The organism is Pseudonocardia xishanensis, from assembly GCF_039541715.1.
GTDB lineage: Bacteria > Actinomycetota > Actinomycetes > Mycobacteriales > Pseudonocardiaceae > Pseudonocardia > Pseudonocardia xishanensis.
In genome coordinates, this window is the sequence record NZ_BAABGT010000122.1 from 112,960 (window position 1) to 223,219 (window position 110,260).

Below are 110,260 nucleotides of genomic sequence, written 5' to 3' on the forward strand. Positions count from 1 at the left end.
GCCCAAGCGCGGCAAGGACCGAGACGACCGGCCCGCACGCAAGACCCGCGAGCGCACCCGCACCCGCAGCCGCAACGGCGTGCCCGTCGCGGGCCCGGCGGGCGCCAGGCCCGCCCCCGAGGTCACCGAGGTCACCGAGGGCCCCGCGGCCCCCACCGAGGCACCCGCCAGCGGGCCGGAGGCCTCCGCGTCGGGAGACGGCGAGGGCAAGCCGCGCCGCCGCCGTCGTCGGGGCGGGCGACGCCGCACGGGCGGGTCCGAGGGGAACGCCGCCGAGGCCGGCTCCGAGCCGGAGTCCGCAGCCAGCTAGCTTAGGTCGGGTGCTGCGCGCCCGAGAACGTCCGGAACGCCGCCGCCGCGGGGACCTCGCGGTGGCGGCGTTCCTCGTTCTGCTGGTGGTCGCGGTCGCCGTCGGGTACGGGCTGAGCAGCCCGGCCGCGAACACCGAGTCCGTGCCCGCCACCTCCCCCGGGGTGCAGCCCGCACCCGCCCCGGACGTCCCGCCCGCCGCGCTCGTCGAGGCCTGGCGGGCCCCCAGCGCGGCGGCGCCGGTGCCCGTCGTGTCCGGCCCGGGCGTCGTGACGGCGGCGGGCGGCACCGTCGTGGGTCGGGACGCCACCACCGGGGCCGAGCGCTGGACCTACACGCGCGACCGCGAGCTCTGCACCGTCACCGAGGGGTTCGGCCAGGTCCTCGCGCTCTACCCGTCCGCGGACGGCACCTGGTGCAGCGAGCTGACCGCGCTCGCGTCGGACCTGGGCACCCGCGGGCCCGCCTCGAACCTGGACGTGCGCCCCGGGGCGCGGCTCGCCGCCTCCGGCAGCACCGCGGTGGCGAGCAGCGCGGACTACCTCGAGGCGATGCGCTCCGACCTCGTGACCACGCTGCAGTACGGCGCGGTCGTCGCGCCCGCCCAGCCGGACCGCCAGCCGCGGCCCGGGTGCACCTACACCTCGCTCGCGGTCGCCGCGGGCAGGCTCGGCGTCATCGAGGACTGCCCGGCGGACGCCGCGGACCGGCTCACCGTGCTGCGTCCGGACGGCACCGGGGACGCGGACACGCCCAAGGTCGAGTTCTCGGTCCCGCTCGCGACCCGCGGGACGCAGCTGCTCGCCGTCTCCGCGGACCGCGCAGCCGTGCTGCTGCCCGGGCCCCCGGAGCTGCAGATCCTCGACCGGGAGGGCGACCAGGTCGGCCTGATCGGGCTGGACGTCCCGGAGTCCGAGGTCGCCCCGCCCGCGGACCGCGTGGGCGCCACGGCGGGCGACTCGGACCGCGTCTACTGGTGGAGCGGTTCCCGCACGGTCGCGCTGGACCGCTCGGGGCTGGCGCCGGTCTGGACGCTGCGGGACACCCTGGGCGCGGGCGTCGAGTACGGCGGGTCGTGGCTGCTGCCGACGCGCGCCGGGCTCGCCGTGGTCGATCCGGTGCGGGGGGCCGTGCTGCGGACGATCCCGGTGGACCGCGGCGGGTTCGCGGGCCCGGTCGTCCTCGCCGCGGACGGCCAGATGCTCTACGAGCAGCGGGGTGACGAGCTGGTGGCGCTGCGGCCCGCGTAGCGGCGGCCGCTCAGAACAGCCAGTACCCGCCCAGGACCAGGATCGCGAGGGCGATCACGACCCAGGCCGCCAGTGCGCCCCGACGCCCGGCGCGGCGGTCCGCGACCACCTGCGCCGCCACCGCCGCGAGGGCGGCCAGGCCGTGGCCCACCAGCATCCCTGCGCCGGGGCCCGGCGAGCCGGTGCGGGTGGTGAACACCCAGCCGGCGAGCAGCACCACGAACAGCCCGACCAACCCGGCCGCCAGCACGCCGGAGAAACCGCGCAGCAGCCGTCCGGACACCCGCTCGACGGTCACCCGAACAGCCCCTCCCACGGGGCCGCGGCGGGGCCCACGGCCTGCCCCTCGGGGCAGTTCCGCCGGACGTCGCACCGCGTGCAGCGGGGACCGGGGCGGGGCGGGAACAGCGCGTCCGGGTCGCCGTCGGCGGCCTGCGCGTCCGCGGCGGCCAGCGCGCCCTCCTCCGCCCGGGCCCGGTGCTCCGCGAGCGAGGCGTCGTCGTGCTCCCAGGCCGCTACCGTCCCGGTGGGCAGGTGGTGCAGCTCCACCCGGCGGCACTCGCGCCGCAGGGTCGCCGCCGTCGCCACCGCGTAGAGGGCCAGCGCCGCGGAGTCCCGCGCGTCCGGCTCGGCGGGGACGTGCCGTCCGGTCTTGTAGTCGACGATCACCGCGCCGCCCGCCGGGTCGGCGTCGATCCGGTCCACCCGGCCCTCGGCCACGATCGCCCCGGTCGGCGCGGACACCCACCGCTCGACGGCGAGCGGGTCCGGCGCCCCGGTCACGTGCTCGGCGGCGTAGTCCGCCACCCACGTGCGGGCGCGCAGCCGGTACTCCCGCTGCTGCTCGGCGTCCCGGAAGCCCTCACCGGTCCAGTTGCGGTCCACGAGCGCCGCGGCCGCCTCCGGCGTCCGCTCGGCGGGCGGGCGGCCGTGCAGCGCGCGCAACGCCAGGTGGACGACGGCGCCGAGCGTGCTCGCCGCACGCGGGCCCCCGCGCGGCGCCTTGTCCACGTACGTCATCCGGTAGCGCCGCGGGCAGTCCTCCCAGGTTCCGAGCCTGGCCGGGGTCACGCGGACCAGCGGGCGCGCCCAGGCCTGCTCGCCGAACAGCGCGTCGAAGCCCAGCTGGGTCACGAGCCCGCCACCACGGGCACTCCGGACGCCTTCGCCACCAGCTCCTCGAAGGCCTCGGGCGCGGTGGTCTCCGCGGCGATCGGGGTGGTCTTGTTGGTGCCGTGGAAGTCCGACGAGCCCGTCGGCACCAGCCCCAGGTCCTTCGCCGTGCCGCGCAGCAGCTCCCGGTCCTCCGGAGAGTGGTCCGGGTGGTCCACCTCGACGCCCGCGAGTCCCAGGGCGGTGAGGTCGGCGAGCACCGAGGTCTCGATGACCCGCCCCCGCTTGCGCGCGAGCGGGTGCGCGAACACCGGCACCCCGCCCGCGTCGACGATCATCTGCACCGCCCGCTCGACGGGGGTGTCCGACTTGGGGACGTAGTACGGGCTGCCGTTGCGCAGGATGTGGGCGAACGCCTCGTTCACCGACCCGACGACCCCGGCCCGCATCAGCGCCTGGCCCAGGTGCGGGCGACCCGGCGTGGTGCCCTCGGGGACGTGGTCGAAGATCCGGTCGGCGTCGAGCTGCGGGTAGTCCGCCGCCACGTTCTGCGCCATCCTCCGCAGCCGGTCGACCCGCTCCGCGACCAGCCGCCGCTGCTCGGCCACGATCGCCTCGTGGGTGGGGTCGAAGAGGTACCCGAGCAGGTGCACCGACACGGTCGCCCGGTCCCCGGGTGTCGCGGGCCTGCCGGTGAGGCTCACGCAGGAGAACTCGGCCCCCCGCACCAGACGCATCCCGGCGGGCAGCGCCGCCGCCGCGCGGTCCCAGCCCCCGGTGGTGTCGTGGTCGGTCAGGGCGAGGGTACCGATCCCCGCGGCCGCCGCCGTCTCGACGAGCTCCTCCGGGGTCTCGGTCCCGTCGGAGACGGTCGAGTGGGTGTGCAGGTCGATCAGGGCCACGGGCGCGATTATCGCCGCCAGCGGTTGCGGGCCAGCATCCCGGTCGCCCGGGTCTTGCCCTTCTCCCCGAACACCAGCTCGGAGAGGGCCTCGTAGATCTCCTCGGGCCGCGGCATGTAGTCGATCTTGTTGAGGGCCTGGATCTGCCCGGCCGACTCCACGATCAGCGTGCCGTAGCCCAGCATGCGACCGCCGACCGTGCGGGAGAACGTGAGGTCGGTGACCTTGCCGAGCGGCATCATGCCGACGCTGTGGGTGATGATCCCCTGCGCCAGCATCACACGCTTGTCGGTGATGACGATGCGCTCGATCCACCACAGGATGGAGTTCACGACGAACCGCAGCACCGCGACCAGCGCCAGGTAGAACGTGAGGTTGTCGACGAGCGCCTCGCCCCACCCGCCGACACGGCCCTCGAGCAGCCGGTCGATCAGGATCATGGCGATCAGGAACAGCGCCGTCTGCGTGATGTGCGGGATCATGACGGCCCAGTGCTGACGCACCCGGATGACCCGCCGCTCGGTCGGCAGCAGGTACTCGTCGATCTCCCGCGGGGCGAGCACTAGGGAGCCACTCCGCGGAAGAACGTGATGATGCTGTTGCCCACCCCGGCCAGCCAGCTGCCGATCGAGCTGACCGTGCCCGAGGCGCCCCCGGGGTCGGTGACGACGAAGAAGATCACCAGCACCAGGACCAGGATCCCGACCAGCTTCTTGACGTTCACACGACCACCGTTCCGACCGAGGGAGCTTGGCAAGATCCGAAACTACCGACGCCCCCGGTCACCGGGACATCGGCCACGCGGGCAGAGTACCGTCACAGCCGATGACCGAGGGTAGCCGACACGTCGCATGTGTGGGGGGTATCGCCCACACGGAGGACGGCAGGCTCCTTCTCATCCAGCGCGGCACGGAGCCCGGCCGCGGGCTCTGGTCGCTGCCCGGCGGTCGCGTCGAGCCCGGCGAGACGGACGCCGAGGCCCTCGTCCGGGAGATGGCCGAGGAGACCGGCCTGGTGGTGGCCGCGGGTGAGCACGTCGGGACCGTCGTGCGGGGCCCCTACCGCATCGCCGACTACCGCTGCACCGTCCTCGACGGCACCCTCGCGGCCGGGGACGACGCCGCCGACGCCCGCTGGGTGGACGCGGCGGGCTTCGCCGCCCTCCCGCTCGTCGAGGGCCTCGCGGAGACCCTCGACGGCTGGGGCGTGCTGCCGCAGCACTGAGGGCCCTTCGCGGGCTCTCCCAGCGCTGCCGTCCTAGCGCTGCGGCTCGGGGCGGCCCGGCTGCTCGCCGCCGCGGGACTCGCCGTAGGACCGCTTCGGGACCATCACCTTCCGCCGGAAGGTGCAGACGACCGTGCCGTCCTGCTTGTAGCCGATCGTCTCGACGTAGACCACGCCGCGGTCGTCCTTCGACTTCGACTCGGTCTTGTCCAGCACCGTGGTCTCGCCGTAGATGGTGTCGCCGTGGAAGGTCGGCTTGGTGTGCTTGAGCGACTCCACCTCGAGGTTGGCGATCGCCTTGCCGGACACGTCCGGCACCGACATGCCCAGCAGCAGCGAGTAGATGTAGTTGCCCACCACGACGTTCTTGCCGAAGTCGGTGGTCTCCTCCGCGTAGTGCGCATCCATGTGCAGCGGATGGTGGTTCATGGTGAGGAGGCAGAAGAGGTGGTCGTCGTACTCGGTGACCGTCTTGCCGGGCCAGTGCTTGTACACCGCACCGACCTCGAACTCCTCGTAGTAGCGCCCGAACTGCAACGTCTTCGCCTCCATCGCCGATAGGTCGTACGGCGGAGTAATCTATCCGGTGGCCCTGCGGCCGGACCCCGTCGAGAAGGAGGAGGTGACGCGCGTCATGGACCCCGCGCCAGGCAGTAGTAGTCAGCGCGTCCTCACCGATCGGTAGCACTGCGGTCTCGGTAGCACTGCGGTTCGGCGGGACGTGCCGATCCCCGGTGTCCCAACCGACTCTCACCGCAGGAGGTACGCCGTGCCGCCCCTGTCCAGGATCCGTCCCGCGATCAAGGCCGCGGGCAACCGCGCCCTGAACGGTCGCCCGAGCGTGATGCCCCGCATCCGGGTGCCCGTGTCCGCGTACGTCGTGGACTGCGCCGTCTACGTCGACGGCGAGCGGCTCAAGGGCCGCTGGAGCCACGACGCCGCGATCGACGAGGTGCGCGCCCGCGGCGAGGGCTTCGTCTGGATCGGGCTGCACGAGCCCACGGACGACCAGATCGAGGGCATCGCGGACACCTTCGGCCTGCACGAGCTCGCCGTCGAGGACGCGGTGCACGCGCACAACCGCCCCAAGCTCGAGCGGTACGACGACTCGCTGTTCATGGTGCTCAAGACCGTCTGCTACGTCGGGCACGCCGAGCCGACCAGCGCGAACGAGATCGTCGAGACCGGCGAGGTCCAGGCCTTCGTCGGGCGGGACTTCGTGGTCACGGTCCGGCACGGGCGCCACAGCGGGCTGCAGGAGGTCCGGCGCAGGCTGGAGGCGGACCCCGAGCAGCTCGGGCTCGGCCCCGCCGCCGTGCTGCACGCCATCGCGGACCACGTCGTGGACACCTACCTGGACGTCGTCGAGACCATCGAGGACGACATCGACGAGATGGAGGCGGAGGTCTTCGCCCCGCGCTCGGCGATGGACCCCGAGCAGATCTACGTGATGAAGCGCGAGATCCTCGAGCTGCGCCGGGCGGTGATGCCGCTGCTCAAGCCGCTGCACAAGATCACCGAGGGGTACAGCTCGCTGATCCCGCACGAGGTGCGGTCCTACTTCCGGGACGTCGAGGACCACCTGTCGAGCGTCGCCGAGCGCGTGGCGGGCTTCAACGAGCTGCTGACCACCCTGGTGGACGCCGTGCTCGCCAAGACCTCCATGCGTCAGAACCAGGACATGCGCAAGATCACCGCGTACGCGGCGATCATCACGGTGCCCACGATGATCGCGGGCATCTACGGGATGAACTTCGACTCCATGCCGGAGCTGCACTGGCGGTTCGGCTATCCCGCCGTGATCGTGGTCATCCTCGCCCTCTGCGGGCTGTTGTACCGCAACTTCCGCAAGAACGGCTGGTTGTAGTCGCCGCGCTGCGCCGGGGTGACTTCACTAGCCTGACGGGGTGTCCAAGCGTCGACCCGTCACCCCGTTGCGCCTGCTCGACCTCCCCCGATGGGCGGAGCAGCGGCCGTCCTGGCGCGAGGCGAGCCCGGCGCTGATCGAGGCGGCCACCGAGCGGGCCCTCGCTCGGCCGTCGGGTGGCTGGGTGGTGCTGTGCGGCAGCGCCGAGGTGCGCACCGGGAAGGCCTTCGGGCGCACCGTCGCCGGGCGGGAGATCGTGGCCTGGCGCGGAGCGGACGGGGCGCTGCACGCCGGTCCCGGCGCCTGCCCGCACCTCGGCGCCGCGCTCTGCGACGCCCCCGTGGTCGGGGACTCGCTGGTCTGCCGCTGGCACGGGCTCCCCCTCGGCCCCGAGGGCCGCCCCGGCTGGGCCGTCCTCCCCACGTTCGACGACGGCGCCCTGGCCTGGGTCCGTCTCGACGACCTGCTGGCCCCCGGCGAGGAGCCCACCGCCGCGCCCGTCCTCGGACCGCGCCCGCCCGCGGGCGGGGTGTCCGCCGTCGCCACGGTGATCGGCCGGTGCGAGCCGCGGGACGTGCTGGCCAACCGCCTCGACCCCTGGCACGGATCGTGGTTCCACCCGTACTCGTTCGCGCTGCTCTCGGTCCTGGACGCCCCCCAACCGGGCGTCACGGACGCCGAGGACCGGTTCCTGGTCGAGGTGAGCTTCCGGGTCGCCGGGCGGATCGGGGTCCCGGTGCGCGCGGAGTTCAGCTGCCCCGAGCCGCGCACGGTCACGATGGAGATCGTCGACGGCGAGGGCGCGGGCAGCGTGGTCGAGACGCACGCGACCCCGCTGGGTCCGGGCCCGGACGGCGCGCCCCGGACCGCCGTGATCGAGGCGGTCGTCGCGTACTCGGACCGGCCGGGGTTCGCGCACGTCGGGAAGGTCGGCGCCGCCCTGCGCCCGCTGATGCGCCTCGCCGCGGCCCGGCTGTGGAAGGACGACATCGCCTACGCCGAGCGCCGCTACGCGCTGCGCTCCCGCTAGTCGTCGCTGTTCCGCTCGCGCTCGGCGCGGGGCAGCCACGGCTTCTCCGGATCGGGCTTGGCCTTCCGCCGCCCGAGCAGGCCCCGCTTCGCCGGGGCGGGGTGCTCGTCGCGCAGGGGTGTGGGCGGCCCCTCCTCGGCCGGCTCCTGTTCCCTCGGCTCCCGGTCCACCGGCACCCGCGGCTCGGGCTCGATCCTCCGCTGCGAACTCGGCGACGGCGCGGGACTCGGCTCCGACCCGGAGACGGGCTCCGGCCTCGGCTGCGAGTCCGGCGACGGCTGCGGACTCGGCCCCGACTCGACGGTCGGCTCCGGTCGCGGGTGTGGTCTCGGCGACGGCGACGGCGCGGCGGCGGACTCGGCCCTGGGCCGGGGCTCGACGGGTCGAGGCCTCGGCGACGGTTCGGTGACGTGCTCCGCCCGCTCGGCGGGACCGTCGTCCAGCACATCGCCGTCCAGGTCGCCGTCCAGGTCGTCGTCCAGGTCGTAGGGCTCGTGGTCCGCCGGACCGTCCTCCGGGAGCGCCGCGACCCGCCGCGCCGGTTCGACACGGGCCGTCCCCGGCGCGGGACGGGGGTCCTCCGCGCCATCCTGCGGCGAGCCGGGCTCCTCCGGGCTCCGGTCCGGGATCGGGGGTACGGCCCGCAGCCCCGAGGGTGGCGTGGCGGCGTCCGGATCGGCCAGGGCGTCCGTCGAGGGCCCCGGGTCGTGGGTGAACAGCTCGCGGGGCTCCCCGCCGCGCGGCACCGGCACCCGCCCGCGCACGCGCCCCGGCGCCGGGGCGTCGGTGTAGGGCAGGTCGAGGTCGTCCGCACCGCCCGCGCCGGGCTCGTCCGTGGGGGCGCGGGCCAGGAACGTGTGCAGCACGTGCTCCTGCCGCCCGCCGAACGTCTGCACCCGCAGGTCGGTGAACCGGGCCCGGCGCAGGCGGTCCTTGAAGTCCGCGACGCTCTCGAACCGCACCACCGACCGCCAGAGGTACTCGGTCATGCCCGGCACGCGGCCGTGCGACCGGATCCGCCCGAGGTACCCGAGGGCGGTCAGCGCCCAGCGGTTGCGGGCCTGGCGGTTGCCCCGGACCGAGTACTCGTGCACGGCCAGCGGCCCGCCGGGCACCAGCAGCTCGCGCAGGAAGGCCAGGGTGTCGTCCAGGTTGCGCTGCAGACGCATCTGGAACACGACCAGCACCGCGTCGAAGCGGCCCTGCAGGCCGTGGCGGGCCAGGGTGTCCTCGAGCGTGCTCAGGGTGGCCGTGACGAACCAGTAGTTCGCGGGCCAGTTCTCCTCGTTGGCGTGCCGGGTCAGCTCGTGCGACTCGTCGACCGCCACGACCCGCCAGCCGGGCGCCTCCTCGGGCACCCCCTGCACCGCCGCCCCGCCACCACAACCGATCACCAGCAGCCGCTTGCCGGTGCCGCTGAGCCCCATCCGGTGCACGGTGAGCTGCAGCTGCTCGCGGAACTGGTCGTTGTTGCGCAGCAACCGGTCGAACGCCCGCGCGGGCAGGCCGGGCCCACTGTCGGCGGCCTGCGGCGCACGGGCGTCCGTCTCGGTGGCGTTCACCCCTCGATCCTCGCGCATCGCGCCGTCAGGCCCAAGGGGACGCGCTCACGACCTGCGGATGTTCTGGACGGCGCTCACCTGCCCGCCCTCCCTCCCGGGGGGTCTCGGCCGTGCTCAGAAGCCCGCGGTGGTCCCCATGGCGAGCTTGGCCAGCAGCTCGCGGGCCTTCTCGGCGTTGCGCGGCTGGCAGAGCACGTCGTAGCGACCGGCGACCATCTGGCTGGCGGAGGTGAAGTCCCGGCGGCCGCGGGTGCCCCAGTACTGGGCAGCGGCGAACGCGAGGCCGAACACGATACCGCCCGCGAGCGCGACCAGGATGCGCACCAGCGAGTCCCCCGCCGCGCTGAACAGCGACAGCAGCAGCCCGACGAACAGACCGAACCAGGCACCCGACGCCGCCCCGGAGAGCAGCACCCGCCCCCAGGTCAGCCGCCCGACGATCCGCTCGACCAGCATCAGGTCGACGCCGACGATCGTCACGTCCCGCACGGGGAAGTCGCTGTCCGCCAGGTGGTCGACCGCCCGCTGCGCCTCCTCGTAGGTGGCGTAGGAGCCCACGGGCCAACCGGTGGGCGGGGTGGGCAGGTTGGGCAGCCCCGGCGCGGGCCGCCCGCTGCCGCCGAACGGGGTGGTCACGGTCTTCACTCCTCGCGTACTCCGGACACCGGGGACATCTCGGCGTCCATCCATTCAACGACGGAACCGCCCCCGAAGTGCCCTGTGCCGGTCACGATAGAGCCACGACCTCCCGAACGCACGAACGGCACTCTCGTGCGGTAGGTCCGCACAAGAGTGCCGTTCGTGCAGTACGGGCTGCGCGGTCAGCGGGAGCGGTACTCCTTCAGGAGGCCGCGGCTGATGATCGTCTTCTGGATCTCGCTCGTGCCCTCGCCGATGAGCAGGAACGGCGCCTCGCGCATCAGGCGCTCGATCTCGTACTCCTTCGAGTACCCGTAGCCGCCGTGGATGCGGAACGCCTCCTGGGTCACCTCGGCGCAGTACTCCGACGCGAGGAGCTTGGCCATGCCTGCCTCGACGTCGTTGCGCTCGCCGCGGTCCTTGAGACGGGCAGCGTTGACCATCATCAGGTGGGCGGCCTCGACCTTGGTGCCCATCTCGGCCAGCTTGAACGCGATGGCCTGGTGCTCGGCGATCGGCTTGCCGAAGGTCGAGCGCTGCTGGGCGTACTCGGCCGCGAGCTCGAAGGCCCGGATCGAGATGCCGCAGGCGCGCGCGGCGACGTTGACGCGGCCGACCTCGACGCCGTCCATCATGTGCGAGAAGCCCTTGCCGGGCTCCCCGCCGAGGATCCGGTCGCCGGCGATCCGGAAGCCGTCGAACACCGCCTCGGTGGTGTCGACGCCCTTGTAGCCCATCTTGTCGATCTTGCCGGGGATGGTGAGCCCGGGCAGCACCTCGCCGAAGCCGGACGGCTTCTCCACCAGGAACGTGGTGAGGTTCTGGTACGGCTTGGGCTGCCCGAGGTCGGTCTTGACCAGCAGCGCGATCAGGTTCGACGAGCCGCCGTTGGTCAGCCACATCTTGGCGCCGTCGATGACGTAGTCCGACCCGTCCTGCTTGGCGCGGGTCTTGATCGCCGCGACGTCCGAGCCGAGGTCCGGCTCCGACATCGAGAACGCGCCGCGGGTCTCCCCCTCGGCCATCTTCGGCAGGTAGCGCTGCTTCTGCTCGGGCGTGCCGTGGTGCATCAGCATGTACGCCACGATGAAGTGGGTGTTGATCACGCCGGAGACGCTCATCCACCCGCGCGCGATCTGCTCGACGACGAGGGCGTAGGTCAGCAGGGACTCGCCCAGGCCGCCGTACTCCTCGGGGATGGTGAGGCCGAACAGCCCCATCTCCTTCATGCCGTCGACGATGTCCTGCGGGTACGCGTCCGCGTGCTCCAGCGCGGTGGCGTGCGGGATGATCTCCTTGTCCACGAACGTGCGGACGGTGGAGAGGATCTCCTCCTGCACGTCGGTGAGACCGGCGGTCTGGGCCAGGCGAGCCATGGTGGGTCTCCTCGGGTCAGTCGGTCGGCGGGGTCCACTTGTCGGTCCGCGACAGCCCCGCGGCCCGACCCTTGCCCGAGATCACCAGCGCCATCTTGCGCGAGGCCTCGTCGATCATCTCGTCGCCGATCATGGCGGCGCCGCGCTTCCCGCCCGCCTCCGAGGTGAAGTACTCGTAGGCGTCCAGGATGTTCTCGGCGTGGTCGTAGTCCGCCTGGGTCGGCGAGAAGACCTCGTTGGCCGCGTCGATCTGGCCGGGGTGCAGGACCCACTTGCCGTCGAAGCCTAGCGCCGCGGAGCGGCCCGCGACCCGCCTGAAGCCGTCGACGTCCTTGATCTGCAGGTACGGGCCGTCGATGGCCTGCTTGTCGTGCGCGCGGGCGGCCATCAGGATCGACATGAGGATGTGGTGGTAGGCGTCGCCCACGTCGTAGCCGGGCGGCTGCTCGCCCACGACCAGGGACTTCATGTTGATCGACGCCATGAAGTCCGCCGGGCCGAAGATGATCGTCTCGACCCGCGGGCTGGCCTGCGCGATGGCGTTGACGTTGGTCAGGCCGAGGGCGTTCTCGATCTGCGCCTCGATGCCGATCCTCCCGACCTCGTAGCCCATGGTCTTCTCGATCTGGCTGAGCAGCAGGTCCAGCGCGACGACCTGCTCGGCCGTCTGCACCTTCGGCAGCATGATCGCGTCCAGGTTCGCGCCCGCGCCCTCGACGACCTCCGTGACGTCCCGGTAGGTCCACTCGGTGGTCCAGTCGTTGACCCGGACCACGCGCGCCTTGTCACCCCAGCCGCCCTCGTTCAGCGCGGCCACGATCGTCTTGCGGGCGCCCGGCTTGGCCAGCGGCGCGCAGGCGTCCTCCAGGTCCAGGAAGACCTGGTCGGAGCTCAGCGTGCGGGCCTTGTCGATGAACTTCTGGCTCGAGCCCGGCACCGCCAGGCAGGAGCGGCGGGGGCGGAGCGGGCGCGCTGCAGACGTCACTGTCGGAACTCCTCGTCGCTGATTCGGCTCCGTGGATGCTGGCACGTCCGACCTCTCGTTGCGCTGCCGAGGTGATTGGTTTCTCACCCACGGGAGGTGGACCAGGGTTACCGACAGGTAGACCCCCCTCCGTCAGGGCAGGGCGGTCAGCTCGCCCCGCGAGACGGCCACGACTCCCCCGCGCACGGTGGTCCCGCGGACGACACCCGCCTCGACCTGCACGGTCAGCTCCAACAGCGACGGCCTGCCCATCTCCACGCCCTGGGTGATCGTGACCGTGGACTCCCCGTCGTCGAGCAGGCCGCGGTCGGCCAGGAACACCCCCAGCGCGACGGCGGCGGAGCCGGTGGCGGGGTCCTCGTCCACCCCCACCCCGGCCCCGAACATCCGCAGGTGCGCGGCCGCGCCCTCCACGCTCACCACGACCAGCCCGGTCAGCCCGAGCGCGCCGATCGACGCGGCGTCGGGCGCCGCGCGGGCCACCGCGTCCGGCCGGACCAGCAGGAACGCGAACGGCACCCCGGCCGCGGCGATGCCGGGCGCGGCGGCGCCGTCGACGTCGTCCACGGTGAGGCCCGCGGCGTCGGCGAGCAGCGGGGCCTCCAGGTCGTCGCCGACCTCCGGCCGCCCGCCCGCGACGCGCGCCCCGTCCGCGTCGACGAACACGGGCAGCAGCCCCGCCCCGCACTCCTGGACGACGTCCCCGTGCTTGATCATCCCGTCCCGCGCCAGCACCCAGGCGGCCCCGACGCTGGGGTGTCCGGCGAACGGCAGCTCGACGGCGGGGGTGAAGATCCGCACCCGGTAGTCCGCCTCCGGGGTGGTCGGCGGCAGCGTGAAGACGGTCTCGGACAGATGGAACTCACCCGCGATCCGCTGCATCGCCTCGGTGGAGAGCTCCTGCTCCTCGCTGCGGACCACCGCCAGCGGGTTACCGGCGTAGGCCCGGCCGGTGAACACGTCCACGACGTCGAAGTGCAACCCCATGCGCCGAGACCCTAGAGCCCGCCGAGATGAACCAGAGTGCTGTTCCGACCCGGGGTGAGCAGCACTGAGGTTCATCTCGGCGGGCGGTACGTTCTGCCCCATGGGCGCGAGCCGGATCTTCGTGGCACGGATGGCGGGGCTGACCGTCTTCGGGCCCGACGGCGCGCGGATCGGGAAGGTCCGCGACGTCGTCACCACACTGCGGGTCGACGCGACCCCGCCGCGGGTGCTGGGGCTGGTCGTGGAGCTGTCCTCGCGGCGGCGGATCTTCGTGCCGATGCTGCGCGTCGCGGACGTCGATCCCACCGCGGTGACCCTGGCCAGCGGCTCGGTCAGCCTGTCCGGCTTCCACCAGCGGCCCAACGAGACGCTCGTGCTCGGCCAGCTGCTGGACGCGCCGGTCACCCTGCGGGACTCCGGCGAGCCCGCCATGGTCGTGGACGCGGCGATCGAGCCCACCCGCAGCCGGGACTGGGTGGTCGCGCGGCTCGCGGTGCGCAGCGGGCCGCGCAGGCTCTCCCGCCGGTCGGGGGTGAGCGTGCTGCCGTGGAACGCGGTGCGCGGGCTCACGCTCTCTGACCGGCAGGGCACCGAGGGCCTGCTGTCGGTGTTCGACGCGATGCGCCCCGCGGACGTGGCCGCCGCCCTGTCGGAGCTGCCGCGCAAGCGCCAGCACGAGATCGTCGACGCGCTGGACGACGAGCGGCTGGCGGACGTGTTCGAGGAGCTCTCCGAGAACGACCAGCGCGAGCTGATCGGCCACCTCGACGTGGAACGGGCCGCGGACGTCCTGGAGGCCATGTCCCCGGACGACGCCGCCGACCTGCTCGGCGAGCTGGACGCGGAGGAGGCCCGCAGGCTGCTCGGGCTGATGGAGCCCGAGGAGTCCGAGCCGGTCCGGCGGCTGCTGACCTACGAGGCGCGCACCGCGGGCGGCCTGATGACCCCGGAGCCGATCGTGCTCCGGCCGGACGCCACCGTCGCCGAGGCGCTCGCCCACGTCCGCAACCCGGACGTGCCGCCCGCGCTGGCCAGCATGGTCTTCGTATGCCGCCCGCCCAGCGCCACCCCGACCGGCCGGTACCTCGGCTGCGTACACGCCCAGCGGCTGCTGCGCGAGGCCCCGTTCGAGCTGGTCGCGGGGCTGGTGGACAGCGAGCTGGCCCAACTGGAGCCCGGCGCCACCATCGACGAGATCACCCGGTACTTCGCCGCGTACAACCTCGTGGCGGGTCCGGTGGTCGATGCCGAGGACCACCTGCTCGGCGCGGTGACCGTCGACGACCTGCTGGACCACCTGCTACCGGACGGCTGGCGGGACCAGCCCGCGGGCCGGGTCGTCGAGTTCGGGTCGACCACTGGGGAGGAGAGCCGTGCCTGAGCTGCCCGAGAGCCGCCGGCTGGACCAGCCGCTCGTCGCGCGGCGCCGGATCGACTTCGACCCGAGCGCCTTCGCCAGCGCGGCCGAGCGCGTGGCCCGCTACCTCGGCACCGGCCGCTACCTGGCGATCCAGACGGTCATCGTGATCGTCTGGATCGCGCTGAACTTCGCCAGCTGGCGGCTGCAATGGGACCCGTACCCGTTCATCCTGCTCAACCTGGCCTTCTCCACCCAGGCCGCGTACGCGGCCCCGCTCATCCTGCTCGCCCAGAACCGGCAGGACGACCGGGACCGCGTCGCGCTCGACGAGGACCGCCGCCGCGCCGAGCGCACGAAGGCGGACACCGAGTTCCTCGCCCGCGAGCTCGCCGCGCTGCGGATCGCGGTGGGCGAGGTCGCCACCCGGGACTACCTGCGCAGCGAGCTGGACCGGCTGGCCGCGGTGGTCGAGGGCAAGCAGAAGCCCCGCCGCCCCACCCGCTGACGACCGCGTCAGCGGACCAGCCTGCCGGTGATCCGCTCCAGGGTCACCAGGTCGTCCTTCGACAGGCGTTGGACGAAGTGCTCGGTCACCCCGCGCAGGTGGGTGCGACTGGCCGTGCGCAGGCAGTCCAGACCGGCGGGGGTGAGTGCGGCGGCGACCCCCCGGCCGTCCGACTCCACTCTGGTCCGACGCACGAAGCCACCCTTCTCCATCCGGTCCACCAGCCGGGTCACCCCGGACCGGGAGAGGAGCACGGCGTCGGCCAGCTCCGTCATCCGCAGGCTCCTGCCCGGGGCCTCGGCGAGCTGCACGAGCACGTCGTAGGCGGCCAGCGACAGGCCCTGTTCGGCCAGCAGTTCGGTCTCCAACGCCCGGGTGATCACGGCGTGCGCGCGCAGGAAGGCCCGCCACGACGCCATCTCCTCCGGCTTCGGCACGGTGCGTGCCCGCCGGTCGTTCCCCCCGTGCGCGGACCGCCTGGAACTCTCAGCGATGTCCGTCACGTCGATAGATGCTACGGATGTGCATGACGTTCCGGGCCCGGACGTAGCATGGAGCGGACATGCCGCCGCCGGCCGGGCGACGGCCGTCGGATCGGGAAGGTTCAGCGAGACCCTGATGTCCGTCATGGGAAACACCAGCGCCGAGACCGTCGAGCAGGCGATTCGCGCCGCTCTCGCCCAGGTCGAGGACCCCGAGATCCGCAAACCGATCACCGAGGTCGGCATGGTCAAGGGTGTGGCGGTGTCCCCGGACGGCGTCGCGTCCGTCGGGGTGTACCTCACCGTGGCCGGCTGTCCGATGAAGGAGACCATCACCCAGCGCGTCACGGACGCGGTGTCCGCGGTGGCGGGCGTGCGCGAGGTCCGCGTCGAGCTGGACGTGATGAGCGACGAGCAGCGCTCCGAGCTGCGCAGGAAGCTCCGCGGCGGCACGGACGAGCCCGAGATCCCCTTCTCCCAGCCCGGGAACCTGACCCGCGTGTACTGCGTCGCGTCCGGCAAGGGCGGGGTGGGCAAGTCCTCGGTCACCGTGAACCTGGCCGCGGCCATGGCCGCCAAGGGCCTGCACGTCGGCGTCGTGGACGCGGACATCTACGGGCACTCGATCCCGCGGATGCTCGGTGCGGCGGACCGGCCCACCAAGGTGGACGACATGATCATGCCGCCGCAGAGCCACGGCGTGAAGGTCATCTCGATCGGGATGTTCGTGCAGGACAACACCCCTGTGGTCTGGCGCGGGCCGATGCTGCACCGCGCGCTGCAGCAGTTCCTGGCGGACGTGTTCTGGGGCGACCTGGACGTGCTGCTGCTGGACCTGCCGCCCGGCACCGGCGACATCGCGATCTCCACCTCGCAGCTCATCCCGAACGCCGAGCTGCTCGTCGTGACCACCCCGCAGCAGGCCGCCGCCGAGGTGGCGGAGCGGGCGGGCTCGATCGCCGTGCAGACGCGGCAGCGGATCGCGGGTGTCATCGAGAACATGTCGTGGCTCGAGATGCCGGACGGCTCCCGCATGGAGGTCTTCGGCTCCGGGGGCGGGCAAAAGGTCGTCGACCGGCTGACCACCACCCTCGGCGCGCCCGTCCCGCTGCTGGGCCAGGTCCCGCTCGAGGCCGGGGTGCGGGAGTGCGGCGACTCGGGCACCCCGATCGTCCTGCGCAGCCCGGACTCCCCCGCCGCTCAGGTGCTCAGCGGCATCGCGGACCGCCTCACGGTCCGCAGCCGAGGCCTGGCCGGGATGTCCCTGGGCCTGAGCCCCGTCCGCCGCTGACCCACCCCCGCGAGTCCGACCCCAGGCCCCGCGAGTCCGACACCAGGGCGTGAGAGTCGGACTCGTGGGCCCTCGGGTCGGGCCCGCGGGCCCCTGGGTCGGGCTGGTGGGGGTGGTCAGGCCACGGCGTCGTTGAGGGCCTTGCTCCAGAGGGCCACGCCCTCGTCCACCTGGTCGGCGTTCGTGATCAGGGGCGGGATGAAGCGGACGACGTTGTTGTAGGGGCCGCAGGTCAGCAGGAGCAGGCCGTGGTCCGCGGCGGCCTTGTGGGCCTTGACCGTCGTCGCGCTGTCCGGGGTGCCGTCCGGGTTCGTGAACTCGACGGCGACCATGAAGCCCAGCCCGCGGACGTCGCCCACGGTTCCCACGCCCTTCGACACCGACCGCACGCCTTCGAGCAGCCGTGCGCCGTTCACCCGGGCGTTCTCGACCAGACCCTCCTCCTGCACCACGTCCACCGTGGCGAGCGCGGCGGCGCAGGCCACCGCGTTGCCTCCGTAGGTGCCGCCCTGCGAGCCGGGCCGCGCCTTGCTCATCAGCTCGGTCGAGGCCGCGATGCCGGACAGCGGGAAGCCGCTGGCCAGCCCCTTCGCGGTGATCAGGATGTCCGGGGTGAGGCCCGCGGTGTGCTGGTGGCCCCAGAAGGTGCCGGTGCGACCGAAGCCCGTCTGCACCTCGTCGGCGATGAGCAGGATGCCGTGCTTGTCCGCCCGCTCGCGCAGGCCCTGCAGGAACGCCGGTGAGGTCGGCACGTACCCGCCCTCGCCGAGCACCGGCTCGATCAGGAACGCGGCGACGTCCGCAGCGGGCGCGGTCGAGATCAGCTGCCTGTCGAGCTCGGCCAGCGCGAACGCGACCGCCTGCTCCTCGGACCAGCCGTAGCGGTAGGCGTACGGGAAGGGCGAGAACACCGCCCCGCCCATCAGCGGCCCGTTGCCCGAGCGGATCTTGGCTCCCGAGGTGGTGAGCGCCGCGGCGCCCATGGTGCGGCCGTGGAAGCCGCCGTCGAAGGCGAGGATCAGCGGTCGGCCGGTGGCGTGCCGGGCCAGTCGCACCGACGCCTCGACCGCCTCCGAGCCGGAGTTCAGGAAGAACACGCTGTCCAGCCCGGCGGGCAGCACGTCGCCCAGCCGCTCGGCCAACCGCAGCAGCGGCTGGTGCATCACCGTCGTGTACTGGCCGTGGATCAGCGTGGCGACCTGCTCCTGCGCGGCCGCGACCACCTTCGGGTGGCAGTGCCCGGTGGACACCACGCCGATGCCCGCGGTGAAGTCCAGGTGCCTGCGGCCCTCGGTGTCGTACAGGTAGACCCCCTCGCCGCGCGCGACCTGCACCGGGGTCGCCTGGGTCAGGACCGGGGACAGCTGTGCCATGAAGAACTCCGAGAGGTTGTCCTGTTGTCGACAATCCTCAGGGAACCATGTCGGTCCGCGCGCGGCAAGGGCCCCCGTCAGGCCGCGGGCGGGTCGCCGAAGAAGCCGGCGACCCGGGCCAGCCGCCCGTCCTCGCCCACCGCGACGACGTCCGTACCGGTCAGGGCGACGGCGCCGTCCGGCCCGACCATCTCCCAGGTGTAGCGGGCGACGTCGTGGTGGGCGTCCACCGCGCTCGTCCGCCGGAAGGTGTGCCCGGGGTACTGCCCGAGCACCGCGCCGGCGAGGGCGTCGATCTCGGCGTGCCCGGTCCCGCTGAAGGGCGGGTCGGCGAGCACCCCGTCCGGCGCCCAGACCTGCACGATCAGGTTCGCGCGGGTGGCGGCGTCCGGCTCGCCGTACGCTCGGAGCCAGGAGTCGACGATACTGTCCACTGTGGTGGTGTTCGTGGTCATGCCTCCACCGTGGGGGATCCCGGTCGCGGAGTCGATGACCTCCGAGGTCATCGCGGCCATGACCGGCCGACGCTAGCGTCGGGACCGTGCGAGACGTGACGGTCGGACCACTGCTGCGGGGCTGGCGCCTGCGCAGGCGGCGCAGCCAGCTCGATCTCGCGCTGGACGTCGGGGTGTCCACGCGGCACCTGAGCTGGGTGGAGACCGGTCGCTCCCGTCCGAGCGCCGAGCTCGTGCTGGCCCTGGCGGAGGGGCTGGACGTGCCCCTGCGCGAGGCCAACACCCTGCTGCTCGCGGCGGGCCACGCGCCGCGCTATCCCGCCCGCCCCCTGGACGCGGACGAGCTGGGCCCCGCCCGGGACGCCCTGCGTCGCATGCTCGACGCCCACGACCCCTACCCCGGCGTCGCCATCGACCGCGCGTGGAACATCGTGCTGGCCAACCGGGCCGCCGCCGCCCTCACCGCGGGCGTGCCGGAGGACCTGCTGCCGAACGTCTACCGGCTCTGTCTGCACCCGGACGGCCTGGCCCGCCGCACGCTCAACCTCCCCGAGTGGGCCGGGCACCTGCTCCACCAGCTGGGCCGTGCGGTGGCGCTGACCGCGGACCCGGTGCTCACCGCCCTGGAGGCCGAGGTCCGCGGCTACCCCGGCGTCGAGGAGGCGCTCGCGACCCGGCCGTCCCCGCTGGAGCCGGTCCCGCTGCTGGTCCCCCTCCGACTGCGCCTCGACGACGGGCGGGCGCTGTCGTTGTTCACGACGCTCACCACCTTCGGCACCCCGCGGGACGTCACGCTCGACGAGCTCGCCGTCGAGCTGTTCTACCCGGCGGACGACGAGTCGGCCGCGACCCTCAGGACGCCAGCAGGCCCACGATGAGGACCAGCACGGGGACCGACACGATCGTCGTCGCGAGGGCGGCGTCTCGCCCCAGCCGGACGCCCTGGTCGAAGCGCACCGCGTAGCCGAAGACGTTCTGCGCGGTGGGCAGCGCCGCGCACACGACCACCGTCATCAGCGCGACGCCGGAGAGCCCGAGCAGCAGGCCCAGGCCGAGACCGATCAGCGGCTGCAGCACGTTCTTGATCGCCACCACGGCCCACAGCGACGGCCCGACGTCCCCGGTCCCCGGGCGGGCGGCCCCGCGCAGCGAGATGCCGAAGGCGAGCAGCATGCAGGGCACCGCGAGATCGGCGATCAGCCGCAGCGGCGCCATCACGGGCTCCGGCGGCAACCACCCGGTCGCCGAGACGACGAGCCCGGCGGCGGTGGCGATCGCCAGCGGGTTGCGCAGCGGGGCGGTGAGGGTGCGCAGCCCGGAGGTGCGTTCGCCCTGGTGGGACACGACGTCGAGGACGGTGGAGAACACCGGGGTCAGCACCGCGAGCTGGAACAGCAGGACCGGGGCGATCGCGCCCGCGCTGCCCAGGGCGTAGGTCGCGATCGGGATGCCGAGGTTGCCCGCGTTGACGTACCCACTGGCCATCGAGCCGATCGCGATCTCCCCCGCGGGCCGCCTGCGCAGCAGGCCGACGGGCACGAACAGCGCACAGGCGAGCGAGCTCGTGACGGCGGTGACGACCAGCCCCGCGGAGAAGACCGCCCCGACGTCGGATGTCCCCACCACGACGAACAGCAGCGCGGGCGACGCCACGAAGAACGCGGTGCGAGACAGCACCTGGGTGGCGGACGGCCCGAGCACACCCGCCCGCCCGATCCCGTAGCCCACCGCGACGACGATGCCGATGACGAGGAACCCCTCGAGGATGCCGGTCACGATGCGGTCACGGGACGACCCTAAACGGATGGCAACCGGTTGTCGTCAGGGAGCGACCGGTCCCACTACGCCGGCAGCGCGCCGTCCACGGACTCCGGCGGCTCGACGAGCGTCACGTCCAGGATCCGCGCCACGGCGTCCGCCATGTGCGCCTCCAGCACCGTGGTCATGCGTTCCGCGTCGCCCTGCTCCAGCGCGTCCCGCAGCACCCGGTGCTCGGCGAGCAGGCTCTCCGGCGGCGGCGGGTTCTGCTGCAGGGCCGCCAGGCACATCCGGGTCTCGACGAGCAGCGTCCGGGACATCCGGTGCAGCCGGGGGCTCCCCGAGGCGGCCACCAGCTCGGCGTGGAACTCGTGGTCGGCGTCCGCCAGCGCGACGGCGTCCCCGGCCGCCGCCGCGGCCTCCATCGCCGCGATCGCCGTGGTCAGCCGGGCCACCGCGGGCGCCCGGTCCGGCTCGGCGAGCAGCAGCAGCGCCGCCGCCCGCTCGACGGCGGTGCGCGCGGTGTAGACGTCCCGCACGTCCGCCGCCTCGAGGTCTCGCACGAACAGCCCGCGGTGCCGCTCGCTGCGTAGCAGACCCTCGGCGACCAGCCGCTGCATCGCCTCGCGCAGGGGCCCCCGGCTCACCCCCAGCCGCGCCGCGAGGTCCACCTCGCCGAGCTGGGTGCCGGGCGGGAAGGTGCCGCGCATGATCGCGCTTCGGATTCGGTCGGCGATGATCGCGGCGGTGGAGCGGCGGCTGATCGGCTCGAGGTCGGAGTCCATCAGTCCCGCGGCCCCCCCGCGGCGAACAGGGCACCCAGACCGTCGCGGGCGTGGTCCGCGCCCGCGAGCCGTAGGCCCTGCCACACGCTGACCTGGTTGGCGGTGAGCACCGGCTTGCCCACCCGCGCGTCCAGCCGGTCCAGCAGCTCGACGGTGTGCAGCGCCGTGTCCGGCAGCAGGATCGCGTCCGCCTCCGGGAGGTCCACGGCGGCGGCGAAGTCCAGCACGACGTCCTCGGTCAGCGTCCCCACCTCGGCGGCGGTGACGATCCCGCGCGGCGTCATGGTCAGCACCCGGATGCCCGCCTTGCCGAGGAACTCCACGAACCGCTCGGCCACGTCCGCCGGGTAGGTCGCGCCGATCGCGACCGAGGTGACCCCGAGCCGCCTGCACGCGTCCACGAACGCGAACGACGTGCTCGACGCAGGCACCCCCGCCACCTCCTGCAGCGCCGCGACCTGCGCCTGGGCCCCGTCCCACCCGAACACGAAGGAACCGGAGGTGCAGGCCCAGATGATCGAGTCCAGCGGCCCGTCCGACGCCGCGACCGCCTGCGCGCCGTCCGCGAGGACGTCCTCGGACCCGACGTCGCGCAGCGCGTCGACGCGGTGCGCGTCCTCTCGCATCAGCGTGTGCACGAGCGGCAGGCGCGCGTCGCCCCCGAGCAGGCGCTCCGCGCGCGGGTAGTCGTCCTCGGCGGAGAAGCCGGGGTACAGGATTCCGACGGTCGTCACAGGCAGTCCTCTCGGCACGGATTGTCGACAACCGTACAACTAAGCGACGGAAAGGTGGAGGGGAACGTCGAGCAGCCGGCCCCCGCCCACCGCGCGGCGCCCGATGGCCCGCAGCGAGGCCCACATCGTGACCTGGTTCGCCGTGATCACCGGCTTGCCCAGCGCCTGCTCCAGCGGCTCGACGATGTCGTACGTCGGCAGGTTGGTGCAGGAGATGAACAGCGCCTCCGCCTCCGGCCGGTCCACCGCGGTCACGATCTCGACGACCTGCTCGTACCCGACCCGCCAGATGTTGCCCAGCAGCCCGAGCCCCTCGCCGGCGACGGTCGTGACGCCGGAGTCGGCCAGGAACCCGACCAGCCGGTCCGTCACCGGCTGGATGTACGGCGTGGCGATCGCCAACCGTGAGACCCCCAACAGGTGCAGCGCGTCGACCAGGGCACCGCTCGTGGTGGTCGCGACCGGCGCGCCCGCCTCGATCATCGTCCGGGTCAGCACGGCCTCGCCCTGCACGCCGGAGACGAAGCTGCCCGAGGTGCACGCGAACGTCACCACGCCGGGCCGCGGGGTCAGCACGTCCCGGGTGGCCCGCCGCACCGCGCGCCGGTCCGCGACGGCGACCGCCATCTCGACGGTCACCGGCGTGGTGAAGAACGGCAGCCGGGTGAGATAGAGCGAGACGTCCTCCGGTGCCCACCGCCACAGCTCGCGGTCCAGCGCGAAGTCGAACGGGGCGACGACCCCGACCCCGGGCACGTCGGGGTCGTCCTCGACCAGACCGACGGAGAGTTCAGCGGGCACGGTCTCACTCCACTACGGACGAACCTCTACGACTGCTGCCGCTCGTACACGAGCCGCTCACCCACGCTGCCGGAGCGCCACACGTCGTGGCACGCCTCCGCCATGGACGGCAGATTCTCCACGATGGTCGCGTAGACGTTGCCCGGGACCCAGCCGACGTCCCCGTTGAGCAGCAGGTTGTTGCGGCCGTAGAAGATCGCCAGGTCGATGCCGCCCTCCGCCTGGTCGATGTCCTGGTCCTCCTTGAAGGACGCGTCCAGCATCCCGCCGTGGAAGTCGAAGTAGCAGACGTCCCCGGGGATGGGGGTGACGGTCGGGTTCTCCTGGCCGATGGTCGGGCCGAAGCGCGGCACGATCGAGTAGACCTCGTTGCGGGCGTACTTCGCGTGCTGCGCCGGGCCGCCGATCGGGCCGTCGGCGAGGGCCTCCCAGACGGCGGCGGTGGTCCGCGGCGCGTCCTTCTCGAGGAGCTCGGCGACGCACGACACGCCGCGGCGCTCGAGGGTGATCCGGATGAACTTCGGCACTGCTTGCTCCCTGCGACGACAGACGCGGATTGTTGACAATCCTACGTGGGCTTCCTAGCGTGTCAATCGCCTCCCCGCCATCGAAAGGATCTCTTGCGTGCCCGTCTCCGCAGGTCAGCCCATCATCGCGGTCTTGGCGGGCGAGGATCCGCCCGGCGACCTCGGGGCAGCGGAGGTCCGGCTCGCCGGGGACGCCGATCTCGCGAGCGCGCTGTCCGGGGCGGACGTCCTGCTCGTCTGGGACTTCCTCTCGCACGCCGTCCCGGCGGCCTGGCGGGCGGCGGACACGAGCCGGGTGCGGTGGGTGCACACGGCGAGCGCGGGCGTCGACAAGGTGACGTTCCCGGAGCTGCGGGCGCACCCCGCCGAGATCACCAACGCGCGCGGGGTGTTCGACCGGCCGATCGCCGAGTTCGTCGCCGGGGTCGTGCTGGCCTTCGCGAAGGACCTCCCCGGTTCGCTGCGCCTGCAGGGTCGGGGCGAGTGGCGGCACCGCGAGACGACGTCGGTCGCGGGCCGCACCGCCGTCGTCGTCGGCAGTGGGCCGATCGGGCGGGCCGTCGCGGACATGCTGCGGGCGATCGGGCTGTCGGTCTCGCTCGTCGGACGGCGGGCGGCGGACGGCGTGCACGCCTTCGACGAGCTGCCCGCGTTGCTGCCCGGGGCGGACTGGCTGATCCTCGCCGCCCCCCTGACCGACGCGACGCGCGGCATGCTCGACAAGGCCGCGCTGGACCTGCTGCCGGACTCGGCGCGGGTGGTGAACGTCGGCCGCGGCGGGCTGGTCGTGGAACCGGACCTGGTCGCGGCGCTGCAGGAGGAGCGGATCGCGGGCGCCGCGCTGGACGTGTTCGAGGTCGAGCCGCTGCCCGCCGACTCCCCGCTCTGGACGATGGAGAACGTGATCGTCACCCCGCACATGTCCGGCGACCTCGTCGGGTGGCGGGAGACCCTGCGCACGCAGTTCCTGGAGAACCTCGACCGGTTTCGGGCGGGCGAGCCGCTGCACAACATCGTCGACAAGTCGCTCGGATACGTGAAGGGGACCCCGTGAGTACGGACGACACACTCACTCCCGTGGAGGAGAGATGAGTACTGCCGATCTCTCCGCCACCGAGCTGCTCGCCGGGTACGAGAAGGGCGAGATCTCGCCGGTCGACGCCACGCGGGACGCGCTGGACCGCATCGAGGAGCACGACGCGAAGGTCCACGCGTTCACCCTGGTGGACGCCGACTCCGCGCTGGCGAGCGCCCGCGGGTCCGAGGCCCGCTGGAAGGCGGGGACGCCGTGCGGCCCCCTCGACGGCGTGCCCACCTCGATCAAGGACATCCTGCTCACGAAGGGCTGGCCGACCACCCGCGGCTCGTGGGTCGCCGCGCAGCCGGAGCCGTTCGACGTCGACGGGCCGCCGGTCGCGCGGGTCCGCGAGGCCGGAGCCGTGCTGCTCGGCAAGGTGACCACGCCGGAGTACGCCTGGAAGGGCGTCACCGACTCCCCGCGCTGGGGCGTCACGACGAACCCGTGGGACCCGACGAAGACCGCGGGTGGCTCGTCCGGCGGCTCGTCGGCGGCGGTCGGCCTGGGCATGGGCGCGTTGTCGCTGGGCACGGACGCCGGCGGCTCGGTCCGCATCCCGGCCGCGTTCACCGGCACGGTCGCGCACAAGTCGACCTACGGCCGCGTCGCGCACCACCCGGGCAGCCCGTTCGGCACCCTCGCCCACGTCGGGCCGATGACCCGGACCGCGCTGGACTCGGCCCTGCTGCTGGACGTGATCGCCGGGTTCGACGCCCGCGACCCCTGGCTGCTGGACGCCCCGCCCCGGTCGTTCGCCGAGCAGGCCCTCGAGGGCGTCGCGGGCCTGCGGATCGCGGTCAGCCCGACCCTCGGGTACGTCGACGTGCACCCCGAGGTCGCGGCCGCCTTCGACGCCGCCGCCGAGGTGTTCGCGCGACTCGGGGCCACCGTCGAGCGGGCGGACCCCGGGTTCGCGGACTGCGTGGAGCCGTTCCACGTGCTGTGGTTCGCGGGGGCGGCGAAGTGCCTGGAGCCGTACTCGGCGGAGCAGCGCTCCCGCATGGACCCGGCCCTGGTGGAGATCGCCGAGCTCGGCGCGACCTACTCCGCGACGGACTTCCTGGGCGCGATGGCGGTGCGGAACGAGATGGGCTCGCTGATGGGGGCGTTCCACCTCGACTACGACCTGCTGCTCACCCCGACGCTGCCCATCCCCGCCTTCGACGGGGGCCGGGAGACGCCGAGCGGGACGGGCCGGTGGACGTCCTGGACGCCCTTCACCTACCCGTTCAACATGACCCAGCAGCCCGCCGCCACGGTGCCGTGCGGGTTCGCCGAGGGACTCCCGGTGGGCCTGCAGATCATCGGCCCGCGCCACGCCGACGGCCGGGTCCTGGCCGCCGCGCACGCCTACGAGCAGGCGACGGACCACCACGAGGTGGTCCCGACTCTGCTGCGCTGACCCGCGCTCAGGTCGCGTCGGGGTCGATCGGGGGGCGCTCGTCCGGGGCGAGGCGCTCCACCGGCTTCGGTGCGGCCGGGGTGGGGCCCCCGTTGGAGACCGGCTTGTCCTTGAGGGTGTTCAGGCCCAGCGGGTCCGCGTCTCCGTCGAACAGGGTCCGGCGGACCGCGGTCTTCGGGTTGAAGTTGCGCAGGCCCCGCAGGTCCTCGAGCGGTTTGCGGAGCTCCTCGAACTCCGGACCCATCTCGTCCCGCAGCTTGGTCTGGGCGCCCGTGGCGTACTCCCGGACCTGCCGGATCGTCTTCCCCAGCCAGGCGGCGGCGGACGGCAGCCGCTCGGGGCCGAGGATGAACAGCCCGGCCACCACGATGACCAGGATCTCCCCCCAGCCCACACTGTCGAACACGCCGTCAGCCTAGTCGGCGCCGAGGGTGGCGGTGACAGTGAGCGGTCTGCCGTCCCTCACCAGCTGGATGGGGACCACGTCCCCGGGGTTGCCCTCCCGCACCGCGACGATCAGCTCGTCCGCGCCGGCGATCGCCCGCTCCCCCACCCGGACGAGCACGTCCCCCTCCAGGATCCCGGCCGCGGCGGCCGGACCGCCCGCGACGACGTTCTGCACCTGGGCGCCGTCCGCGCGGCCGTCCGTGACCGAGCGGACGTTCACGCCCAGGTCGGCGTGTACGACCACACCGGTGCGGATCAGCTCCTCGGCGATGCCCCGCGCGTCCCTGATGGGGATGGCGAAGCCCAGGCCGATCGAGCCGCCCTCGTCCTGTCCCCCGCCGCCGGAGAGGCTGCGGATGGCCGTGTTGATCCCGACGACGGCGCCGGTCGAGTCGACCAGCGCCCCGCCGGAGTTGCCCGGGTTGATCGCCGCGTCCGTCTGCACCGCGTCGATGACGGCGACGTCGTCCCCCTCGCCGTCCAGCCTGACCGGCCGGTCCAGGGCGCTCACGATGCCGGTGGTCACCGTGCCCGCCAGCCCGAGCGGCGAGCCGATCGCGATCACGGCGTCCCCGACGGCGAGCGAGTCCGCCTCGCCGAACCGGGCGACCGTGGGGTTCGTGACCTGCACCCGCAGGACCGCCAGGTCCGTCTTCGGGTCCCGCCCGACGACCGCCGCGGGCACCCGGGTCCCGTCGCTGAACACCGCCTGGATCGCGCCGCCCGGCGAGTTCACCGCGGGCGTGACGACGTGGCTGTTGGTCAGCACGTACCCGGACGGGTCGATCACGACCCCGGATCCCGTGCCGCCCTGCTCCCCGACGGTCACGTCGATCGACACGACGGCGGGCAGCACCCGCGCCGCGATGTCCGCCACCGACCCGGGCGGCCGTTCCTTGCCCTCGCTGACCTCGGCCAGGGTCGCCCCGGGATCGGTGAGCGAGTTGGCGCCCTCGACGGTGTAGCGGCCGACCATCCCGCCCACCGCCCCGACCAGCAGCGCGATCGCTCCCAGGATGGCCAGCGCACGCGGCTGCACGCGCCGCCCGAACAGCACCTCCCGCACGCTGAGCCGCGGGCCCGGGGCGGGCGGGACCGCCGGGGCGCGCTCGCCCTCCGGAGGCGGCCCGAGCTCGACCCGGCTCTCCGGCCGCCGCCACGGGTCCTCGCGGCCGGGGACCGCGCCGTCGAAGAAGGCGTCGTCGTCCGGCAGGCGGGGGCCGGCCTCGTGGGGCGGCCGCTGCAGCGCGGGCGTCTCCGCGGCGGGCCTGCCGAACGCGGTCGCGAGAGCGGCCGTGGGCGGCGACGACAGCCGCGGGGAGTGGCCGTTCGACGAGGTCGCGCGATCGCCGAACGCCCCCTCCACCCCCGACGGTCGCCCGAAGAGGGCCGCGGACTCGGCGTCCACCACGGGCCGGTCGAGCCCGCGCGGCCGCAGCCGGGGCGGGTCCGCCCGGTCGGGCTCCTGCTCGTCGCTCATGGTGGGTCCCAGCGTGCCGGCGGCAGGGTGAAGTCCCTGTAGCTAGCGGCCGGGCTCCGGGGTCCGCGAGGGCGACGGCGTGGGCGCGGTGCTGTTGCGGACCGCCGCGGGCTGCACGCCCGTGTTCAGCTGGGCCGCACCGGGGCCGCCGAGAACGGCGCCGCCGAGCACACCGCGGTCCGGCTGCGCGGGCGGGGTCGTGCTGCCCGCGGCGGGCAGCCCCACGAACGCGAGCGCGCCCAGCGCCAGGCCGGACACGGCGGTGGCGCCCACGCGGATCCGGCGACGGCTCTGCCCCGGCACCTGGGCACCGTTCAGCCCGGCGGGCGAGACCATCGGCCCCAGCCCGGCGGAGGGCATGCGCTCGGGGCGGAGCACGGAGACCAGCTCACCCTCCGGCGACATCGCCAGACCCGGCGGCGGGCCGGGCAGGTCGGTGTCCCGCGGGATCGAGCCGAGCTTGGACAGCAGCGACGAGGGGACGTGCGGCTCGTGCGCGGAACGCAGCGCGGACCGAACCTGCCCCTGGGCGACGACCTCCGCGGCACAGTCCCCGCAGGCGGCGACGTGGCGGGTGGCGCGCTCGTGGGCCGCGGCGGAGAGCTCGTTGTCGACGAAGGCCACCACCGCGTCCAGCGAGAGGTGGTCCACCCCCCAGTCCGGGGTGCCTCGTCCGAACCTCCGACCCGCGTCGGTCATACGACCGCCACCTCCCTGCTCGATTCACCCTCCAGGGCACGCTGTCGCTCGATCGCCTGACGCAGCGCCGCGCGACCCCGGTGGATCCTGCTCCTCACCGTACCCAGCTTCACCCCGAGGGTGGCGCCGATCTCCTCGTACGAGAGCCCTTCCACGTCACACAGCACGACCGCCGCCCGGAACTCGGGGGCCAGCTCGTCCAGCGCCGCCTGCAGGGTGGGGTCGAGGTGCGTGGCGGAGAAGACGTCCTCCGGCTCGGGGCCGCCGCCGGGCAGCCGGTCGGTGTCCTCGGGCAGGCCCTCCATGCGCAGGCGCGCACGGCGCCGGACCATGTCGAGGAAGAGGTTGGTGGTGATGCGGTGCAGCCAGCCCTCGAACGTGCCGGGGCGGTAGTTGGCGAGGGAACGGAAGACCCGGATGAAGGTCTCCTGGGTGAGGTCCTCCGCGTCGTGCGGGTTGCCCGTGAGCCGGTAGGCGAGCCGGTAGACCCGGTCCGCGTGCTCCCGGACGACCTCGTCCCAGCTCGGAGGCGTCCAGTCGGACCCCTCACCGGCACCCGACACGTCGTCGAATCCCACGGTGGCCGGTCGGTCGGTCATGGGGGGAGCGCACCTCCTGCGGCGGGTCGTGCCGTTCGAGAAACGGCGGGCCTGCGGGGGTGGTTCCCGGCCCCGGCGCGGAACCGACGACCCCGGTCCCACGACACCTACCGTGCCGCACCCCCGTGACAGGAGCGTGATAGTCGTCTGAGAAGAACCTGTGAACCCGGGCGACCAGTAAGTTCTCGGATCATGCTGCTCAGGTTCCTGGCCGCGACGACGTGCGCCCGTGCGGTGGTGGAGATCGGCACCGGCTCCGGGGAGACGGGGCTCCAGCTGCTCAGCGGAATGGCCGTGTCGTCCGCGCACGGCACTCTCACCACGATCGACGTCGATCCCGAGCTGCAGCGCGGCGCGCGCCGCGCGTTCCTCGACGCCGGGTACAGCCCCGGCCGCTTCCGGCTGATCAACGGTCTGGCCTCCGAGGTGCTGCCGCGGCTGACGGACGGCGGCTACGACCTCGTCGTCGCGCACTCGGCGGACGAGGACTACCTCGCCGAGGCGGTCCGGCTGCTGCGCCCCGGGGGCGTGGTCGCGCTCGCGGGCGGCACGGTCGGCGAGGACGACGAGCAGTGGGTCTCGACCGTGCTGGCGGACGGGACCCTGCTCGCCACTAGAGCGCGGTGACGCCCTTGCCCAGCACGACGACGCCACCCGGGCTCACCGTGTAGCGGGCCCGGTCCAGGGCGAGGTCCACGCCCACCAGGGCGCCGTCCGGCACCACGACGTTCTTGTCCAGGATCGCCCGGCGCACCACAGCACCCCGGCCGATCCGGGCGCCCGGCAGCACCACCGAGTCCGACACCTCCGCGCCGTTCTGCACGGTGACACCCGGGCTGATCGTGGAGCGGCGCACGATGGCGCCGGAGATGATCGTGCCCGCGCCGACGATGGAGTCCTGCGCGATGCCGCCGTCGACGAACTTGGCGGGTGGCAGCGGCGGCGTGGCCGTCCGGATGGGCCAGCGCGAGTTGTAGAGGTTGAAGATCGGGTGGATGCTCACCAGGTCGGTGTGCGAGTCGTAGTACGCGTCGATCGTCCCGACGTCTCGCCAGTAGCCGGAGTCCCGGTCCGTGGCGCCCGGCACCACGTTGTCGGCGAAGTCGTAGACGTGCGCGTCCCCGCCGGAGACCATCCGCGGGATGATGTCCCCGCCCATGTCGTGGTCGGAGTCGCCGTCCTCGGCGTCCGCGCGCAGGGCGTCCACCAGCGCGTCCGTGGTGAAGACGTAGTTGCCCATCGAGGCGAAGGTGACCTCGGGGTCGTCCGGCACGTGCGGCGGGTCGCTCGGCTTCTCCAGGAACCCGACGATCTTGCCGTCCGCGTCCGAGTCGATGCAGCCGAAGGCCTTCGCCTCGAACCGCGGCACCCGGATGCCCGCCACGGTCACGCCCGCGCCGGTGGCGATGTGCTGGGCGATCATCTGGCTCGGGTCCATCCGGTACACGTGGTCGGCACCGAAGACCGCGATGTAGTCCGGCCGCTCGTCGTAGACGAGGTTCAGGCTCTGGAAGATGGCGTCCGCCGAGCCGGTGTACCAGCGGCGGCCGAGCCGCTGCTGGGCCGGGACGGTGGTGATGTACTGCCCCAGCACGGCCGAGAGCCGCCAGGTCTGCGAGATGTGCCGGTCCAGGCTGTGCGACTTGTACTGAGTCAGCACGCAGATCTGGTGGATCCCCGCGTTGACCAGGTTCGACAGCACGAAGTCGATGAGCCGGTAGTTGCCGCCGAACGGCACGGCGGGCTTGGCGCGGTCCGCGGTGAGGGGCCACAACCGTTTGCCCTCGCCGCCCGCCAGGACGATGCCCAGGACGTTCGCGGGCATGCCGCCCGGGCCCAGCATCCGCGAGGAGGTCACGTCCTGAACCCTAGTGGTCCCCGGTGGTGGCGGCCATACGGAGACGGAGCTTGCGGAGTCGACCATCGTCGCCGGAGACGGAGCTTGCGGAGTCGACCATCGTCGCCGGAGACGGAGCTTGCGGAGTCGACCATCATCGCCGGAGAGGGAGCGTGCGGAGTCGACCATCGTCGCGACGCTCCTGCTGTGCAGTGACGCGTTCCCCGATAGCGTGTGCCCGCGTGCGCATCGGACTGCTGACTCGGGAGTACCCGCCGGAGGTCTACGGCGGCGCGGGCGTCCACGTCGCCCATCTCGTCCCCGCCCTGCGGGCCCTGGTCGAGGTGGACGTGCACTGCTTCGGCGCCCCTCGCGAGGGCGTCCACGCCTACCCCACGCCGGGCGGCCTGACCGCGGCGAACGCGGCGCTGCAGACCCTCGGCACGGACCTGACCATGGTCGCCGGGATCGAGGGCGTCGACCTCGCGCACTCGCACACCTGGTACGCCAACATGGCGGGACACCTGGGCAAGCTGCTGCACGGCATCCCCCACGTCGTCACCGCGCACTCGCTGGAGCCCCGGCGGCCGTGGAAGGCCGAGCAGCTCGGCGGCGGCTACCGGTTGTCCTCCTGGGTCGAGAAGACCGCCTACGAGAGCGCGGACGCCGTGATCGCGGTCAGCGAGGGCATGCGCGCGGACGTGCTCGACTGCTACCCCGCGCTCGATCCCGCCCGGGTGCACGTCGTGCACAACGGGATCGACACGGACTTCTACCGCCCCGACCCCGGCCGGGACGCGCTGCTCGCCAACGGCGTGGACCCGGACCGACCGAGCGTGGTGTTCGTCGGGCGGATCACCCGACAGAAGGGCGTCGGGCACCTGGTCGCGGCGGCGCACGCCATCTCACCGGACGCGCAGATCGTGCTGTGTGCGGGCGCACCGGACACCCCGGAGATCGCGGAGGAGACCGAGAAGGCCGTCAGCGAGCTGTCCGCGGCCCGCCCCGGCGTGATCTGGGTGCGCCGCATGCTGGGGACGGCGGAGATCCGGCAGCTGCTCTCGGCGGCCACCGTGTTCGTCTGCCCGTCGGTGTACGAGCCGCTCGGGATCGTGAACCTCGAGGCGATGGCCTGCGGGACCGCGGTCGTGGCCTCGGACGTCGGCGGCATCCCCGAGGTGGTGGAGGACGGCGTCACCGGCACCCTGGTCCACTACGACGCCGCGGACACCGCGGCCTTCCAACGGGACCTGGCCGCGGCCGTGAACGCCGTGCTCGCCGATCCCGCGCGGGCCGAGGCCATGGGGGTGGCGGGCCGCGAGCGGGCGGTGCGCGAGTTCGCATGGCAGGCCGCGGCCGAGAAGACGGTGGAGATCTACCGGGCGGTCTGAGCCTGGGACTTCTGCCGGGCCCGGTGCGCCGCCACCGCGGAACGGTTGGCGCAGGCCGGGGAGCAGTAGCGGCGGGCGGCATTGCGCGAGGTGTCCGCGAAGACCCGGTCGCAGCCGTCCGCGGCGCACGTGCCGTGCCGGTCGAGGCCGTACTCGGAGACGAGCATGGCCAGCGCGAACGCGGTCGTCGAGCGCACCCGGTCCAGCACCGAGGCCGAGGGCGGCGAGTAGTGCAGGTGCCAGCCCTGCCCGTCGTGCCTGGTCAGGTGGGGTCCGATCTCGACGTCCGAGAGCAGGCCGTTGACCGCCTGCGCCGCCGCGTCCAGGTCCTCGGCCTCGAAGACCGCGCGCAGCCTGCCCGCCCAGCCGCGCAGCACCGGCTCGACCGACGCCGGCGCCCGCCCGGCCAGGTAGCCGTGTTCCACCAGCACCTGGCGCAGCTGGTCCGGCGCAGGCTCCCCGGCACCCCTGGCCGGCGCCGTCACGGTGTTGACGAGCGCGACGGCGGCGCCGAGTGCGTCACTTCGGTAACCGATGAAGTCCACTGGCCTATTACTCCTGCTACCCTGGTCGAGTAAGTCGTCAACGACGAACGCATATTACCGAACCAGGAGGGGTCATGCGCTGCGCACAGTGTGGGAGGCCGGCCGCGGAAGCACGGACGATCTCGACGCACCACACCTCGGACGGATGGGTGCGGTACAAGCGCTGCGCCTGCGGGAGCGTGTCCATCGAGCTGCTCACGCTCGAGGACACCCGACCGCGCGACCTGCACGCGGCCCGCGCCTGAGCGGACCACGTGCAGGGGGACTGCTCAGCCCGTGGCGACCTTCAGCGCCTCGCCGAGGTTCTCGGCCTCCTCGGGCGTCATCTCGACGACCAGCCTGCCGCCGCCCTCGAGCGGGACCCGCATCACGATGCCCCGGCCCTCCTTGGTCACTTCCAGGGGTCCGTCGCCGGTCCGGGGCTTCATCGCCGCCATGTCCTGCTCCCTCCGTCTGTCATGTCGTGCAGGGCGCCGATGCGCTGGGGAGCGCGCACAGGCGGGATGGTGCGGCCATTCTTCCCCATCGCCGATCTCGACACGAAACCGGAGCGATCAACCGGGTGGCGTTCACGCAGCGCAACCGCAGTGTCACCCGCCCCGCCCCGTCAGTCCGGCGTGGACCGGAAGCAGCTCGCGACGTGGTCGTCGACGAGTCCGACCGCCTGCATCAGCGCGTAGGACGTGGTGGGGCCCACGAACCGGAAGCCGCGGCGCTTGAGCTCCTTGGCCATGGCCGTCGACTCCGGGGTGATGGCGGGGACGTCCGCGAGCGTGGCGGGCCGGACGTGGTCCCGCGGCGCGAAGGACCACAGCAGCTCGTCCAGCGGCGTGTCCAGCTCCAGGACGGCGCGCGCGTTGGCGATCGTGGCGTCCACCTTCATGCCGTTGCGGACGATCCCGGCGTCCGCCATCAGCCGCGCTCGGTCGGCCTCGTCGAAGGCCGCGACCTTCGCGGGCTCGAAGTCCGCGAACGCCGCACGGAAGTTCTCCCGCTTGCGCAGGATCGTCAACCAGGACAGACCGGACTGGAACGCCTCGAGCGACATCCGCTCGAACAGGTTCCGCTCGCCGCGCAGCGGGCGGCCCCACTCCTCGTCGTGGTAGCGCACGTAGTCCGGGGCGGAGGTCGCCCAGGCGCAGCGGGTCAGGCCGTCGTCCAACACGCCGGGGAGGTTACGCGGGCCCCCCGACGGATTCCGCTATCCGCGCCGCCCGCTTCAGCGACGCCCGGAACCCGGCCCCCGCGATCGGCTTCACCAGCGGCCAACCGAGCGCGCCGAGCCTGCCGAACGGCAGCTCCAGCCCCTCAGTCCAGGTGAACCGGCAGCGGTCCGGCCCCTTCGCCTCCACCAGGAACGAGCTGTCGCCCGTCACGACGAGGCCGGTGTGCCGGACGTCCACCCGGCCGCCGCCCTCGGCCGCGGGCTCGAAGGCCGTCACGGTGAAGGTGTCCACGACCCCGACGTCCCCGATCCCGGTCACCGCGAGCACGACCGAGCCCGCCGAGCGCCCGTCCCCTGCGACCACGCGGACCCGGGTCGCGAGGATCCACTCCCGCTGCCGCTCCCAGTCGGTGATCAGGTCCCAGACCGCCGTCGCCGGCGCGGCGACGTCCACCGCCACCACGAGGTCCCTGCGCGCTCTCATCGGTGCCCACCCTCCAGCTCCCGGACCCGGGCTGCGAGGGTGTCCCGTTGCGCGGCCACCTCGTCCAGCTCCTCGGCCAGTCGGTCGAGGACCCAGTCCACCTCGCCCATCCGGTACCCGCGAAGCACCTGGCGGAACCGCAGGCTGCGCACGTCCTCGCCGCGGACCTCACCCGACGGGAGCCGCGTGGGCGTGGCGTCCGGGGCGAGCGGGGCGAGCTCCTCGCCGCGACCGAACACCAGGCTCGCCAGCACGAAGACGATCGCGGCCACCACCGCGACGACGAGCAGGTAGATCAGCGCGGTCCCCACCGCCGAATCACATCACGAGCGGTGGGGACCCCGCGACTCACGCGACCTGGTCGCGCGCCGGCAGCATCTCCCGCATCGGCGGCCGCTCGGTGGGGTCGAGCTCGCGGGAGTTCGGCACCCACTCACCGCCGACCTGCACGAACTGGGTGAGCGCGGCGCCGGTGTCCGGCAGCCCGGAGCGGCGCAGCGCCGTCGCCGTGATCTGCCTGCTCATCACCCCGAGGTCCATGAGGTTGCGGTTGCGGTGCTTGCGCACGCCGAGGTTCACCTGGGCGATGGCGTCCAGCCCGAACGACCCCACGGTGTCCAGCAGCAGCCCGATCTCGACCCCGTAGCTGGTGGCGAAGGGGACCGACTCGAGGAGCTCGCGGGTGCCCGCGTACTCCCCGCCGAGCGGCTGGACGATCCCGGCGAGCTCCGGGCGCAGCGCCGACAGCAACGGGCGGGCGACGAGCTCGGTGACCCTGCCGCCGCCGTGCTCCAGAGACTCCGCCTCGCTCACCTCCAACCGCAGCGGGCGCCGGTAGAAGCCCTTGACCAGGTGCACGCCCTCGGCCAGCAGCAGCGGGCCGAGCAGCGACGGCACGAAGGCCGGGTCGAAGTCGACGAGGTCGGAGTCGATGAAGCAGATGACGTCGCCGTCCGTGGCCGCGAGCGAGCGCCAGAGCACCTCGCCCTTGCCGGGAACGGGCTCCAGGTGCGACACGACATCCGTGCGGAGGGCGACGCGCGCGCCGTTCTCCTTCGCAATGGCGATGGTGTCGTCGGTGGATCCGGAATCCATGACCAACAGGTCGTCCACGAGCGGGCGGTCACCCTCGGTGAAAGGCCGGATCGCGGCCACGATGGCCCCGATCGTGGCCGCCTCGTTCAGGGCCGGGAGGACGACGGAGACCTTCCGGTTGCGCTTGGCGGCGACCAGGTCCTCGACCGTCCAGTCGGGGGTCTGCCAGGTACGACGGGCGAACCAGTCCTCGGTGATGGGCTGCATGGTTCTCCTCGGGTCCGTCTCGGGCGTGATCAACGCGTGGGACTACTCGGGTCGATGGAGCACTGCCGATTAGTTCTGGCTGCGATTACTGGTGGGGTATCAGTCGGTTACGTCGCCGTTAAGAGGGTTCGATTCGCTGCGCGGTGTGCGTAATGTCGACGCTTAAACCATTCTTCCGGGTGATTCAGGCCAGAGCTCGGACTGTTCGCGCCGGTTCCCGGGTACCCGCGATCGCGGCGACCATGTCCAGCACCCGGCGGGTCTGCGCCACCTCGTGCACCCGGAACACCCGGGCACCCGCGGCGGCGGCCAACGCGGTGGCGGCGAGGGTGCCCTCCAGCCGCTCCCCCACGGCCGCGTCGAGCGTCTCGCCCACGAAGTCCTTGTTCGACAGCGCCATGAGCACGGGCCATCCGGTGCCGACGAGCTCGTCACACCGGCGCAGCAGCTCCAGGCCGTGCCAGGTGTTCTTGCCGAAGTCGTGGGTCGGGTCGATCAGCACGCCCTCCCGCGGCACCCCGAGCGCGACCACCCGCTCGGCCTGCGCGGTCGTCTCGGCGATCACGTCCGCGACGACGTCCGCGTAGCGCACCCGGTGCGGCCGCCGTCGGGGCACGGCGCCGCCGGTGTGCGAGCAGACGATCCCGACCCCGCTCTCCGCCGCGACCTCGGCGAGCGTGGGGTCCGCGCCCTGCCAGGTGTCGTTGAGCAGGTCGGCGCCCTCGGCCACCGCGGCCCGCCCGACGGCCCCCCGCCACGTGTCGACGCTGATGACCACCGACGGGTGCCGGTCCCGTACGGCCGCCACGAAGGGCACCACCCGCCGGGTCTCCTCGGCGGCGTCCACCTCCGTACCCGGGCCCGCCTTCACCCCGCCGATGTCGACGATGTCCGCGCCCTCGGCCACGGCGGCGTCCACCCGGGCCAGCGCGGCGGCGTCGGAGAACGTGGCGCCCCGGTCGTAGAACGAGTCCGGGGTGCGGTTCACGATCGCCATCACCAGGGCGCGGTCCTGCGCCGGTTCCCGGGTACCGAAGCGGAGTCTCACACCGGCGATCGTGACATACCGCAGGCGTCGAGCGCCTCGTCGACGGTCGCCGCGACCGCGATCCGGGTCAGCGGCGAGTGCTGGCTGGCGAAGCCCTTGTCGACGAGACCGGTCACCCACTCGAGCAGGCCGGTGTAGTGCCCGTCCGGGTCCAGCACGACGACGGGCTTCTCGTGCAGGCCCAGCGAGCCCGCCGTCCAGACCTCGAACAGCTCCTCGCAGGTGCCGATGCCGCCGGGCAGCGCCAGGAACGCGTCCGCGTGGGCCTCCATCAGCGCCTTGCGCTCGCGCATCGTCTCGGTGATGAGCAGCTCGTCCGAGTCGTGGTCCGCCCACTCGCGCTCGACCATCGACCGCGGGATGACGCCGACGGTGCGGGCGCCGCCCTTCCGCGCGGCGACCGCCACGGCCCCCATCATCGACTTGCGGCCGCCGCCGGAGACGAGACCCCACCCGCGCGCGGCGATCGCCGCGCCCGTGTCCGAGGCCAGGTCGAGGTAGCGCTGCGGGACGCCGTCGGAGCTGCCGCAGTACACGCAGACGTTCAGCGCCATCTCAGTGTGCTTCCTCCCAGGCCCGGTAGGCCGCGTGCACCACGGCGACGGCGTCGTCGACGTCGTCGGTGAGGTGGAGCAGGTCCAGGTCCTTCTCGCTGATCTTGCCGGACTTCAGCACCGGCCCGGCGATCCAGTCGTAGAGCCCCTGCCAGTACTCGGTGCCCAGCAGGACGACCGGGAACTTGGTGACCTTCTTGGTCTGGACCAGGCAGAGCGCCTCGAACAGCTCGTCGAACGTGCCGAAGCCGCCCGGCAGGCAGACGAAGGCCTGCGAGTACTTGACGAACATCGTCTTGCGCACGAAGAAGTAGCGGAAGTTGATGCCGAGGTCGACCCAGTCGTTGAGCCCCTGCTCGAAGGGCAGCTCGATGCCGAGCCCGACGGACAGCCCGCCCGCCTCCTGCGCCCCCTTGTTGACGGCCTCCATCGCGCCCGGCCCGCCGCCGGTGATCACGGCGTACCCGGACTCGGCCAGCGAGGTCCCCAGGGCGCGGCCCAGCGCGTACTCGGGGTGGTCGCGCGGGGTGCGGGCGGACCCGAACACGGTGACGGCGCGCGGCAGCCCGGCCAACATGCCGAACCCCTCGACGAACTCGGCCTGGATGCGCATCACGCGCCACGGGTCGGTGTGCACCCAGTCGCTGGGCCCGCGCGAGTCCAGCAGCCGCTGGTCGGTCGTGGTCGGCTCTTCGCGCTGGTCGCGACGCAGCACGACCGGACCCCGGAGCTTCTCGTCCGGTCGGCCCCCGTTGACACTCATGGAGTCAGCGTACGGAGCCCGGATGTCACGCCAGGAACGCGGTGAGAACCTGTGTGCAACGCGTGATGACCGTCGTGTCGACGTGCTCGTCCCGGGTGTGGGCGAGGTTCGGGTTCCCGGGGCCGTAGTTGAGTGCCGGGATACCGAGCGCGGCGAACCGGGACACGTCCGTCCAGCCGTACTTGGCGCGCGCGGTGGTGCCGGTGGCCCGGAGGAACTCCTGTGCGGCGGGCTGCGACAGGCCCGGCAGGGCGCCTGCGGAGAGGTCGGTGAGCGTGACGTCGAACCCCGCGAGCACCTCGCGGACGTGCCGTTCCGCCTGCTCCGTGCTGCGGTCCGGCGCGAACCGGAAGTTGACCGTGACGACGCACTCGTCCGGTACGACGTTGCCCGCCACCCCGCCCTGCACCTTCACGGCCTGCAGCCCCTCGCGGTACTCGCAGCCGTCGATGTCGACGCGGCGCGGCGCGTAGTCCTCCAGACGGCGGAGGATCTCACCCGCGTGGTGGATCGCGTTGTCGCCCAGCCAGGACCGCGCGGAGTGGGCCCGCGTCCCGCTGGTCCGGACCTCGACGCGCAGGGTGCCCTGGCAGCCCGCCTCGACCTCGCCGTCCGTGGGCTCGCCGAGGATCGCGAGGTCGGCCTCCAGCCAGTCGCGGTGGTTCCGCTCGATCCGCCCCAGCCCGTTGCGGACGGCCTCGACCTCCTCGCAGTCGTAGAACACCAGGGTGAGGTCGTGGCGGGGCTCGGTCAGCGTCGCGGCGAGGTGCAGGAACACCGCGTCCCCGGCCTTCATGTCGGAGGTCCCGCAGCCGTAGAGCAGGTCCCCGTCGCGACGGCTGGGCAGGTTGTCCGCGATCGGGACGGTGTCCAGGTGCCCCGCCAGCAGCACCCGGCTCGACCGCCCGAGGGTTGTGCGGGCGAGCACCGCCTGCCCGTCCCGGCGCACCTCCAGGTGGGGGTGGGCACGCAGTCCGGCCTCGACGGCGTCCGCCAGCTTCTCCTCGTCCCCGGAGACGCTGGGGACGTCCACGAGCGCGGCGGTCAGGGCGATCGGGTCGACGGTGAGGTCCACGGGCTCACTGTCCCATCTCCTCGACGAGCGCCGCGAGGCGCGGCAGCACCGCGTCCCGCCAGCCCGGCCCCATCCGGTCGAACGCCCCCCGACCCCGCGTGTCGTCGAGGTCGAAGCCGCTGTGCTCGAGGAGGAGCCGGGTCCCCCGCCCCTCCGGCACCAGCGTCCAGGTCAGGGTCCAGTCGCCGGTGAACGTGTAGACGAAGCGCGCGTTCTCGACCACCTCGGTGACGACGCACGGGATCTCACCGAACCCGGGCATCGCCAGGGTGAACGCGTGCCCGACCTCGGCCCGCACGTCCCCGGGCGCCCACCACCGCCCGATCCGCTCCGGATCGGTGAGCGCCCGCCACACCTTCTCCGGCGGGGCCGCCACGAACTGGTCGACCGTCACGGCGGCCTTCAGACTCCCCTTCACACGTCCTCCTCCTCGACGAACTCGGCCAGGTCGCGCAGGGTGCGCCGCCAGTACCGCTCGAACGGGGTGAGCCAGTCGGCGACCTCCGCCAGCGGCTCCGGTGTGAGCCGGTAGTGCCGATGTCTGCCGCGCGGCTCGTCCCGCACCAGCCCCGCCTTCTTCAGCACGGCGAGGTGCTCGGCGACCGCGGGCCTGCTCAGCTCGGCCGCGAACTCCCCCGCCAGCTCCCCCGCCGTCCGCGGCCCACCCGCCAACACCTGCAGCACCCGCCGCCGCACCGGGTGGGCGAGGGCGAGGTACACGGCGTCGGACACCGCACCATGATGTGTCGGGAACTCCCGACATGTCAACGTCTTCCGACGCGTCAGCCTCGCCGCGGGTGGCCCCACACCACCCCCGACACGCCCCCACGGAACCCCGAGGAGTGGCTGCACCGCCAGCCGGAGGAGCGGGACCGAGCGTGCCCGACGCGTGGTGCCGCGCGAGCGCTCGGTTAGATTCGACCCCCGTGAGCACTGAGTTCCGCACCGAGCCCGCGTCCGGCACCGGCCTGGCGACCGTCACGACGGACGGCACCGTTCTCGACGTCTGGTACCCGGCCCCCGCGCTGGGCACCGGCGCGCCGGACGTCGCCGCCGACCTGGAGCCGCTGGCCGGGGCGGACGCGGACCGGGGCGTCGAGCTGCGGGTCGTCCGGACCGAGATCGGGTCGCTGGCGGACAAGCCAGTGGACGCGGCGGACGTCTACCTGCGCCTGCACCTGCTCTCCGGGCGGCACGTCGCGCCGCACGAGGTGAGCCTGGAGGGGCAGTTCGGGCTGCTCGCGAACGTCGCGTGGACGAACTTCGGCCCCTGCGCGGTGGCCGGGTTCGAGCTGGTCAGGGCCAAGCTGCGGGCCCGCGGCGCGGTCACCGTGTACGGCGTGGACAAGTTCCCGCGCATGGTCGACTACGTGCTCCCCTCCGGCGTGCGGATCGCGGACGCCGACCGGGTCCGGCTCGGCGCGCACCTCGCCGAGGGCACGACCGTCATGCACGAGGGCTTCGTCAACTTCAACGCGGGCACGCTCGGCTCGTCGATGGTCGAGGGCCGCATCTCGGCGGGCGTCGTCGTCGGGAACGGGTCGGACGTCGGCGGCGGCGCCTCGATCATGGGCACCCTGTCCGGCGGCGGCACCACCGTGATCTCACTCGGCGAGCGCTGCCTGCTCGGCGCCAACGCCGGCGTCGGCATCTCGCTCGGGGACGACTGCGTGGTCGAGGCGGGCCTCTACGTCACCGCGGGCACCAAGGTCACCCTGCCGGACGGCAGCACCGTCGCCGCACGCACCCTCTCCGGCCAGGACGGCCTGCTGCTGCGCCGCAACAGCGTCTCCGGCGCCGTGGAGGCCCTGCCGCGCACGGGGGACGGCATCGCGCTGAACGAGATGCTGCACGCGAACTGACCACAGGGGACCCGGGGGCGTTCACCTTCGTGAGCTACCGTCGCGGCCCGTGTCCGCCCCCGCACCCCCGTCGAACGGGCCCGCATTGATCACGACCGACGACCTGCCCACGCCGCTGACCGCCGCGCCGCAGGACTCGCCCGCCCACCACGTCCGCGCCGCCCTGGACCTCCGGCTGCGTGCACTGCTCACGCACGACCCGGGGACGCGGGAGGGCGTCGACATCGAGCACCTGCACCAGATGCGGGTGGCGGTGCGCCGGATGCGGGCCGCGCTCAAGGCGGCGCGCCCGCTGCTGGACGCGATCTGGGCGGACGACCTGCGCGCCGAGCTCGGCTGGCTGGGCCGCGCCCTCGGGCCCGTCCGGGACCTCGACGTGCTACTCCTGCGGCTGAACTCCGAGATCGCGGACCTGCCCGAGCGCGAGCGGGCCGCGGGCACGGCACTGGTCGCGTCGCTGCAGGACGAGCACGCGGCCGCCCGCGCCGAGATGCTGGCGGTCCTGGAGTCGAGCCGCTACCAGCACCTGCTGGAGCGGCTGGCGGACGCGATCCGGCTGCCGCTGCCCACCCCGTCGGCCACCCGGGCCCAGCCCGAGCTGATCGACCTGGTTCGCATCGAGGTCAAGAAGCTGACCAGGGCCGTCCGCCGCGCGGGCGACGACCCGCCGGACCAGACGCTGCACGACCTGCGCATCCACGGCAAGCGGGTCCGGTACGTGGGCGAGCTGGTGGAGCCGATGCTCGGCGCACCGGTGAAGCGACTGCTCAAGGCCACCGCGGGGCTGCAGGAGGTGCTCGGCGACCACCAGGACGCCTGTGTGGCCGAGCAGCGCATCCGGGTTCTGCTCGACGGCCTCGGCGAGTACCCGGACGCCCACGTCGTCTTCGTGGCGGGGCGGCTCGTGGAGCGCGAGCGCGCCCGTGCCACGGAGAAGCGGGCCGAGTGGTGGACGGCCTGGGAGCACGTCTCCGCCCGCGCCGGGGAGATCTGAGCGGCCCGACGGGCCCCGGTCCGGCTCCCGCGCCGTGGTGTCGGACTCGCGGGCGGTGGTGTCGGACTCGCGGGTCAGGTCAGGCGGCGGACGGCCTCGTCGATGCGTTCGTCCGTGGCCGTGACGGCGATCCGGACGTGCTCGGCGCCCGTGGGGCCGTAGAACTCACCCGGCGCGACCAGGATGCCGAGCTCGGCGAGGGCGTCGACCGTCTCCCGGCAGGGGCGACCGCCGGTGGTCCACAGGTACAGGCCCGCCTCGGAGTGGTCGACCCGGTAGCCCGCGTCCTCCAGCGCCGCCCGCAGCCGCAGCCGACGCTTCTCGTAGAGCGCGACCTGCTCGGCGACGTGCTCGTCGTCCGCCGCGGCGGCGGCCATGGCCGCCTGCACCGGGAACGGCACGATCATCCCGGCGTGCTTGCGGATCTCCAGCAGGGTCTTCACCAGCGTGGGATCGCCCGCCACGAACGCCGCCCGGTACCCGGCGAGGTTCGAGGACTTCGAGAACGAGTGGACCGCCAGCAGCCCGGCGTGCGACCCCGCGGAGACCGACGGGGCGAGCACCGACACCGCGGGCGAGCCGAAGGACAGCGACAGGTAGCACTCGTCCGACGCGACGACCGCGCCCGCGGCGCGGCATGCCGCCACGGACTCCCGCAGCGAGTCCTCCGGCAGCACCCGCCCCGTCGGGTTGGACGGCGAGTTCAGCCAGACGAGCCGGGCCCCCGCGGGCGGCGGGTCGCCGTCGGCCATCCGGACCGGCGTGGCGCCCGCGATCAGCGCGCCGACCTCGTAGGTCGGGTACGCGAGCTCGGGCACGCCGACGACGTCCCCGGGGCCCAGTCCGAGGAGCGTGGGCAACCACGCCACCAGCTCCTTCGAGCCGATGGTGGGCAGGACCGCCGCCGGGTCGACGGGCGCGCCGAAGCGCCGGTCGAGCGCACCCGCGATCGCCTCCCGCAGCGAGGCGGGCCCGTAGGTCGTGGGATACCCCGGCTCGCCCGCCGCGGGACCGCTCAGCGCGGCCCGCACGACGGCGGGCACCGGGTCCACGGGCGTGCCGACCGACAGGTCGACGATGCCGCCCGGGTGGGCGGCCGCCCGCTCCCCGGCCGCGGCCAGGGAGTCCCACGGGAAGTCGGGCAGAGCCCTCACTCGTCGTGCTCGACGGGAGCCATGCTCTTGATCGGCTCGGGGTCCGCCTCGGTCAGACCGACCTTCGAGGCGCCGCCGGGCGAGCCCAGCTCCTCGAAGAAGTCCGCGTTGGCCTTGGTGTACGAGCCCCACTGCTCGGGCACGTCGTCCTCGTAGTAGATCGCCTCGACCGGGCAGACCGGCTCACATGCACCGCAGTCCACGCACTCGTCCGGGTGGATGTAGAGCATCCGGCCGCCCTCGTAGATGCAGTCCACCGGACATTCCTCGATGCACGCCTTGTCCTTGAGGTCCACACAGGGCTCGGCGATCACGTACGTCACGGAAGGTCCTCCACAAGCGGGCAGTCTCGTCGTCGCATGGCAGGTTAACCCGCGGGTACCGACCTCAGCATGGGAAGGGGAGCCTCACCGGATGGCCCACGACGAGCAGATCAGGGCCGCGACGGGCGAGCGGGTCGCGCTGCGCTTCCGGATCGGGGAGCGCGAGGGGCGGCCGCTGTTCACCGACGCGGTCGGCATCCTGTCCGACGGGGGGCCGGACGCGGTCGTCGTCGAGACCCGGAAGGGGCCGGTGCGCATCGACCGGGCGACCGTCGTGGCGCTGCGCGTGGTGCCCCCCGCGCCCGCCCGCCGCGCCTCCTGGAGCGCGGTGGCCAGGCTGGAGAATCTCTGTGCCGACGCCTGGCCCGCCCTGGTCGACGAGCCGTTGGGGGCCTGGCGGCTGCGCGCGGCGGACGGCTTCAGCGGCCGGGCGAACTCGGCGCTCGCCGTCGGCGATCCCGGCCTGCCGTTCGACGCCGCCCTGGACCGGGTACGCGACTTCGCCGCGGTCCACGGGATCGGTCCCCGCCTCCAGACGCCGATCGGCTCACCCTGGTCCCGCGCCGGGGAGCGGGCGGGCTGGGTGCTGGACCGCGGGCACCGGGCGGGCAGCGAGGTCGCGGTGCTGGTGACCGACCTCACTCCCGCGGACGCGGCAGCCGTCCCGCTCCGCGAGACGTCGCTCCCGGCGGCCCCCTCCGCGGAGTGGTGGGCGGTGGCGGGCGGCCCCGCGGGCGACGTCGAGCGGCGGGTACTGACCGGAGCCCGAACCGTCGGGTTCGGGCTGGCCCGCTCCCCCGCGGGCGAGCCGGTCGGCGCGATCCGGGCCGCGGTGGTGGAGGACCACCTGCACCTGTCCCGGCTCGCGACCGTGCCCGCCGCGCGACGGACCGGCGTGGCGACCGCGCTCACGGGCGAGGCGGCCGCCTGGGGCCGGGCGCACGGGGCGCGATGGGGCGTGCTGCAGGTGGCGCTCGACAACGAGGCGGCCCTCGCGCTCTACCGCCGCGAGGGCTGGCTCGAGCACCACCGGTACCACTACCTCATCCCCGGCGACGACGTACCGCGTCGACGCTGAACCGGCCGGCCCCGACCGCGACGACCAGCAGGAAGATCCAGCTGTAGAGCGCGGCCTGCTCGCCGGAGTTCCCGATCGGGTTCCAGCCCATCGGCGCGTGCACGGTGAAGTACGCGAAGGCCATCATCCCGGAGAGCAGGAACCCGGTGACCCGGGTGAACAGGCCCACCGCGATCAGCAGCGCCCCGACGCACTGGGCGATCCCCACGAACCAGGAGAAGTCCCAGGCGGGCGTGGCCGCCCCTGCGCCGTCCATGCCGCCCGCCAGCCCGAACGGGATCACGGCGTGCAGTCCGAACAGGAACCCGACGACGAGCCGGAAGGCGAGCAGGATCCCGTCCCGCACGAGGTCCGTGCGCGAGGCCGAGTCCTGAGTGGAGCGGATGGCGGTCGTGGCGATCATGGCGAGCTCCGCGAGGTTCGTCGGTGCGGTGTCGAAAGGGGAGACCGCGCGGGGATCGGGAACTCATCGGCGCGCGAGGCCGTTCTCCGCCAACCACTTGTCCGCCTGCCTGGCCGCGCGCTTGAGCCCGGACCACTCCCCCAGGTACTTCCCCAGCACCCCGACGACGGGCAGCAGGCCCAGCGCCTCGTGGTAGAAGCGCCCGTGCGGGCGCTTGTCCAGCTCGTCCTCGACGGACAGCAGCGCCCGGCCGAGCCGCCAGACCGCGCTCGCGAGCCGCTGCGCGGTCGGCTTGCCCCCGGTCGTCAGGTCGCCCTTGATCTCCTTCGCCCGGGCGTCCGCGGCGGCGTCCTCGGCCGCGCTCGGGCCCTCGGACAGCGCGGGCCTGCGCTTGAACAGCACCCACGCGAGCAGCGAGATCAGCTCGTCCTCGTCCGTGACGCCGTGCTCGCCCGCGACCGCCACCAGCAGCATGCCCTGCGCCGCCGCGCCGACCACCGCGGAGACCGGCAGCGTCCGGGCCAGCGCGCCACCGAGCCCCGGGATCGCCGCGATCGCCGTGGTCAGCCTGCCGACCCGGTAGATCCACCACTTCTGCCGGGCGGCGACCTCCATGTCCGCCCAGGCCGCGGTGCCCGGCACCTCGACCGACGACAGCCCGTCGAGCACCTTCTCCCGCACCGAGCGGTCCTCCCCGTCCGGCGCGCTGCGCCCGCGAAGGCCGAAGGGGTCCGACTCGCGCAGCGCCTTCAGGATCGGGCGGGTCGCTCGGACGAAGGGCCGCAGGATCGTCACGATCGCCGCGTCGGGGATGGGGCCGTCGCTACCGGGCTGATGGTTCGCTCGCTGGCGCACACTCACGCACGGATCATCCCGAATGCGAGTGCTCTCTGCCGGACGAGCGCGCCACCTCGGCCGACTCCAGCGTACGCCGGGTGGTGACCAGACCGCTGAGCAGGCCCGCCACCAGCAACAGCAGCGACTGCCAGGTGGTCGGCAGGAGCACGTCCCCACCGGGACCGGCGTAGCCGAGCACCCCGACCACCGCGCCCCACACGACCAGGGGCGAGGCGATCGCCGCGGGCGCGTCGGACACGTCCGCCACGAAGCGGATCAGCCACGGCAGCGACAGCAGCGTGATCACCGCACCGATCGGGACGGGCACCGCTCCGATGTGGAGCGGCTGCAACAGCAGCTCCAGCGCCGCCAGGCCCGCCCCGGCCAGGGTGAGCAGCACCAGCGTGACCGTGCGGATCACGCCGGGCCCCCGAGCAGGTCGTCCGCCGGGGCCTCGCCCGGTGTGGCCAGCACGTACTCCTCCACCGGCAGGTACGGCTGCGCCACGTCGTTGCTCATGGCGTAGGCGGTGTCCGCGACCGCGACCTGGGTGGCGTGCGCACGCATGGCCGCGACCAGCTGCGACCGGTATGCGGAGACGTCCAGCCGGGTCGTGACGACGGCGTCCGGGACGCTGGGCAGCTCATCCGGCTCGGGCATCCGGAAGGGCACGTCGGTGAGCCCGGCGATGCCCGCCTCCAGCACCGACCGGGACCGCACCGCGTGGAACACCCGGCGCCCGTCCGCGACGGCGTGGGTGAGCGCGTGCGCGCGGACGTGGTCCGGGTGGCCGTAGCCGCCGTCGTCCGCGTAGGAGACGAGGACGTCCGGCCGGACCTCGTCGACGATCGCGCGCAGCTGGTCGACCTGGAGGTCGAACCCGCCGGGGGCGGTCAACGCGCGCGGGTGCACCTCCGGCAGCGCGACGGCCCGGGTGCCCTCGCCGTGCCCCATCCCGCTGTCCCGCCAGCGCGCGACCCCGCCGAGGAACCGGTGCTCCGGCCCGCCCAGCGCCGCCAGCGCGCCGGCGAGCTCGCCGATCCGGTACCCGCCGAGCTGGTCGGCGCGGTCCGGGGCGAGCTCGCGCAGCGCGGGCGGGATGACCTCGCCCTCCTCGCCGAGCGTGCAGGTGACGACGACGCACCGGACCGAGGGATCGGCGGCGTACCGAGCGATCGCCCCACCCGTCGACAACGTCTCGTCGTCGGGATGGGCATGAACGAAGAGCACGCAACGCACCGGCCGACTCTACGTTCCGCACGAACGGCACTCTTGTGCGGACCTACCGCACGAGAGTGCCGTTCGTGCGGTCAGAGAAGGGCGCGCGACTCGGCGTAGTGGCAGGCCGACGGGTGGCCGTCGCCGCGGTCGACCAGCTCCGGGGGCTGCTCGACGCATCGCGTGCGCTGTTCCGTCGTCAGCTCGTTCGCGAACTTCGGGCACCGCGTGCGGAACCGGCAGCCGCTCGGCGGGTTGGCCGGGCTGGGCAGGTCCCCCACCACCGTGATCCGCTCCCGGGCCCGCTCCTTGCGCGGGTCCGGCAGCGGGATCGCCGAGATCAGGGCCTGGGTGTACGGGTGCGCCGGGGCCGTGAACAGCTGCTCCGACGTGCCGATCTCCACGATCTGCCCGAGGTACATCACCGCGATCCGGTCCGCGATGTGCCGCACCACGGACAGGTCGTGGCTGACGAACAGGTACGACAGCCCCAGCTCGGCCTGCAGCTCGTCCAGCAGGTTGAGCACGCCCGCCTGGATGGAGACGTCCAGGGCGGAGACCGGCTCGTCGAGCACCAGCAGCTTGGGCCGCAGCGCCAGCGCCCTGGCGATCCCGATGCGCTGCCGCTGCCCGCCGGAGAACTCGTGCGCATACCGGTTGCCGTGCTCCGGCTTGAGCCCGACGGTCTGCATCAGCGTGCGGACCGTCTCCCGCCCGCCGTCCGCGTACAGCCCGTGGATCCGCAGCGGCTCGGCGATGATCTCGTTCACCGGCAGCCGCGGGTCCAGCGAGGCGTACGGGTCCTGGAACACGATTTGCAGCTCGCGGCGCAGCGCGCGCATGTCGCCCCGGCCCAGCGAGGTGAGATCACGCCCCCGGTAGAGCACCTGGCCGGACGTGGCCGGGATCAGGTTGAGCACCACCCGCGCGGTCGTGGACTTGCCGCAGCCGGACTCGCCGACCAGGCCCAGGGTCTCCCCCTCGGCCAGGTCGAACGAGACGTCCGAGACCGCCTGGACGGCCCCGATCTGGCGGCGGACCAGCCCCTTGGAGCGGATCGGGAAGTGCTTGACGACGTTGCGGACCGACAGCAGCGTCCGCGTCTCCGTCGTGATCTCCGCGGCCGTCACTTGCCCTCCTCCGCGAGCAGGTGCAGCGCCGCGGCGTCCGCGACCTCGGTGTCGAACACGTCGTCCGCCGACGCGCCCACCAGCGCCTCGGCGTGGTGGCAGGCGGCCAGGTGGTCCGGTCCGGTCGTGGGGCGCAGCTCCGGCTCGGTCTCGTCGCAGATCGCGGTGTGTTTGGGACAGCGCGGCCCGAACGGACACCCCGGCGGCATGTTGACCACCGACGGCGGCGAGCCCGGGATGGGCGTGAGCCGCTCGCTCGGTCGGTCCATGCGCGGCAGGCTGCCGAGCAGGCCCAGCGTGTACGGCATGCGCGGGGTGTAGAACACGTCCTCCGCGCTGCCGACCTCCACGAGCTTGCCCGCGTACATGACCATGACCCGGTCGGCCTGTCCCGCGATGACGCCCAGGTCGTGCGTGATCAGCACCATCGCGGCACCGGTCTCGTCCTGCGCGGCCTTGAGCGCGTCCATGATCTGGGCCTGGACGGTCACGTCCAGCGCCGTGGTCGGCTCGTCCGCGATGATCACGTCCGGGTCGTTGGCCATGGCGATCGCGATGACCACGCGCTGGCGCATGCCGCCGGAGAGCTCGTGCGGGAAGGAGCCCGCCCGGTCCTTCGCGTTGGGGATCCGGACCTTGTCCAACAGCTCGACGGCCCGGTCCATCGCCGCGGCCTTGGACACGTCGTGGTGCGCGCGGACGGCCTCGGCGATCTGCGCCCCGATCGTGTAGACGGGGTTCAGCGAGGTCATCGGGTCCTGGAAGATCATCGCGATCTTCGAGCCGCGCACCCGGGTCATCTCGGTCTCGGACAGCTCCAGCAGGTTGCGGCCGTCGAAGCGCACCTCACCCGAGATGCGCGCGGTGTTCGGCAGCAGCCGCATCACGGCCATGCTGGTCACGGACTTGCCGGAGCCGGACTCGCCGACGATGCCCAGCACCTCGCCGCGGCGCAGGGTGTAGTCCACCCCGCGGACCGCGCGGACGGGTCCGTCGCCGGACGGGAAGCTGACGTCGAGGCCGACGACCTCGAGCACGACGTCGCCCTTGTTGCCGCGCCTGCGCGAAGGCGCCAGGTCGATCTTCTCCGAGGTCACTGACGCACCTTCGTCTGCTGCGGGTCGAACGCGTCACGCAGGCCGTCGCCGATGAAGTTGATCGTGAGCGCGATGATGATGATGAACAGGCCCGGGAAGTAGAACAGCCAGGGCCGGGTGGTGAGCGCCGTCTGCGCCTCGCTGACCAGCAGGCCCAGCGAGGTGTCCGGCGGCGTGACGCCGAAGCCGAGGTAGGACAGCGAGGTCTCCAGCAGGATCGCGAGCGCCACGAGGATCGTGAGGTTGACCAGGATCGAGCCCAGCGCGTTGGGCACGAGGTGGCGCAGGATGATCCGCGAGTCGCTCGCGCCGAGTGCCTTGGCCGCCTCGACGAACTCCTTCTCCCGCAGCGAGAGGACCACGCCCCGCGCCACCCGGGACACGTACGCCCAGTACAGCGCGGCGATGACCAGCGCGATCAGGTACCAGGTGCCGCCGAAGTTGTGCGCCAGCATCGCGGCGACGGCGATCAGCGGCAGGGTGAGCACCAGGTCGGAGATGCGCATCATCAGCGTGTCGACCCAGCCGCCGAAGTAGCCCGCGATCGAGCCCCACAGCGTGCCGACGAGCGTCGCCAGGATCGCGACCGACACCGACACCTGCAGCGAGATGCGGGTGCCGCGCAGCACCTGGGCGAACTGGTCGCGGCCCGCCGAGTCCGTGCCGAAGGGGTGGTCCCACGAGGGCGGGACGGAGTTGTCGGGGGTGTACTGGCCCGCGTCGTACTTCCAGAGCCAGCCGCCGACGTAGGCCAGCAGGATCAGCGCCACGAACACGCCGAGGCTGACGACGGCGGCGCGGTGCTGCAGGAACCGGCGGAGGACCAGCTGGGACTGGCTGCGCTCGGCGACCGTGAACTCGCGGTCCGTCGACGGCGGCGCGGGCACCGCGGTGGTGGTCTCAGGCATAGCGGATCCTCGGGTCCAGGACGCCGTAGAGCACGTCGGCGATCAGGTTGAACACGATCACCACGGTCGCCGCGATCAGCAGCCAGGACGCCGTCGCGTAGACGTCGTTCTGCCGGATCGACATGACCAGGTAGTCGCCCATGCCCTTCCACTGGAAGACGTTCTCGGTGACGACCGCGCCGCCGATGATCGACGCGATGTCCAGCGCCGTGACCGTGGTCAACGGGATCAGCGCGGTGCGCAGCCCGTGTTTGACCATGACCGTGCGGCGGGACAGGCCCTTCGCCCGCGCCAACCGCACGTAGTCCGAGTTCATCACCTCGAGCATCGAGGCGCGGGTGAACCGGCTCCACGCGGCGTAGGAGATCAGCGCGAGGGCGATCGTGGGCAGCACCATGTGCCCGAGCACGTCCAGGACGTAGGCCCCGGCGCCCTGCGGGGGCGGCACCGAGACCTGGCCGATCGTGTAGATCGCCTGGGTGCCGACGGCGTTGTTGAACTCGATCCCCGCCTGCTTGAGCAGGATCGCGAACCAGAACGCGGGCATGGCGAGGAACAGGAAGCCCAGGAACGTGGCGGTGTAGTCGAACTTCGAGTACTGCTTCACCGCCGTTAGCACGCCGATCACCACGGCGAGCACCAGCGCGATGAGCATCGCCAGCGCGATCAGCCGGATGGTGACCAGGAAGCGGTCGGCCAGGTCCGACCCGATGTCCGCCGTCGAGACGACGGAGGGGCCGAAGTCCCCGGTGAAGATGCCCCCGAGCCAGCTGAAGTAGCGCTGCAGGAGCGGCTGGTCGAGGTGCAGACGAACGGTTTCCGCGTCGATCACGTTCTGGGGCGCGGGCGGGTTCTTCTCCCGCAGCGGCGCCAGGGGGTCGGCCGAGGCCGAACCCAGCGCGAAGATGATGAACGACGCGACGATCAGGACCGGTATCGAGTACAGGATCCTGCGCACGGCGAAGGCGAGCATGCGGCCGTCTTTCCGACTCGTGGTGGGAGTACGGCCCGAAGCCCGCTGGTGGCGGGCGTCAGGCCGCCGTTGCAGGGTAGACCCGGGGACGGGCTCGCGCTGATGGGCGAACCCGTCCCCGGTGGAGTGCTACGAGCCGGAGCGGATGCCCCACTCCGAGGTGTTGTACGTGATCCCGTCGAGCGACGCGTTGTTGCGCACGTTGCCCAGGGTGTTCTGCACCGCGGCCAGGGTCGGCTTCTGGTACAGCGGGAGGACGTAGGCGTCGTCGGCCATGATCGAGTCGGCCTGGTTGAGCTGCGCGGTCGCGCCCGTCAGGTCGGTGGAGGACGCGGCCTGGTTGATCAGCTGGTCGACCTGCGGGTTGTTGTACTTGCCGTAGTTCGACCCCGAGGTGGACAGCCACAGCTGCTGCGCGCCGCCGAACGGCGCCGGGGACATGATCCAGCCGAACACGATGACGTCGTAGTCACCGCTGGTCAGCGTGGTGCCCAGGCTGTCCGTCGTCTGGATCTCGACGTTCACGCCCAGCTGCTTGGCGTACTGCTGGAACAGCTCGCACTCGGTCTGTCGCACCGCGTTGCCGACGGTGTAGCGGATCCGCAGGGTCGGCACGGCCTGGCCGTTGGGCGCCACGAGGGCCGTGCCCACGCCGGTGTAGCCGGCGTCGGTCAGGATCTTCTTGGCCCTCTCGACGTCACCCGAGCCCTGGCCGGTCGCGGACAGGTTGTCCTTGTAGCCGTCCTGCCCCGGGACGAACATCTTGTTCTGGAGCGGCTTGATGTCCTTGTTGAACTGGCCGACCGTCTTCGCGATCAGGTCCTGGGTGTTCACCGCGGTGAACAGCGCCTGGCGCAGCGGCTTGTCCGCGAGGAACGTGTTCTTCAGGTTGAAGTCGTAGTGCTCCCAGCTCAGCCCGGCCGCCTGCCGGTTCGAGACGTTCGGGATGTTGTTCAGCTGGCTGACGATGTCCACCTGCGGCTGCGGGAACAGCGCCTGGACCTCGTTGTTCTGCAGGGCCAGCGGCTCCTGCGTGGCATCGGTGATGACACGGATGACGATCCGGTCCAGCTTGGGCTTGGTCGCGCCGTACCACTTGGGGTTCGGGACCAGCGTCAGCGCGACGTTGTCCTGCCAGTTCTCGACCTGGAAGGGGCCGCCGGACCAGGTGGGCACGGTGGAGCCGAAGTAGTCGAAGGCCGCCTTGAGGCCCGCGGGCGAGTTCAGGTCACCCTGCTGCGCGCCGATGTGCGCGGGGTAGATCGGGCCCGCGGAGTTGAACAGGCTGTTCCAGTCGGTGTACGGCTGCGACATCGTGACCGTGACGGTCTTGCCGTTGTCCGAGCCGACGACGCTCTGGATCAGGTCGTAGCCGCCGTTGCCCGCGGTCTCGCACTCCGGGCAGTCCCGGGTGTTCTGCCACTTCCACGCCATGGCGAAGTCGTCCGCCGTGATCGGGGTCCCGTCGTTCCAGACCGCGGCCTGCTTGATCTTGTACGTGATGACCGTCGGGGAGGTGAGGTCGGCCGACTCGAGCAGGTCGGTGTTCAGCGTCGCCTTGAGGTCGGGCGAGGTGTAGAAGGCGTACGTGACCAGGGGCTTGGTCGACATCCCGGTCCAGTCCGTGTTGCCCTCGGACGAGATGACGTTCCAGTTGTCGATGTTCTTCTCGGACGCCAGGGTCACCGTGCCGCCCTGCTGCAGCTGGTCCGCGGACGCGCTGTTGCAGGTGTTGGGGTTGGCGTCGCAGTCGCCGTAGACCCCGCCCGAGCTACCCCCGGCGCCGCCGCCACCGCCACAGGCCGCCAGGACAAGGGCCGCCGCCGTGGCGACCGCTGCGGCCGCCGCCGCGCGCGTTCTCTTCATGGAAGTTCCTCAGTCTCTCGCCGGTTCGCGCCCGGGTCGGGCACCGGAATCGGGCCGTTCGGCCCTGGCCCATGTCGCGGGTGAGGGCCACCCGATCCCTGGGCAACTTAGGAACCTCACAGGTTGTCCCGCCAACCAAGTGGCCGATCGTGACCAAAGGGTGACGTGAAGTGGACAACACGACACCTCGTGATTACCCTCGGGTAACTTAAGCCTCGAACGGGTGCCCTCAGCTGCCCGGTGACACCCAGCGTTGCGCTCCGGTCAGCGGACCGGTCACCAGGGGGCCCGCACCGAACCCGGTCGCGGCGGACCCGGCGGGCGTACTCACGAGGAGCGACGTCTGCTGGAACAGCGGGAGCGCGGGCAGCTGCGCCCAGAGCACCCGCTCGACGGTGCCGATCAGCGCCGGATCGGGCACGGCCGCGGTGGCGAGGGCCTCCAGGTCCGGCTGCAGCGTCGCGAGGCAGAACCCCCCGGGCGCCGCGGGCGGGTCGGGGACGGTCACGGTCGGCTCCGGGCAGCCGTAGTCGGACGCCAGCTGCGGGCCGATCGGCCCTCCGACGGCACGCGGGAGCACCAGCACGTCCGCCCGGACGGTCGTGCTCGCGGGCTGCGCCGAGGCCGACGCGCTCACCGTGGGCGTCGACGTGGCGGCCGGTGTGGGGGCCTGTGTGGGGGCCTGCGTCGCCGTGGGGGTCGGGACGGGCGTCGGGACGGGCGCGGTGGTGGTGACCGGCGGGGTCGCCGGGACCGCTCGCAGGCTGGCGAGGTCGGCCGCGGGCGGCGCCACGACGTCGACCCCGATCCCGGCCGCCTCCAACTGTGCCGCCACGGCCTTCGCGACCTCCACGTCCGTCACCCGCTCCGCCCCGGCCGCCACGACGATCCGCAGCGGCGTGGTGCCCAGGACCCACGCCCCCGAGGCGGACCGCGTGTACCCGGCCTCGGTGAACAGCCGCTCGACCGCTGCGGGGTCGGGACCGACCGCCGTCGCCGTCGGCACGTACCCGGGTTGGGATGGAGCGAGCCCGAAGGCGTCCGCCCGCAGGGCACCGGGCGCGACCTCGGCCCGGATCCGCTCCCGGTCCAGCACCGCCGCGATCCCCTGCCGCACGCGGACGTCCGCGAGCGGGCCGTAGTCCGCCCGCAGCACCAGATCCGTCACGGTGGCCCGCGGGGCGGGCCTGGTCTGGTAGGCCGCCAACGCCGTCGCGACGTCCGTGTCCGCGGTCGGCATGGCCACGTCCACGTCCCCGACGCGCAGGGCCTCCGCCAGCTGCGTCGCGTCCAGCCTGCGCAGCACGATCTGGTCGAGGGTGGCCGGGGTGGCCCAGTAGAGGTCGTTGCGGGCGAGCACGACCTCGCCGCGGCCCCGGTCGACGCCCACCACCCGGAAGGGCCCGCCCGAGGCGGGCAGACCACCGGCCGTGGCCCCGGTCCAGGACCCGGGGGCGTCCTTGAGGATGTGCGCGGGCAGCAACCCGGTGAACAGGTACTGCCACTGCGGGTAGGCCTGGTCGAACACCACGTCGACGGCCTTGCCCCCGGCCCGGGACCGCACGTCGGTGATGTGGCGGTAGCCCTCGCCGTCGACCGTGCCCGGGGTGGAGCGCATCTGCTCCCAGAGGTAGACGAAGTCCTCGGCCGCGATCGGCGAGTTCGACGACCAGCTCGCCTGCACGTTGAGCTCGTAGGACACGGTGAACGGGCTCGTCGCCACCACCTCCGCGCTGGTGGCGATGGTGGTGTCCAGCCGCAGGGTCCCCTCGGCGTCCGGCCGGAACACCGACGGCAGGACGAGCGTCGAGAGCGCCTGGGTGACCGGGGACCGGTCGGCGAGCAGGTGCGGGTTGAACCCGGCACCCAGGTCGTCCACCCCGACCACGATCCGGGTCGCCGTGCGCTCCGGGGCCGGGGCCACCGGCTCCGGAGCGGGCGCGACGACCGGTGCGTTCGTGCAGGCCGTGAGCACCGCCAGCACGAGGGCGAGGAGCGCCCCGACCGCCGTCCGCCTCATCCGGTCATGGTCGCACCGCCCGCGTGGGCGGTGCGTACAGGGCCTGATCTAGCGCTGGACGCCCGCCGCGGCCGCCTTCTGCCGCGCCCGGGCCCGGCCGCGGAGGTGGCTGTCCAGCTCCACCTTGCGGATCCGGACGTTCTGCGGGGTGACCTCGACGCATTCGTCGTTGGCACAGAACTCGAGGCTCTGCTCCAGGGTCAGGATCGTCGGCGGGGTGAGCTTGACCAGCTCGTCGCTCGTCGACTTGCGCATGTTGGTGAGCTTCTTCTCCCGCACGATGTTGACCTCGAGGTCCTCGTTGCGGGTGTACTCGCCGATCACCATGCCGCTGTAGACCTGCGTGCCCGGCCCGACGAACAGCTCGCCGCGGTCCGCCAGCAGGTCGACCGCGTAGCCGGTCACGGGGCCGGAGCGGTCCGCGATCAGCGAGCCGCGCAGGCGGTTGGTGATGTCGCCGACCCAGGGGCCGTAGCCGTCGAAGACGTGGCTGGCGATGCCCGCGCCGCGGGTGATCGTCAGGAACTCGGTGCGGAAGCCGATCAGGCCGCGGGACGGGACCCGGAAGTCCAGCCGCACGCGGGTGTCGCCGTGCACCATCTGGCTCATCTCGCCCTTGCGGGCCGCGAGGAGCTGGGTGACCGCGCCGAGCGAGTCGGTGGGCACGTCGATGCTGAGCTGCTCGAACGGCTCGTGCAGCTTGCCGTCGATCATCCGCGTGACGACCTCGGGCTTGCCGACGGTGAGCTCGAAGCCCTCCCGGCGCATGGTCTCGACCAGGATCGCCAGGGCGAGCTCGCCACGGCCCTGGACCTCCCAGGTGTCCGGGCGCTCGGTGGGCAGCACGCGCAGCGACACGTTGCCGACCAGCTCGGAGTCCAGCCGGGCCTTGACCTGGCGGGCGGTGAGCTTGGCGCCGGGCTGCGGGTCGCGGCCGACCAGCGGGGACGTGTTGATCCCGATGGTCATCGAGATCGCGGGCTCGTCCACGTGGATGCGCTCCAGCGGGACCGGGTTCTCCGGGTCCGCGAGCGTGTCGCCGATCATGACGTCCGCGATGCCCGCGACGGCGACGATGTCGCCCGCGACGGCCTCGTCCGCCTGCACCCGGGTCAGGCCCTCGGTGCGCAGCAGCTCCGTGATCTTGACGCGCGCGACGGTGCCGTCCGCCTTGCACCAGCCGACCTGCTGGCCGCGGCGGATGACGCCCGCGCGGACCCGGCAGAGCGCGATGCGGCCGAGGAAGCTGGTCGCATCCAGGTTGGTGACGTGGGCCTGCAGCGGCGCGGACGGGTCGTCCTTCGGCGCGGGCACGACGTCGAACAGCACGTCGAACAGGGGCTGGAGGTCCTCGGAGTCCGGCAGCTCGCCGTCCCCGGGGCGGTTGCGGCTCGCGCGGCCCGCGCGGCCGGAGGCGTAGACGACCGGGAGGTCCAGCAGGTGGGCGGTCTGGTCCTCGTCGAGGCCCAGCTCGTCCGCCAGCTCGAGCAGCAGCTCCAGGGACTCGTCGACGACCTCGGAGATGCGGGCGTCCGCCCGGTCGGTCTTGTTCACGACGAGCATCACGGGCAGGCCCGCGGAGAGGGTCTTGCGCAGGACGAACCGGGTCTGCGGGAGCGGGCCCTCGGAGGCGTCCACCAGCAGCACGACGCCGTCCACCATCGACAGCCCGCGCTCCACCTCGCCGCCGAAGTCGGCGTGGCCGGGGGTGTCGATCACGTTGATCGTGACGCCCTGCCAGTTCACCGTGGTGTTCTTGGCGAGGATCGTGATGCCCTTCTCGCGCTCGAGGTCACCGGAGTCCATGACCCGGTCCACGAGCTCGGCGCGCTCGCCGAAGGCGCCCGACGCGCGCAGCATCGCGTCGACCAGGGTGGTCTTACCGTGGTCGACGTGCGCCACGATGGCGACGTTGCGCAGCGCGCGGGACTCTCCGGACGCGCCGTCGGGCAGGCCGCGATCGGCGGTCTGCGGGGCGTCGGCGAGTGCGGAAACAGCTGAGGTCACCGTTCCACGGTATCTCGCGGGCTCACTGGACCTGCGCCCACGGCCAGCATAGGCTCGCCTCACCATGCCCAAGGTGAAGAAGAAGTGCTGCCGCTCGAAGCCCAAGCGGTGCAAGAGCTGCCCGGTGGTCCACCTGCGCCTGAAGAAGGCCGGGGCGGACGACCTGAGCGGGAAGGCCTACCAGAAGGCGCTCAAGGTCGCCAGGATCTACTGACCCCCTGATCTGCACTTCCCGTACGAAAGGCGGGTCGGCGAGACGCCCGTCGAGGGGGCGGTCCGACCCCCCGCGGCCGGACCCGAACCATGATCGACATGGCCCGGCGAGCCCCTACCGGACCATCGTCCACTCCGCCCGACGGCCCCGGTCCGGAATGACCGAGATCACAGGGTGATCCAGACCGCTGCCCCCGCGAGTCCCTCACTTCGGACACCCGAGTCGGACATCAGCTCGCCCGTTGGGCGGCGCCGACGGCGTGGGCGATCTCCGCGACCACGTCCGCCGGGCGGCTCGTGAGGTCGTGCCAGGTGAGGTGCAGGACCGTCCAGCCCGACCGGGCCAGGGCCCTCCGCCGCCGGAGGTTCCGCTGGAGACACTCGGCATCGACGTGCCGGGCCCACCCCTGCGCCTCCACGACGACCCTGGCCCGCGGGAAGGTCAGGTCGGCCGGGAGGCCCGGCTCGGCGGGCGCCCGACGCCAGCCGCCCAGCCCCGCGGCGCACAGGTGCCGGACCAGCAGCCGTTCCGCGACCGCGGCCGAGCGCTCGGCGGCCGCGACCATCAGGGCGCGCATCCTCGCGGACCCCGCGCAGCCGAGGGTACGGGCGTAGGCCCGGGAGACGTCGTCGAAACCGGGACCCGTCCGGAGGGCGTGGTCGAGGAACGGCCCGCCCGCGGACCCCATCTCGACGGCGGCGTCCAGGACGGAGAGCGCGGGCGCGGTGACCGCCAGCCCCCGCCGGACGGTCCGCTCGACCGCCGCGAGGTCGCGCCTGCGCACCGCGACGCCCGGCCGCGACCGCGGTGAGCGCCTGCGCGGCACCGTGACCGCCACCGGTCCGGTCAGCGGGATGTCCGCCCCGTGCCACCGCGCGGCGGCGACCCCGCTGAGCACCGCGCCGTCGCCGGCCCAGAGCACCGCCGCCCACATCCGCGCCGCGTCGGAGGGCGGACCGTCGCGGTACACCCGCGGATGCGCGGGGACCCAGCGACGCGCGGCCACCATGCGGTCCACCGCGTCCGGCGCCATGCCCGCGCCGATCGCCTGGGCCCGCCCGATCACACCCGCCTGCCGCCGCAGCAACCGGGCCACGGCCCGCTGTGCCCCGTCGGCACCCCGCTCGCTCATGCCTCTTCGACGGCGCACCCTGCAGCCCGGTTCCGCCCGCCCGGAGATCGTCCCGGGCCGCTCAGCCGCCGACGAGCGACCGCAGGTCCGGGACCAGCGCGCGATCGGCCTCGACCCATGCGACCGTCGGGAGCTCGCCCGCGGTCAGCCAGCGCACCGCCCGGTGCTCCAGCGCCCGCGGTTCGGCCGACCCCTCGCCCAGGGTCGCCCCGCGGACGCGCAGCACCCGCTCCTGCCCGCGCACCGTGATCGGCAGATCCGTGCCGAGGCGCGCCCCGACCGCCACGACGGCGCCCAGCTCCTCGCGGCACTCCCGTGCCAGCGCCGCGGCCTCCGACTCACCCCGCTCGACCGACCCGCCCGGCAGCTCCCAGCGGCCCGCGAGCTCGGCGGGCCGATCACGTTGGGCCGCCAGCACGGCGCCCGAGCGGACGATCGCCGCGCCGACGACCACGGGCGCCGCCGCCAGCTCCTCGGCGCGACGCCGGTAGACGACCGACCGGGCGGCCAGCATCTCGCGGATCAGCCTGCGGACCAGGACCGCGTCGCCCAGCCCGCCCAGCGGGCCGAGCGGGGAGGTCCAGACGATCTCGTCGTGCAGCACCGTGCCGGACCCCTGCGGCCGGAGCGTCGTGGTGTGCACCAGCGACCGGGCCAGGCCGCCGACCAGCTCGGACGTCATCCCCTCCGGGCCCACCGCCCGGATCCTCGAGTGGAACGGGATCCGCACGCCCGGCGCCATCCGCGCCCGGAGCACCACCTCGTCGCCGGGGATCAGCAGCCGCACGGAGGCGGAGTAGCGGTGCCCGGCGAGCGTCAGCGCCTCCGCGGCCGCGGCCCCGTCCCGTACCACCCCCGCCACGAGCCGTTGCGGGGCGTCGACGGTCGTGGACGAGCTCAGCACCGGCACCCACCGATCGTCGCAGCCCCGTCCGACTCGCGCGTCGGGACGGGGGACTCGCGTGTCACCCACGACCCGCGAGTCCGACACCACGGCCCGCGAGTCCGACGTCCCGGTCAGGGGGCGGGCCAGCGGGCTTCCAGGCGCGCCCCACCCCAGGCCGACTCCCCCGCCGTCACCTCGCCGCCCCGCCCGCGGACCAGCGCCGCGACCAGTGCCAGGCCGAGGCCCGCGTGCCCGCCGTCCGCCTCCTGGGACAGCCGGGTGAAGCGGTCGAAGACCCGGAGGCGGTCCGCGGGCGGGATGCCGGGGCCGTCGTCGGAGACGACCAGCCGGGTCCACCGCCCGGCGGGCAGCACCTCGATCCGCACCCGGGTCGCCGCGTACCGGGCGGCGTTGCCGAGCAGGTTGTCCAGCACCAGCCCGACCTCCGCCGGGCTGGCGGCGACCAGCGCGTTCCCCGGCGCCAGCAGCTCCGGTGCCGGGCCGGACGTCACCCGCTCGACGGCGTCCCGCGCGGCCGCCACGAGATCGACCGGCTCGGGGTCGACGCGCTGCCCGGCGTCCGCGCGGGCCAGCGCCATGAGGTCGGAGAGCAGCCCGGAGAGCCGCTGCGACTCCAGGACGACCGCCCGCAGCGTCTCGTCGACGAGCGCCGGATCGGGATGGGCGACGGCCACCTCGGCCTGCGCCCGGATCGACGCGACCGGCGACCGCAGCTCGTGCGCGGCGTCCCCGGTGAACCGCTCCAGGCGCGCCGCGGCCTCGTCCCGGCGGGCGAGCAGCGAGTTCAGCTCCTCGGCCAACGCCCGCAGCTCGTCGTGGGCGACCGGGAGCGGCAGCCGTCGTCCGGGCGGCAGGGCGGCCGCGGCGGCCCGCATCCGGTCGACGGGCCGCAGCGCCGCGCGGGTCGCCGACCACGCCGCCAGCGCCACCACCACGGCCACGATCAGCGCCGCCACCACGAACCCGACCGCGGCCCTGGCCAGCAGCGTCGCCCCGCCGACCAGGTCTCCGGAGGCCAGCACCAGCCGGGTGGTGCCGTCCGGCAGCACGGCCGGGTCGGCGACCCACCGGCGCGCCGCACCGTCGCTCACGACGCTCTCGGCCCGGCCCGCGGCGAGGTCGCGCACGGCACGCGCGGGCACCGGGAGGGAGCCGCGGCCGTCGACCGGGGTGCCCGCGGTGTCGGTGATCCGGATCGACGGCAGCACCGAGGGATCGGTGACCGCCATCCCACCCTCCACCCGGGACACGACGACGGCGGCCTGGTTGTGCAGCTCGTTGTCCGCCGCCGCGAGCAGGGTCGTGTAGAGCAGCGTCACCCCGAGCCGGGCGAGCAGCAACAGCGCGACGACCGCGACCCCGCCGACGACCAGGGTGATCCGGGTGCGCAGCGTCCGCCGCCGCCACCAGGGCCGGACCGTGCGGATCACCCCGACCCGACGAGGTATCCGTGCCCGCGGACGGTGCGCAGCACGTGTCCCGCCCCGACGGCCTCGAGCTTGCGACGCAGGTACCCCACGTACACCTCGACGACGTTGCGGCTCGCGGCCTGCTCGTCCCCCCACACCAGCCGCAGCAGCTCGTCCTTCGCCACGGCGGTGTCCGGCCGCGAGGCGAGCGCGTGCAGCAGCTCGAACTCCCGCGGGGACAGCTCGACCGGCTCGTCCTCCCAGGTCACCGAACGCGAGGCGGGGTCCACGACCAGCGCGCCGAGCCGCACCCGCTGCGCGGTGCGGCCCAGGCTCGCGTCCCGCCGCCGCAGCATCGCCTTGAGCTGCGCCACGAGGACCACGAAGGAGAACGGCTTGACGAGGTAGCCGTCCGCGCCGAGGTCCAGCCCGTCCGCCTGGTCGACCTCCCCGTCCTTCGCCGACACCAGCAGCACGGGCGTGTCGACGCCCGCGGCCCGCATCCGCTCCAGCACCCGGTAGCCCGAGGGGCCGGGGATGATGATGTCCAACACGACGGCGTCGAACCCGCCGGTGAGCGCGGCCGCGAGGGCGGAGTCCCCGTCCCCGACCGCGACGATCTCCATGCCCTCGGCGGTGAGCCCGCGGGTCAGCGCCGTGCGCACCCCGGGCTCGTCGTCCACCACCAGCACCCTGGCCATCACCGCAGAACGTACAGCGCTCGGCTGAGCCGACTCTCAGGTCCGATACGTCAGGCTGTGTCCCATGCGAGCGAAGGTGTGGACCCGGATCGGGAGCGGCGTGGCTCTGGTGGGCGCGGTCGGCCTGGGGCTGGTCGCGGTCCCGGCCGGTGCGGGGGCGGCGCCCGAACTGCCGCCGGTCAGCGCGGAGGAGCTCGTGGCCTCCGTCGGGCAGACGCCGCCGGGGCCGTTCAACGGGACGGTCGAGGTGGACAACGCCCTCGGCCTGCCCGCGATCCCGGGTGCCCCCGACCAGCTCGCGGCCGGCACCACCCAGGCGCGGATCTGGTCCGGCGGGGACGGGAAGGGCCGCGTCTCGCTGCCCTCGGCGCAGGGCGAGAAGACCCTGGTCTCGGACGGCACCACCGCCTGGTCCTACGACTCCACCGACCGGACCGCCACGCAGAAGGCGATCACCCCGGGCGAGCGGCACACGCAGCCCGCCGACCCCACGCGCTCGGCCACGGACGCGATCGCGCAGCTCCGCCGGACCAGCACGGTCGCCGTCGACGGCACCGCCGAGGTCGCGGGCCGCCCGGCCTACGAGCTGGTGCTCACCCCGAACCCGACCGAGCGCACGCTGCTGCGCGAGGTCCGCATCGCGGTGGACGCCGAGAAGCGCGTCCCGCTGCGGCTCACCGTGCTGGCCAACGGCTCCGGCGACCCGGCCCTGCAGATCGGCTTCACCGACCTGACGTTCGGCGCGCAGGACCCGGGCCTGTTCACCTTCACCCCGCCGCCCGGCACCACGGTCACCGAGGCCCCGGAGCGCACGGGCACGAAGCCGCACCGCCCGGCGGGTGCGGAGCCGACCGTCGTCGGCGACGGCTGGGACACCGTGGTCGTGGCCGAGGTCCCGGCCGGGCAGCCGGGCCGGGAGCCTGGCCAGGGCGCGCCCGACCTCTCCCAGCTCGGCACGCCGGTGAGCGGCTCGTGGGGCAGGGGACGCCTGATCACCACCGCCGTGGCGAGCGCCATCCTCACCGACGACGGCCGGGTCGCCGCGGGTGCGGTCCCCGAGCAGGTCCTGACGGAGGCCCTGGCGAAGTGACGGCCACCGAGGTGCGGGAGGCTGCGCGCGTGACCGCAGCTCCCGCCGCCCGGGCCCGCGGCCTCCGGAAGGTCTACGGCCGCACGGTCGCCGTCGCGGGGATCGATCTCGAGGTCCCCAGCGGCGCGGTGCTCGGCATGCTGGGCCCCAACGGCTCCGGCAAGACGACGCTGATCCGGATGCTGCTGGGTCTCACCCGCCCCACCGAGGGCGAGGCGGAGCTGCTCGGCCACCCCGTGCCGGAAGCGGCCGCGCAGGCTCTGCCGCACGTCGGCGCCCTGGTCGAGGGCCCGGGCTTCCACCCGTTCCTCACCGGTCGGGAGAACCTGCGGCGGCTGGCCGCGGCGGAACCCCTGCTGGGGTCGGCCGCGATCCCGGGGGCGGTCGACGCGGCTCTGGACCGGGTCGGGCTCGGCCACGCGGCGGACCGGCGCTTCCGCGGCTACTCGCTCGGCATGAAGCAGCGGCTCGGGCTCGCCGGTGCCCTGCTCGTGCCCCGGCGGCTGGTGGTGCTGGACGAGCCGACCAACGGCCTCGACCCCGCGGGCACCCGGGACGTGCGCACGATCATCGCCGAGCTGCACGCCGCCGGGTCCACGGTGATCGTGTCCTCGCACCTGCTGGCCGAGGTGGAGGCGACGTGCACGCACGTCGCCGTGCTGCAGTCCGGCATCCTGCTGGCCGCGGGGGAGCTCGCGGGCCTGCTGGACTCCGGCACCGGCGGGCTGGTGGTGTCCACACCGGACGTCGCGCTGGCGTTGTCGACGTTGGAGTCCGCCGGCGCCGTCGCGGCCGCCGGGGAGCCCGGCGTGGTCGTGACGAGCGGACCCGAGGCACCGGAGATCGTCGCGCTGCTGGTGCGGGCGGGGGTCGCCGTGCACGAGGTCCACCGCCGCCGCCCGCGGTTGGAGGAGCTGTTCGCGCAGCTCACCGAGGGCGGCAGCCCGAGCATCAGCACCGAGGGCGGCAGCCCGAGCATCAGCACCGAGGGCGGCAGCCCGAGCATCAGCACCGAGGGCGGCAGCCCGAGCATCAGCACCGAGGGCGGCAGCCCGAGCATCAGCACCGAAAGCGGGAGCCGGAGCATCAGCACCGAAAGCGGGAGCCGATGACCACCGTGCTGGACCGCACCGCCGCCCCGCTGCCCCGGCTGCTCGCCGCGGAGGTCCGCTGGGTCTTCCGCAGGCCGCGCACCCTGATCACGCTGGGCCTGTTCGCCCTGATCCCGGTGCTGATCGCGATCGGCGTCGTCGTCGCGGCCCGGAACGGGCCGGGGCTGATCGGGGCCGTCGCGGGCAACGGCCTGGTGCTGCCGGTGGCGGCGATGACGGTGGCCCTCGCCCTGCTGCTCCCGCTCGCCGTCGCGATGGCGGCCGCGGACGCGATCGCGGGCGAGGCCGCCCACGGCACCCTGCGCGGCCTGCTGCTGGCGCCGGTGAGCCGGTTGCGGCTGGTCGGGGTCAAGGCCTTCGGCGTGCTGGTGGTGGCGGTCGCGGCGGTGTTGGTGATCGCCGTCGTCGGGGTGCTGGCGGGGATGGTCGTGGTCGGCAGCGCCGACGGGCAGATGGTCACCCTCTCCGGCACCGCGCTCGGGCTCGGCGCCGGGCTCGCCAGGGTGGCGCTCGTGGCCGTCTGGGTGGTCGGGCAGCTGGTGGCGGTGGGGGCGGTCGCGCTGGCGGTGTCGTCGCTGACCGAGCACCCGCTCGTCGTGCTGGCGTCCGTGCTCGGCGGCCTGATCACCTTCGGCGTGCTGAGCGCGATCCCGGCACTGGACTGGCTGCAGCCCTGGCTGTTGACCAGCGGGTGGACCGCCGCGGCGGACGCCCTGCGGGACCCCGTGGTCCTGGACGCGATGGGCAGCTCCACGCTGCGCGCCCTCTGCTACGCCGCGATCGGCCTGGGGCTCACGATCTGGCGGATGCAGCGCCGGGACGCCTGAGGCATGCCCGGGCCGTTCCTGGTCCAGAATGGCGGCATGGCCGACCTACTGAGCGACGACGCCGTCACGACCGCCCTGGCCGAGCTGAACGGCTGGACCCGCGAGGGGGACTCGATCGTCCGCACCGCGGAGCTGTCGAGCTTCCCGGCGGCGATCGCGGTCGTGGACCGGGTGGCCGAGGACGCGGAGGAGCGCGACCACCACCCGGACATCGACATCCGCTGGCGGACGGTGACCTTCCGGCTGAGCACGCACTCCGAGGGCGGTCTGACGAGCAAGGACACCGAGCTGGCGGCTCGGATCGACGCCCGGATCGCGGCGGCGGACTGAGTCGGGGCCCTCACCCGGTGCGCGGGGCGGGGATCCTGAGCTCGGCGAGGACCGTCTCGAGCGCGGCGGCGGCCGCGCCCACGGCATAGCGCTTGCGGGCCGCCTCGCCGCGCGTGAGGGCGTAGCCGGGCGTGCCCGGAGCGTGCGGGGCCGAGTGGACGAGCTCCGCGCCGTAGACCCGCGCGGCCATGCCCGCCACGTGCCCGACGACGGCGCGGTCCGGCCGGTCCGCCAGCTCCGCCGGAGCGAGGATCCCCAGCCCCGGTTCCGGGTCGAAGCCGATCAGCTCGCTGAGCGCGGCGAGCAGGTCGCCCTCCGCCCCCGGCGGCAGCGGCCGCCGCAGCCCGAGCCGGTGCACCGGGACGGTGCGCAGCCCGCAGCGCGCGAAGACCCGGGCGTTCGCGCCCTCGGCGACGAGGACATCGAGCGGGGTCCCGGTGCTCGCGAGGTGCTGCAACAGCCCGCCCGCCTCCGCGAGGAGCTCGCCGCCGTCGGTCGCGACGGCGACCACGCGGGTCGCGCGCTGCAGAGGTGTCTCGGGGATCCGATGTCGACCTGCTCGTGCCGCTGCGAGCGAGTTCTCGCTGATCATGGTGTGTCCAGGGTGGGCAGTGGGTCCACCGGTGTGCTCGCGATGCCGACCCTCGGCGTTAGGTGCGTCACGCGGGACTGCGGCGAGCGGTCGGTTCGACGAGCGCACACTCTCTCGACCATCGAGACTGTCCGCTATGACCGTTCACGTCTCCCGCTCCCGTCCGCCTGCGGTGCTCGCCCTGCTCGGCTTCCTCGTCGCCGTCGCGATCGTCGCGGTGGTCGGCGGCCTCGCCTCCGCCTCGGCGTCGGAGCAGTACGCCGGGTTCGCCCAGCCCTCCTGGGCGCCGCCGTCCTGGCTGTTCGGCCCGGTCTGGACCGTCCTCTACGTGACGATCGCCGTGTCGGGCTGGCTCGTCTGGCGACGGGCGGGCCTCACCTCGCCCGCCCACGTCGTCTACGGCGTGCAGCTGCTGCTCAACATGGCCTGGACGCCGCTGTTCTTCGGGGCGGGCATGGCGGGCGTGGCGTTCGCGGAGATCGTGCTGCTGTGGCTCTCGATCGTCGCGACGATCGTGCTCTTCGCCCGGCACAGCCGCCCCGCCGCCTGGCTGCTCGTCCCCTACCTGGCCTGGGTGACGTTCGCGTCCGCGCTCAACCTGTCCATCTGGCTGCTGAACTGATCTTCCACAGGGACGACGGCGATGTGGCCGGACGGGAGGACCACCCTTGTCGGAGGAACGTGGGCTGGATCCGGATCTCCACCACCCGATCTCCCTTGACGGGCGCGCCAGGGGAACGGCTACAGTCGTGTGCGTGGCACGCCGATACTGGTTTAGCGAGCCGGCCCGGGATGGGTCGGCACGCACCATGCTGCGCTGACCACCCATCCCCACGAGAGCCGGAACCCCCTGGGCCGGCTCGCAGGGTCGGTCCGTGAAAGGACCCCCTGATGTCCCCCCTCGATACCCGTCAGGCGCTGGACGACCACCGCACCGTCCGGATGAGCCCGCTGCTGTCCCCCGCCCTGCTGCGGGACGAGCTGCCCGTGGACGACCGGGCGGCGGACGTCGTCACCCGCGGCCGGGCGGACGTCGTCGACATCCTCGATGGGCGAGACGACCGGCTGCTCGTCGTCGTCGGCCCGTGCTCGATCCACGACCCCGCGGCCGCCCTCGACTACGCCCACCGGCTCGCGGCGCAGGCGAAGCGGCTCTCCGGGGACCTGCACGTGGTCATGCGCGCGTACTTCGAGAAGCCCCGCTCGACCGTCGGCTGGAAGGGCCTGATCAACGACCCCGGCCTGGACGAGAGCTTCGACGTCAACCGCGGCCTGCGCACCGCGCGACGGCTGCTGCTGGACATCACCGCGCTCGGCCTGCCCGTGGGCTGTGAGTTCCTCGACCCGATCACCCCGCAGTTCATTGCCGACACCGTGACCTGGGGGGCCATCGGTGCCCGGACGGCCGCCTCGCAGGTGCACCGGCAGCTGGTCAGCGCGCTGTCCATGCCCGTCGGGATCAAGAACGGCACCGACGGGGACGTCCAGGTCGCGGTCGACGGCATCGGCGCGGCCGGGGCTCCGCACGTGTTCATGGGGATCAACGCGGACGGCCTCGCCGCCCTGGTCCGCACCACCGGCAACCCGGACGCGCACGTCATCCTGCGCGGCGGCTCCGCGGGTCCGAACTACTCGGTCTCCGACGTCGCCGACGCCCGCGCCCGGCTGGCGAAGGCCGGCCTGCCCGAGCGCGTGGTCGTCGACGCAAGCCACGGCAACTCGCGGAAGGACCACGTCCGGCAGGCCGAGGTCGTCCGTGAGCTGGCGACCCGGATCGCCGCGGGCGACATCGGCGTGAACGGCCTGATGATGGAGTCCTTCCTGGTGGCGGGCAGCCAGTCGCTCGGCGGCGAGCTCGTCTACGGCCAGTCCGTGACGGACGAGTGCCTGTCCTGGGAGACCACCGAGACCCTGCTCGACGAGCTGGCCGCGGCGGTCCGCGCCCGCCGCGCCTGACCCGCGAGCCCCCCACTCCGGACACGCGAGTCCCCCACTTCCGACACGCGAGTCGGACATGTCGACGCGCGAGTCGGACATCGGGCCGGCGGGAGGCGCGACCCCCGCCGGCCCGGCCACCTCACGACCTCGTCCGGCTCGACGGGCTCGTAGACCGCCGACCCCGCCGACCCCGCCGCCACGATCCGGACTGGACTCGGCGGTCCATTTCTCCCCGCTGGCGGCACCCTTCGGGGTCAGCGTGGGCACAGTTCTCTCGCAACGATTGTTTGCGGGATGAGGCGCGGAACCGCTATTCTGCAGTGTGGCGAAAAAGGGCACAAATATCGCGCTACACCTTAAGAGTAGCACAGACGGGAACCGCATGGGAAGACACACTTTCGAGCAGGAGCGCAACTCGGAGACCAGGCGGATCCACCGCCTGCACGCCCTGCTGGCGGGCGAGATGGCGGCGGCGTCCGCGCAGGCACGGGGCAGCCTGGGCGCCGAGACGGGGGGCGAGCTCAGCTCGCGCTGGGAGCGGGACGTGTCGGTCCACCGCTGGTCGGAGCGGGTGCAGGCGCTGTCGGCCGCCCGCTCCGGGCTGTGTTTCGGCAGGCTGGACCACACCGACGGCACCACGAGCTACCTCGGCCGGATCGGGCTGACCGATCCCGAGGACGGGGAGAGCGCGCTACTGGACTGGCGCGCGCCCGCCGCCCGTCCCTTCTACTGCGCCACGATGGTGACCCCCCTCGGAGTGGTCCGGCGGCGCCATTTCCAGCTAGCCGGAACCGCACCCGAGGAAAGGGTCGTCGACTTCCACGACGAGGTCCTCGATTCCGAGACCGAGACGGTGTCGGCCGCGGATCCGGCGCTGATGGCCGCGTTGCGGGCTCCGCGCGGATCGGTCATGCGCGACATCGTCACCACCATCCAGGCCGAGCAGGACGACATCATCCGACTCCCACTGTCCGGCACCGTGGTGATCGAGGGCGGACCCGGGACCGGGAAGACCGCGGTGGCGCTGCACCGCGTCGCCTACCTGCTCTACACCCACCGCGAGCGGCTCGCGCGCAGCGGCGTGCTGGTGGTGGGGCCGAGTGCCGGGTTCATCACCTACGTCGGGGGCGTGCTGCCCGCGCTGGGTGAGTCCGCCGTGGTCTTCACGACGCCGGGCCGGTTGGCGCACGGCGTCGTGGCGACCGCGCTGGACCCGGACGAGGTGGCGCGCACCAAGGGGTCGCTGGACATGGTCGAGGTGCTGCGTCGCGCCGTCGAGGACCGGCAGGAGCTGCCCGCGGAGCCGCTCGCGATCGAGCTGGAGGACGTCACCCTGGAGGTCGACGGGGCCGTCGCGCGGGAGGCGCGCAGGCGCGCCCGGGCCACTGGCCTGACGCACAACGCCTCCCGGACCACGTTCCGGGACGTACTGGGGAGGCTGCTGGTAGACCAGGGCGTCGAGAAGCTCGGCGCGGACCTGGAGGACCCGCCGGAGCTCGCCGAGCTGCTGCGCGGGCTGAACATCCCGGAGATCGAGCCCGCGGGTGCGGCGGAGGTGACGGCGGAGCTGCGGGCCGAGCTGCGGGACGGCCTGCGGTCGCACCCGGACTTCCACGCCGCCGTCGAGCGGCTGTGGCCGGTGCTCACGCCGACCCGGGTGCTGTCGGAGCTGTTCGCCTCGCCCGAGCGGCTCGCCGCGGCGGAGGCGGACCCGGGGTTGCGGCGCGCCGCGGGGTCGCCGTGGACCGTCGCCGACGCCCCGCTGCTCGACGAGCTGGCCGAGCTCCTCGGGCCGCTCCCCGACGGGCCGGTGGAGCGGACCGAGCCGGACAGCGCGTACGCCTCCGAGGTGCTGAGCATTCTGGAGTCCGCGGACCGCGAGCTCGCGGGCGAGGACCCGGACGAGCTGCGGCCCACGGACTTCGTCACGGCGGACGTGCTGGCCGCCCGCCAGGTGCCCGCGCACCTGGCCGACGTGGCCGAGCGGGCGGCGGGCGACCGGGAGTGGCGGTACGGGCACCTGGTCGTCGACGAGGCGCAGGAGCTGTCCGCGATGGACTGGCACGTCCTGCTGCGGCGCTGCCCGTCGCGGTCGATCACCGCGGTCGGCGACCTCGCGCAACGCAGTGCCGCCGCGGGGGCGCAGGCCTGGCAGGACGTCCTCGGCCCGCACCTCGACACCCGCTGGACCCACCGGACCCTCACGGTCAACTACCGCACCCCGGCCGAGATCATGGCGCTCGCCGCGGAGGTGTTGGCCGGGTTCGCCCCCGGCCACCGGCCGCCGGAGTCGGTGCGCGAGACGGGTGAGCACCCGTGGCAGCGCACGGCGTCGCCGTCCGAGGTGCCGTCGATCGTCGAGGCGGAGGCGGCGCGCCTGGAGCGCGGCACGCTCGCGGTCATCGCGGCCGACCCCTCCGGCCTGGAGCACCTCCCCGCCGAGGTGCACACCCCGGTCTCGGCCAAGGGCCTGGAGTTCGACGCGGTCGTGATCGTCGATCCCGAGCGGATCGAGGCGCACAACCCCGCGGACCTCTACGTCTCGATGACCCGGGCCACCCAGCGGTTGGGGCTGGTGCACCTCGGGGCGTGAACCCGTGGGGGAGCGTCGCTCGGCGCTCCCCCACGGGAATGCCCACCGCCCGATGGTTGTTCGTTCAACTGTGAAGAAGATCGGATTCCTGTCCTTCGGGCACTGGTCGGACTCGCCCCACTCGGCGGTCCGTTCCGGCGCGGACACCCTGCTGCAGTCGATCGAGCTCGCGGTGGCCGCGGAGGAGCTGGGCGCGGACGGCGCCTACTTCCGGGTGCACCACTTCGCGCAGCAGCTGGGGTCGCCGTTCCCGCTGCTCTCGGCCGCGGCGGCGCGGACCAACCGGATCGAGCTCGGCACCGGCGTGATCGACATGCGCTACGAGAACCCGCTGTACATGGCCGAGGACGCGGGCGCCGCCGACCTGATCTCCGGCGGGAGGCTCCAGCTCGGCATCAGCCGGGGCAGCCCCGAGCAGGTCGTCGACGGGTTCCGCTACTTCGGGTACGAGCCGTCGCCGTCCGACCCCGCGGGTGCCGACCTGGCCCGCGACCACACCGCGCGGTTCCTCGAGGTGATCGGCGGCCAGGGCTTCGCGCGGCCCAACCCCCGCCCCATGTTCCCGAACCCGCCCGGACTGCTGCGCATCGAGCCGCAGTCCCCGGGTCTGCGGGACCGGATCTGGTGGGGCGCGGGTTCCCGCGCGACGGCGGAGTGGACGGCCGCGCAGGGCATGAACCTGATGAGCTCGACCCTGCTGACCGAGGACACCGGCGTGCCCTTCCACCAGCTGCAGGCCGAGCAGATCCAGCGCTTCCGGGATGCCTGGACGGCGGCGGGCCACGACCGCGAGCCCCGGGTCTCGGTGAGCCGCAGCATCTTCCCCATCGTCAACGATCTGGACAAGCAGCTGTTCTGGCAGCAGCGGGGCAGCTCCGACCAGGTGGGTTTCCTCGACGGCGGCACCGCCCGCTTCGGCAGGACCTACGCGGGTGAGCCGGACAAGCTGATCGCCGAGCTCGCCGAGGACGAGGCGATCGCCGCCGCGGACACCCTGCTGCTGACGGTCCCGAACCAGTTGGGGGTCGACTACAACGCCCACGTGATCGAGGCGGTCCTCACCCACCTGGCCCCGGAGCTCGGCTGGCGGTGACGACGCCGCTCAGACACGCCGGCCCGCGCTGAGCGCGGCGGCGACCTCGGCCGCCTCCGCGAGCCCGTCGACGTGCGGCACCGCGGCCGGGAGCACGGTCGGGTCCCAGCCCGGCCCGGCCGCGACCACGGGCGCCGACGCCCCCACCGCGGTCAGCACCTCGGGGTCGGCCACCTCGGGGGTCAACGCGAGGACCACCACCGCGGCGGGCGCCGCCCGGTCGGCCGCGGCGACGAGCGACGCGGTCGGGGTGCGGGCGCCGAGCACGGTGCCCCGGCGGCCGGTGCTCGCCAGCTCGGCCCCGAGGGCGACGAGCGGCAGGTCGTGGAGCTCCGCCGGAGCGCTCGCGAGCAGCACGTCGGGGGCGTCCGCCGCGTGGGGCCCGGTGACGCGCGCGAGCTCGGTCGCCGCGACGTGGGACACCAGATGTTCGACGGCGATCCCGTGCGCGACGACCGGCCACTCGTCCCCGATCGTGGCGAGCACGGGCCGCAGGACCCCCTCCCACACCGCGGCGACGGTGTCCTTCGCGAGCCGTGCGGCCAGCAGCCGACGCACCGTGGGACCGTCCAGCTCCAGCGCGGCGTGCCCCAGCTCGTGCGCGACGGGATGCGCGCCGTCGGGCAGCGTCAGGTCGTGTCGGGCGGCCTCCAGCACGGACCGCGCGGCCTCGGCCGTCGGGACACCCCGGTCGACCAGGTGTTTCACCGCCACGACCCGGTCCACGTCCCCCGCGGTGTAGCGGCGGTGCCCCCCTCCGGAGCGGAGGCTCGCACCCAGCCCGTAGCGCTCCTGCCACATCCGCAGCGTCGTCGTCGTGACACCCGTGCGGCTCGCGACCGCCGAGATCGACAGCCCCACCGACGACGGGATCCCCGCCGACGGACGGCCCGCTCCGCTCACCGAATCCATCCTCCGTGCCCGCGTCCGCCGCCCGGCCATCCTGAACCGTCCGGGGCCCGCGCGCCAACCGTCCCGCGAAAATCTTCTACGAGACCTCCACAATGCGCTGCGGAGCGACTACCGTCCGCCGGGCACGACCCGGTCCGAGAGCGGGGTCGACCATCCGGCCCGGCGCGGCCCGCACACAGCTCCGAAGGCAGCGCCGCCCAAGGGAGGGACGACGATGTGCACCGGAAACGGACGCCCGCAACCACCCCCGCCGCCCCGCCCGGGCAGCCCCCGACCCTCCCCTCGGTGACGTCCCCGCACCAGACCGAACCGCCGCGCCGCGATCCGGCGTGACGGCGCTGGCGGTGCGGCGAGCAGGAGGGGTACGCCCGCTCGCCGCACCGCACCCCCACTCCGACGGGAGCCTCGACCGCCGTGACGAAGATCGTCGACCGGCTGATGTCCTACCCCGGCGTGTGGAACGACCGGGCCACCGCGCACCTGCGCGTCTACACGCACGAGGACTCCGTCGTCGCGATCATCGGCCAGCTCACCGACCATCTCGCCAGCTCGGTCAGCAACCAGATCGAGCTGATCGTCGCCGGGCTCGAGGCCGACTACGGCGACCGCGTCATCATCGTCGAGCACCATCCCGCCGGGACCGGCGTCCCGGTCGACGAGCTGTGGGCGAGCGTCACCGGCGGTTCCCTCCACCCGGTGTGGACGCCGCTGTCCACCACCGCGGTCGAGGCGCTGGCGGGCGAACCGGTCCCGGTCTGGCCCGCGCACCGCTACAGCGAGTCCGCCTTGCGCGACCGCCGGGACCGATGAGTTCGGGGCGCCGCCGCGGTCGGACAGGGCATGCCCACCACGATCACCCGCCGCATGGTCGAGCTCCTCGAGCCGATCTGCATGGTCACCTACTCCGCCCCCGAATCCCACGCCGAGCTCGCCGCGCTCGGCCACCGGACCTACTGGGACGGCTACTTCGCGGGCCGCGCCGCACCGCTGGGGCGGGTCCCGGCGGAGGTCGTGCACGCGGCCTTCTACAGCTTCGCCGAGGGTGAGGCGGCGCGGCACATCCCGAGCGCGTGGGACACGGTCTCGCCGGAGGTGTCCTTCGACGCGTGGCGGCGGGGCAGCGCGGCCTCCGTGCGGCGGCTCGTCGGCGCGGAGCTGGCCGAGTCCCCCGGCCTGGCGCGCGCCGCCGACCTGACCACGAAGGCGGCGTTCGGCGCACCGACGAACGGCCGGGTCATCTACGCCGGGTGGCGCACCCTCCCGGTGCCCGCCGATCCCGTGACCAGGCTGTGGCACTCCGCGACCATGTTGCGCGAGCACCGCGGAGACGGGCACGTCGCCGCCCTCCTCACCGCGGGCATCGGCGGGACCGAGGCCCACGTGCTGGCCGCCCTGGACATGGGCATCCACCCGCCGGAGTCCTTCGGGCGCATCCACCACCTACCGAAGGCCCGGCTCGCCGAGGTGATGGCCGGACTGCGCGAACGCGGGCTCGTCGACGCCGACGGTCACTTCACCGACGAGGGCCGGGAGACCAAGGCCCGCATCGAAGCCCTCACCGACGAGCTCGCCGCCCCGCCCTACGCCGCCCTCTCCCCCGCCGAGCTCAGCGAGCTGACGACGGAGCTCGAGCCGATCACCGCGACGCTCGTGGCCGCGGGCTCGCGATGAGCCACCCCGGCTCTGGGACCAGCACGGCCCGGTCCGGGAGTGCCCGTGCGAGGCCCTCGTCGAGGGTCGCGAGCACCGCGTCCGGACGCTCGGCGGCCAGGGGCCTGCGAGATAGGCGTCGGTGACCTGGCGATGCCCGCGGACGCGGTCGAGCGGCACGTCCACGTAGGACGCCGCGTCCGGCCAGAACTCGCAGCCCGGCACGGCGTGCACCGCCCGCAGCACCTCCTGCGCGACCCGAGGGCGCTCCCCGATGCGCGGCAGGAACCGGACGAGCGCCCCCTCGACCACCGGACACACGGCGAACCGGTCGATCCCCGCCACCCAAGCCGACGCCCTCGTGTGGTGCTCGTGCTCGGCGACGGTCAGCGCGATGAGGACGTTCGCGTCGAGCAGGTGGGTGGTCACTCCTCGTCCAGTGCCTCGGCGACCTCGGCCGCGGTCACCGACCGCCCGACGCTGATCACGGGGAACCCGGAGCGCTCGTCCGTCCCGATCACGACGGGCTCGTCCAGCAGGCTCAGCCCGCGCGCGGTCAGATCGGCGACGACGGCAGACAGCGAGCGCCCGGTGCTCCTGGCGATCTCCAGGGCACGCCGATGGACGGCGGGCGGCAGGTCGACGGTCGTGCGCACGCCTGCATCATCGCTGCATCAGTGGTGATGCAGCTCAGACGTTGAAGCGGAACTCCACGACGTCCCCGTCCGCCATGACGTAGTCCTTGCCCTCGATGCGGACCTTGCCCGCGGCCTTGGCGGCGGCCATGGAGCCGGCCTCGACGAGGTCGGCGTAGGACACGATCTCGGCCTTGATGAAGCCCTTCTCGAAGTCCGAGTGGATCACACCGGCCGCCTGGGGGGCGGTGTCGCCCTGGTGGATCGTCCAGGCGCGGGCCTCCTTGGGGCCTGCGGTGAGGTAGGTCTGCAGGCCCAGCGTGCGGAAGCCGGCGCGGGCCAGGGAGTAGAGGCCGGGCTCGGGCTGGCCGATGGACTCCAGCAGCTCGCGGGCGGACTCCTCATCCAGCTCCAGCAGCTCGGACTCGACCTTCGCGTCCAGGAAGACGGCCTCGGCGGGGGCGACCAGGTCGGCCAGCTCCTTGCGGCGGGCCTCGTCGGTGAGCACGCCCTCGTCCGCGTTGAACACGTAGAGGAACGGCTTGGTGGTGAGCAGGGTCAGCTCGCGCAGCGGCTCGGGGTCCACGCCCGCGGCGAACAGGGTCCTGCCGCCGTTGAGGATCTCCACGGCCTCCTCCGCGGCCTGCAGCACGACGCGGCGGTCCTTCTGCATCCGCGCCTCCTTGGTCAGGCGCGGCACCGCCTTCTCCAGCGTCTGCAGGTCGGCGAGGATCAGCTCCGTGGAGATGGTCTCGATGTCCGACGCGGGGTCCACGCGCCCGTCCACGTGCACCACGTCGTCGTCGGTGAAGACGCGGACGACCTGGCAGATCGCGTCCGACTCGCGGATGTTGGCGAGGAACTTGTTGCCCAGGCCCGCACCCTCGGACGCGCCCTTCACGATCCCGGCGATGTCGACGAACGACACCACGGCGGGCACGACCTTCGCCGACGAGTGGATCTTCGCCAGCTCGTCCAGCCTCGGGTCCGGCAGCGGCACCACACCCACGTTCGGCTCGATGGTGGCGAACGGGTAGTTCGCGGCGAGCACGTCGTTGCGCGTCAGCGCGTTGAACAGGGTCGACTTGCCGACGTTGGGCAGACCGACGATGCCGAGGGTGAGGGACACGAGGCTCCAGGGTAGACGCCGGACGGGAGACGACGACACGCCGGTTCCGGACCCCTCGCCCGGAACCGGCGCGCCCTCTCCCCCGTGCTGGTCGGCCGCTCCCCCGGCCGACGCCGTGCCCGCCGCCGCTCCCCAGCGCGACGGGCCCGGCCCCGGCCACTCCCCCGGCCGCCCCTGCCCCACCGGAGGCTCCCCAGCCCCGGTGGTCGTGCTCGCCGCCCGCCCTCCCCGGGGCCCGCGGTCGTACTCCCGGACGCGTTTCCCCGCATCCGGTCACCCGCCGTCGAGCGGGAGGTCGGTGGTCAGCCCGCCATCGCCATCCGCGGCGCGGGCCGCTCCGCCAGGTAGCGGCGCAGCGTGGTCAGGGCGCGGTGCTGGGTGACCCGCACCGAACCCGGCGTGGAGCCCAGCAGCGCGGCGGTCTCGCTCGCCGAGAGCCCCTCGATCAGGCGCAGGCGCAGCACGTCCCGGTGCCGTTCCGGCAGCCGCCCGAGCAGCCGCTGCACCATCGCGGCCTGCTCGGCGCGGACCGTGAGCTCGTCCGGGGCGTCCCCGGTGTGCACCCGGTCCGGCACGGAGTCGGTCAGGTCGATGCGGGAGATCCGGCTGCGCCGCACCGTGTCGATGATCTTGTTGCGGGCGATGGTGAACGCGAAGGCCAGCAGCGGCCCGCCGTCGTGGTCGAACCTCGGCAGCGCCCGGAGCAGCGCGATCAGCGTGTCCTGAGCCATGTCCTCGGCGGACGTCGCGTCCCCGGCACCCGTCGCGAGCCGGGACCGGCAGTAGCGCAGCACCGGCGGGTGCAGCGCGGCCATCAGCTCCTCGCAGGCGATCCGGTTCCCGGTCGCGGCGGCGCGCCCGAGCCGGTCGATCCGGGCGAGGTCGTCCGCGGCGGAGGTGCGGGTCGTGGAGGGCATGGTCCTGGGGTCCTTCCGGGGCTGCCGGTGGTTCCGGCGACAAGGAGAAGAGTGCTGGGTCCGGAGCCCGCGATACATCCGGGGAACCACCGAGATCGGCCCCGTGCCAACCCCTGGGGAACAGTGGTGCCAGCACCACCACCCGATCGGGTTTCCCTACGACGAACGGGCTAACGAACTCGTCCTCTCGCCGCGATCTCCCCGGTGACACCCCCGGACGAGACGGAGAACGACAGTGCGGATGACGCAGGTGGCCCGGGTCGCCATGACCGGCACGGTCCTCGGCGCGCTCTCGACGACGTCGATCGCCGCCGTGAACCTCGCCTCGGCCCCCGTCGCGCCGATCCCCACCCCGACCTTCGACGCCGCGCCGCCCCCGGCGGCGCCGAGCGGCCCCGTGACCCCGACCCGCCCGGTCGACGGCGCGACCATCGCCGCCGCGGTCCTCGACCCCGCCCTGCGCGCCACCGAGACCGTGCCGGCCCCCGCACCTCGGTGGACCGCGGCGGCGCGGCCCGCGGTCGCGACCGCCGCGCCTGCGACGTCCACCCCGGCCCTGCCCGTCGTGCTGCCCGTCGTGCTGCCCGTCGTGCTGCCCGTCGTGCTGCCCGAGGCCGCCCCGGTCGACGAGGTGCGCTCGGCGCCTCGGGTCCGGCTGCCGCGCGAGGTGCGCGCCCAGGTGCGCCGGGCCTGCGCGAGGGACCTGCTCGACGCGGAGATGTGCGGGTGGGTCCGGAGCGGGTCGCCGCGCCGCTAGCCCTCCGGACGGCCGTGTCCGATTCCCGCGAGAACCGGGTCGCCCGGCGTGGCACAGTCGGTTCCGTGCTGGACACCGAACGCTGCTACCGCGCCGTCTCGTCGCGAGACTCCCGCTTCGACGGCGTGTTCATCACGGCGGTGCGCACGACCGGCATCTACTGCCGCCCGTCCTGCCCCGCCACCACCCCCCGGATCCGGAACGTCGAGTTCTTCACCACCGCGGCCGCCGCGCAGCAGCACGGCTACCGCGCCTGCAGGCGATGCCTGCCGGACGCCGTGCCCGGGTCCCCCGACTGGAACACCCGCTCCGACCTGGCCGCCCGCGCGATGCGGCTGATCGGGGACGGCGTCGTCGAGCGGGACGGCGTCGCCGGGCTCGCCGCGCGGCTCGGGTACTCCGAACGTCACCTGACCCGCATCGTCACCGCCGAGCTCGGGGCGGGCCCGCTCGCCCTCGCGCGGGCGCACCGCGCGCACACGGCCCGGCTGCTGATCGAGACCACGCCGATGGCCATGGCGGACATCGCGTTCGCCGCGGGCTTCGCGAGCGTCCGGCAGTTCAACGACACCGTCCGCGAGGTCTACGCCGTCACCCCGAGCGTGCTGCGTCGGGAGAGCGCGCGTCGGGGGCCGACGCCGGTCGCGGGCACGGTGTCGCTGCGGCTGCCGCACCGCGAACCGTTCGACGGCGCGGGGCTGCTGGCGCACTTCGCCGGGCGCGCGCTCGACGGCGTCGAGTCCCTCGAGGACGGGGTGTACCGCCGGACGCTGCGGCTGCCGCACGGGCCCGCGTCCGTCGCCGTGCACCTGGGCGACTCCCGGCCGGGGTTCGTGCGGGCGGACCTGCGGCTCGCCGAGCCGCGGGACCTCGGTCCGGCGGTGGCCCGGCTGCGCAGGTTGCTCGACCTCGACGCCGATCCCGTCGCCGTGGACGAGCTGCTCGGCCGCGATCCCGTCCTCGCGCCGCGGGTGGCGGCCATCCCGGGCATCCGGCTGCCGGGCGCCGCGGACGGGCTGGAGATCGCCGCGAAAGCCCTTCTCGGCCAACAGGTCTCGGTGAGCGCGGCCCGCACGACCGGGGCCCGGCTCGTCGCCGAGCTGGGCGAGGAGCTGCCCGCGGCGGTCGCGGGGGACGGTCCCGCCCTGCTCTTCCCGAGCCCCGAGGCGCTGGCAGGCGCGGCGATCCCGGGTCCCACGCGGCGGGCCGCCGCGCTCACCGGACTGGCCGCGGCCGTCGCGGACGGTTCCCTCGTCCTCGACGCGGGCCGCGATCCCGCGGGGCTGCGCGCGGACCTCGAGGCGCTGCCCGGGATCGGTCCGTGGACCGCCGGGTACGTCGCGATGCGCCTGCTCGGAGACCCGGACGAACCCCTGCTCACCGATCTCGCGGTCCGCCGCGGCGCCGCCGCGCTCGGCCTGCCCACCGACCCCGCCGCGCTGGCCGACCACGCGCTGCGCTGGCGCCCCTGGCGGTCCTACGCCGCCACCCACCTCTGGAGGCACTCGTGAGCATCTACCAGACCCTCGACACCCCCGACGGCCCCTTCACCGTCGTCGTCTCCGACGGCGCGGTGCTGGCCTCGGGCTGGACCGCGCAGCTGGACGAGCTGGTCCCGTTGGTGCACAGCGGCATCCGGCCGACCGACGTGTCCGCGGGAGACGCGGGCGCGGCGGCCGAGGCGGTCCGCGCGTACTACGGCGGCGAGCTCGGTGCGCCCGACGCCGTGCCCGTCCGGCAGCGGTCCGGCGAGTTCCTGGAGCACGCGTGGGAGGTCCTGCGCGGCATCCCGGCCGGCGCCCCGGTGACCTACTCCGAGTACGCCGCGAAGGCCGGGCGGCCCGCGGCGATCCGGGCGGCGGCGAGCGCGTGCGCCAGGAACGCGGCGGCTCTCTTCGTCCCCTGCCACCGGGTCCTGCGCCTCGACGGGTCCCTCGGCGGCTTCCGCTGGGGCCTGGACGTGAAGCGCTCGCTGCTGGCCCGCGAGGCCTGATCGCGGAGATGAACCTCGGTGTCGTCCGGGCCATGATCGAACGACACCGAGGTTCATCTCGGCGGTGGGTGCCGGGAATTGTCGGGGGGCCCGTGCACAGTGGGCACCGTGGAACTCGCGAACGCCGTACCGCTGCTGCTGGCCGGGCTGCTGCTGGGGCTGGCGATCGGGGCGGGGCTGACCTGGCTGCTCGTCGGGGCGCGGCACCGGGTCGCGGTCGCCGAGGCCGCGCGCGCCACCGCCACGGCCACGGCGGGCGCCCGGGCCGAGGCCGCGGCGGCACGCGCCGAGCGGACGGGGCTGCTCGAGCGGATCGAGGAGCTGCACGAGGACCTGCAGACCGCGACCGAGCGGCTGCGGCGCGCGGAGTCCGATGTCGCGGCCACCCGCGCGGCGCTGCAGACCGAGCGCGAGGGGGCGCTGGACCGGGAGCGGATGCTCGCGGCACGGGATGCCGAGCTGCGCGAGAGCTTCCAGGCGCTGTCCGCGGAGGCGTTGTCCCGCAACAACGAGCAGTTCGTCACGCTCGCAGAGGGCCGGATCCGCGAGGCCGCGGCGGCGCTGCACGCCAAGGCCGAGACGGACGAGGCGGCGCGGTCCACCGCGATCGGCAGGCTGCTGGACCCGATGGCCGCGGCGCTGCAACGGGTGGAGGGGCAGCTGCGCACCGTCGAGCGGGAGCGCGAGTCCGCCTACGCGGGGCTCGTCGAGCAGGTCAAGACGATGGCGCAGAACTCGGACCGGCTGCGCAGCGAGACCCGCCAGCTCGTCACCGCGCTGCGCGCGCCGCAGGTCCGCGGTCGCTGGGGCGAGCTGCAGCTGGAGCGGATCGTGCAGCTCGCGGGCATGGTGGAGCACTGCGACTTCTCCACCCAGGTCGTCGGCACCGGGGAGGACGGCGGGGTCCGGCCGGACATGGTCGTCCACCTCGCCGGGGGCAAGCAGGTGGTGGTGGACGCGAAGGTCCCGTTCGCCGCGTACCTGGAGGCCGTGGAGACCGAGGACCCGACCGTCCACACCGAACGGCTCGCGGCACACGCCCGCCAGCTGCGGGCCCACGTGGACCAGCTGTCCGCCAAGGCCTACTGGCAGTCGTTCGAGCCCACGCCGGAGTTCGTCGTGCTGTTCGTCCCCGGGGACCCGTTCCTGGAGGCGGCGCTGCGGGCGGACCCGGCGCTGCTGGAGCACGCGTTCGGCCGCAACATCGTGATCACCACGCCGACCACGCTGATCGCGCTGCTGCGCACGGTCGCGTACGGCTGGCGGCAGGAGGCGTTGGCGCGCAACGCCGCGCAGGTCCACCAGCTCGGCAGGGAGCTGCACGGCAGGCTGGCGACGATGGGCACGCACGTCGCGAAGCTGGGCCGCAGCCTGGACGGGGCGGTCGAGAGCTACAACCGCACGGTGTCCTCGCTGGAGGCCCGCGTGCTCGTCACGGCGCGGCGACTCACCGAGCTCAAGGTCAGCGACGAGGAGCTGGAGAGCCCCGATCCGGTGGAGCGCACCCCCCGGGCGGTCTCGGCGCCCGAGCTGGTCGCGTCCGCGGGCGAGTCGCTGATCGCGTTGCACGAGCTGATCCCGCACGGGTCCGGCCCGGACGGGTCACGCGGCCGGGACACGCACGGCGACCCGGGTGACGGGGACCCCGGACGGGCTACCGTGACCGGGTGACGTCCCGCGAGACCCCCACCGGATGGCCGGTCGCCGAGCGCTCCGCCCTGGCCACCGTCCTCGGCATCCCGCCGCTCGCCGCGATCGCGCTGGCGTTCGTGCTGACCGGGCTCGGCGTGTTCGTCGACGTGCTGCGGATCGGCACGGTCGGGATCGTGTTCGGCATCGCCTACGTGCTGGGCTGTGTCCTCGCCGTCACGTGGGTGCGGCGGCGCAGCCTCTTCGGCCCCGTGGTCCAGCCGCCGCTGCTGGCGGCCGTGCTCATCCCCGTGATCGTGCTCCTGGTGGGGCGGCCGGGGCCGGGGCTGGCCGAGACCGTGCTCATGATCGGCGCGCCGCTGGTCAACGCCTTCCCGGCGATGGCCGTGGCCACCGGGCTCAGCCTGCTGGTCGGGCTGGTCCGGCTGATCGTGCAGCGCACCGGCCCGGACGACGCACTGGCCCGGCTCGGCAGGCTGGGCGTGCGCGGCCGGGACCGCGCGGAGGACGAGACCGTCAGCGCGCGACGCGGCTCGGGCGCAGCTCGCGGGGCAGGGAGAACGTCAGGGTCTCCTCGGCGGTCGTGACCTCCTCGACGGACTCCCAGCCGCGCTCGGCCAGATAGTCCAGCACGCCGCGGACCAGCACCTCCGGCACGGAGGCCCCGCTCGTCACGCCGACGGTCCGGACGCCGTCCAGCCACGTCTCGTCGATCTCCCGCGCGTAGTCGATGAGGTGGGACGCGCCCGCCCCCGCCTGCAGCGCGACCTCGACCAGCCGCACCGAGTTCGACGAGTTCGGCGAGCCCACGACCAGCACCAGGTCGCACTGCGGGGCCATCGCCTTCACCGCGACCTGGCGGTTCTGGGTGGCGTAGCAGATGTCGTCGCTCGGCGGGTTCTGCAGCGAGGGGACCTGCTCGCGCAGGGCGTGGACCGTCTCCATGGTCTCGTCGACCGAGAGCGTGGTCTGCGAGAGCCAGACGACCTTCGACGGGTCCCGCACGGTGACCTTCGCGGCGTCCGCGGCGCTCTCCACGAGCTGGACGTTGCCGGGGGCCTCGCCGGAGGTGCCCTCGACCTCCTCGTGGCCCGCGTGCCCGACCAGCAGGATGTCGTAGTCCTCGCGGGCGAACCGCTTGACCTCCTGGTGGACCTTGGTGACCAGCGGGCAGGTCGCGTCGATCGTGGTGAGCGACCGGGCCTTCGCCTCGTCCCGCACCGCCGGGGACACCCCGTGGGCGGAGAACACCACGATGGCGCCCGCGGGGATCTCGTCCGTCTCGTCGACGAACACCGCGCCGCGCTCGCTCAGGGTCTCGACCACGTGCTTGTTGTGCACGATCTGCTTGCGCACGTAGACGGGCGCGCCGTGCTGCTCGAGCGCCTGCTCGACCGCCTCGACCGCCCGGTCGACCCCGGCGCAGTAACCACGGGGCTTCGCGACCAGGACCCGCTTGCCGGTACCACTCATGACCCCCAGCGTACGGACCGCGGGCGACGACGGCCGTCCGACGTGAGTCAGGCGACCCGCCCCGAACTGCGCGCAGGCCGTCCGACGGGGGAGAATGCCGCCATGAGCCCGCTCCCGATGCCGGTGCGGATCGCCGCCGGCCTGGCCGCGACCGCCGTCGAGCAGGTGCGCGAGCTGCCGCGCCTGGTCGTCGAGTTCCCGGTGACCGCCGTCAGCCAGGCCTTGCAGGCCTCCATGCGCGTGCAGCAGAAGGTGACCGAGCTCGCCATCAAGGGGGACAAGGCCCTCGGCTCCTTCAGCCAGGCGGAGGAGTCCCCCGCGTGGGCCACGTTCGACGACGAGGTGGAGGACGAGCCCACCACCAACGGGCACGCCGCCGTCACCCCGATCAAGCCGAGTGTGCTGTCCGAGCCGGTGGTGCGGCAGGAGCCGGCCGCCGAGCCGGATGAGGCGGGTGCCGCCGCGGGCATCGAGGCGGTCGCCGAGCAGACCCTCGGCGCCGAGGCGGACACCCCGCCCGCCGTGCTGCCGGACTACCCGGGCATGAACCTGCACCAGCTGCGCGGCAAGCTCCGCACACTGGACCTGGCGGGCCTGCAGGCGCTGCTGATCTGGGAGACCTCGCACGAGAACCGGCCGCCGTACGTGACGATGCTGTCCAACCGGATCACGAACGTCCAAGAGAACTCGTGACCGCTCCCTCCACGGAGGAGGCACCCTGGCCCGTCCGGACGGTCACCCGCAAGATCTCCGAGTGGATCGACCGGCTCGGCGCCGTGTGGATCGAGGGCCAGCTCGCACAGGTCACCGCGCGCGCCGGGACGGGGACGGCGTTCCTCACCCTGCGCGACCCCGTCGCGAACGTGTCGTTGCAGCTCACAGCCCCGATGGGGCTGGTCGCCGAGCAGCGCGAGGTGGTCGCCGAGGGCAACCGGGTGATCGTCCACGGCAGGCCGTCGTTCTTCCCGGGCCGCGGCAGCCTCTCCATCCGGGTCGACCGCATCCGGGCCGTCGGGCTCGGTGAGCTGCTGGCCCGGATCGAGCGGCTGCGCAGGCTGCTGGCCGCCGAGGGCCTGTTCGACCAGGCCCGCAAGCGCAGGCTGCCGTTCCTGCCGCAGCGGATCGGGCTGATCACCGGGCGGGCGTCCGCCGCCGAGCACGACGTCGTGTCCAACGCCGAGGCCCGCTGGCCCGCGGTCGAGTTCCGGATCGAGAACACCGCCACGCAGGGCGGGCTCGCCGTCGCGCAGATCGTGGAGGCCCTGGAGATCCTGGATCGGGACCCCGCGGTGGACGTGATCGTGCTGGCCCGCGGCGGCGGCAGCGTCGAGGACCTGCTGCCCTTCTCGGACGAGACGCTGTGCCGGGCGGTCGCCGCCTGCCGCACGCCCGTCGTGTCGGCGATCGGGCACGAGCCGGACACCCCGCTGGTGGACCACGTCGCGGACCTGCGCTGTTCCACCCCCACCGAGGCGGGCAGGCGGCTGGTGCCGGACCTCGCCGAGGAGACCGCCCGGATCGCCGGGCTACGCGACCGGGGGCGGCGCGCCCTGCACGGCTGGGTGGACCGCGAGCAGCGGCTGATCGACGCGCTGCGCGCCCGGCCCGTCCTCGCGGACCCGTTGCGGGACATGGCCCGCCGCCACGAGGAGCTGGAGCGGCTGCGCGGCGCCACGCACGCCGCCGTCGAGCGGCGGATCGAGCGGGAGAGCCGGGAGGTCGAGCACCTGCGGGCCCGGCTGACCGCACTCGGCCCGGCCGCCACGCTGGCCCGCGGCTACGCGATCGTGCAGCGGGTGACCGCGGACGAGGTGCTGCCGGTGCTGCGGTCGGTCACCGAGGTCGCCCCCGGCGACGCCGTCCGGATCAGGGTGGGCGATGGCGTCGTCCGCGCGGCGGTGCAGGATGTCCCCGATGCCTGACACACCTGTCGGAGAGCTCGGCTACGAGCAGGCCCGAGACGAGCTGGTCGAGGTCGTGCGCGCCCTCGAGACCGGCGGCCTCGGCCTGGACGAGTCGGTCGCGCTCTGGGAGCGCGGCGAGGCACTGGCCAAGCGCTGCGAGGAGGCCCTCGCGGGGGCCCGCGAACGCGTCGAGAAGGCCCTGTCCGACGCCGAGGACTGACCGGTGTTCGATCCCGTGCTGGGAGCCGGACTCGCCGTCGGCGGCGGAGTCTTCCCAGCACACCGGACCTGATCGGGTTCGCGGGCCTGGCCCCCGTCGCGGACGCCCTGCGCGGCAGGCGGGTCGCGCGGCGGGACGAGACCGTGGCCGGCCACGGCGGTGATGCTGCTGGACTACCCGGTGCTCGACGACCCCGCGTCACCCCGTCCACCCACCAGTTCGACGGCGTCGGGGTCCGGGACCGGGTGACCAACGCGACCGGCTGGTCCGCCCTGCTCGGCGGGACCCACGGCGGCCCGGACGTGTCGCCGTACACCGCGGGGACGGGAGCGGGTCACGGGCTCGGAGCTGCGGGTCGTGGAGGACGTGCTGGGCCACCTCGGCCTGTTCGCCGTGGCTCCCACCTCCATGCCGCAGATCGATGCGCACCTCGGCGAGCTGCTGCGCCCGCGCGTGTAGCGCCGGGCCGTGTCTAGTTCTGCTCGGACCCCGCGGGCAGCAGCTGCCCCGCCACCAGGGCCTCGACGAGCGTGCGGAACTCCGGCTCGTCCCCGCTGCCGGTGACCAGCAGGCGCACACCCTCCGCGCTCGTCGCGACGCGGAAGGGCTCGCCCTGGTCGGTGGCGCCCCGGTAGACGACCCACGACAGGCCCGCCGCCTGCACCACACCGGTGCCGGCGAGCGGGCCGCCCGCCTCGGTGACGAGCAGGTTCTCCTCGGTGGCGTCGGTCTGCACGAGCCGCAGATAGTGACCCGCCGGGCTCAGGTACCCGACCCGCACCGCGGCCCCGCCACCCTCCACGGGGCCGCGGTCGGTGGAGTTGGCCCGCCAGCCCTCGGGGAGGGTGGGCACCCGCAGGGGAAAGGTCGAGACGCGGGCGAACTCCGCGAGCCTGGCCGGCGCGTCGACCGTCGGACCCGCTCCGGGGTCCACCGACGGGCCGCCGGGTGAGAAGCTGCAGGAGCGCACCCCGCCGCCGACCACCGCGATCACCAGCAGGATGACCAGCGCGCCCAGCATGTCCCGCACCCGCAGGGAGCCCCGGGAGGGCTTGCTCGGCGGCTGCGGGGACGACGGCTCGGTGCTCACCCCTCCATGGTGCTCCACCCATGGCGTCCGTCGCTCTCCGCCCCGAACGGGCGATCCGTCTGTCAGGATCAGGTTCAGTCCCCGCCGCACCGTCACCGGTGGTCCGCGCGAGCAGGTAGACCCGAGCCAAGGAGGCCCGATGACCGTCCCCAAGCCCGAGCGACGTCGCGAAGCACCGGATCGCAACCTCGCGATGGAGCTGGTGCGGGTGACCGAGGCCGCGGCGATGGCGGCCGGGCGCTGGGTCGGCCGCGGCGACAAGAACGGCGGGGACGGCGCGGCGGTGGACGCGATGCGCCAGCTCATCGGCACCGTCTCGATGCGCGGCGTGGTGGTGATCGGCGAGGGCGAGAAGGACGAGGCGCCCATGCTGTTCAACGGCGAGCAGGTCGGCAACGGCGAGGGCCCCTGGTGCGACGTCGCCGTCGACCCGATCGACGGCACCACCCTGATGGCCAAGGGCATGCCGAACGCGCTGGCCGTCCTCGCGGTCGCCGAGCGGGACGCGATGTTCGACCCGTCCGCCGTGTTCTACATGGAGAAGATCGCGGTCGGCCCGGACGCGGCGGGCTCGATCGACATCACCAAGCCGGTGGGGGACAACATCCGCTCCGTGGCCGAGGCCAAGGAGATCGACGTCCGGGACGTCACGGTTACCGTGCTGGACCGGCCGCGCCACGAGCAGCTGATCGCGGACGTGCGCGCCACCGGCGCCCGCATCCGCTTCATCTCCGACGGCGACGTGGCGGGCGCGATCGCCGCCGCCCGCCCCACCACCGGCGTGGACATGCTGGTGGGCATCGGCGGTACGCCCGAGGGGATCATCGCCGCGGCCGCGCTCAAGTGCATGGGCGGGGAGATCCAGGGCAGGCTCTGGCCGAAGGACGACGAGGAGCGCTCCCGGGCGATCTCCGCGGGCCACGACCTCGACCGCGTGCTGACCACGAACGAGCTGGTCACCGGCGAGAACGTGTTCTTCTGCGCCACCGGCGTCACGGACGGGGACCTGCTGCGCGGCGTGCACTACCGCGCGGGCGGCTGCACCACGCAGTCGATCGTGATGCGGTCGAAGTCCGGCACGGTCCGGCTGATCGACGGCTACCACCGGCTGACGAAGCTGCGCGAGTACGCCTCGGTCGACTTCGACGCCGTCGAGCCGGACACCGAGGCGCCGCCGCTGCCCTGATCCCGGGCAGGACGAGACCGACACGGACGGCACCCCGCGGGGTGCCGTTCGTGCATTCGTGTACTGGTGCCCGGGTGTCCCTCTGCCGGATGATCGTCCGCACGGGGACGGGGGTGGGCGCGTGCGCGGTTCACGGGTCGTGGTGGTGGCGGCGTCGGTCGCCGTGATCGCGCTGATCTGGGCGGGGGTGGCGCTGGCGTCGACGGCGCGGACGCAGTCGCCGGTCGCCGCGCCGAGCGTCGGACCCGCCGGGACCACGAGCGGGGTGCCCGGCCTCGGGGTGGCGCAGCCCGCCGCGATCGCCGCGGCCGCCGCGAAGGCCGTCGACTCCGCGCCGGTGAGCGGTACCCCCTGCCGCCGCACCGCACGGGCGTGCGTGGACCTGTCGTCGAACCAGGCGTGGCTGATCAGCGCCGGTGTCGTGGCCTACGGTCCCGTCCCGATCACGGCCGGACGGCCCGGCTTCCGGACCCCGCCGGGCACGTTCCGGGTGGGCTGGAAGGACATCGACCACCTGAGCCGCGAGTTCGATCTCGCGCCGATGCCGTACTCGGTGTTCTTCAACGGTGGCATCGCCTTCCACGAGGGCAGCCTCCGGGTGCTCTCGCACGGCTGCATCCACCTGTCCCGGGCGGCGGCGCAGACCTTCTTCAGCACGCTGCGCGTCGGGGACGTGGTGCAGGTCGCGGCCTGATCGGCGCACCGCCGAGGGGCGGGAAGGCCGGCGCGGGGCCGTGCCCTGCCCCGCGCCGGATCAGACACCACTGAGGGTGCCCGCCCCTGTGCCGTCGACGCTGCGACGGCTCGTCCTTCATCCTTGTCCGTAGTCCGACAGGGATCATCCACAACTTTACGTATCCATCGACTCCGCCGAACGGGCGAACAGCGTTCTCAGAATCCGACGATCACCCCGCCACGAGCCCCCACCGCTGCGCCCGGAGTACCGCACTGAGCCGATCGGCGACCCCGAGCTTGCTGTAGCACCGCTCCAGGTGCTTGTGCACGGTCCGCTCGGCGATGCCGAGCCTGCGCGCGATCGCCCCGGCGGTGTGTCCCTGGGCCAGCAGCCCGAGCACCCCGCGTTCGCGGGGGGTGAGCTCGATGGAGGTCGCGCTCTCGTGCTGCGCGGCAGGGGCCTCGGCCAGCGCCCGAGCGTAGGCGCGAGCCTGGCGGTCCAGGCCGCTCAGCAGCCGCCAGACCCGTTCGGCGAGCGCCATCTCGCGCGGACCGTAGACCTCCGGCTTCCCCACGACCAGCGTCTGTGGGGCGGGCCCCGGGCCGATCGGGAAGGCGAGCTGCCTGCCGACCCCGCAGTCACGCAGCAACGCCGCGCCGTCGCCGAACAGGCGCAGGTCCACCATGCCCGCCGGGACGTCCGCCGACTGCATCACGCCGACGTTCCCGGTCGCCGCGAAGTACTGCACGATCGGATGCGTGTGGGCCGCCCTCCGGCCCCAGGCGAGGAGGTCCTCCCGATGGCCCTCCAGCCGCGCGTCCAGCGGGAGGACCCGCCCCACGACCGTCCCGTCCGGCTGGAAGTCGCTGACGGCGACGGCCGTGCTCTCGAACGTCTCCTGCAGCATGCGGGTGACCCGCTCCAGCGGCAGCTCCGTCAGCGGCTCCCGCAGCAGCTCCCCGACGAACTCCAACCAGTCCCCGTCGTCTCGACCTGCCATGGTGTCCTCGATCCCTCCGTGGTGACACCGCGCGCCTGGTGACTCCCCGGAGAAGAGGAACCCGTTAGCCGAGCACGTACATCTCCGCCGCATTGCGCTCGGGCGGCCGAACCTCGCAGGACGGGGTATCCCTCGGAAGGTGTAATCCCGCTCATCCCGAGCGGTGGTGAGGGCACCCTCAGTAGGAGGATGGACGTATGAGCGACGAGGGCGGGTTCCGCATCGAGCACGACACCATGGGGGAGGTCCGGGTCCCGGTCGACGCGTTGTACCGCGCGCAGACCCAGCGGGCCGTGGAGAACTTCCCCATCTCCGGGCGCGGCCTGGAGCGGGCCCAGATCCGCGCGCTCGGCCTGGTCAAGGGTGCCGCCGCGCGCGTCAACGGCCGCATCGGGGTGCTGGACGAGAAGCTGGCCGCCGCCATCGCGGAGGCGGCGGACGAGGTCGCGGCGGGCGGGTACGACGAGCACTTCCCGGTCGACGTCTTCCAGACCGGCTCGGGCACCAGCTCGAACATGAACGCCAACGAGGTCATCGCCACGCTCGCCACCCGGGCGTCGGGCGCGGACGTGCACCCCAACGACCACGTCAACGCCTCGCAGTCCAGCAACGACGTCTTCCCCACGACCATCCACGTGGCCGCGTCCGAAGCCCTCGCGACGGACGTCGTGCCTGCGCTGGAGCACCTCGCCCGGACCCTCCGCACCCGGGCCGCGGACTGGGCGGACGTCGTCAAGGCCGGGCGGACGCACCTCATGGACGCCGTGCCGATCACCCTCGGCCAGGAGGTGGGTGGCTGGGCCACGCAGACCGAGTACGGCATCGCGCGGGTCCGGGACGTGCTCCCCCGGCTGGGCCAGCTCCCGATCGGCGGCACCGCGGTGGGGACCGGCCTCAACGCGCCGGACGGGTTCGGCGCCGGCGTCGTCGACGAGCTGCGGGCCGCGACCGGGCTGGACACGCTCAGCGAGGCCCCGGACCACATCGAGGCCCAGGGCTCCCGGGACGGGCTGGTCGAGGCCTCGGGCGCGCTGCGCACGGTCGCCGTGTCCCTCTACAAGATCGCGAACGACCTGCGCTGGCTCTCCTCCGGCCCGCGCACCGGGCTGGCGGAGATCCACCTGCCGGACCTGCAGCCCGGCTCGTCGATCATGCCCGGCAAGGTCAACCCGGTGATCTGCGAGGCCACGATGATGGTCGCGGCGCAGGTGATCGGCAACGACGCGACCGTCGCCTTCTCCGGCACCCAGGGCAACCTCGAGCTCAACGTGATGATGCCGGTCATGGCCCGCAACGTGCTGGAGTCCGCTCGGCTGCTGTCCTCGGTGGCGCGACTGCTGGCGGACAAGGTGGTCGCGGGCGCGGAGGCCGACCTGGACCGCACCCGCGAGTACGCCGAGTCCTCCCCCAGCATCGTCACGCCGCTGAACTCCTACCTCGGCTACGAGGAGGCGGCGAGCATCGCGAAGCAGTCGCTGAAGGAACGCCGCACCATCCGCGAGGTCGTGCTGGAGCGTGGGCACGTCGAGAACGGCACGCTTACCCTCGAACAGCTCGACACCGCCCTCGACGTGCTGCGCATGGCGCGCGGCGGCCGCTAGCACGACCCCACGTTTCGTGCGCACAGCGCTGTCGCCACCGCGCTGAGCGCACGGAACCGGCGATCTTGCCACGCTCAGCGCACGAAACGTGCGCTCACACCAAGCCGAGGGCCTGCGCGCGCAAGACCGCGGAGAGCCGGTCGGTCACGCCCAGCTTCACGTAGCAGCGCTCCAGGTGTTTCTGGACCGTGCGGGGCGAGATCTCCAGCCGCCGGGCGATCGTGCTCGCGGTGAGCCCCTGGGCGAGCAGGCCGAGGACGGCCCGCTCGCGCGGGGTCAGCGGGATCTCGGTCGCGCTGATCCCCTGCCCGCCCGTCACCGCGGCGAGCGCGGCGACCTGCTTCTCCAGCCCCGACAGCAGCCGCCAGAGCCGCTCGGCGAACGCGGACTCGCCGGGGCCCCACGCGTCCTCGCGGCCGAGCACGAACGAGCGGCTCATCGCCGCGGTGGCCCGCAGTGGCAGGGCGAGCTGGTTCGGCGCCCGGCACTCCGCGGCGAGGGCGCGTCCGCCGTCGGCCTCCCAGCGGTCGTGCTGGTCGGCAGGCACGTCGCAGACCTGCCGCGGCGTCCACAGGCCGGTGGCCAGGTAGAACCGCAGCAGCGGGTGTTCGCCCGCCGCCCGGTGCCTGCTCCAGTGCGCCAGCTCGTCCGCATGCTCCCCCAGCCCGGCGTCCCACCAGGTGTGGCGCACCGGCTCCTCGGGCTCGACCTCGCTGAACGTGACCCCTGCGGTCTCGAAAGTCGCCTGCAGCAGCGGAGCGATCCGGTCGACCGGCAGCTCGACGAGGGGCTCGGTGAGCAGGGTGCCCACCAGCTCCATCCACTCACGCTCCGTGCGCGTGGTCGTCATAGAGGAGGGACCCGCCCGGTGCGCCCGGTGATACCAGCCGCGCGAACCCCTCCTGGCGCTCGTAGGGGAAGTGCGGGTAGGGCGCGGGCCTGCGGCTGACGGCGTCCAGCCGGGCCAGGTGCTCCGGCGCGAGCTCCCAGCCCACGGCCCCGAGGTTCTCCTCCAGCTGCCCGAGGTCTCGGGCCCCGATGATCACCGAGCTGACGGTGGGGCGGGTGGTCAGCCAGTTCAGCGCGATCTGCGGGATGCTGCGGCCCGTCTCGGCGGCGATCCCGTCGAGGACGTCCACGACCGCGTACAGCAGCTCGTCCGGGACCGGCGGACCCGCCGCGGCGGTGGCGTGCAGCCTGCTGCCCGCGGGGATCGGGGCACCGCGGCGGATCCGCCCGGTCAGCCGCCCCCACCCGAGCGGGCTCCAGACCATCGCCCCGACCCCCTCCTCGCGCCCCAGCGGCATCAGGTCCCACTCGTAGTCCCGCCCGACGAGTGAGTAGTAGACCTGATGGGAGACGTACCGGGGGCCGGGCGTCCGCAGGGACCGCATGAGCTGCCACCCGGGGAAGTTCGACACGCCGGTGTAGCGGATCCTCCCCGCCCGGACGAGGTCGTCCAAGGTGTCGAGGACCTCCTCGGTCGGGGTGTGGGCGTCGTAGGCGTGCAGGTGGAAGACGTCGATGTGGTCGGTGCCGAGGCGGCGCAGCGCGGCGTCCACCGACCCGAGCAGCCGCGACCGCGAGGTGCCCCAGTCGTTCGGGCCGTCGCCGGCGGGCAGACCCGCCTTGGTCGAGATCAGCACCTCGTCCCGCCGCCCCTTCAGCGCAGCGCCCAGCACCTCCTCCGAGGCGCCGTCCGAGTACACGTCCGCGGTGTCGAACAGGGTCACGCCCGCCTCGAGGCAGCGGGCGACGATCTCCCGCGCCTGTGTGACGTCCGTGCTGCCCCAGGCGCCGAACAGCTCGCCGCGACCGCCGAACGTCCCGGCGCCGAAGCTCAGCACGGGCACGCGCAGGCCGCTGCGGCCCAGGTTCCGGTACTCCATGACTCTCCTTAACGGTTCTCTGGTCCCGTTAAGACTAACAGAACCGCAGTTCCGTTAAGGTGGCCGCATGACGCGGCCAGGGGGACGGACGGCGCGGGTGCGGGAGGCCGTGGTGCGCGCGGTCGGGGACGCGCTGATCGAGGTGGGCCTCGCCGGGCTCGACCTCGCGGACGTCGCGCGCCGGGCGGGCGTCGGCAAGACGACCGTGTACCGCCGCTGGGGCACCGTGGCCGCCGCCGTCGCGGACCTGGTCGACGACATGGTGGAGACCTCCGCCCCGCGCGCGGACACCGGCGGCCTCGCCGGGGACCTGCGGGCGAACGCCGAGCTCGTGGCCGAGACCCTGGCCGACCCGCGCCAGGGCAGGCTGCTCGCGGCACTCATCGCCGCGGCCCGCGAGGACGAGCGCACCGCCGAGGCCCTGCGCCGCTTCTACGCGGCCCGGATCGCGGTCTGGGAGCCCTGCGTCACCGACGCGGTCGCGCGCGGCGAGCTGCCCGCGGGGACGGACGCCGCCGCCGTCGTCCGCGCGGTGTCCGCCCCCCTCTACTACCGTTTCCTGACCAGCGGAGACGCTCCGGAGCAGGCGGACGTCACCCGCGCGGTGGACGCCGCCGTGGCGGCGGCGGAGGCAGGCGCCTACCGCTGACGGGTGAACCGCTCGCCCCACTCCCGCACCCGCTCGGTGAGCTCCGCGGGCGAGCGGATCTCGAACTCCGCGCCACAGCTGCCGAGCGCGAAGACCGGCCAGTCCAGGTCGTCCCCGGACATCCGCAGGACGCAGCGGTCGGGACCGTCCGGCTCGATCACGGCCCAGCGGTCGAGATGCGCCAGCCGCTCCGCGGGGGCGAACACCACGACCTCCACCTCGTAGGTGGCGGGCCTGCCGCGGATCCCCTGCTTCACGAAGTCCGCGGCGTCCGCGGTCGGCAGCTCGCGCGGGCGGAACCGGGCGCCGGTCCGCCGCGGCTCGGTGAGCCGGTCCAGCCGGAAGGTGCGCCAGTCGTGGCGGTGCAGGTCGTAGGCCACGAGGTACCAGCGCCGCCCGAGCGGGACCAGCCGATGCGGTTCGACGAGCCGGAGCGCCGGTTCGGCGGCTCGCGCCGTGTAGCCGAACTCCAGCCGCTCGTCGTCCCGGCAGGCCTGGGCGACGACGATCAGGGCCTCGGGATCGAGCGGCTCGTCCCGCCGCCCACCCCAGGTCGTGGCCACGGTGACCCCGCGCAGCGCGTCCACCCGCTTGCGCAGCCGGGGCGGCATGACCTGCACGACCTTGGTCAACGCCCGCAGCGCAGGCTCCTCGATCCCGGCCACCGCACCCTGCGTCGCCGCCTGCATCCCGACAGCGAGCGCGACCGCCTCCTCGTCGTCCACCACCAGCGGGGGCAGCGCGGCGCCCGCGGCGAGCTGGTAGCCGCCGTCCACCCCGCGATGGGCGTTGACCGGGTATCCGAGCTCGCGGAGCCGGTCGACGTCTCGCCGCAGGGTGCGCGGCGAGACCTCGAGCCGCTCCGCGAGCTCCTGCCCCGTCCAGTACCGGTGGGTCTGCAGGAGCGACAACAGCCGCAGGGTGCGCGAGCCGGTGGAGGCCATGGACCCAGTATCGGGCCCATTGCGGCCAGGTTCCGACCTCAGGGCTCGATGACGACCTTGCCCAGCACCCCGCGCTCCTCCAGCAGCGCCACGGCCTCACCGGCCCGCTCCAGCGGGTAGGTGCCCGCGACGGGCGGGTCGACCACACCGGACTCCAGGTACGGGAACAGCTTGTCCCACTCCTTGCGGGCGTAGCCCTCGCGCGGCATCGCGTACGCGCCCCAGCCGACGCCGCGGACGTCGATGTTGTTGAGCAGCAGGCGGTTCACCCGCACCGTCGGGATGTCTCCCGCGGTGAAGCCGATGACCAGGAGCCTGCCCAGCGGGGCGAGGCTGCGCAGCGAGTCGGTGAACCGGTCGCCGCCGACGGGGTCCACCACCATGTCGACGCCCACGCCCGCCGTCAGCTCCTTGACCGCGTCCTTGAAGCCGTCCACCAGGACCGCCTCGTCGGAGCCGACCGACCTCACGAAGTCGGCCTTCTCCCGGCTCGACACGACCGAGATCACCCTGGCACCCAGCGCCTTCGCCAGCTGGATCGTCGCGGTCCCGATGCCGCCCGCGGCGCCGTGCACGAGGACGGTTTCGCCCGCGCGCAGCTGCCCGCGGGTGACCAGGGCGAACGTCATCGTCAGATAGTTCATCGGCAGGCAGGCACCCGCCGCGAACCCGACGGAGTCGGGGAGCGGGAAGACGCTGTCCGACGCCACCGCGGCCAGCTCGGCGAACGCGCCGACGGCGGCGGAGGTGGCGGCCACCCGGTCGCCGGGTGCGAACTCGGAGCCCTCCGGCGCCTCCCGGACCACACCGGCGAGCTCGCTGCCGAGCACGAAGGGCAGCTCCGGCTTGTACTGGTACTTGTCCTGGGTCAGCAGGAGGTCCGGGAAGTTGACGCCCGCCGCCCGCACCTCGATGAGCACCTCACCGGGGCCCGCGGTCGCGTCCGGGACCTCGCCGACCTCCAGCGACCGCGGCCCGTCCGTGCGGGTCACCCGTGCTGCGCGCATCCGTCAGGACTCCTCGTGCTCGGCGGTGAACTCGGGCCGGAGCCTGCGAAGGTCCGCGCAGCCCTGACCGTGCCCACCGTAGCCGACCCGGACCTGCGCGCCGGGGCCGCGCCCCGCCGGCCGAGCCGTCGTCCGAACGGGTGGACCGACGGGCACGCGGAGGCTCTTCGACCCGAGGGGTCGGATTGCGGCCGAGAACTGACCGGTATCTCCCCTACTGTCACTCCTACCAGCAGGAACGAGCCATCCGGAGGACACCATGACCACCACCGCCGTGATCGACGAGAAGGCCGACCTGCTCTCGGCGCTGGCCACGCACCGGTTCCTTTTCCGCTACGCGGTGCAGGGGCTGACCGACGAGCAGGCCGCGTCGACGCCCACGGCGAGCGAGCTCTGCCTCGGCGGGCTGATCAAGCACGTCGCGGAGTCCGAGCGGAGCTGGGTCACCTTCCTGCTCGAGGGGGCGGCCTCGATGGAGCTCACCGAGGACAGCGCGGCCGAGCACGCGGACAGCTTCCGGATGCTCCCCGGTGAGACGCTGGAGGGGTTGCTCGCCGAGTACGAGCGGGTCGCGGCCCGCACCGAGGATGTCGTGGCCGCGCTGCCCTCGCTCGACATCGCGCACCCGCTGCCGGACGCGCCGTGGTTCACCGACAAGGCCTGGTCGGCGCGGCGGGTGCTGGTGCACATCGTCGCGGAGACCGCGCAGCACGCCGGCCACGCGGACCTCATCCGGGAGACCATCGACGGCCAGAAGTCGATGGGCTGAGAGTGTCGGTGGTCTGTGCTCTGATGCACCCGTGCTGCTGAACGAGGTGGTCGAGGCGTCGGCCGCGGTCGGCGCCACCCGCTCGCGCAAGGCGAAGTCGGCGGCGCTGGCCGCGCTGCTGCGCCGGGCGGACGCCCTTGAGGTGGGACCTGCCACGGCCTGGCTGTCCGGCGAGCCGCGGCAGGGCCGGATCGGGGTCGGGTGGCGCACGCTGTCCGGCGCCCTCCCCGAGCCCGCGGCGGGGCCGTCGCTGTCGGTCTCGCAGGTCGACTCGCTGCTCACCGCGCTCGCCAGGACCTCCGGTGCGGGCTCGACTCGCCGCCGCGCCGAGCTGCTGGGCTCGTTATTCGGCGCCGCGACCGAGCCGGAACAGCGGTTCCTCGCCCGGCTGCTCGGCGGGGAGCTGCGCCAGGGCGCCCTCGAGGGTGTGATGCTCGAGGCCGTCGCGGAGGCCGCCGCGGTCCCGGCGCCGGTGGTGCGGCGGGCGTTCATGCTCTCCGGTCGGCTGCCCGACACCGCGGAGACCGCGCTGCTCCGCGGGGTGGAGGGGCTGGAGGCGGTGCGGCTGGCCGTCGGGCGCCCGCTCCGGCCGATGCTCGCGTCCCCCGGCTCCTCCCTCGACACGGCGCTGGAGTCCCTGGGCTCGGAGGTGACCGTCGAGTACAAGCTGGACGGTGCGCGCATCCAGGTGCACCGCAGCGCGTCCTCGGTGCGGGTCTGGACCCGGTCCCTCCGGGAGATCACGGACGCGGTGCCCGAGCTGCTCGCGCGGGTCCGCGCCCTGCCCTGCCGGGAGGTCGTGCTCGACGGCGAGACCCTCGCCCTGGACGAGGAGGGCCGCCCCCGCAAGTTCCAGGACACCATGTCCCGCTTCGGGTCGGGGGGTTCGGAGGAGGTCCTGCTGTCGCCGTTCTTCTTCGACCTGCTGCACCTGGACGGCACTGACCTGGTGGACGAGCCGCTGTCCGTCCGGCTGGACACGCTGGCCGGGTTGCTGTCCGCGGCGCCGGAGCTGACGATGCCCGGCGTCCGGCGCCCCTCGGTCGAGGAGGCCGCCCAGGTGCTCGACAGCGCGTTGTCCGCCGGGCACGAGGGCGTGGTGGTGAAGGCGTTGGACGCGCCGTACGCAGCCGGGCGGCGGGGCAAGGCGTGGCAGAAGGTCAAACCCGTGCACACCCTGGACCTCGTGGTGATCGGCGCGGAGTGGGGGTACGGGCGGCGCACCGGGTTCCTGTCGAACATCCACCTCGGCGCGCGGGATCCGGAAGGCGGCCCGCCGATCATGGTCGGCAAGACCTTCAAGGGCATGACGGACGAGCTGCTCGCCTGGCAGACGCGGCAGTTCCCCGGCCTCGCGGTCCACGACGACGGGCACGTGGTCGAGCTGCGCCCGGAGCTGGTCGTGGAGATCGCCGTGGACGGCGCCCAACGCAGCGTCCGCTATCCCGGCGGGGTGGCCCTGCGCTTCGCCCGGGTCCTGCGCTACCGCCCCGACAAGACCCCCGCCGAGGCAGACGACCTCCCCGCCGTCCAAGCCCTCCTCTAACCTCCACTCCCCGCGAGTCGCGCCCTCACACCCCGCGGGTCGCGCGCTCCTCACCCAGGCGCTGCAGGACGACTCCGCCCGTCCGGGGAGGAGCGGCGGCCGGCACCACCGCGAGCACGGACACGACCGCCCGAACCGCTCCATGATCATTACCGCCCCATGATCGTTCCGGGCGTCGCCCGAGCGCTGTCCGGCCGGCCGTCCCGTCCCACTCGGAACGATCACACGCTCATGATCGATCCGAGTGGGACACGGGGGCGGGTCGGGGAGCGCTCCTGTCCCGCTCGGAACGATCACCTGGCGGGTAAGGCGCGGGGAGGGTGGGGGGCGCGGTCAGCCCGCCCAGTCCGCCGCGGGCCCCGGGTCGGCCTGGAAGCGCAGGGCGGGGTCGAGGTAGCGCACCTCCGGGGCGGCGTAGAGCGCCTCGACCCCGGCCCGCAGGCCCGGGTAGCCGATGGCGTAAGCCTCGATCTCGGCGTCGGAGGCGGGGAGGTGGGCGGCGGCGAGCAGGGCGCGAACGGTATCGATCACAGGGTCGGTCTCGGACATGACGGCTCCTCAGGCGGCGGCGGTCTCGGCGGTCACCAGCAAGGGGACCCGCAGGTGGTGGGTGGTGGCGCGCTGGAAGGCCGCACCGGCGCGGAGCAGGGTCGCCTCCTCGAAGGGGCGGCCCGCGATCTGCAGCGACAGCGGGAGACCCGCTGCGCTGTGTCCCATCGGCAGCGCCAGCACCGGGTTGCCGACGGAGTCCCAGTACCCCGTGTGGATGTGGGTGAAGAGCTCGAGGATCTCCGCGGTGCCGTCGAGGTAGCCCGCCAGCGGCGGCGCGGCGACCGAGAGCGTCGGGCAGACGACGACGTCGACGTCGGCGAACAGCCCGCGCAACGCCAGCTGCGCGGCCCGGCGCATCCGCTGGGCCTGCACGTAGTCCGCGCCGGACACCATGGCCCCCTGGGCGAGGATCGCGCGGGTGGCGGCGAAGTAGTCGGTCCACCGCGTGGACATGTCGGTGCGGTGGTAGGCCAGTGCCTCGGCGGCCATCGTGACCATGTCCGCGGTCATCATCTCGGCCCGGTAGGGCAGCTCGACCTCGACGACGGTCGCCCCGAGGGCTGTCAGCTGGGCGACCGCGTCGTCGAACAGCCCGGGCAGTGCCGGGTCCGCACCGTCCGGGAAGTGCCCCTCCCGCACCACGCCGACGCGCAGGCCCGCGAGGTCCCCCTCGCCGAGCGGGGGCGCGGCGAACGGGGCGTCGACGCAGTCGGGGTCACTCGCGTGCGGCCCGGCGATGACCTCGAGCACGGACGCACAATCCACCGCGGATCGAGCCATGGGTCCGATGTGGTCCAGGCTGTATCCCAGCGGGACGCACCCGGACTTCGGCACCCGACCGAACGTCGGCATCAGGCCGGTGATCCCGCACATCGCCGCCGGGATCCGGATGCTGCCCGCGGTGTCCGTGCCGAGCCCCGCGAGGAACATCCCGGCCGCGACGCCCGAGCCCGTCCCCGAGCTGGACCCGCCGGGCCAGGTCTCGAGGTCCCAGGGGTTGCGGGGCACCGGGAACGGCTTCGCCGGGTCCGGCATGCCGCAGGCGAACTCCATCGTCGTCGTCTTGCCGGTGATCACCGCCCCCGCCGCCTTCAGCCGCGCGACGACCGGGGCGTCCCGGCCCTCGCCCCAGGTGCGGTCGAGGACGAGGGACTGTGCGGTCGTCGGGCCGTCGGCCGTGGCGAGGATGTCCTTGACCCCGAACGGGATCCCGTGCAGCGGGCCGCGGTCGTGGCCTGCAGCGAGCTCGGCGTCGGCTCGGTCGGCCGCCGCGAGGGCCAGGTCGTCGAAGCGGACGAGGTAGGTGCCGATCCGTTCGTCGAGCCGGTCGGCGGTGTCGATCGCCGCCTCGGTCAGGGCGCGGCTGGTCGTGGTGCCTGCGCGCAGGGCCGCGGCGGCGTCGGTCAGGGTCGAGGGCACAGCTGTCCTCCAGAACAGGATGGGACGGTGGTCAGAGCAGGTCGGACGCGGCGGCACGGGAGACGAACCGGAAGCGGTCCGGCCGAATGCGCAGGAAGGCCACGTCGATCACGCGGCCCGTGGGGTCGGCGATGGTCTGCTCGATCGCCAACAGCGGGAAGCCGGGCGGGACGTCGAGCAGCCCGGCCGCCATCGGGTCGGCGGCCACGCAGTCGATCACGAACTCGGACTCGCCGAGGACGACGCCCGCGTCTGCCATCAGCTGGTACCAGTGTCCGTGGAACGGCGTGGCGAGGAGCCGTTCGGCCTCCGGGAAGACCACGTAGTTGGTCGCGACGGCGGCCGGCAGGCCCTCGTTCATGGCCACGTACTCGAGGCGGAGCACCGGCTCCCCCGGCTCGATCCCGAGCGAGGCGGCAAGGGTCGGCGGAGCGGGGACCGTCGAACGGTCGAGGATCCGGGGCGGCGTGGTGAAGGTGTACATCGCGCCGCGTTTCACCCCGAGCGCCTCGTCCATGTCCGTGCGGGGCGGATCGACCATGACGTGCGTCCCGACACCGGGCAGGCGCTCGATCAGCCCCTCGGCCCGCAGCATCGCCAAGGCCTCCCGGACGGCGGCGCGGGTGGCCCCGTACGCCGCCATCAGCTCGTTCTCCGGGGGCAGGGCGCCCCCGGGGAACCGGTCGGCGAGCAACGCCGAGCGCAGCAGGTCCCGGAGCCGCCGGACCTCCTGCTCACGGCGGCCGGGGTGTCTCGACGCCGGCGCACTCACGGCTCGTGACGGTAGGAACGCCGGGTTGCGCCGGGGTGGCGGGCAGATCACCGCGGCGTTGCTCATGCCGACACCGTCGCGAGGTCGGCGGCCCGCGCGACCGTCGCGAACCCGCACTCCCCCATCACCTCCACACCCGCCTCGTGCAGCCGCGGGGTGGCAGCCGCGCAGGCGTCGGCGAGCAGGGTGACCCGGTAGTCGCGCATGAACGCCGCGCGCACCGTCGACTCGACACAGATGTTCGTGACGACCCCGCAGACGTTCAGGTGGTCCGCACCCAGCCCGCGCAGCAGCGGATCGAGCGAGGTCCAGAGGAAGGCGTCGAACCGGCACTTGTCCACCGTGAGATCGGCGGGGGACCAGCCCAGGTCGTCGACGACCTCGGCGTCCCAGGTGCCCAGGAGCAGCCCGTCGAGCGCCGCGAGGTCCGCCATGGCGGACAGGTTGGCACCCTCGTCCGCGCGGCCGGGCCGGTAGACGTGGCGGGTGAAGACGACCGGCATCCCCACCGCCCGCGCCGCCCGCACGGCCGCCGCGGCCTGGGCGACGGCGGCCTCCACGCCTGCCAGCCCGAGTCCGACACGGGGCACCGAGCCCGCGGGCTCGCAGAACCCGTTCTGCATGTCGACGACGACGAGTGCGCTGGTCATGAGGTTCCCTCCGTAATCATGGCGGGCACGCCGACCCGGGGCATCCCCAGCTCGGTCCGGCCGGGCAGCCAGGCGTGCGGCTTGCAGGAGTCGTGGCAGGCACCCTCTGTCGAGCAGCAGAGCGAGCAGATGGCGCCGTCGTGGAAGGGGCAGGTGGCCATGTCGATCAGCTCGTAGGTCCCGGCGCACCGCACGCACTCGGCCTCGCTCGTGTCCGGCGGGAACTCGCTGGTCCGGGCCTCGTAGAAGCGCCCCTTCGTGGCCAGCGCGATCACCGGCGGCAGGACCAGGGCCAGCACCAGCGACACGAAGGGGGCGAGCGCGGCCATCGTCGCGCCGAAGAGGCCGAAGTAGGCGACCAGCGAGACCGCCGCCGCGACCACCATGGACCCGAAGCCGACGGGGTTGACGTTGTAGAGGTGCGCGCGACGGAACTCGACGTGCGAGGGCCCGATCTTCAACAACCGCTTGTTGATCACCAGGTCGGAGACCATGGCGCCGATCCAGGCGATCCCGACGTTGGCGTACACGCCGAGCACGGTGACGATGTTGTCGAAGATGTCCAGCTCCATGAGCACCAGCGACAGCGCCACCTGGAACACCACCCACACGGCCCGGCCCGGGTGCCGGTGCAGGATCCGCGAGAAGAAGTTCGACCAGGACAGCGAGCCGCTGTAGGTGTTCATGATGTTGATCTTGATCTGGGACAGCAGCACCAGCACCCCGGCGAGCACGAGCGCAGCCGTGTGGTTGCCGGTGAGTCGCTGGTAGACCACTGTGAACAGGTCCACCGGCAGGGCGACCTGGTCCGCGGGCGCCTGCGTGTCGGCGTAGCCGACGAGCAAGGTCGAGGCGAAGAAGATGACCATCGCGAACAGCGCGAACCCGGGCCCGCCCATGATCACCGCCGCGCGCCAGCGGACCCGCCTGCCGGGCAACGGGTCGGGCATCAGCCGCAGGTAGTCGCCCTGCTCCCCGACCTGGGTGGCCAGCGACAGGTTGGCCGCGGCGATCACGAAGATCGCGACGAAGCTCAGCCCCAGCGCCGAGGCCGTGCTCCCCTGGGGCTGCGGGTTCAGCATGTGGGCGCCCGCGTCCGGGGCCGTGGCCGCGGTGACGACCGCGACGCCGATCAGCGCGACCCAGATCGGCCAGGTCCAGGCCTGGAACCTCGACGAGAAGCTCATCCCGTAGAGCGTCAGCGGGATCATCACGACCGCGACGACCACGTAGGACCAGTGGATGTCCAACCCGGACAGTGCCGTCACCGCCTGGGCCATGATCGCGCCCTCGTAGGCCAGGAAGATCAGGGTGTAGGTGGCGTAGACCAGGCTGGTGACGGTGGAACCGAGGTAGCCGAAGCCGGAACCACGGGTGAGCAGGTCGATGTCGATGTGCTTGCGGGCGATCGCGAACGCGATGACGATCGTGAGCGGGAGCGTCACCACGCTCGCGATGGCGAAGCCCCACACCGAGTTCGCGAAGCCGAACTCGTTGACGAAGGCGGCGTCGAGCGCGTACCCCGCCATCGCCGAGAGCCCGACCAGGCAGGACAGGAACACCATCCACGGCGACCAGTTGCGGAACGAGCTGGGCGTGTACCTCAGGGAGTAGTCCTCCATCTGAGGGTTGTCAGCGACTTTCACTGCGGGCCTCCGGTGCTCCTCGGTGTCGCCGGGAAAGCTACGAAGGGACCGTTGCGGCCCGATGACGTGCCGCGTTGCGCCGGGTTGCGCCGTCGTGGGCCCGTCGGCAGCGCGCTGACCTGCAGGAATCGCGACGAAGATCATCGCCGCGCCGGAACGCGCGCAACTCCGCCGGGCTCGGTCCCTCGGTCACGCGTCGAGGGACCGGGCGCGACCGCCCAGCGGGGACGTCCCGAATCGGACGATATATCCGCCCGCGGCGGCCACCACGGCACGCCGGAGGCGACTATCCTTCGCTTTCCGTGCGCTTCATCGACGGTCACCAGCCCCGTTCCGACCTCACCTACGACGACGTATTCCTCGTCCCGGGGCGGTCCACCGTGGCCTCCCGCTTCGACGTCGACCTCACGACCGCGGACGACACCGGTGCGACCGTGCCCGTCGTCGCCGCGAACATGACCGCGGTCGCCGGGCGCCGGATGGCCGAGACGCTCGCCCGCCGCGGGGCGCTGACCGTGCTGCCCCAGGACGTCGCGCCCGAGGCCGTGGCCGAGATCGTCGGCTGGATCAAGTCGCGGCACCCGGTGTGGGACACCCCCCTCGTGCTCCGCACCGGGGACGCGGTGGCAGATGCGCTGAACCTGCTGCACAAGCGCGCGCACGACACGGTGGTGGTGGTCGACGACGGCGGTCGGCCAGTCGGCGTCGTGAACGAGGCGCCCTGCCAGGGCGTCGACCGCTTCACCCGGCTGGCCGACGTGCTCGACACGCCGGCGGCGGCGCTGCCCCTCGGCACCCCGCCCCGCGAGGTGTTCGACGCCCTCGGCGGCTCGGGCGTGGCGCTGGGGCTGGACGACGAGGGCAGGCTCGCGGGCCTGCTCACCTCACTCGGCGCGGTCCGGGCCGGGATCTACACCCCGGCGCTCGACGCGCGGGGACGGCTGCGCACGGCGGCGGCGATCGGGATCAACGGGGACGTCCCGACCAAGGCGAAGGCCCTGCTCGACGCCGGGGTGGACGTCCTCGTCGTCGACACCGCGCACGGGCACCAGGACAAGATGACCGAGGCGCTGCGCGCGGTCCGCGCGGTCGTGCGGGACTCCGGTCTGCCGGTCCCGATCGCCGCGGGCAACGTGGTGACGGCGGAGGGCGTCCGCGACCTCGCCGCCGCGGGGGCGGACGTGGTCAAGGTGGGCGTCGGCCCCGGGGCGATGTGCACCACCCGGATGATGACCGGTGTCGGGCGGCCCCAGTTCTCCTCCGTGCTGGAGTGCGCGGCGGCGGGCCGCGAGCACGGGGTGGCGATCTGGGCGGACGGCGGCGCGCGGTTCCCGCGGGACGTCGCTCTCGCGCTGGCCGCAGGCGCCGCCTCGGTGATGATCGGCTCATGGCTGGCCGGGACCTACGAGTCCCCCGGCGACCTCCTCCGGGACGAGAACGGCCGGGCCTACAAGGAGTCCTTCGGCATGGCCTCGAAGCGGGCTGTGACCGCACGGACCCGTGGCGACAACGACTTCGACCGCGCCCGCAAGGGCCTGTTCGAGGAGGGCATCTCCAGCTCCCGCCAGCACCTCGACCCGGCCCGCCCCGGCGTCGAGGACGTGCTCGACGGCATCGCCGCCGGCGTCCGCAGCGCCTGCACGTACGCAGGCGCCCGCTCCCTGGAGGAGCTCCACGAGCGCGCGGTCATCGGCATCCAGACCCAAGCGGGCTTCACCGAGGGCACCCCCCACGGCCTCTGACCCCCACCCCACCCGCACGAAAGTGCCGTTGGTGCGGTAGGTCCGCTCAAGAGTGCCGTTCGTGCGCAAACCCGGGTGCGCAGGAGCCGGGGTGCGCAAGAGTTCGTGGCCCGACGCGCGGCAATCCAGTGCACGAAAGTGCCGTTCGTGCGGTAGGTCCGCACAAACGGCACTTTCGTGCAGGCAGGGATGCTCAGGAGCCGGCGGCAGCCGCGTGGATGTCGGGTCGTGGACGCAGTCGCGCGAGAGCGTGCGCTCGGCGGAGTTCGTCGACGACTTCGGAGCGCCGAGAACGGAGGGCCCGGGGGACGGTGTGGACCACGACGATGCCGTACGACGTCATGCGCGAGTGTCGTTCGACCGTGCGTTCGTAGTCGGCGACGTCGTAGTGGAACTCGACGGAGTCGATCTCCCAGGCGAGGGCGACGTCGTCGAACCAGGCATCCGGGCAGGGCAGGATCTCGCCTGCCGCCGTGCGGAGGGTCGGGTTCCACATCGGCGCGGGGAGCCCGGCGGCGAGGAGGACCTCCCGTGCGTGCGCCTCCGCCACGGAGCGCACTCCGCCGACGATCTCCGTCAGGACGGAGCGCGGGACCGCCGATCCCCGGTGGCTGCCCGCATTGAGCTCGCCGAGCAGCTCGCCGGGCGTGCACCCACCCCGCTGGACCGCTTCGGCGAGAGCGGTCCTGATCTGCTCGCGGTCGCGACTTCGACGGCAGAAGTCGAGGACTGCACGCGACAACGGGGCGAGCGGCCACCGACCCGGCCTCGCGCGCGGCAGACGTTCGGTCCGTTCGGAGAGGACCTGGCCGGCACCCAGGCGGCGACGATCGTGAGGGATCAGAACGTGCACGGGCCCGCTCGGCGGAGGCACTCTCCGCATCCCGTGGATCTGGAGCGCGTCGAGCCCGGTGAGGACCGCACCGGGGCCGGCGTAGACGAGCGCGGCGCGGCGGCGGTCGTCCCGTGTGGGAGGACCGTTGGTGAGCCCGACGATCCCCGGAAGCAACGTGCGCCAGGGACCCCCGGGCCGACAGCGCTCGTAGATCGTGCGGCGCGGCACCCCGAGGCTCTCCAGCGCGGAGACCCGAACGATCGTGGCGGAGCACAGCGTCGCGACCTGGTCGGGGGCGAGAGCGAGAGATCGTCGAGGCACCCACAGATGATGAATCGGGAACGCTGTCCGTCGCGCCGGCTGTCCACAACCCCCACAACCTGTGGATGAACGCCCTCCCGCGACGCACAAACGGCACTTTCGTGCGGACCTACCGCACGAAAGTGCCGTTTGTGCGCAAAGGGGAGGGTCAGGCGTTCGGGCCCTCCAGCATCTCCGTCACCAGGGCCGCGATCGGGGAGCGTTCCGACCGGGTCAGCGTGACGTGGGCGAACAGCGGGTGTCCCTTGAGCTTCTCGATCACCGCGGCGATGCCGTCGTGGCGGCCGACCCGCAGGTTGTCCCGCTGCGCGACGTCGTGGGTCAGCACGACGCGCGAGGCGGTGCCCAGCCGGGAGAGCACCGTGAGCAGGACGTTGCGCTCCAGCGACTGGGCCTCGTCGACGATGACGAAGGTGTCGTGCAGCGACCGGCCGCGGATGTGGGTCAGCGGGAGGACCTCCAGCATCCCGCGGGCGATGATCTCGTCCACCACGTTCTGGCTGACGATGGCGCTGAGCGTGTCGAACACCGCCTGGGCCCAGGGCCCCATCTTCTCGGCCTCGCTGCCGGGCAGGTACCCGAGCTCCTGCCCCCCGACGGCGTAGAGCGGCCGGAAGACCACGATCTTGCGGTGCTGCTGGCGCTCCATGACCGCCTCGAGCCCGGCGAGCAGGGCGAGCGCCGACTTCCCGGTGCCGGCCCGGCCACCGAGGGAGACGATGCCGACCTCCGGGTCCAGCAGCAGGTCCAGCGCGACCCGCTGCTCGGCGGAGCGCCCGTGCAGCCCGAAGGCCTCCCGGTCGCCGCGGACCAGCTTGATCTGCTTGTCCGGGGTGACCCGGCCGAGCGCTGCGGACGAGCCACCGAGCAGCCGGATGCCCGTGTTGCAGGGCAGCTCGGCGGCCTCCGGGTTGTCCAGCACGCCGTCCCGGAAGAGGGCGTCGATCTCCTCGGCCCGCACCTCGACGTCCGCCATCCCCGTCCAGCCGGAGGGGACGACGTCCTGGCCGTGGTACTCGTCCGCGGGCAGGCCGACCGCGGACGCCTTGACCCGCAGCGGCATGTCCTTGGTGACGAGCACGACCTCGCGGGCCGCGCCGTACTCGGCCTGCAGGTTCAGCGCACACGCCAGGATCCGGCTGTCGTTGGTGTCGGCGCGGAAGCCGCTCGGCAGCACGGACTGGTCGCTGTGGTTCAGCTCCACGTGGAGCGTCCCCCCGGCCTCGCCGATCGGCACGGGCGCGTCCAGCCTGCCGTGCGCGATCCGGAGGTCGTCGAGCTGGCGGAGCGCCGCGCGGGCGAACCAGCCGAGCTCGGGGTGGTGTCGCTTGCCCTCGAGTTCGGAGATCACCACGAGCGGGAGGACGACCTGGTGCTCCTCGAACCTGGTCAGTGACCACGGGTCCGAGAGGAGAACCGAGGTGTCGAGCACGTAGCAACGGGCAGCGCGGTCGGAACCGCTCTCCTGGACCGGGGCCGTACGACGATCGGTCACGGGTGCTCCCTCGTGAGCGCGGCACCACGCCCACTCTTCCGGTGGGCCGGCCGGCCCTGGTGCGGATGCACGAGCTGGGCTCGCACACCCGCGAGGGCCGGGTGCCGGCCCTCTCGGGTGCTTCGCAACACCACGTTCAGGGCCTCCCCGGACGATGCGATCGGTACGCACCGCCACCGCAGACGCTACTAGCGGTCACCCTCATGCGGTCAAGGGTGACCTTCGGTCGCAGGGACCGTCGGACCCCAGAATTAACACAACGGCCGACCGCTCATCGCGTGATCGACACCGTCCGTCGTCGGGGTTCCCCGGACGGGTGACGACTGTCCGGCGCAGCTCGTCGCAGCCGGACGAACCAGTGCCGCCGGGGTGAGTGATTCGGCCACCAGCCTGCGAAAACGCGGAGCGTCACCGGCCCAGAAGGCCCGGACCAGCGGGTACCCGACGACGTAGGTCGCCGTGTACGACCGCCACCGCGGGTCAGTGACGAACCGCAGCACCCGCTCGGTGCGCTCGTGGTCCAGCAGCAGCCACCGGCGCACGTGCTCGCGGGCCGCCTCGGGGCCCGCCCGATGGGCCAGGAGGGTGGCGTCGAGCCGGACATGCTGCAACGGCTCCATCGCCGCGTCCAGCTCCTCCGCCAGCGGGCCGTCGGTGCGGACCCCCACCCCGGCGAGCACCCCGGCGGCCCACGCCCCCCACCCCGGCCCGACGACGGCGTCGAGCGCCAGGTCCGCCGTCCCCTCCACCACCAGCGCACGCGGGGAGTGGGTGAGGCTCAGCGACCGCTCGGGATCGCGTGCGGCGACCCGGAACAGGTGCTCGACGTGGTGGCCGGGGTAGGTCTCGTGCGCGACCAGCCGGGCGAGCTGTCCTGCCCGCAGGGGTGCGTCCGCGCCGAAGCGGGCCACCGAGCGTCCACCGCCCAGGTGGCGCGTGAACCCGCTCCAGGGGCGGTCGTCCACCAGCTCGACGGCGACGGACTCCCCCGCGGGCAGCGAGACCAGCTCCCGGGTGCGGGCCCGCAGCGCCTCGACCAGCGCCCCGATCGCCGCGGTCCTCCGCTCGCGCGGGACCTCGTCCGCCCGCCGGTACGCGGCGAGGCGGTCCCCGACCGTGCCGGGTCCCGGGAGGAGCTCGGCGATCCGCCGGTGCGCCTCCCGGTAGCGGTCGGGGTCGCCCGGGCCGACCTCGACGCCGTAGGTCTGCCGGATCTCCTCCTCCACCGACACCCGGTCCCCCGCTGCGGTGCGGGCGATGCGGTCCAGCGCGGCGAGCTCGCCCACGACGAACGCGCGCCGGACCGGCGGCAGCTCGAGGAACTCACAGGCCCGCCGCAACCCCTCCGCGGCGGCGACGAGCTCGCGGGCGGACGGCGCGGGACCCGAGCGGGCGTGCCGCCGCAGGGCCGGATCACCGGTCCACGACTCCACGGTCCCGGGCACGAGCCGGTCCAGTCGGAGGGCGAGCAGCGCGATGTCACGTGCCACCACCGTCGCCCTGATCCCCGCGGACCGCATCCGCGGGACGCTACCCCGCACGAGGGCCTCCGGCGGCCTCTCCACGATCGTGCCGGGAACCGCGCCGGACGGGTGAACCCACCACGCTGCGTCTTCACGCATGCACGAAAACGGTGACACGGGAACCGCCGAGTTCACCCGATCCAAGGAATAACTAAACGCAGCGTCGCGGACTCACACGATAGACGTAGCGGATTTGTTACACGACCGGCAGGCGGATAGCTTTCTCCTCAGTCAGCGTGGGCTCCCCGGTCGGACGCTGACGCGAATGGAACCGGCCTTCGCCGGTTCCCGCACTAAACAGGAGAAGAACTGTGCTGAAGAAGGCTGGAATCGTCGTCGCCGGCGTTGCCGCGTCGCTCGTCGCCCTGTCCCCGCTCGCCTTCGCCGGCGACAAGGGTGGCTACCAGAGCATCGAGCACGTCGGGATCGACAAGTCGGGCGCCGGCCTGATCAACGTGTCCGGGAACGACGCCAACGTGCCGGTCCAGGCCTGCAACAACGACGTCCCGGTCAACGCCGGCGTCGGCGCGATCCAGGGCAACGCCAAGGACCTGACCGGTGCCCTCACCGGTGCGGCCGCCCTGTTCGGCAAGTCGGCCGCCTCGACCGACATCGCCACCGACACCGACCGCGCCTGCGGCCAGGAGTCGGGCGCGGGCGACTCGGTCAGCTGAGTCACCTCCCGACAGGACGCCGGGCAGCCCTTCGGGGCTGCCCGGCGTTCGTCTTTTCTCCACCTTTTCGATGATCTGAGCGAATCACCCGATCGGGACCGTAACCGCGGCCGAGAAATTGTCGTGACACGATCGAGTCATACGATTTCCCAGAAGCCGTTCGCAGGTTCTAGATTGTCTGCAGTCGGTGCGGGCTCCCCGGTCGGACACCGACTTGTCTGGCTCGAATCTTTCGAGCCCTCGACTCACAGGAGAAGTACACGTGCTGAAGAAGGTTGCACTCGTCGCCGCCACCACCGCGGCCTCGGCCGTCGCCATGGCGCCGTTCGCGATGGCCCACGAGACCTCGACCACCGGCATCGACAAGTCGGGCAAGGGCCTGATCAACGTCTCCGGCAACGACGTCAACGTGCCGATCCAGGCCTGCAACAACGACGTCCCGGTCAACGCCGGCTTCCTCGCCGGCCAGGCGAACGTCAAGGACATCGTCGGTGCCGCCACCGGCGCGCTGGGCCTGTTCGGCAGCGCGAAGGCCGACACCGCCATCGCCACCGACACCGACCGCTCCTGCGGCCAGATCTCGGGCGCGGGCGACACCGTCTCCTGAATCCGAGACACCCCTCCGAAGGGCGTCGGACCGACCGGTCCGGCGCCCTTCGGCGTGTCACGGGTCCGGGACGGGCTCAGCCGCCGAAGCGGCGGTGCCGGGCGGCGTAGTCCCGCAGCGCCCGCAGGAAGTCCACCCGGCGGAACTCGGGCCAGTAGGCCTCGCAGAAGTGGAACTCCGAGTGCGCGCTCTGCCAGAGCAGGAACCCGGACAGGCGCTGCTCCCCCGAGGTGCGGATGACGAGGTCCGGGTCGGGCTGGCCGGAGGTGTAGAGGTGCGCGGCGATGTGGTCCACGTCGAGGACCTCGGCCAGCTCCTCGATCGTGGTTCCGGTCTCCGCGTGCTGCAGCAGCAGCTTGCGCACGGCGTCCGCGATCTCCTGCCTGCCGCCGTAGCCGACGGCGACGTTGAGGTGCAGCCCCGGACGGTCGGCCGTGCGCGCGGCGGCCGCGGTGAGCCGCTGGGCCATCGCGGGCGGCAGCAGCTCCAGCGCACCGACCACCCGCAGCCGCCACGGCGCGGTCGGCCCGCTCAGCTCGTCGACGACGTCCGCGATGATCTCCAGCAGGGGCGCCAGCTCGTCCGCGGGCCGGGAGAGGTTGTCGGTCGAGAGCAGGAACAGCGTCACCACCTCGACCCCCGACTCCGCACACCAGCCGAGCAGGTCGGAGATCTTCGCCGCGCCGACCCGGTGGCCGTCGTTGACGTCCTCCAGGCCCGCGTCGCGCGCCCAGCGGCGGTTGCCGTCCAGGATCAGCGCGACGTGGCGCGGTCGCTCGGCCCCCGCCAACCGGCGGGCGAGTCTCGCCTCGTACGTCGAATACAGCAGGTCGCGGACGCCCACGGGCCGGGAGCCTACGCCGCGTCCGCGCGGGCGCCGCGGTATCCGGCGCGCTTCACCGCCCGGTCACCGCTCGGACACCCGGCAGGCCGCGGCGATCCCGTACCCTCGGCCGGGTGACCGTCGGGCCCCTCACGCCTCCCCAGGACGTGCCCCTCGTCAAGCCGCGCATGCGCGGCTGGCTGCACTTCTGGTCGTTCGTCGTGTCCGTCGCCGCGTGCGCCACGCTGATCGCGATCTCGGCCAGCCTGGTCGGCGGCCTGGCGGCCCTGGCCACCTCGGTCTACAGCGTCACGATCCTGGGGCTGTTCGGCACCAGCGCGCTCTACCACCGGCGCAGCTGGAACACCCCGCGCAGCAGGCTGATCATGCGCAGGCTCGACCACTCGATGATCTTCGTGTTCATCGCGGGGACCTACACGCCGGTCGCGCTGCTCGCCATGCCGTGGGAGACCGGCCGCTGGGTGCTCCTCACCGTGTGGGGCGGTGCGCTGCTCGGGGTGGTGCTCAAGGTCTGTTGGCCGCACGCGCCCAAGTGGGTGGGGGTGCCGATCTACCTCGCCCTCGGCTGGGTCGCGGTGTTCGTGCTGCCGG

Annotated in this window: 120 protein-coding genes and 1 pseudogene (2 of these 121 running past the window's edge); 46 read left to right on the forward strand and 75 right to left on the reverse strand. The window is 73.4% G+C overall.

Translation table 11 applies throughout. The annotated features are described in order from the left end of the window. Both ABD993_RS34425 and ABD993_RS34430 read left to right on the forward strand, forming a co-directional pair. On the forward strand, positions 1-310 hold the 3' end of the coding sequence (locus ABD993_RS34425) for a DEAD/DEAH box helicase (RefSeq protein ID WP_345427518.1). 1,397 nt of this gene lie to the left of the window's left edge; only the last 310 of its 1,707 coding nucleotides appear in the window; its start codon lies off the left edge, out of view; the stop codon is at positions 308-310. 10 nt (positions 311-320) lie between these two features. Next, positions 321-1,559 carry an Rv3212 family protein gene (locus tag ABD993_RS34430; protein WP_345427520.1) on the forward strand — a complete coding sequence of 413 codons (1,239 nt, stop codon included), beginning with the start codon at positions 321-323 and terminating at the stop codon, positions 1,557-1,559. 10 nt (positions 1,560-1,569) lie between these two features. On the opposite strand, the gene ABD993_RS34435 is transcribed toward ABD993_RS34430, so the two are convergent. From ABD993_RS34435 to ABD993_RS34455, 5 genes are read right to left on the reverse strand one after another with little or no spacing between them, the layout of a single operon-like run. Beyond that, the gene (locus ABD993_RS34435) at positions 1,570-1,857 is read right to left on the reverse strand and encodes a hypothetical protein (protein ID WP_345427522.1); all 288 of its coding nucleotides are present in this window, start codon (positions 1,855-1,857) and stop codon (positions 1,570-1,572) included. Next, positions 1,854-2,693, reverse strand: coding sequence for a RecB family exonuclease (locus tag ABD993_RS34440; protein WP_345427524.1), 840 nt, complete (start codon positions 2,691-2,693; stop codon positions 1,854-1,856). Before ABD993_RS34440 ends, ABD993_RS34435 begins: the two co-directional genes overlap by 4 nt. Further along, positions 2,690-3,574, reverse strand: coding sequence for a PHP domain-containing protein (locus tag ABD993_RS34445; protein ID WP_345427526.1), 885 nt, complete (start codon positions 3,572-3,574; stop codon positions 2,690-2,692). The genes ABD993_RS34440 and ABD993_RS34445 overlap by 4 nt, the downstream gene beginning before the upstream one ends. 8 nt (positions 3,575-3,582) lie before the next feature. Further along, positions 3,583-4,137, reverse strand: a complete 555-nt coding sequence (locus ABD993_RS34450; protein WP_345427528.1) for a PH domain-containing protein — start codon at positions 4,135-4,137, stop codon at positions 3,583-3,585. After that, complete coding sequence (locus ABD993_RS34455; protein WP_345427530.1) at positions 4,137-4,298, reverse strand: hypothetical protein; 162 nt, start codon at positions 4,296-4,298, stop codon at positions 4,137-4,139. Before ABD993_RS34455 ends, ABD993_RS34450 begins: the two co-directional genes overlap by 1 nt. A 101-nt stretch (positions 4,299-4,399) precedes the next feature. Between ABD993_RS34455 and ABD993_RS34460 the strand changes: the two genes are divergently transcribed. Then, entirely contained in the window at positions 4,400-4,798 is a 399-nt protein-coding gene (locus ABD993_RS34460; RefSeq protein ID WP_345427532.1) for an NUDIX hydrolase, read from the forward strand. A 33-nt stretch (positions 4,799-4,831) separates the two neighbouring features. Here the strand turns inward: ABD993_RS34460 and ABD993_RS34465 are convergent, their stop codons facing one another. Then, positions 4,832-5,335, reverse strand: a complete 504-nt coding sequence (locus ABD993_RS34465) for a MaoC family dehydratase (protein ID WP_345428614.1) — start codon at positions 5,333-5,335, stop codon at positions 4,832-4,834. Between the two features lie 307 nt (positions 5,336-5,642). Here ABD993_RS34465 and corA point away from each other — a divergent pair, with 307 nt between their 5' ends. Both corA and ABD993_RS34475 read left to right on the forward strand, forming a co-directional pair. Continuing rightward, positions 5,643-6,665, forward strand: a complete 1,023-nt coding sequence (corA, locus tag ABD993_RS34470; RefSeq protein WP_345428615.1) for a magnesium/cobalt transporter CorA — start codon at positions 5,643-5,645, stop codon at positions 6,663-6,665. Positions 6,666-6,705: 40 nt separating this feature from the next. Next, a complete protein-coding gene (locus ABD993_RS34475) occupies positions 6,706-7,695 on the forward strand; it encodes a DUF5914 domain-containing protein (protein WP_345427534.1) in 990 nt (329 codons plus the stop codon). On the opposite strand, the gene ABD993_RS34480 is transcribed toward ABD993_RS34475, so the two are convergent. From ABD993_RS34480 to ABD993_RS34500, 5 genes are all read right to left on the reverse strand, one after another. Beyond that, the gene (locus ABD993_RS34480) at positions 7,692-9,257 is read right to left on the reverse strand and encodes an SAM-dependent methyltransferase (RefSeq protein ID WP_345427536.1); all 1,566 of its coding nucleotides are present in this window, start codon (positions 9,255-9,257) and stop codon (positions 7,692-7,694) included. The genes ABD993_RS34475 and ABD993_RS34480 overlap by 4 nt on opposite strands. Before the next feature lie 114 nt (positions 9,258-9,371). Then, entirely contained in the window at positions 9,372-9,893 is a 522-nt protein-coding gene (locus ABD993_RS34485) for a YflT domain-containing protein (RefSeq protein WP_345427538.1), read from the reverse strand. Between the two features lie 185 nt (positions 9,894-10,078). Beyond that, positions 10,079-11,272, reverse strand: a complete 1,194-nt coding sequence (locus ABD993_RS34490; protein ID WP_345427540.1) for an acyl-CoA dehydrogenase family protein — start codon at positions 11,270-11,272, stop codon at positions 10,079-10,081. A gap of 16 nt (positions 11,273-11,288) precedes the next feature. Continuing rightward, on the reverse strand, positions 11,289-12,257 hold the full coding sequence (locus ABD993_RS34495; RefSeq protein ID WP_345427542.1) for an HpcH/HpaI aldolase/citrate lyase family protein: 969 nt from the start codon (positions 12,255-12,257) through the stop codon (positions 11,289-11,291). A 132-nt stretch (positions 12,258-12,389) separates the two neighbouring features. Beyond that, complete coding sequence (locus tag ABD993_RS34500) at positions 12,390-13,244, reverse strand: PhzF family phenazine biosynthesis protein (protein WP_345427544.1); 855 nt, start codon at positions 13,242-13,244, stop codon at positions 12,390-12,392. Between the two features lie 100 nt (positions 13,245-13,344). Between ABD993_RS34500 and ABD993_RS34505 the strand changes: the two genes are divergently transcribed. Next, positions 13,345-14,625, forward strand: coding sequence for a magnesium transporter MgtE N-terminal domain-containing protein (locus ABD993_RS34505; RefSeq protein ID WP_345427546.1), 1,281 nt, complete (start codon positions 13,345-13,347; stop codon positions 14,623-14,625). Then, positions 14,618-15,109 (forward strand): DUF1003 domain-containing protein, encoded by a 492-nt coding sequence (locus ABD993_RS34510; RefSeq protein ID WP_345427548.1) that lies wholly within the window; start codon positions 14,618-14,620, stop codon positions 15,107-15,109. Before ABD993_RS34505 ends, ABD993_RS34510 begins: the two co-directional genes overlap by 8 nt. Before the next feature lie 8 nt (positions 15,110-15,117). On the opposite strand, the gene ABD993_RS34515 is transcribed toward ABD993_RS34510, so the two are convergent. Further along, on the reverse strand, positions 15,118-15,612 hold the full coding sequence (locus ABD993_RS34515; protein ID WP_425569233.1) for a MarR family winged helix-turn-helix transcriptional regulator: 495 nt from the start codon (positions 15,610-15,612) through the stop codon (positions 15,118-15,120). Positions 15,613-15,727: 115 nt separating this feature from the next. On the opposite strand from ABD993_RS34515, the gene ABD993_RS34520 reads away from it, so the two are divergent. Continuing rightward, positions 15,728-16,882, forward strand: a complete 1,155-nt coding sequence (locus ABD993_RS34520; RefSeq protein WP_345427550.1) for an Mrp/NBP35 family ATP-binding protein — start codon at positions 15,728-15,730, stop codon at positions 16,880-16,882. Between the two features lie 116 nt (positions 16,883-16,998). Here ABD993_RS34520 and ABD993_RS34525 read toward each other — a convergent pair whose 3' ends face one another. Both ABD993_RS34525 and ABD993_RS34530 read right to left on the reverse strand, forming a co-directional pair. Then, positions 16,999-18,255, reverse strand: coding sequence for an aspartate aminotransferase family protein (locus ABD993_RS34525; RefSeq protein ID WP_345427552.1), 1,257 nt, complete (start codon positions 18,253-18,255; stop codon positions 16,999-17,001). A gap of 77 nt (positions 18,256-18,332) precedes the next feature. Next, positions 18,333-18,770 (reverse strand): nuclear transport factor 2 family protein, encoded by a 438-nt coding sequence (locus ABD993_RS34530; RefSeq protein ID WP_345427554.1) that lies wholly within the window; start codon positions 18,768-18,770, stop codon positions 18,333-18,335. 35 nt (positions 18,771-18,805) lie between these two features. Here ABD993_RS34530 and ABD993_RS34535 point away from each other — a divergent pair, with 35 nt between their 5' ends. Beyond that, the gene (locus ABD993_RS34535) at positions 18,806-19,588 is read left to right on the forward strand and encodes a helix-turn-helix domain-containing protein (RefSeq protein ID WP_345427555.1); all 783 of its coding nucleotides are present in this window, start codon (positions 18,806-18,808) and stop codon (positions 19,586-19,588) included. Here ABD993_RS34535 and ABD993_RS34540 read toward each other — a convergent pair. The 5 genes from ABD993_RS34540 to ABD993_RS34560 all read right to left on the reverse strand — a co-directional run bounded on the left by ABD993_RS34540 (position 19,563) and on the right by ABD993_RS34560 (position 23,315). Then, positions 19,563-20,486 (reverse strand): AEC family transporter, encoded by a 924-nt coding sequence (locus ABD993_RS34540; protein ID WP_345427557.1) that lies wholly within the window; start codon positions 20,484-20,486, stop codon positions 19,563-19,565. The genes ABD993_RS34535 and ABD993_RS34540 overlap by 26 nt on opposite strands. Before the next feature lie 65 nt (positions 20,487-20,551). Next, on the reverse strand, positions 20,552-21,253 hold the full coding sequence (locus tag ABD993_RS34545) for a GntR family transcriptional regulator (protein WP_345427559.1): 702 nt from the start codon (positions 21,251-21,253) through the stop codon (positions 20,552-20,554). Then, entirely contained in the window at positions 21,253-21,987 is a 735-nt protein-coding gene (locus ABD993_RS34550) for a maleate cis-trans isomerase family protein (protein WP_345427561.1), read from the reverse strand. The genes ABD993_RS34545 and ABD993_RS34550 overlap by 1 nt, the downstream gene beginning before the upstream one ends. Positions 21,988-22,026: 39 nt before the next feature. After that, on the reverse strand, positions 22,027-22,788 hold the full coding sequence (locus tag ABD993_RS34555) for a maleate cis-trans isomerase family protein (protein ID WP_345427562.1): 762 nt from the start codon (positions 22,786-22,788) through the stop codon (positions 22,027-22,029). A 26-nt stretch (positions 22,789-22,814) separates the two neighbouring features. Further along, the gene (locus tag ABD993_RS34560) at positions 22,815-23,315 is read right to left on the reverse strand and encodes a DUF3830 family protein (RefSeq protein ID WP_345427564.1); all 501 of its coding nucleotides are present in this window, start codon (positions 23,313-23,315) and stop codon (positions 22,815-22,817) included. 97 nt (positions 23,316-23,412) lie between these two features. Between ABD993_RS34560 and ABD993_RS34565 the strand changes: the two genes are divergently transcribed. Then, on the forward strand, positions 23,413-24,369 hold the full coding sequence (locus tag ABD993_RS34565) for a D-2-hydroxyacid dehydrogenase (protein WP_345427566.1): 957 nt from the start codon (positions 23,413-23,415) through the stop codon (positions 24,367-24,369). Positions 24,370-24,403: 34 nt separating this feature from the next. Next, positions 24,404-25,795, forward strand: coding sequence for an amidase (locus ABD993_RS34570; RefSeq protein ID WP_345427568.1), 1,392 nt, complete (start codon positions 24,404-24,406; stop codon positions 25,793-25,795). A 7-nt stretch (positions 25,796-25,802) separates the two neighbouring features. Here ABD993_RS34570 and tatB read toward each other — a convergent pair whose 3' ends face one another. Genes tatB through sigE form a run of 4 tightly spaced genes read right to left on the reverse strand, consistent with a single transcriptional unit; the run spans position 25,803 to position 29,020 of the window. Then, entirely contained in the window at positions 25,803-26,201 is a 399-nt protein-coding gene (gene tatB / locus ABD993_RS34575) for a Sec-independent protein translocase protein TatB (protein ID WP_345427570.1), read from the reverse strand. Positions 26,202-26,210: 9 nt separating this feature from the next. Next, entirely contained in the window at positions 26,211-27,722 is a 1,512-nt protein-coding gene (locus ABD993_RS34580) for a S1C family serine protease (protein WP_345427572.1), read from the reverse strand. A gap of 42 nt (positions 27,723-27,764) precedes the next feature. Beyond that, positions 27,765-28,421, reverse strand: coding sequence for an anti-sigma factor family protein (locus ABD993_RS34585; protein ID WP_345427574.1), 657 nt, complete (start codon positions 28,419-28,421; stop codon positions 27,765-27,767). After that, on the reverse strand, positions 28,418-29,020 hold the full coding sequence (gene sigE, locus ABD993_RS34590; protein ID WP_345427576.1) for an RNA polymerase sigma factor SigE: 603 nt from the start codon (positions 29,018-29,020) through the stop codon (positions 28,418-28,420). The genes ABD993_RS34585 and sigE overlap by 4 nt, the downstream gene beginning before the upstream one ends. Positions 29,021-29,212: 192 nt before the next feature. Between sigE and ABD993_RS34595 the strand changes: the two genes are divergently transcribed. Further along, complete coding sequence (locus tag ABD993_RS34595; protein WP_345427578.1) at positions 29,213-29,647, forward strand: O-methyltransferase; 435 nt, start codon at positions 29,213-29,215, stop codon at positions 29,645-29,647. Here ABD993_RS34595 and glgC read toward each other — a convergent pair. Further along, positions 29,634-30,863, reverse strand: a complete 1,230-nt coding sequence (gene glgC / locus ABD993_RS34600) for a glucose-1-phosphate adenylyltransferase (RefSeq protein ID WP_425569240.1) — start codon at positions 30,861-30,863, stop codon at positions 29,634-29,636. The genes ABD993_RS34595 and glgC overlap by 14 nt on opposite strands. Before the next feature lie 236 nt (positions 30,864-31,099). On the opposite strand from glgC, the gene glgA reads away from it, so the two are divergent. Next, positions 31,100-32,248, forward strand: a complete 1,149-nt coding sequence (gene glgA, locus ABD993_RS34605) for a glycogen synthase (protein ID WP_345427580.1) — start codon at positions 31,100-31,102, stop codon at positions 32,246-32,248. On the opposite strand, the gene ABD993_RS34610 is transcribed toward glgA, so the two are convergent. Continuing rightward, entirely contained in the window at positions 32,233-32,793 is a 561-nt protein-coding gene (locus ABD993_RS34610) for a CGNR zinc finger domain-containing protein (protein ID WP_345427582.1), read from the reverse strand. The genes glgA and ABD993_RS34610 overlap by 16 nt on opposite strands. 74 nt (positions 32,794-32,867) lie before the next feature. On the opposite strand from ABD993_RS34610, the gene ABD993_RS34615 reads away from it, so the two are divergent. Then, on the forward strand, positions 32,868-33,038 hold the full coding sequence (locus ABD993_RS34615) for a hypothetical protein (RefSeq protein ID WP_345427584.1): 171 nt from the start codon (positions 32,868-32,870) through the stop codon (positions 33,036-33,038). Between the two features lie 24 nt (positions 33,039-33,062). On the opposite strand, the gene ABD993_RS34620 is transcribed toward ABD993_RS34615, so the two are convergent. The 11 genes from ABD993_RS34620 to ABD993_RS34670 form a co-directional block, all read right to left on the reverse strand. After that, positions 33,063-33,230, reverse strand: a complete 168-nt coding sequence (locus ABD993_RS34620) for a DUF3117 domain-containing protein (RefSeq protein ID WP_181779764.1) — start codon at positions 33,228-33,230, stop codon at positions 33,063-33,065. Positions 33,231-33,400: 170 nt separating this feature from the next. After that, positions 33,401-33,955 carry a DNA-3-methyladenine glycosylase I gene (locus ABD993_RS34625; protein ID WP_345428620.1) on the reverse strand — a complete coding sequence of 185 codons (555 nt, stop codon included), beginning with the start codon at positions 33,953-33,955 and terminating at the stop codon, positions 33,401-33,403. Between the two features lie 13 nt (positions 33,956-33,968). Next, a complete protein-coding gene (locus ABD993_RS34630; RefSeq protein WP_345427588.1) occupies positions 33,969-34,442 on the reverse strand; it encodes an SRPBCC family protein in 474 nt (157 codons plus the stop codon). Beyond that, entirely contained in the window at positions 34,439-34,753 is a 315-nt protein-coding gene (locus ABD993_RS34635; protein ID WP_345427590.1) for a DivIVA domain-containing protein, read from the reverse strand. Before ABD993_RS34635 ends, ABD993_RS34630 begins: the two co-directional genes overlap by 4 nt. Positions 34,754-34,790: 37 nt before the next feature. Continuing rightward, positions 34,791-35,744, reverse strand: coding sequence for a glucosyl-3-phosphoglycerate synthase (locus ABD993_RS34640; protein WP_345427592.1), 954 nt, complete (start codon positions 35,742-35,744; stop codon positions 34,791-34,793). A gap of 184 nt (positions 35,745-35,928) precedes the next feature. Beyond that, the gene (gene folP, locus ABD993_RS34645; RefSeq protein WP_345428622.1) at positions 35,929-36,741 is read right to left on the reverse strand and encodes a dihydropteroate synthase; all 813 of its coding nucleotides are present in this window, start codon (positions 36,739-36,741) and stop codon (positions 35,929-35,931) included. A 47-nt stretch (positions 36,742-36,788) separates the two neighbouring features. Beyond that, entirely contained in the window at positions 36,789-37,346 is a 558-nt protein-coding gene (locus ABD993_RS34650; protein ID WP_345427594.1) for an LOG family protein, read from the reverse strand. 1 nt (position 37,347) lies between these two features. After that, positions 37,348-38,109 carry an LOG family protein gene (locus tag ABD993_RS34655; protein ID WP_345427596.1) on the reverse strand — a complete coding sequence of 254 codons (762 nt, stop codon included), beginning with the start codon at positions 38,107-38,109 and terminating at the stop codon, positions 37,348-37,350. 25 nt (positions 38,110-38,134) lie between these two features. Further along, complete coding sequence (dapE, locus tag ABD993_RS34660; protein ID WP_345427598.1) at positions 38,135-39,184, reverse strand: succinyl-diaminopimelate desuccinylase; 1,050 nt, start codon at positions 39,182-39,184, stop codon at positions 38,135-38,137. A 4-nt stretch (positions 39,185-39,188) separates the two neighbouring features. Beyond that, the gene (locus ABD993_RS34665) at positions 39,189-39,602 is read right to left on the reverse strand and encodes an SRPBCC family protein (RefSeq protein ID WP_345427600.1); all 414 of its coding nucleotides are present in this window, start codon (positions 39,600-39,602) and stop codon (positions 39,189-39,191) included. Beyond that, positions 39,599-39,916 carry an ArsR/SmtB family transcription factor gene (locus tag ABD993_RS34670; RefSeq protein ID WP_345427602.1) on the reverse strand — a complete coding sequence of 106 codons (318 nt, stop codon included), beginning with the start codon at positions 39,914-39,916 and terminating at the stop codon, positions 39,599-39,601. Before ABD993_RS34670 ends, ABD993_RS34665 begins: the two co-directional genes overlap by 4 nt. Before the next feature lie 194 nt (positions 39,917-40,110). Between ABD993_RS34670 and dapD the strand changes: the two genes are divergently transcribed. Both dapD and ABD993_RS34680 read left to right on the forward strand, forming a co-directional pair. Continuing rightward, positions 40,111-41,046, forward strand: coding sequence for a 2,3,4,5-tetrahydropyridine-2,6-dicarboxylate N-succinyltransferase (gene dapD / locus ABD993_RS34675; RefSeq protein WP_345427604.1), 936 nt, complete (start codon positions 40,111-40,113; stop codon positions 41,044-41,046). 49 nt (positions 41,047-41,095) lie between these two features. Then, positions 41,096-42,040 (forward strand): CHAD domain-containing protein, encoded by a 945-nt coding sequence (locus tag ABD993_RS34680; RefSeq protein WP_345427606.1) that lies wholly within the window; start codon positions 41,096-41,098, stop codon positions 42,038-42,040. A gap of 74 nt (positions 42,041-42,114) precedes the next feature. Here ABD993_RS34680 and dapC read toward each other — a convergent pair whose 3' ends face one another. Both dapC and fdxA read right to left on the reverse strand, forming a co-directional pair. Beyond that, entirely contained in the window at positions 42,115-43,194 is a 1,080-nt protein-coding gene (gene dapC, locus ABD993_RS34685) for a succinyldiaminopimelate transaminase (RefSeq protein ID WP_345427608.1), read from the reverse strand. After that, a complete protein-coding gene (gene fdxA / locus ABD993_RS34690) occupies positions 43,191-43,517 on the reverse strand; it encodes a ferredoxin (RefSeq protein WP_345427610.1) in 327 nt (108 codons plus the stop codon). The genes dapC and fdxA overlap by 4 nt, the downstream gene beginning before the upstream one ends. A gap of 91 nt (positions 43,518-43,608) precedes the next feature. Here fdxA and ABD993_RS34695 point away from each other — a divergent pair, with 91 nt between their 5' ends. Next, positions 43,609-44,595: a GNAT family N-acetyltransferase gene (locus ABD993_RS34695; protein ID WP_345427612.1), complete on the forward strand. Its 987-nt coding sequence runs from the start codon at positions 43,609-43,611 to the stop codon at positions 44,593-44,595. Here ABD993_RS34695 and ABD993_RS34700 read toward each other — a convergent pair. The 11 genes from ABD993_RS34700 to typA all read right to left on the reverse strand — a co-directional run bounded on the left by ABD993_RS34700 (position 44,561) and on the right by typA (position 57,000). Then, positions 44,561-44,998 carry a DoxX family protein gene (locus ABD993_RS34700; RefSeq protein WP_345427614.1) on the reverse strand — a complete coding sequence of 146 codons (438 nt, stop codon included), beginning with the start codon at positions 44,996-44,998 and terminating at the stop codon, positions 44,561-44,563. The two genes, ABD993_RS34695 and ABD993_RS34700, sit on opposite strands and share 35 nt — an antisense overlap. Positions 44,999-45,061: 63 nt before the next feature. Further along, positions 45,062-45,859, reverse strand: coding sequence for a hypothetical protein (locus ABD993_RS34705; protein WP_345427616.1), 798 nt, complete (start codon positions 45,857-45,859; stop codon positions 45,062-45,064). A 7-nt stretch (positions 45,860-45,866) separates the two neighbouring features. Continuing rightward, on the reverse strand, positions 45,867-46,256 hold the full coding sequence (locus ABD993_RS34710; protein WP_345427618.1) for a hypothetical protein: 390 nt from the start codon (positions 46,254-46,256) through the stop codon (positions 45,867-45,869). Beyond that, positions 46,253-47,065: an N-acetyl-1-D-myo-inositol-2-amino-2-deoxy-alpha-D-glucopyranoside deacetylase gene (gene mshB, locus ABD993_RS34715; protein ID WP_345427619.1), complete on the reverse strand. Its 813-nt coding sequence runs from the start codon at positions 47,063-47,065 to the stop codon at positions 46,253-46,255. Before mshB ends, ABD993_RS34710 begins: the two co-directional genes overlap by 4 nt. An 80-nt stretch (positions 47,066-47,145) precedes the next feature. After that, the gene (locus ABD993_RS34720; RefSeq protein ID WP_345427621.1) at positions 47,146-48,183 is read right to left on the reverse strand and encodes an ABC transporter ATP-binding protein; all 1,038 of its coding nucleotides are present in this window, start codon (positions 48,181-48,183) and stop codon (positions 47,146-47,148) included. Continuing rightward, positions 48,180-49,280 carry an ABC transporter ATP-binding protein gene (locus ABD993_RS34725; RefSeq protein WP_345427623.1) on the reverse strand — a complete coding sequence of 367 codons (1,101 nt, stop codon included), beginning with the start codon at positions 49,278-49,280 and terminating at the stop codon, positions 48,180-48,182. The genes ABD993_RS34720 and ABD993_RS34725 overlap by 4 nt, the downstream gene beginning before the upstream one ends. Next, positions 49,277-50,188: an ABC transporter permease gene (locus ABD993_RS34730; protein ID WP_345427625.1), complete on the reverse strand. Its 912-nt coding sequence runs from the start codon at positions 50,186-50,188 to the stop codon at positions 49,277-49,279. The genes ABD993_RS34725 and ABD993_RS34730 overlap by 4 nt, the downstream gene beginning before the upstream one ends. Beyond that, complete coding sequence (locus tag ABD993_RS34735) at positions 50,181-51,161, reverse strand: ABC transporter permease (protein ID WP_345427627.1); 981 nt, start codon at positions 51,159-51,161, stop codon at positions 50,181-50,183. The genes ABD993_RS34730 and ABD993_RS34735 overlap by 8 nt, the downstream gene beginning before the upstream one ends. A gap of 129 nt (positions 51,162-51,290) precedes the next feature. After that, entirely contained in the window at positions 51,291-53,027 is a 1,737-nt protein-coding gene (locus ABD993_RS34740; protein WP_345427629.1) for an ABC transporter family substrate-binding protein, read from the reverse strand. Positions 53,028-53,256: 229 nt separating this feature from the next. Next, positions 53,257-55,047, reverse strand: coding sequence for an ABC transporter family substrate-binding protein (locus ABD993_RS34745; protein ID WP_345427631.1), 1,791 nt, complete (start codon positions 55,045-55,047; stop codon positions 53,257-53,259). 48 nt (positions 55,048-55,095) lie between these two features. Further along, entirely contained in the window at positions 55,096-57,000 is a 1,905-nt protein-coding gene (gene typA, locus ABD993_RS34750) for a translational GTPase TypA (protein ID WP_345428624.1), read from the reverse strand. Between the two features lie 118 nt (positions 57,001-57,118). On the opposite strand from typA, the gene ABD993_RS34755 reads away from it, so the two are divergent. Further along, a complete protein-coding gene (locus ABD993_RS34755) occupies positions 57,119-57,268 on the forward strand; it encodes a hypothetical protein (RefSeq protein ID WP_345427633.1) in 150 nt (49 codons plus the stop codon). 229 nt (positions 57,269-57,497) lie between these two features. Here ABD993_RS34755 and ABD993_RS34760 read toward each other — a convergent pair whose 3' ends face one another. The 4 genes from ABD993_RS34760 to ABD993_RS34775 form a co-directional block, all read right to left on the reverse strand. Beyond that, on the reverse strand, positions 57,498-58,400 hold the full coding sequence (locus ABD993_RS34760) for a DUF559 domain-containing protein (protein ID WP_345427635.1): 903 nt from the start codon (positions 58,398-58,400) through the stop codon (positions 57,498-57,500). Positions 58,401-58,461: 61 nt separating this feature from the next. After that, positions 58,462-59,310 (reverse strand): NUDIX domain-containing protein, encoded by an 849-nt coding sequence (locus ABD993_RS34765; protein WP_345427637.1) that lies wholly within the window; start codon positions 59,308-59,310, stop codon positions 58,462-58,464. A 107-nt stretch (positions 59,311-59,417) separates the two neighbouring features. Next, positions 59,418-60,737 (reverse strand): sensor histidine kinase, encoded by a 1,320-nt coding sequence (locus tag ABD993_RS34770; protein ID WP_345427639.1) that lies wholly within the window; start codon positions 60,735-60,737, stop codon positions 59,418-59,420. After that, positions 60,734-61,417 carry a response regulator transcription factor gene (locus tag ABD993_RS34775; RefSeq protein ID WP_345427641.1) on the reverse strand — a complete coding sequence of 228 codons (684 nt, stop codon included), beginning with the start codon at positions 61,415-61,417 and terminating at the stop codon, positions 60,734-60,736. The genes ABD993_RS34770 and ABD993_RS34775 overlap by 4 nt, the downstream gene beginning before the upstream one ends. A 64-nt stretch (positions 61,418-61,481) precedes the next feature. Here ABD993_RS34775 and ABD993_RS34780 point away from each other — a divergent pair, with 64 nt between their 5' ends. The 4 genes from ABD993_RS34780 to ABD993_RS34795 are packed head-to-tail and all read left to right on the forward strand — an operon-like array spanning position 61,482 to position 64,776. Then, positions 61,482-62,507 (forward strand): LolA family protein, encoded by a 1,026-nt coding sequence (locus ABD993_RS34780; protein ID WP_345427643.1) that lies wholly within the window; start codon positions 61,482-61,484, stop codon positions 62,505-62,507. Between the two features lie 29 nt (positions 62,508-62,536). Beyond that, positions 62,537-63,619: an ABC transporter ATP-binding protein gene (locus tag ABD993_RS34785; protein WP_345427645.1), complete on the forward strand. Its 1,083-nt coding sequence runs from the start codon at positions 62,537-62,539 to the stop codon at positions 63,617-63,619. Continuing rightward, positions 63,616-64,446, forward strand: a complete 831-nt coding sequence (locus ABD993_RS34790; RefSeq protein WP_345427651.1) for an ABC transporter permease — start codon at positions 63,616-63,618, stop codon at positions 64,444-64,446. The genes ABD993_RS34785 and ABD993_RS34790 overlap by 4 nt, the downstream gene beginning before the upstream one ends. A gap of 36 nt (positions 64,447-64,482) precedes the next feature. Further along, complete coding sequence (locus ABD993_RS34795; protein WP_345427658.1) at positions 64,483-64,776, forward strand: 4a-hydroxytetrahydrobiopterin dehydratase; 294 nt, start codon at positions 64,483-64,485, stop codon at positions 64,774-64,776. Positions 64,777-64,786: 10 nt separating this feature from the next. On the opposite strand, the gene ABD993_RS34800 is transcribed toward ABD993_RS34795, so the two are convergent. Beyond that, positions 64,787-65,368 carry a hypothetical protein gene (locus ABD993_RS34800; RefSeq protein WP_345427665.1) on the reverse strand — a complete coding sequence of 194 codons (582 nt, stop codon included), beginning with the start codon at positions 65,366-65,368 and terminating at the stop codon, positions 64,787-64,789. Positions 65,369-65,504: 136 nt separating this feature from the next. On the opposite strand from ABD993_RS34800, the gene ABD993_RS34805 reads away from it, so the two are divergent. The 4 genes from ABD993_RS34805 to ABD993_RS34820 all read left to right on the forward strand — a co-directional run bounded on the left by ABD993_RS34805 (position 65,505) and on the right by ABD993_RS34820 (position 70,992). Beyond that, positions 65,505-65,990, forward strand: coding sequence for a TspO/MBR family protein (locus tag ABD993_RS34805; RefSeq protein WP_345427669.1), 486 nt, complete (start codon positions 65,505-65,507; stop codon positions 65,988-65,990). A 269-nt stretch (positions 65,991-66,259) separates the two neighbouring features. After that, positions 66,260-67,324, forward strand: coding sequence for a 3-deoxy-7-phosphoheptulonate synthase (locus ABD993_RS34810; RefSeq protein WP_345427676.1), 1,065 nt, complete (start codon positions 66,260-66,262; stop codon positions 67,322-67,324). A gap of 364 nt (positions 67,325-67,688) precedes the next feature. Next, on the forward strand, positions 67,689-69,899 hold the full coding sequence (locus ABD993_RS34815) for a UvrD-helicase domain-containing protein (protein ID WP_345427684.1): 2,211 nt from the start codon (positions 67,689-67,691) through the stop codon (positions 69,897-69,899). A gap of 70 nt (positions 69,900-69,969) precedes the next feature. Continuing rightward, positions 69,970-70,992, forward strand: a complete 1,023-nt coding sequence (locus ABD993_RS34820; RefSeq protein WP_345427690.1) for an LLM class flavin-dependent oxidoreductase — start codon at positions 69,970-69,972, stop codon at positions 70,990-70,992. Between the two features lie 9 nt (positions 70,993-71,001). On the opposite strand, the gene ABD993_RS34825 is transcribed toward ABD993_RS34820, so the two are convergent. Continuing rightward, the gene (locus ABD993_RS34825; RefSeq protein WP_345427697.1) at positions 71,002-71,895 is read right to left on the reverse strand and encodes a MerR family transcriptional regulator; all 894 of its coding nucleotides are present in this window, start codon (positions 71,893-71,895) and stop codon (positions 71,002-71,004) included. Between the two features lie 423 nt (positions 71,896-72,318). Here ABD993_RS34825 and ABD993_RS34830 point away from each other — a divergent pair, with 423 nt between their 5' ends. After that, positions 72,319-72,714 (forward strand): hypothetical protein, encoded by a 396-nt coding sequence (locus ABD993_RS34830; protein WP_345427704.1) that lies wholly within the window; start codon positions 72,319-72,321, stop codon positions 72,712-72,714. Between the two features lie 30 nt (positions 72,715-72,744). Next, positions 72,745-73,575 (forward strand): SCO6745 family protein, encoded by an 831-nt coding sequence (locus ABD993_RS34835; protein ID WP_345427710.1) that lies wholly within the window; start codon positions 72,745-72,747, stop codon positions 73,573-73,575. 168 nt (positions 73,576-73,743) lie between these two features. Here the strand turns inward: ABD993_RS34835 and ABD993_RS34840 are convergent. From ABD993_RS34840 to ABD993_RS34855, 4 genes and pseudogenes are all read right to left on the reverse strand, one after another. Further along, positions 73,744-73,983 (reverse strand): annotated as a pseudogene (locus ABD993_RS34840) (PIN domain-containing protein); the annotation flags it as partial. After that, complete coding sequence (locus ABD993_RS34845; protein WP_345427718.1) at positions 73,980-74,210, reverse strand: antitoxin; 231 nt, start codon at positions 74,208-74,210, stop codon at positions 73,980-73,982. The gene ABD993_RS34845 and the pseudogene ABD993_RS34840, both read right to left, overlap by 4 nt. A gap of 34 nt (positions 74,211-74,244) precedes the next feature. Further along, positions 74,245-75,318: a redox-regulated ATPase YchF gene (gene ychF, locus ABD993_RS34850; RefSeq protein WP_345427735.1), complete on the reverse strand. Its 1,074-nt coding sequence runs from the start codon at positions 75,316-75,318 to the stop codon at positions 74,245-74,247. Positions 75,319-75,620: 302 nt separating this feature from the next. Then, complete coding sequence (locus tag ABD993_RS34855; RefSeq protein WP_345427741.1) at positions 75,621-76,235, reverse strand: sigma-70 family RNA polymerase sigma factor; 615 nt, start codon at positions 76,233-76,235, stop codon at positions 75,621-75,623. A 241-nt stretch (positions 76,236-76,476) separates the two neighbouring features. Between ABD993_RS34855 and ABD993_RS34860 the strand changes: the two genes are divergently transcribed. The 5 genes from ABD993_RS34860 (at position 76,477) to ABD993_RS34880 (ending at position 81,222) form a co-directional block, all read left to right on the forward strand. Continuing rightward, the gene (locus ABD993_RS34860; protein WP_345427747.1) at positions 76,477-76,992 is read left to right on the forward strand and encodes a hypothetical protein; all 516 of its coding nucleotides are present in this window, start codon (positions 76,477-76,479) and stop codon (positions 76,990-76,992) included. A 65-nt stretch (positions 76,993-77,057) separates the two neighbouring features. Beyond that, complete coding sequence (locus ABD993_RS34865) at positions 77,058-78,503, forward strand: AlkA N-terminal domain-containing protein (RefSeq protein WP_345427754.1); 1,446 nt, start codon at positions 77,058-77,060, stop codon at positions 78,501-78,503. Further along, positions 78,500-78,985 carry a methylated-DNA--[protein]-cysteine S-methyltransferase gene (locus tag ABD993_RS34870; RefSeq protein ID WP_345427761.1) on the forward strand — a complete coding sequence of 162 codons (486 nt, stop codon included), beginning with the start codon at positions 78,500-78,502 and terminating at the stop codon, positions 78,983-78,985. The genes ABD993_RS34865 and ABD993_RS34870 overlap by 4 nt, the downstream gene beginning before the upstream one ends. Positions 78,986-79,093: 108 nt before the next feature. Continuing rightward, entirely contained in the window at positions 79,094-80,656 is a 1,563-nt protein-coding gene (locus ABD993_RS34875) for a DNA recombination protein RmuC (protein ID WP_345427768.1), read from the forward strand. Then, the gene (locus ABD993_RS34880; RefSeq protein ID WP_345427773.1) at positions 80,653-81,222 is read left to right on the forward strand and encodes a DUF6542 domain-containing protein; all 570 of its coding nucleotides are present in this window, start codon (positions 80,653-80,655) and stop codon (positions 81,220-81,222) included. The genes ABD993_RS34875 and ABD993_RS34880 overlap by 4 nt, the downstream gene beginning before the upstream one ends. On the opposite strand, the gene ABD993_RS34885 is transcribed toward ABD993_RS34880, so the two are convergent. Next, a complete protein-coding gene (locus tag ABD993_RS34885) occupies positions 81,152-82,108 on the reverse strand; it encodes a 4-hydroxy-3-methylbut-2-enyl diphosphate reductase (protein WP_345427779.1) in 957 nt (318 codons plus the stop codon). The genes ABD993_RS34880 and ABD993_RS34885 overlap by 71 nt on opposite strands. Before the next feature lie 102 nt (positions 82,109-82,210). Between ABD993_RS34885 and ABD993_RS34890 the strand changes: the two genes are divergently transcribed. Genes ABD993_RS34890 through ABD993_RS34900 form a run of 3 tightly spaced genes read left to right on the forward strand, consistent with a single transcriptional unit; the run spans position 82,211 to position 84,232 of the window. Further along, complete coding sequence (locus ABD993_RS34890) at positions 82,211-82,801, forward strand: lipid droplet-associated protein (protein ID WP_345427786.1); 591 nt, start codon at positions 82,211-82,213, stop codon at positions 82,799-82,801. Further along, the gene (gene xseA, locus ABD993_RS34895; RefSeq protein ID WP_345427805.1) at positions 82,798-84,030 is read left to right on the forward strand and encodes an exodeoxyribonuclease VII large subunit; all 1,233 of its coding nucleotides are present in this window, start codon (positions 82,798-82,800) and stop codon (positions 84,028-84,030) included. Before ABD993_RS34890 ends, xseA begins: the two co-directional genes overlap by 4 nt. Next, positions 84,023-84,232 (forward strand): exodeoxyribonuclease VII small subunit, encoded by a 210-nt coding sequence (locus ABD993_RS34900; protein ID WP_345427808.1) that lies wholly within the window; start codon positions 84,023-84,025, stop codon positions 84,230-84,232. Before xseA ends, ABD993_RS34900 begins: the two co-directional genes overlap by 8 nt. 472 nt (positions 84,233-84,704) lie before the next feature. Here ABD993_RS34900 and ABD993_RS34905 read toward each other — a convergent pair whose 3' ends face one another. Beyond that, positions 84,705-85,322: a DUF4245 domain-containing protein gene (locus tag ABD993_RS34905; RefSeq protein ID WP_345427814.1), complete on the reverse strand. Its 618-nt coding sequence runs from the start codon at positions 85,320-85,322 to the stop codon at positions 84,705-84,707. 139 nt (positions 85,323-85,461) lie between these two features. Between ABD993_RS34905 and glpX the strand changes: the two genes are divergently transcribed. Together glpX and ABD993_RS34915 are read left to right on the forward strand one after the other, a co-directional pair. Then, the gene (gene glpX, locus ABD993_RS34910) at positions 85,462-86,508 is read left to right on the forward strand and encodes a class II fructose-bisphosphatase (protein ID WP_345427829.1); all 1,047 of its coding nucleotides are present in this window, start codon (positions 85,462-85,464) and stop codon (positions 86,506-86,508) included. Positions 86,509-86,629: 121 nt separating this feature from the next. Then, complete coding sequence (locus ABD993_RS34915) at positions 86,630-87,202, forward strand: L,D-transpeptidase (protein WP_345427835.1); 573 nt, start codon at positions 86,630-86,632, stop codon at positions 87,200-87,202. Positions 87,203-87,413: 211 nt separating this feature from the next. Here ABD993_RS34915 and ABD993_RS34920 read toward each other — a convergent pair whose 3' ends face one another. Further along, entirely contained in the window at positions 87,414-88,184 is a 771-nt protein-coding gene (locus tag ABD993_RS34920) for a helix-turn-helix transcriptional regulator (RefSeq protein ID WP_345427840.1), read from the reverse strand. Positions 88,185-88,381: 197 nt separating this feature from the next. Between ABD993_RS34920 and ABD993_RS34925 the strand changes: the two genes are divergently transcribed. Further along, positions 88,382-89,785, forward strand: coding sequence for a class II fumarate hydratase (locus ABD993_RS34925; protein ID WP_345427846.1), 1,404 nt, complete (start codon positions 88,382-88,384; stop codon positions 89,783-89,785). A 94-nt stretch (positions 89,786-89,879) separates the two neighbouring features. Here the strand turns inward: ABD993_RS34925 and ABD993_RS34930 are convergent, their stop codons facing one another. Both ABD993_RS34930 and ABD993_RS34935 read right to left on the reverse strand, forming a co-directional pair. Further along, on the reverse strand, positions 89,880-90,605 hold the full coding sequence (locus ABD993_RS34930) for a helix-turn-helix transcriptional regulator (RefSeq protein WP_345427865.1): 726 nt from the start codon (positions 90,603-90,605) through the stop codon (positions 89,880-89,882). Between the two features lie 4 nt (positions 90,606-90,609). Next, positions 90,610-91,674, reverse strand: coding sequence for an aldo/keto reductase (locus ABD993_RS34935; protein WP_345427871.1), 1,065 nt, complete (start codon positions 91,672-91,674; stop codon positions 90,610-90,612). A gap of 67 nt (positions 91,675-91,741) precedes the next feature. Between ABD993_RS34935 and ABD993_RS34940 the strand changes: the two genes are divergently transcribed. Beyond that, entirely contained in the window at positions 91,742-92,323 is a 582-nt protein-coding gene (locus ABD993_RS34940) for a TetR-like C-terminal domain-containing protein (protein WP_345427892.1), read from the forward strand. On the opposite strand, the gene ABD993_RS34945 is transcribed toward ABD993_RS34940, so the two are convergent. Further along, positions 92,314-93,267 carry a helix-turn-helix transcriptional regulator gene (locus ABD993_RS34945; RefSeq protein ID WP_345427898.1) on the reverse strand — a complete coding sequence of 318 codons (954 nt, stop codon included), beginning with the start codon at positions 93,265-93,267 and terminating at the stop codon, positions 92,314-92,316. The two genes, ABD993_RS34940 and ABD993_RS34945, sit on opposite strands and share 10 nt — an antisense overlap. A gap of 38 nt (positions 93,268-93,305) precedes the next feature. After that, complete coding sequence (locus ABD993_RS34950) at positions 93,306-94,274, reverse strand: NADPH:quinone oxidoreductase family protein (RefSeq protein ID WP_345427903.1); 969 nt, start codon at positions 94,272-94,274, stop codon at positions 93,306-93,308. 259 nt (positions 94,275-94,533) lie between these two features. On the opposite strand from ABD993_RS34950, the gene ABD993_RS34955 reads away from it, so the two are divergent. Together ABD993_RS34955 and ABD993_RS34960 are read left to right on the forward strand one after the other, a co-directional pair. Next, positions 94,534-95,043 carry a DinB family protein gene (locus tag ABD993_RS34955; protein WP_345427910.1) on the forward strand — a complete coding sequence of 170 codons (510 nt, stop codon included), beginning with the start codon at positions 94,534-94,536 and terminating at the stop codon, positions 95,041-95,043. 31 nt (positions 95,044-95,074) lie between these two features. Further along, positions 95,075-96,589 carry an ATP-dependent DNA ligase gene (locus ABD993_RS34960; RefSeq protein WP_345427929.1) on the forward strand — a complete coding sequence of 505 codons (1,515 nt, stop codon included), beginning with the start codon at positions 95,075-95,077 and terminating at the stop codon, positions 96,587-96,589. Positions 96,590-96,922: 333 nt separating this feature from the next. Here ABD993_RS34960 and ABD993_RS34965 read toward each other — a convergent pair whose 3' ends face one another. From ABD993_RS34965 to ABD993_RS34985, 5 genes are all read right to left on the reverse strand, one after another. Next, positions 96,923-97,138 carry a hypothetical protein gene (locus tag ABD993_RS34965; protein ID WP_345427936.1) on the reverse strand — a complete coding sequence of 72 codons (216 nt, stop codon included), beginning with the start codon at positions 97,136-97,138 and terminating at the stop codon, positions 96,923-96,925. A 9-nt stretch (positions 97,139-97,147) separates the two neighbouring features. Further along, positions 97,148-98,560 (reverse strand): amidase, encoded by a 1,413-nt coding sequence (locus ABD993_RS34970; RefSeq protein WP_345427942.1) that lies wholly within the window; start codon positions 98,558-98,560, stop codon positions 97,148-97,150. Positions 98,561-98,591: 31 nt separating this feature from the next. Next, on the reverse strand, positions 98,592-99,332 hold the full coding sequence (locus ABD993_RS34975) for a GntR family transcriptional regulator (protein ID WP_345427973.1): 741 nt from the start codon (positions 99,330-99,332) through the stop codon (positions 98,592-98,594). A gap of 62 nt (positions 99,333-99,394) precedes the next feature. Continuing rightward, positions 99,395-99,982, reverse strand: a complete 588-nt coding sequence (locus tag ABD993_RS34980) for a cysteine hydrolase family protein (RefSeq protein ID WP_345427983.1) — start codon at positions 99,980-99,982, stop codon at positions 99,395-99,397. Beyond that, entirely contained in the window at positions 99,979-101,604 is a 1,626-nt protein-coding gene (locus tag ABD993_RS34985; protein WP_345427994.1) for a purine-cytosine permease family protein, read from the reverse strand. Before ABD993_RS34985 ends, ABD993_RS34980 begins: the two co-directional genes overlap by 4 nt. Before the next feature lie 326 nt (positions 101,605-101,930). On the opposite strand from ABD993_RS34985, the gene ABD993_RS34990 reads away from it, so the two are divergent. Then, on the forward strand, positions 101,931-103,370 hold the full coding sequence (locus ABD993_RS34990) for a GuaB1 family IMP dehydrogenase-related protein (RefSeq protein ID WP_345428005.1): 1,440 nt from the start codon (positions 101,931-101,933) through the stop codon (positions 103,368-103,370). 193 nt (positions 103,371-103,563) lie between these two features. On the opposite strand, the gene ABD993_RS34995 is transcribed toward ABD993_RS34990, so the two are convergent. The 3 genes from ABD993_RS34995 to ABD993_RS35005 form a co-directional block, all read right to left on the reverse strand. Beyond that, positions 103,564-104,526 (reverse strand): hypothetical protein, encoded by a 963-nt coding sequence (locus tag ABD993_RS34995; protein WP_345428014.1) that lies wholly within the window; start codon positions 104,524-104,526, stop codon positions 103,564-103,566. Between the two features lie 148 nt (positions 104,527-104,674). Then, on the reverse strand, positions 104,675-106,021 hold the full coding sequence (gene phoH2, locus ABD993_RS35000; RefSeq protein WP_345428025.1) for an RNA 5'-3' helicase PhoH2: 1,347 nt from the start codon (positions 106,019-106,021) through the stop codon (positions 104,675-104,677). Positions 106,022-106,272: 251 nt separating this feature from the next. After that, positions 106,273-107,541, reverse strand: coding sequence for a DUF885 domain-containing protein (locus tag ABD993_RS35005; protein ID WP_345428035.1), 1,269 nt, complete (start codon positions 107,539-107,541; stop codon positions 106,273-106,275). A 314-nt stretch (positions 107,542-107,855) separates the two neighbouring features. Here ABD993_RS35005 and ABD993_RS35010 point away from each other — a divergent pair, with 314 nt between their 5' ends. Together ABD993_RS35010 and ABD993_RS35015 are read left to right on the forward strand one after the other, a co-directional pair. Continuing rightward, the gene (locus tag ABD993_RS35010; protein WP_345428045.1) at positions 107,856-108,218 is read left to right on the forward strand and encodes a hypothetical protein; all 363 of its coding nucleotides are present in this window, start codon (positions 107,856-107,858) and stop codon (positions 108,216-108,218) included. Between the two features lie 262 nt (positions 108,219-108,480). After that, positions 108,481-108,825, forward strand: coding sequence for a hypothetical protein (locus ABD993_RS35015; RefSeq protein WP_345428057.1), 345 nt, complete (start codon positions 108,481-108,483; stop codon positions 108,823-108,825). A 76-nt stretch (positions 108,826-108,901) separates the two neighbouring features. Here the strand turns inward: ABD993_RS35015 and ABD993_RS35020 are convergent, their stop codons facing one another. Further along, the gene (locus ABD993_RS35020) at positions 108,902-109,669 is read right to left on the reverse strand and encodes an isoprenyl transferase (protein WP_345428068.1); all 768 of its coding nucleotides are present in this window, start codon (positions 109,667-109,669) and stop codon (positions 108,902-108,904) included. A gap of 167 nt (positions 109,670-109,836) precedes the next feature. Between ABD993_RS35020 and trhA the strand changes: the two genes are divergently transcribed. Continuing rightward, positions 109,837-110,260: the 5' portion of a PAQR family membrane homeostasis protein TrhA gene (gene trhA / locus ABD993_RS35025; RefSeq protein ID WP_345428626.1), read on the forward strand. It continues 206 nt past the right edge of the window; the window shows 424 of its 630 coding nt (coding positions 1-424); its start codon is at positions 109,837-109,839; its stop codon lies off the right edge, out of view.

Excerpts from the sequence above, each read along its gene's own strand:
- ABD993_RS34460 (WP_345427532.1), top strand. The coding sequence starts at position 4,400 with ATGACCGAGGGTAGCCGACACGTCGCATGTGTGGGGGGTATCGCCCAC.
- corA (WP_345428615.1), top strand. The coding sequence starts at position 5,643 with ATGCCCCGCATCCGGGTGCCCGTGTCCGCGTACGTCGTGGACTGCGCC.
- ABD993_RS34490 (WP_345427540.1), bottom strand. The coding sequence starts at position 11,272 with ATGGCTCGCCTGGCCCAGACCGCCGGTCTCACCGACGTGCAGGAGGAG.
- ABD993_RS34500 (WP_345427544.1), bottom strand. The coding sequence starts at position 13,244 with ATGGGGTTGCACTTCGACGTCGTGGACGTGTTCACCGGCCGGGCCTAC.
- ABD993_RS34505 (WP_345427546.1), top strand. The coding sequence starts at position 13,345 with ATGGGCGCGAGCCGGATCTTCGTGGCACGGATGGCGGGGCTGACCGTC.
- ABD993_RS34520 (WP_345427550.1), top strand. The coding sequence starts at position 15,728 with ATGTCCGTCATGGGAAACACCAGCGCCGAGACCGTCGAGCAGGCGATT.
- ABD993_RS34525 (WP_345427552.1), bottom strand. The coding sequence starts at position 18,255 with ATGGCACAGCTGTCCCCGGTCCTGACCCAGGCGACCCCGGTGCAGGTC.
- ABD993_RS34530 (WP_345427554.1), bottom strand. The coding sequence starts at position 18,770 with ATGGCCGCGATGACCTCGGAGGTCATCGACTCCGCGACCGGGATCCCC.
- ABD993_RS34545 (WP_345427559.1), bottom strand. The coding sequence starts at position 21,253 with ATGGACTCCGACCTCGAGCCGATCAGCCGCCGCTCCACCGCCGCGATC.
- ABD993_RS34570 (WP_345427568.1), top strand. The coding sequence starts at position 24,404 with ATGAGTACTGCCGATCTCTCCGCCACCGAGCTGCTCGCCGGGTACGAG.
- ABD993_RS34580 (WP_345427572.1), bottom strand. The coding sequence starts at position 27,722 with ATGAGCGACGAGCAGGAGCCCGACCGGGCGGACCCGCCCCGGCTGCGG.
- ABD993_RS34585 (WP_345427574.1), bottom strand. The coding sequence starts at position 28,421 with ATGACCGACGCGGGTCGGAGGTTCGGACGAGGCACCCCGGACTGGGGG.
- sigE (WP_345427576.1), bottom strand. The coding sequence starts at position 29,020 with ATGACCGACCGACCGGCCACCGTGGGATTCGACGACGTGTCGGGTGCC.
- ABD993_RS34595 (WP_345427578.1), top strand. The coding sequence starts at position 29,213 with ATGCTGCTCAGGTTCCTGGCCGCGACGACGTGCGCCCGTGCGGTGGTG.
- glgC (WP_425569240.1), bottom strand. The coding sequence starts at position 30,863 with ATGCTGGGCCCGGGCGGCATGCCCGCGAACGTCCTGGGCATCGTCCTG.
- ABD993_RS34615 (WP_345427584.1), top strand. The coding sequence starts at position 32,868 with ATGCGCTGCGCACAGTGTGGGAGGCCGGCCGCGGAAGCACGGACGATC.
- ABD993_RS34620 (WP_181779764.1), bottom strand. The coding sequence starts at position 33,230 with ATGGCGGCGATGAAGCCCCGGACCGGCGACGGACCCCTGGAAGTGACC.
- ABD993_RS34630 (WP_345427588.1), bottom strand. The coding sequence starts at position 34,442 with ATGAGAGCGCGCAGGGACCTCGTGGTGGCGGTGGACGTCGCCGCGCCG.
- ABD993_RS34640 (WP_345427592.1), bottom strand. The coding sequence starts at position 35,744 with ATGCAGCCCATCACCGAGGACTGGTTCGCCCGTCGTACCTGGCAGACC.
- folP (WP_345428622.1), bottom strand. The coding sequence starts at position 36,741 with ATGGCGATCGTGAACCGCACCCCGGACTCGTTCTACGACCGGGGCGCC.
- ABD993_RS34650 (WP_345427594.1), bottom strand. The coding sequence starts at position 37,346 with ATGGCGCTGAACGTCTGCGTGTACTGCGGCAGCTCCGACGGCGTCCCG.
- ABD993_RS34655 (WP_345427596.1), bottom strand. The coding sequence starts at position 38,109 with ATGAGTGTCAACGGGGGCCGACCGGACGAGAAGCTCCGGGGTCCGGTC.
- ABD993_RS34695 (WP_345427612.1), top strand. The coding sequence starts at position 43,609 with ATGGCCCACGACGAGCAGATCAGGGCCGCGACGGGCGAGCGGGTCGCG.
- ABD993_RS34700 (WP_345427614.1), bottom strand. The coding sequence starts at position 44,998 with ATGATCGCCACGACCGCCATCCGCTCCACTCAGGACTCGGCCTCGCGC.
- ABD993_RS34730 (WP_345427625.1), bottom strand. The coding sequence starts at position 50,188 with ATGCCTGAGACCACCACCGCGGTGCCCGCGCCGCCGTCGACGGACCGC.
- ABD993_RS34735 (WP_345427627.1), bottom strand. The coding sequence starts at position 51,161 with ATGCTCGCCTTCGCCGTGCGCAGGATCCTGTACTCGATACCGGTCCTG.
- ABD993_RS34740 (WP_345427629.1), bottom strand. The coding sequence starts at position 53,027 with ATGAAGAGAACGCGCGCGGCGGCGGCCGCAGCGGTCGCCACGGCGGCG.
- ABD993_RS34745 (WP_345427631.1), bottom strand. The coding sequence starts at position 55,047 with ATGAGGCGGACGGCGGTCGGGGCGCTCCTCGCCCTCGTGCTGGCGGTG.
- ABD993_RS34755 (WP_345427633.1), top strand. The coding sequence starts at position 57,119 with ATGCCCAAGGTGAAGAAGAAGTGCTGCCGCTCGAAGCCCAAGCGGTGC.
- ABD993_RS34760 (WP_345427635.1), bottom strand. The coding sequence starts at position 58,400 with ATGAGCGAGCGGGGTGCCGACGGGGCACAGCGGGCCGTGGCCCGGTTG.
- ABD993_RS34775 (WP_345427641.1), bottom strand. The coding sequence starts at position 61,417 with ATGGCCAGGGTGCTGGTGGTGGACGACGAGCCCGGGGTGCGCACGGCG.
- ABD993_RS34780 (WP_345427643.1), top strand. The coding sequence starts at position 61,482 with ATGCGAGCGAAGGTGTGGACCCGGATCGGGAGCGGCGTGGCTCTGGTG.
- ABD993_RS34790 (WP_345427651.1), top strand. The coding sequence starts at position 63,616 with ATGACCACCGTGCTGGACCGCACCGCCGCCCCGCTGCCCCGGCTGCTC.
- ABD993_RS34795 (WP_345427658.1), top strand. The coding sequence starts at position 64,483 with ATGGCCGACCTACTGAGCGACGACGCCGTCACGACCGCCCTGGCCGAG.
- ABD993_RS34800 (WP_345427665.1), bottom strand. The coding sequence starts at position 65,368 with ATGATCAGCGAGAACTCGCTCGCAGCGGCACGAGCAGGTCGACATCGG.
- ABD993_RS34805 (WP_345427669.1), top strand. The coding sequence starts at position 65,505 with ATGACCGTTCACGTCTCCCGCTCCCGTCCGCCTGCGGTGCTCGCCCTG.
- ABD993_RS34810 (WP_345427676.1), top strand. The coding sequence starts at position 66,260 with ATGTCCCCCCTCGATACCCGTCAGGCGCTGGACGACCACCGCACCGTC.
- ABD993_RS34815 (WP_345427684.1), top strand. The coding sequence starts at position 67,689 with ATGGGAAGACACACTTTCGAGCAGGAGCGCAACTCGGAGACCAGGCGG.
- ABD993_RS34835 (WP_345427710.1), top strand. The coding sequence starts at position 72,745 with ATGCCCACCACGATCACCCGCCGCATGGTCGAGCTCCTCGAGCCGATC.
- ABD993_RS34855 (WP_345427741.1), bottom strand. The coding sequence starts at position 76,235 with ATGCCCTCCACGACCCGCACCTCCGCCGCGGACGACCTCGCCCGGATC.
- ABD993_RS34860 (WP_345427747.1), top strand. The coding sequence starts at position 76,477 with ATGACGCAGGTGGCCCGGGTCGCCATGACCGGCACGGTCCTCGGCGCG.
- ABD993_RS34885 (WP_345427779.1), bottom strand. The coding sequence starts at position 82,108 with ATGAGTGGTACCGGCAAGCGGGTCCTGGTCGCGAAGCCCCGTGGTTAC.
- ABD993_RS34890 (WP_345427786.1), top strand. The coding sequence starts at position 82,211 with ATGAGCCCGCTCCCGATGCCGGTGCGGATCGCCGCCGGCCTGGCCGCG.
- ABD993_RS34900 (WP_345427808.1), top strand. The coding sequence starts at position 84,023 with ATGCCTGACACACCTGTCGGAGAGCTCGGCTACGAGCAGGCCCGAGAC.
- glpX (WP_345427829.1), top strand. The coding sequence starts at position 85,462 with ATGACCGTCCCCAAGCCCGAGCGACGTCGCGAAGCACCGGATCGCAAC.
- ABD993_RS34920 (WP_345427840.1), bottom strand. The coding sequence starts at position 88,184 with ATGGCAGGTCGAGACGACGGGGACTGGTTGGAGTTCGTCGGGGAGCTG.
- ABD993_RS34925 (WP_345427846.1), top strand. The coding sequence starts at position 88,382 with ATGAGCGACGAGGGCGGGTTCCGCATCGAGCACGACACCATGGGGGAG.
- ABD993_RS34930 (WP_345427865.1), bottom strand. The coding sequence starts at position 90,605 with ATGGAGCTGGTGGGCACCCTGCTCACCGAGCCCCTCGTCGAGCTGCCG.
- ABD993_RS34935 (WP_345427871.1), bottom strand. The coding sequence starts at position 91,674 with ATGGAGTACCGGAACCTGGGCCGCAGCGGCCTGCGCGTGCCCGTGCTG.
- ABD993_RS34940 (WP_345427892.1), top strand. The coding sequence starts at position 91,742 with ATGACGCGGCCAGGGGGACGGACGGCGCGGGTGCGGGAGGCCGTGGTG.
- ABD993_RS34945 (WP_345427898.1), bottom strand. The coding sequence starts at position 93,267 with ATGGCCTCCACCGGCTCGCGCACCCTGCGGCTGTTGTCGCTCCTGCAG.
- ABD993_RS34950 (WP_345427903.1), bottom strand. The coding sequence starts at position 94,274 with ATGCGCGCAGCACGGGTGACCCGCACGGACGGGCCGCGGTCGCTGGAG.
- ABD993_RS34955 (WP_345427910.1), top strand. The coding sequence starts at position 94,534 with ATGACCACCACCGCCGTGATCGACGAGAAGGCCGACCTGCTCTCGGCG.
- ABD993_RS34965 (WP_345427936.1), bottom strand. The coding sequence starts at position 97,138 with ATGTCCGAGACCGACCCTGTGATCGATACCGTTCGCGCCCTGCTCGCC.
- ABD993_RS34980 (WP_345427983.1), bottom strand. The coding sequence starts at position 99,982 with ATGACCAGCGCACTCGTCGTCGTCGACATGCAGAACGGGTTCTGCGAG.
- ABD993_RS34985 (WP_345427994.1), bottom strand. The coding sequence starts at position 101,604 with ATGGAGGACTACTCCCTGAGGTACACGCCCAGCTCGTTCCGCAACTGG.
- ABD993_RS35005 (WP_345428035.1), bottom strand. The coding sequence starts at position 107,541 with ATGCGGTCCGCGGGGATCAGGGCGACGGTGGTGGCACGTGACATCGCG.